118 protein-coding genes and 1 tRNA gene (2 of these 119 running past the window's edge) are annotated in these 109,392 nt (G+C 64.4%); 43 read left to right on the forward strand and 76 right to left on the reverse strand.

The window, feature by feature from the left end; genetic code table 11:
* The 4 genes from ASF77_RS14370 to ASF77_RS14385 all read left to right on the forward strand — a co-directional run.
* Window positions 1-168 carry the final stretch of an ABC transporter ATP-binding protein gene (locus ASF77_RS14370; RefSeq protein ID WP_056340651.1) on the forward strand. The gene continues 672 nt to the left of window position 1, outside the view, so the window shows 168 of its 840 coding nt (coding positions 673-840); its start codon lies off the left edge, out of view; it ends in the stop codon at window positions 166-168.
* 31 nt (window positions 169-199) lie between these two features.
* The gene (locus ASF77_RS14375) at window positions 200-1,453 is read left to right on the forward strand and encodes a phenylacetate--CoA ligase family protein (protein WP_056340653.1); all 1,254 of its coding nucleotides are present in this window, start codon (window positions 200-202) and stop codon (window positions 1,451-1,453) included.
* Window positions 1,440-1,904 carry a PaaI family thioesterase gene (locus ASF77_RS14380; protein ID WP_373961878.1) on the forward strand — a complete coding sequence of 155 codons (465 nt, stop codon included), beginning with the start codon at window positions 1,440-1,442 and terminating at the stop codon, window positions 1,902-1,904. Before ASF77_RS14375 ends, ASF77_RS14380 begins: the two co-directional genes overlap by 14 nt.
* Window positions 1,905-1,979: 75 nt before the next feature.
* Window positions 1,980-2,600, forward strand: a complete 621-nt coding sequence (locus ASF77_RS14385; protein ID WP_056340656.1) for a hypoxanthine-guanine phosphoribosyltransferase — start codon at window positions 1,980-1,982, stop codon at window positions 2,598-2,600.
* A gap of 81 nt (window positions 2,601-2,681) precedes the next feature.
* On the opposite strand, the gene ASF77_RS14390 is transcribed toward ASF77_RS14385, so the two are convergent.
* From ASF77_RS14390 to ASF77_RS14400, 4 genes are all read right to left on the reverse strand, one after another.
* Complete coding sequence (locus ASF77_RS14390; protein ID WP_056340658.1) at window positions 2,682-3,644, reverse strand: nitronate monooxygenase family protein; 963 nt, start codon at window positions 3,642-3,644, stop codon at window positions 2,682-2,684.
* A gap of 87 nt (window positions 3,645-3,731) precedes the next feature.
* Entirely contained in the window at window positions 3,732-4,757 is a 1,026-nt protein-coding gene (locus ASF77_RS14395; RefSeq protein ID WP_056341222.1) for an MBL fold metallo-hydrolase, read from the reverse strand.
* A gap of 43 nt (window positions 4,758-4,800) precedes the next feature.
* On the reverse strand, window positions 4,801-5,007 hold the full coding sequence (locus tag ASF77_RS23705) for a DUF1289 domain-containing protein (protein WP_082493788.1): 207 nt from the start codon (window positions 5,005-5,007) through the stop codon (window positions 4,801-4,803).
* A complete protein-coding gene (locus ASF77_RS14400) occupies window positions 5,004-5,447 on the reverse strand; it encodes a thioesterase family protein (RefSeq protein ID WP_056340661.1) in 444 nt (147 codons plus the stop codon). Before ASF77_RS14400 ends, ASF77_RS23705 begins: the two co-directional genes overlap by 4 nt.
* Window positions 5,448-5,582: 135 nt before the next feature.
* Between ASF77_RS14400 and ASF77_RS14405 the strand changes: the two genes are divergently transcribed.
* Entirely contained in the window at window positions 5,583-6,011 is a 429-nt protein-coding gene (locus ASF77_RS14405; protein WP_200934183.1) for a CopG family transcriptional regulator, read from the forward strand.
* A 25-nt stretch (window positions 6,012-6,036) separates the two neighbouring features.
* Window positions 6,037-7,152 (forward strand): PHB depolymerase family esterase, encoded by a 1,116-nt coding sequence (locus ASF77_RS14410; RefSeq protein ID WP_056341226.1) that lies wholly within the window; start codon window positions 6,037-6,039, stop codon window positions 7,150-7,152.
* A gap of 111 nt (window positions 7,153-7,263) precedes the next feature.
* On the opposite strand, the gene ASF77_RS14415 is transcribed toward ASF77_RS14410, so the two are convergent.
* Complete coding sequence (locus ASF77_RS14415; protein WP_056340664.1) at window positions 7,264-7,464, reverse strand: cysteine-rich CWC family protein; 201 nt, start codon at window positions 7,462-7,464, stop codon at window positions 7,264-7,266.
* A gap of 170 nt (window positions 7,465-7,634) precedes the next feature.
* On the opposite strand from ASF77_RS14415, the gene argB reads away from it, so the two are divergent.
* Together argB and ASF77_RS14425 are read left to right on the forward strand one after the other, a co-directional pair.
* Window positions 7,635-8,564 carry an acetylglutamate kinase gene (gene argB, locus ASF77_RS14420; protein WP_056340667.1) on the forward strand — a complete coding sequence of 310 codons (930 nt, stop codon included), beginning with the start codon at window positions 7,635-7,637 and terminating at the stop codon, window positions 8,562-8,564.
* A 62-nt stretch (window positions 8,565-8,626) separates the two neighbouring features.
* Window positions 8,627-8,701, forward strand: a tRNA-Thr gene (locus ASF77_RS14425).
* 20 nt (window positions 8,702-8,721) lie between these two features.
* Here ASF77_RS14425 and ASF77_RS14430 read toward each other — a convergent pair.
* On the reverse strand, window positions 8,722-9,606 hold the full coding sequence (locus tag ASF77_RS14430; protein WP_082493789.1) for a TraB/GumN family protein: 885 nt from the start codon (window positions 9,604-9,606) through the stop codon (window positions 8,722-8,724).
* A 24-nt stretch (window positions 9,607-9,630) separates the two neighbouring features.
* Between ASF77_RS14430 and ASF77_RS14435 the strand changes: the two genes are divergently transcribed.
* From ASF77_RS14435 to pabB, 3 genes are read left to right on the forward strand one after another with little or no spacing between them, the layout of a single operon-like run.
* Complete coding sequence (locus tag ASF77_RS14435) at window positions 9,631-10,371, forward strand: pyrimidine 5'-nucleotidase (RefSeq protein WP_056341228.1); 741 nt, start codon at window positions 9,631-9,633, stop codon at window positions 10,369-10,371.
* Window positions 10,372-10,389: 18 nt separating this feature from the next.
* The gene (gene slmA / locus ASF77_RS14440; protein WP_056340673.1) at window positions 10,390-10,968 is read left to right on the forward strand and encodes a nucleoid occlusion factor SlmA; all 579 of its coding nucleotides are present in this window, start codon (window positions 10,390-10,392) and stop codon (window positions 10,966-10,968) included.
* 4 nt (window positions 10,969-10,972) lie between these two features.
* Window positions 10,973-12,835: an aminodeoxychorismate synthase component I gene (gene pabB / locus ASF77_RS14445; protein ID WP_056340676.1), complete on the forward strand. Its 1,863-nt coding sequence runs from the start codon at window positions 10,973-10,975 to the stop codon at window positions 12,833-12,835.
* Between the two features lie 6 nt (window positions 12,836-12,841).
* Here pabB and ASF77_RS14450 read toward each other — a convergent pair whose 3' ends face one another.
* Both ASF77_RS14450 and ASF77_RS14455 read right to left on the reverse strand, forming a co-directional pair.
* On the reverse strand, window positions 12,842-13,435 hold the full coding sequence (locus tag ASF77_RS14450) for a glutathione peroxidase (RefSeq protein ID WP_056340678.1): 594 nt from the start codon (window positions 13,433-13,435) through the stop codon (window positions 12,842-12,844).
* Between the two features lie 17 nt (window positions 13,436-13,452).
* Window positions 13,453-13,875, reverse strand: a complete 423-nt coding sequence (locus tag ASF77_RS14455; protein ID WP_056340680.1) for a CoA-binding protein — start codon at window positions 13,873-13,875, stop codon at window positions 13,453-13,455.
* Window positions 13,876-14,015: 140 nt separating this feature from the next.
* Between ASF77_RS14455 and ASF77_RS14460 the strand changes: the two genes are divergently transcribed.
* From ASF77_RS14460 to ASF77_RS14465, 4 genes are all read left to right on the forward strand, one after another.
* Window positions 14,016-14,621 (forward strand): peptidoglycan recognition family protein, encoded by a 606-nt coding sequence (locus ASF77_RS14460; RefSeq protein ID WP_056340683.1) that lies wholly within the window; start codon window positions 14,016-14,018, stop codon window positions 14,619-14,621.
* Window positions 14,622-15,005: 384 nt separating this feature from the next.
* Window positions 15,006-15,161: a hypothetical protein gene (locus ASF77_RS24345; protein WP_156648899.1), complete on the forward strand. Its 156-nt coding sequence runs from the start codon at window positions 15,006-15,008 to the stop codon at window positions 15,159-15,161.
* Window positions 15,162-15,188: 27 nt separating this feature from the next.
* Window positions 15,189-15,335, forward strand: coding sequence for a hypothetical protein (locus tag ASF77_RS24350; RefSeq protein ID WP_156648900.1), 147 nt, complete (start codon window positions 15,189-15,191; stop codon window positions 15,333-15,335).
* Window positions 15,336-15,385: 50 nt separating this feature from the next.
* Window positions 15,386-15,574 (forward strand): hypothetical protein, encoded by a 189-nt coding sequence (locus ASF77_RS14465; RefSeq protein ID WP_056340686.1) that lies wholly within the window; start codon window positions 15,386-15,388, stop codon window positions 15,572-15,574.
* Between the two features lie 108 nt (window positions 15,575-15,682).
* Here ASF77_RS14465 and ASF77_RS14470 read toward each other — a convergent pair whose 3' ends face one another.
* The 14 genes from ASF77_RS14470 to ASF77_RS14535 form a co-directional block, all read right to left on the reverse strand.
* Window positions 15,683-16,105 carry a F0F1 ATP synthase subunit epsilon gene (locus ASF77_RS14470; RefSeq protein WP_056340689.1) on the reverse strand — a complete coding sequence of 141 codons (423 nt, stop codon included), beginning with the start codon at window positions 16,103-16,105 and terminating at the stop codon, window positions 15,683-15,685.
* Between the two features lie 26 nt (window positions 16,106-16,131).
* Window positions 16,132-17,535 carry a F0F1 ATP synthase subunit beta gene (gene atpD / locus ASF77_RS14475; RefSeq protein ID WP_056340692.1) on the reverse strand — a complete coding sequence of 468 codons (1,404 nt, stop codon included), beginning with the start codon at window positions 17,533-17,535 and terminating at the stop codon, window positions 16,132-16,134.
* A 33-nt stretch (window positions 17,536-17,568) separates the two neighbouring features.
* Window positions 17,569-18,444: a F0F1 ATP synthase subunit gamma gene (atpG, locus tag ASF77_RS14480; protein ID WP_056340695.1), complete on the reverse strand. Its 876-nt coding sequence runs from the start codon at window positions 18,442-18,444 to the stop codon at window positions 17,569-17,571.
* Between the two features lie 62 nt (window positions 18,445-18,506).
* Window positions 18,507-20,048 (reverse strand): F0F1 ATP synthase subunit alpha, encoded by a 1,542-nt coding sequence (atpA, locus tag ASF77_RS14485; RefSeq protein ID WP_056340698.1) that lies wholly within the window; start codon window positions 20,046-20,048, stop codon window positions 18,507-18,509.
* Between the two features lie 73 nt (window positions 20,049-20,121).
* Window positions 20,122-20,655: a F0F1 ATP synthase subunit delta gene (locus ASF77_RS14490; protein WP_056340701.1), complete on the reverse strand. Its 534-nt coding sequence runs from the start codon at window positions 20,653-20,655 to the stop codon at window positions 20,122-20,124.
* Between the two features lie 2 nt (window positions 20,656-20,657).
* Window positions 20,658-21,128 carry a F0F1 ATP synthase subunit B gene (locus ASF77_RS14495; protein WP_056340704.1) on the reverse strand — a complete coding sequence of 157 codons (471 nt, stop codon included), beginning with the start codon at window positions 21,126-21,128 and terminating at the stop codon, window positions 20,658-20,660.
* A 73-nt stretch (window positions 21,129-21,201) separates the two neighbouring features.
* Window positions 21,202-21,441 (reverse strand): F0F1 ATP synthase subunit C, encoded by a 240-nt coding sequence (atpE, locus tag ASF77_RS14500; RefSeq protein ID WP_056340707.1) that lies wholly within the window; start codon window positions 21,439-21,441, stop codon window positions 21,202-21,204.
* Between the two features lie 87 nt (window positions 21,442-21,528).
* On the reverse strand, window positions 21,529-22,365 hold the full coding sequence (gene atpB / locus ASF77_RS14505) for a F0F1 ATP synthase subunit A (RefSeq protein ID WP_056340710.1): 837 nt from the start codon (window positions 22,363-22,365) through the stop codon (window positions 21,529-21,531).
* Between the two features lie 2 nt (window positions 22,366-22,367).
* Window positions 22,368-22,706 (reverse strand): ATP synthase subunit I, encoded by a 339-nt coding sequence (locus ASF77_RS14510; protein ID WP_056340713.1) that lies wholly within the window; start codon window positions 22,704-22,706, stop codon window positions 22,368-22,370.
* 633 nt (window positions 22,707-23,339) lie between these two features.
* Window positions 23,340-24,212, reverse strand: coding sequence for a ParB/RepB/Spo0J family partition protein (locus ASF77_RS14515; RefSeq protein WP_056340716.1), 873 nt, complete (start codon window positions 24,210-24,212; stop codon window positions 23,340-23,342).
* Window positions 24,213-24,244: 32 nt separating this feature from the next.
* Complete coding sequence (locus ASF77_RS14520) at window positions 24,245-25,015, reverse strand: ParA family protein (RefSeq protein WP_056340719.1); 771 nt, start codon at window positions 25,013-25,015, stop codon at window positions 24,245-24,247.
* A gap of 98 nt (window positions 25,016-25,113) precedes the next feature.
* Window positions 25,114-25,767, reverse strand: a complete 654-nt coding sequence (gene rsmG, locus ASF77_RS14525; protein WP_056340721.1) for a 16S rRNA (guanine(527)-N(7))-methyltransferase RsmG — start codon at window positions 25,765-25,767, stop codon at window positions 25,114-25,116.
* A complete protein-coding gene (gene mnmG / locus ASF77_RS14530) occupies window positions 25,764-27,704 on the reverse strand; it encodes a tRNA uridine-5-carboxymethylaminomethyl(34) synthesis enzyme MnmG (protein WP_056340724.1) in 1,941 nt (646 codons plus the stop codon). Before mnmG ends, rsmG begins: the two co-directional genes overlap by 4 nt.
* Before the next feature lie 222 nt (window positions 27,705-27,926).
* Complete coding sequence (locus tag ASF77_RS14535; protein ID WP_056340727.1) at window positions 27,927-28,697, reverse strand: TSUP family transporter; 771 nt, start codon at window positions 28,695-28,697, stop codon at window positions 27,927-27,929.
* A gap of 118 nt (window positions 28,698-28,815) precedes the next feature.
* On the opposite strand from ASF77_RS14535, the gene ASF77_RS14540 reads away from it, so the two are divergent.
* Window positions 28,816-29,973 carry an iron-containing alcohol dehydrogenase gene (locus ASF77_RS14540; RefSeq protein WP_056340730.1) on the forward strand — a complete coding sequence of 386 codons (1,158 nt, stop codon included), beginning with the start codon at window positions 28,816-28,818 and terminating at the stop codon, window positions 29,971-29,973.
* On the opposite strand, the gene ASF77_RS14545 is transcribed toward ASF77_RS14540, so the two are convergent.
* From ASF77_RS14545 to ASF77_RS14580, 8 genes are all read right to left on the reverse strand, one after another.
* The gene (locus tag ASF77_RS14545) at window positions 29,974-30,831 is read right to left on the reverse strand and encodes an alpha/beta fold hydrolase (protein ID WP_056340733.1); all 858 of its coding nucleotides are present in this window, start codon (window positions 30,829-30,831) and stop codon (window positions 29,974-29,976) included. It abuts the gene before it with no gap.
* Between the two features lie 10 nt (window positions 30,832-30,841).
* Window positions 30,842-31,864: a branched-chain amino acid ABC transporter permease gene (locus ASF77_RS14550; RefSeq protein ID WP_056340737.1), complete on the reverse strand. Its 1,023-nt coding sequence runs from the start codon at window positions 31,862-31,864 to the stop codon at window positions 30,842-30,844.
* A 3-nt stretch (window positions 31,865-31,867) separates the two neighbouring features.
* Window positions 31,868-32,752: a branched-chain amino acid ABC transporter permease gene (locus ASF77_RS14555; protein ID WP_056340740.1), complete on the reverse strand. Its 885-nt coding sequence runs from the start codon at window positions 32,750-32,752 to the stop codon at window positions 31,868-31,870.
* 188 nt (window positions 32,753-32,940) lie between these two features.
* Window positions 32,941-34,146: an ABC transporter substrate-binding protein gene (locus ASF77_RS14560; RefSeq protein ID WP_056340743.1), complete on the reverse strand. Its 1,206-nt coding sequence runs from the start codon at window positions 34,144-34,146 to the stop codon at window positions 32,941-32,943.
* Between the two features lie 43 nt (window positions 34,147-34,189).
* Window positions 34,190-34,912: an ABC transporter ATP-binding protein gene (locus ASF77_RS14565; protein WP_056340746.1), complete on the reverse strand. Its 723-nt coding sequence runs from the start codon at window positions 34,910-34,912 to the stop codon at window positions 34,190-34,192.
* Window positions 34,909-35,682, reverse strand: coding sequence for an ABC transporter ATP-binding protein (locus ASF77_RS14570; RefSeq protein ID WP_056340748.1), 774 nt, complete (start codon window positions 35,680-35,682; stop codon window positions 34,909-34,911). The genes ASF77_RS14565 and ASF77_RS14570 overlap by 4 nt, the downstream gene beginning before the upstream one ends.
* A 159-nt stretch (window positions 35,683-35,841) precedes the next feature.
* A complete protein-coding gene (locus tag ASF77_RS14575; RefSeq protein ID WP_056340752.1) occupies window positions 35,842-37,461 on the reverse strand; it encodes a GMC family oxidoreductase in 1,620 nt (539 codons plus the stop codon).
* A gap of 14 nt (window positions 37,462-37,475) precedes the next feature.
* Window positions 37,476-38,507 carry a nitronate monooxygenase family protein gene (locus tag ASF77_RS14580; RefSeq protein WP_056340755.1) on the reverse strand — a complete coding sequence of 344 codons (1,032 nt, stop codon included), beginning with the start codon at window positions 38,505-38,507 and terminating at the stop codon, window positions 37,476-37,478.
* A 1,387-nt stretch (window positions 38,508-39,894) separates the two neighbouring features.
* Between ASF77_RS14580 and ASF77_RS14585 the strand changes: the two genes are divergently transcribed.
* The gene (locus ASF77_RS14585; protein WP_056340758.1) at window positions 39,895-40,695 is read left to right on the forward strand and encodes a 5'-methylthioadenosine/adenosylhomocysteine nucleosidase; all 801 of its coding nucleotides are present in this window, start codon (window positions 39,895-39,897) and stop codon (window positions 40,693-40,695) included.
* Here ASF77_RS14585 and ald read toward each other — a convergent pair.
* Together ald and putA are read right to left on the reverse strand one after the other, a co-directional pair.
* Complete coding sequence (gene ald, locus ASF77_RS14590; RefSeq protein ID WP_056340760.1) at window positions 40,665-41,780, reverse strand: alanine dehydrogenase; 1,116 nt, start codon at window positions 41,778-41,780, stop codon at window positions 40,665-40,667. The genes ASF77_RS14585 and ald overlap by 31 nt on opposite strands.
* Window positions 41,781-41,816: 36 nt before the next feature.
* Window positions 41,817-45,464 carry a trifunctional transcriptional regulator/proline dehydrogenase/L-glutamate gamma-semialdehyde dehydrogenase gene (gene putA / locus ASF77_RS14595; protein ID WP_056340763.1) on the reverse strand — a complete coding sequence of 1,216 codons (3,648 nt, stop codon included), beginning with the start codon at window positions 45,462-45,464 and terminating at the stop codon, window positions 41,817-41,819.
* A 207-nt stretch (window positions 45,465-45,671) separates the two neighbouring features.
* Here putA and ASF77_RS14600 point away from each other — a divergent pair, with 207 nt between their 5' ends.
* Entirely contained in the window at window positions 45,672-46,127 is a 456-nt protein-coding gene (locus tag ASF77_RS14600; RefSeq protein WP_056340766.1) for an Lrp/AsnC ligand binding domain-containing protein, read from the forward strand.
* 117 nt (window positions 46,128-46,244) lie between these two features.
* Here ASF77_RS14600 and ASF77_RS14605 read toward each other — a convergent pair whose 3' ends face one another.
* Window positions 46,245-47,201, reverse strand: coding sequence for a LysR family transcriptional regulator (locus ASF77_RS14605; protein WP_056340769.1), 957 nt, complete (start codon window positions 47,199-47,201; stop codon window positions 46,245-46,247).
* 159 nt (window positions 47,202-47,360) lie between these two features.
* Here ASF77_RS14605 and ASF77_RS14610 point away from each other — a divergent pair, with 159 nt between their 5' ends.
* Window positions 47,361-47,558: a hypothetical protein gene (locus ASF77_RS14610; protein WP_056340772.1), complete on the forward strand. Its 198-nt coding sequence runs from the start codon at window positions 47,361-47,363 to the stop codon at window positions 47,556-47,558.
* 73 nt (window positions 47,559-47,631) lie between these two features.
* Here ASF77_RS14610 and ASF77_RS14615 read toward each other — a convergent pair whose 3' ends face one another.
* The 7 genes from ASF77_RS14615 to ASF77_RS14645 all read right to left on the reverse strand — a co-directional run bounded on the left by ASF77_RS14615 (window position 47,632) and on the right by ASF77_RS14645 (window position 53,150).
* Window positions 47,632-48,228 (reverse strand): chalcone isomerase family protein, encoded by a 597-nt coding sequence (locus ASF77_RS14615; protein ID WP_056340775.1) that lies wholly within the window; start codon window positions 48,226-48,228, stop codon window positions 47,632-47,634.
* Window positions 48,229-48,259: 31 nt separating this feature from the next.
* On the reverse strand, window positions 48,260-49,870 hold the full coding sequence (locus tag ASF77_RS25125) for a methyl-accepting chemotaxis protein (RefSeq protein ID WP_056341230.1): 1,611 nt from the start codon (window positions 49,868-49,870) through the stop codon (window positions 48,260-48,262).
* 153 nt (window positions 49,871-50,023) lie between these two features.
* On the reverse strand, window positions 50,024-50,524 hold the full coding sequence (locus ASF77_RS14625; protein WP_162244860.1) for a DUF1003 domain-containing protein: 501 nt from the start codon (window positions 50,522-50,524) through the stop codon (window positions 50,024-50,026).
* 115 nt (window positions 50,525-50,639) lie between these two features.
* Entirely contained in the window at window positions 50,640-50,900 is a 261-nt protein-coding gene (locus ASF77_RS14630) for a YfhL family 4Fe-4S dicluster ferredoxin (protein WP_056340780.1), read from the reverse strand.
* 21 nt (window positions 50,901-50,921) lie between these two features.
* Window positions 50,922-51,419 carry a pantetheine-phosphate adenylyltransferase gene (gene coaD / locus ASF77_RS14635; RefSeq protein ID WP_056340784.1) on the reverse strand — a complete coding sequence of 166 codons (498 nt, stop codon included), beginning with the start codon at window positions 51,417-51,419 and terminating at the stop codon, window positions 50,922-50,924.
* Between the two features lie 156 nt (window positions 51,420-51,575).
* A complete protein-coding gene (rsmD, locus tag ASF77_RS14640; RefSeq protein WP_056340786.1) occupies window positions 51,576-52,211 on the reverse strand; it encodes a 16S rRNA (guanine(966)-N(2))-methyltransferase RsmD in 636 nt (211 codons plus the stop codon).
* A 30-nt stretch (window positions 52,212-52,241) separates the two neighbouring features.
* Window positions 52,242-53,150 (reverse strand): DUF6279 family lipoprotein, encoded by a 909-nt coding sequence (locus ASF77_RS14645; protein WP_056340788.1) that lies wholly within the window; start codon window positions 53,148-53,150, stop codon window positions 52,242-52,244.
* A gap of 27 nt (window positions 53,151-53,177) precedes the next feature.
* Here ASF77_RS14645 and glmU point away from each other — a divergent pair, with 27 nt between their 5' ends.
* A complete protein-coding gene (glmU, locus tag ASF77_RS14650) occupies window positions 53,178-54,554 on the forward strand; it encodes a bifunctional UDP-N-acetylglucosamine diphosphorylase/glucosamine-1-phosphate N-acetyltransferase GlmU (protein ID WP_056340790.1) in 1,377 nt (458 codons plus the stop codon).
* A 125-nt stretch (window positions 54,555-54,679) separates the two neighbouring features.
* On the opposite strand, the gene ASF77_RS14655 is transcribed toward glmU, so the two are convergent.
* Window positions 54,680-55,153, reverse strand: coding sequence for an Lrp/AsnC family transcriptional regulator (locus tag ASF77_RS14655; RefSeq protein ID WP_056340792.1), 474 nt, complete (start codon window positions 55,151-55,153; stop codon window positions 54,680-54,682).
* A gap of 158 nt (window positions 55,154-55,311) precedes the next feature.
* On the opposite strand from ASF77_RS14655, the gene glmS reads away from it, so the two are divergent.
* Window positions 55,312-57,141, forward strand: a complete 1,830-nt coding sequence (gene glmS / locus ASF77_RS14660) for a glutamine--fructose-6-phosphate transaminase (isomerizing) (protein WP_056340794.1) — start codon at window positions 55,312-55,314, stop codon at window positions 57,139-57,141.
* Window positions 57,142-57,214: 73 nt separating this feature from the next.
* Here glmS and ASF77_RS14665 read toward each other — a convergent pair whose 3' ends face one another.
* The 4 genes from ASF77_RS14665 to tssK form a co-directional block, all read right to left on the reverse strand.
* Window positions 57,215-57,646 carry a hypothetical protein gene (locus ASF77_RS14665; RefSeq protein ID WP_056340796.1) on the reverse strand — a complete coding sequence of 144 codons (432 nt, stop codon included), beginning with the start codon at window positions 57,644-57,646 and terminating at the stop codon, window positions 57,215-57,217.
* Between the two features lie 123 nt (window positions 57,647-57,769).
* Window positions 57,770-59,173: a hypothetical protein gene (locus ASF77_RS14670; protein WP_056340798.1), complete on the reverse strand. Its 1,404-nt coding sequence runs from the start codon at window positions 59,171-59,173 to the stop codon at window positions 57,770-57,772.
* 9 nt (window positions 59,174-59,182) lie between these two features.
* Window positions 59,183-59,446 carry a PAAR domain-containing protein gene (locus ASF77_RS14675; RefSeq protein ID WP_056340799.1) on the reverse strand — a complete coding sequence of 88 codons (264 nt, stop codon included), beginning with the start codon at window positions 59,444-59,446 and terminating at the stop codon, window positions 59,183-59,185.
* Between the two features lie 11 nt (window positions 59,447-59,457).
* On the reverse strand, window positions 59,458-60,798 hold the full coding sequence (tssK, locus tag ASF77_RS14680) for a type VI secretion system baseplate subunit TssK (RefSeq protein ID WP_056340800.1): 1,341 nt from the start codon (window positions 60,796-60,798) through the stop codon (window positions 59,458-59,460).
* Window positions 60,799-61,026: 228 nt separating this feature from the next.
* On the opposite strand from tssK, the gene tssE reads away from it, so the two are divergent.
* From tssE to ASF77_RS23710, 5 genes are all read left to right on the forward strand, one after another.
* On the forward strand, window positions 61,027-61,512 hold the full coding sequence (tssE, locus tag ASF77_RS14685; RefSeq protein WP_056340802.1) for a type VI secretion system baseplate subunit TssE: 486 nt from the start codon (window positions 61,027-61,029) through the stop codon (window positions 61,510-61,512).
* Window positions 61,513-61,515: 3 nt separating this feature from the next.
* Window positions 61,516-63,357: a type VI secretion system baseplate subunit TssF gene (gene tssF, locus ASF77_RS14690; RefSeq protein ID WP_056340803.1), complete on the forward strand. Its 1,842-nt coding sequence runs from the start codon at window positions 61,516-61,518 to the stop codon at window positions 63,355-63,357.
* The gene (gene tssG / locus ASF77_RS14695; protein ID WP_056341232.1) at window positions 63,321-64,406 is read left to right on the forward strand and encodes a type VI secretion system baseplate subunit TssG; all 1,086 of its coding nucleotides are present in this window, start codon (window positions 63,321-63,323) and stop codon (window positions 64,404-64,406) included. Before tssF ends, tssG begins: the two co-directional genes overlap by 37 nt.
* Before the next feature lie 242 nt (window positions 64,407-64,648).
* Window positions 64,649-65,032 (forward strand): hypothetical protein, encoded by a 384-nt coding sequence (locus tag ASF77_RS24355; protein ID WP_156648901.1) that lies wholly within the window; start codon window positions 64,649-64,651, stop codon window positions 65,030-65,032.
* Window positions 64,945-65,205: a TonB C-terminal domain-containing protein gene (locus ASF77_RS23710; protein WP_082493792.1), complete on the forward strand. Its 261-nt coding sequence runs from the start codon at window positions 64,945-64,947 to the stop codon at window positions 65,203-65,205. Before ASF77_RS24355 ends, ASF77_RS23710 begins: the two co-directional genes overlap by 88 nt.
* A gap of 7 nt (window positions 65,206-65,212) precedes the next feature.
* Here ASF77_RS23710 and ASF77_RS14705 read toward each other — a convergent pair whose 3' ends face one another.
* The 5 genes from ASF77_RS14705 to ASF77_RS14725 are packed head-to-tail and all read right to left on the reverse strand — an operon-like array spanning window position 65,213 to window position 70,246.
* Window positions 65,213-65,950 carry an SDR family oxidoreductase gene (locus ASF77_RS14705; protein WP_056340805.1) on the reverse strand — a complete coding sequence of 246 codons (738 nt, stop codon included), beginning with the start codon at window positions 65,948-65,950 and terminating at the stop codon, window positions 65,213-65,215.
* 15 nt (window positions 65,951-65,965) lie between these two features.
* Window positions 65,966-66,400, reverse strand: coding sequence for a DoxX family protein (locus ASF77_RS14710; protein WP_056340806.1), 435 nt, complete (start codon window positions 66,398-66,400; stop codon window positions 65,966-65,968).
* 12 nt (window positions 66,401-66,412) lie between these two features.
* Window positions 66,413-68,701, reverse strand: a complete 2,289-nt coding sequence (locus ASF77_RS14715) for a xanthine dehydrogenase family protein molybdopterin-binding subunit (protein WP_056340809.1) — start codon at window positions 68,699-68,701, stop codon at window positions 66,413-66,415.
* Window positions 68,694-69,725, reverse strand: a complete 1,032-nt coding sequence (locus ASF77_RS14720; RefSeq protein WP_056340811.1) for a xanthine dehydrogenase family protein subunit M — start codon at window positions 69,723-69,725, stop codon at window positions 68,694-68,696. The genes ASF77_RS14715 and ASF77_RS14720 overlap by 8 nt, the downstream gene beginning before the upstream one ends.
* Window positions 69,722-70,246 carry a (2Fe-2S)-binding protein gene (locus ASF77_RS14725; protein WP_056340813.1) on the reverse strand — a complete coding sequence of 175 codons (525 nt, stop codon included), beginning with the start codon at window positions 70,244-70,246 and terminating at the stop codon, window positions 69,722-69,724. Before ASF77_RS14725 ends, ASF77_RS14720 begins: the two co-directional genes overlap by 4 nt.
* Window positions 70,247-70,463: 217 nt before the next feature.
* Between ASF77_RS14725 and ASF77_RS14730 the strand changes: the two genes are divergently transcribed.
* Window positions 70,464-71,477 (forward strand): zinc-binding alcohol dehydrogenase family protein, encoded by a 1,014-nt coding sequence (locus ASF77_RS14730; RefSeq protein ID WP_056340815.1) that lies wholly within the window; start codon window positions 70,464-70,466, stop codon window positions 71,475-71,477.
* A 135-nt stretch (window positions 71,478-71,612) separates the two neighbouring features.
* On the opposite strand, the gene ASF77_RS14735 is transcribed toward ASF77_RS14730, so the two are convergent.
* Complete coding sequence (locus ASF77_RS14735) at window positions 71,613-72,266, reverse strand: DUF6624 domain-containing protein (protein WP_156648902.1); 654 nt, start codon at window positions 72,264-72,266, stop codon at window positions 71,613-71,615.
* Window positions 72,267-72,389: 123 nt separating this feature from the next.
* Here ASF77_RS14735 and ASF77_RS14740 point away from each other — a divergent pair, with 123 nt between their 5' ends.
* From ASF77_RS14740 to ASF77_RS14755, 4 genes are all read left to right on the forward strand, one after another.
* Window positions 72,390-72,980: a histidine phosphatase family protein gene (locus ASF77_RS14740; RefSeq protein WP_056340819.1), complete on the forward strand. Its 591-nt coding sequence runs from the start codon at window positions 72,390-72,392 to the stop codon at window positions 72,978-72,980.
* 84 nt (window positions 72,981-73,064) lie between these two features.
* Entirely contained in the window at window positions 73,065-73,415 is a 351-nt protein-coding gene (locus tag ASF77_RS14745) for a DUF6152 family protein (protein WP_056340821.1), read from the forward strand.
* Window positions 73,415-73,903, forward strand: coding sequence for a DUF6644 family protein (locus ASF77_RS14750; protein WP_056340823.1), 489 nt, complete (start codon window positions 73,415-73,417; stop codon window positions 73,901-73,903). Before ASF77_RS14745 ends, ASF77_RS14750 begins: the two co-directional genes overlap by 1 nt.
* Before the next feature lie 68 nt (window positions 73,904-73,971).
* A complete protein-coding gene (locus ASF77_RS14755; protein ID WP_082493793.1) occupies window positions 73,972-74,766 on the forward strand; it encodes a glutaminyl-peptide cyclotransferase in 795 nt (264 codons plus the stop codon).
* A 128-nt stretch (window positions 74,767-74,894) separates the two neighbouring features.
* Here the strand turns inward: ASF77_RS14755 and ASF77_RS14760 are convergent, their stop codons facing one another.
* From ASF77_RS14760 to ASF77_RS14770, 3 genes are all read right to left on the reverse strand, one after another.
* Entirely contained in the window at window positions 74,895-75,914 is a 1,020-nt protein-coding gene (locus tag ASF77_RS14760) for an NAD(P)-dependent alcohol dehydrogenase (protein ID WP_056341236.1), read from the reverse strand.
* A gap of 72 nt (window positions 75,915-75,986) precedes the next feature.
* Window positions 75,987-76,451, reverse strand: coding sequence for a DUF2269 domain-containing protein (locus ASF77_RS14765; protein ID WP_056340825.1), 465 nt, complete (start codon window positions 76,449-76,451; stop codon window positions 75,987-75,989).
* A 7-nt stretch (window positions 76,452-76,458) separates the two neighbouring features.
* The gene (locus tag ASF77_RS14770) at window positions 76,459-77,742 is read right to left on the reverse strand and encodes an SDR family oxidoreductase (protein WP_056340827.1); all 1,284 of its coding nucleotides are present in this window, start codon (window positions 77,740-77,742) and stop codon (window positions 76,459-76,461) included.
* 56 nt (window positions 77,743-77,798) lie between these two features.
* On the opposite strand from ASF77_RS14770, the gene ASF77_RS14775 reads away from it, so the two are divergent.
* On the forward strand, window positions 77,799-78,245 hold the full coding sequence (locus ASF77_RS14775; protein ID WP_229445451.1) for a hypothetical protein: 447 nt from the start codon (window positions 77,799-77,801) through the stop codon (window positions 78,243-78,245).
* Window positions 78,246-78,273: 28 nt separating this feature from the next.
* On the forward strand, window positions 78,274-78,786 hold the full coding sequence (locus ASF77_RS14780) for a hypothetical protein (protein WP_056340832.1): 513 nt from the start codon (window positions 78,274-78,276) through the stop codon (window positions 78,784-78,786).
* Window positions 78,787-78,835: 49 nt separating this feature from the next.
* Here the strand turns inward: ASF77_RS14780 and ASF77_RS14785 are convergent, their stop codons facing one another.
* Both ASF77_RS14785 and ASF77_RS14790 read right to left on the reverse strand, forming a co-directional pair.
* Window positions 78,836-81,325 (reverse strand): TonB-dependent siderophore receptor, encoded by a 2,490-nt coding sequence (locus ASF77_RS14785; RefSeq protein ID WP_056340836.1) that lies wholly within the window; start codon window positions 81,323-81,325, stop codon window positions 78,836-78,838.
* A gap of 160 nt (window positions 81,326-81,485) precedes the next feature.
* Window positions 81,486-82,427 (reverse strand): DUF808 domain-containing protein, encoded by a 942-nt coding sequence (locus ASF77_RS14790; protein WP_056340838.1) that lies wholly within the window; start codon window positions 82,425-82,427, stop codon window positions 81,486-81,488.
* A 202-nt stretch (window positions 82,428-82,629) separates the two neighbouring features.
* Between ASF77_RS14790 and ASF77_RS14795 the strand changes: the two genes are divergently transcribed.
* The 7 genes from ASF77_RS14795 to lipA all read left to right on the forward strand — a co-directional run bounded on the left by ASF77_RS14795 (window position 82,630) and on the right by lipA (window position 88,129).
* A complete protein-coding gene (locus ASF77_RS14795) occupies window positions 82,630-82,860 on the forward strand; it encodes a BrnA antitoxin family protein (RefSeq protein WP_056340841.1) in 231 nt (76 codons plus the stop codon).
* A gap of 124 nt (window positions 82,861-82,984) precedes the next feature.
* Complete coding sequence (locus ASF77_RS14800; protein WP_056340843.1) at window positions 82,985-83,269, forward strand: HU family DNA-binding protein; 285 nt, start codon at window positions 82,985-82,987, stop codon at window positions 83,267-83,269.
* Between the two features lie 103 nt (window positions 83,270-83,372).
* Window positions 83,373-84,011: a LysE family transporter gene (locus tag ASF77_RS14805; RefSeq protein WP_056340845.1), complete on the forward strand. Its 639-nt coding sequence runs from the start codon at window positions 83,373-83,375 to the stop codon at window positions 84,009-84,011.
* 122 nt (window positions 84,012-84,133) lie between these two features.
* Entirely contained in the window at window positions 84,134-86,002 is a 1,869-nt protein-coding gene (locus ASF77_RS14810) for a FecR family protein (protein ID WP_056340847.1), read from the forward strand.
* 52 nt (window positions 86,003-86,054) lie between these two features.
* A complete protein-coding gene (locus ASF77_RS14815; protein WP_267875201.1) occupies window positions 86,055-86,345 on the forward strand; it encodes a DUF493 family protein in 291 nt (96 codons plus the stop codon).
* Between the two features lie 78 nt (window positions 86,346-86,423).
* Complete coding sequence (gene lipB, locus ASF77_RS14820; protein ID WP_056340852.1) at window positions 86,424-87,119, forward strand: lipoyl(octanoyl) transferase LipB; 696 nt, start codon at window positions 86,424-86,426, stop codon at window positions 87,117-87,119.
* A 23-nt stretch (window positions 87,120-87,142) separates the two neighbouring features.
* Window positions 87,143-88,129 (forward strand): lipoyl synthase, encoded by a 987-nt coding sequence (gene lipA, locus ASF77_RS14825; protein WP_056340854.1) that lies wholly within the window; start codon window positions 87,143-87,145, stop codon window positions 88,127-88,129.
* Between the two features lie 66 nt (window positions 88,130-88,195).
* On the opposite strand, the gene ASF77_RS14830 is transcribed toward lipA, so the two are convergent.
* From ASF77_RS14830 to ASF77_RS14905, 16 genes are all read right to left on the reverse strand, one after another.
* On the reverse strand, window positions 88,196-89,542 hold the full coding sequence (locus ASF77_RS14830) for a type II secretion system protein GspD (RefSeq protein ID WP_056340857.1): 1,347 nt from the start codon (window positions 89,540-89,542) through the stop codon (window positions 88,196-88,198).
* The gene (locus ASF77_RS14835; protein WP_056340859.1) at window positions 89,539-89,862 is read right to left on the reverse strand and encodes a hypothetical protein; all 324 of its coding nucleotides are present in this window, start codon (window positions 89,860-89,862) and stop codon (window positions 89,539-89,541) included. Before ASF77_RS14835 ends, ASF77_RS14830 begins: the two co-directional genes overlap by 4 nt.
* Window positions 89,859-90,449, reverse strand: coding sequence for a GspMb/PilO family protein (locus ASF77_RS14840; RefSeq protein ID WP_056340861.1), 591 nt, complete (start codon window positions 90,447-90,449; stop codon window positions 89,859-89,861). Before ASF77_RS14840 ends, ASF77_RS14835 begins: the two co-directional genes overlap by 4 nt.
* The gene (locus tag ASF77_RS14845) at window positions 90,446-91,093 is read right to left on the reverse strand and encodes a PilN domain-containing protein (protein WP_056340864.1); all 648 of its coding nucleotides are present in this window, start codon (window positions 91,091-91,093) and stop codon (window positions 90,446-90,448) included. The genes ASF77_RS14840 and ASF77_RS14845 overlap by 4 nt, the downstream gene beginning before the upstream one ends.
* The gene (pilM, locus tag ASF77_RS14850) at window positions 91,086-92,186 is read right to left on the reverse strand and encodes a pilus assembly protein PilM (RefSeq protein WP_056340865.1); all 1,101 of its coding nucleotides are present in this window, start codon (window positions 92,184-92,186) and stop codon (window positions 91,086-91,088) included. The genes ASF77_RS14845 and pilM overlap by 8 nt, the downstream gene beginning before the upstream one ends.
* Window positions 92,183-93,337, reverse strand: a complete 1,155-nt coding sequence (locus ASF77_RS14855; RefSeq protein WP_056340868.1) for a GGDEF domain-containing protein — start codon at window positions 93,335-93,337, stop codon at window positions 92,183-92,185. Before ASF77_RS14855 ends, pilM begins: the two co-directional genes overlap by 4 nt.
* 14 nt (window positions 93,338-93,351) lie before the next feature.
* Window positions 93,352-94,281: a DNRLRE domain-containing protein gene (locus ASF77_RS24550; protein WP_056340870.1), complete on the reverse strand. Its 930-nt coding sequence runs from the start codon at window positions 94,279-94,281 to the stop codon at window positions 93,352-93,354.
* Window positions 94,278-94,739 (reverse strand): PilW family protein, encoded by a 462-nt coding sequence (locus ASF77_RS24555; RefSeq protein ID WP_056340872.1) that lies wholly within the window; start codon window positions 94,737-94,739, stop codon window positions 94,278-94,280. Before ASF77_RS24555 ends, ASF77_RS24550 begins: the two co-directional genes overlap by 4 nt.
* The gene (locus tag ASF77_RS14870) at window positions 94,736-95,152 is read right to left on the reverse strand and encodes a prepilin-type N-terminal cleavage/methylation domain-containing protein (RefSeq protein WP_056340873.1); all 417 of its coding nucleotides are present in this window, start codon (window positions 95,150-95,152) and stop codon (window positions 94,736-94,738) included. Before ASF77_RS14870 ends, ASF77_RS24555 begins: the two co-directional genes overlap by 4 nt.
* Window positions 95,149-95,724, reverse strand: a complete 576-nt coding sequence (locus tag ASF77_RS14875) for a GspH/FimT family pseudopilin (RefSeq protein ID WP_267875202.1) — start codon at window positions 95,722-95,724, stop codon at window positions 95,149-95,151. Before ASF77_RS14875 ends, ASF77_RS14870 begins: the two co-directional genes overlap by 4 nt.
* A gap of 16 nt (window positions 95,725-95,740) precedes the next feature.
* Entirely contained in the window at window positions 95,741-96,304 is a 564-nt protein-coding gene (locus ASF77_RS24685; protein WP_200934184.1) for a prepilin-type N-terminal cleavage/methylation domain-containing protein, read from the reverse strand.
* 130 nt (window positions 96,305-96,434) lie between these two features.
* Window positions 96,435-97,592 carry a type II secretion system F family protein gene (locus ASF77_RS14885; RefSeq protein WP_056340882.1) on the reverse strand — a complete coding sequence of 386 codons (1,158 nt, stop codon included), beginning with the start codon at window positions 97,590-97,592 and terminating at the stop codon, window positions 96,435-96,437.
* 9 nt (window positions 97,593-97,601) lie between these two features.
* Window positions 97,602-99,626 (reverse strand): ATPase, T2SS/T4P/T4SS family, encoded by a 2,025-nt coding sequence (locus ASF77_RS14890; protein ID WP_229445452.1) that lies wholly within the window; start codon window positions 99,624-99,626, stop codon window positions 97,602-97,604.
* Between the two features lie 12 nt (window positions 99,627-99,638).
* Window positions 99,639-101,165 (reverse strand): HD domain-containing phosphohydrolase, encoded by a 1,527-nt coding sequence (locus ASF77_RS14895; RefSeq protein WP_056340886.1) that lies wholly within the window; start codon window positions 101,163-101,165, stop codon window positions 99,639-99,641.
* On the reverse strand, window positions 101,155-101,556 hold the full coding sequence (locus tag ASF77_RS14900) for a response regulator (RefSeq protein WP_056340887.1): 402 nt from the start codon (window positions 101,554-101,556) through the stop codon (window positions 101,155-101,157). The genes ASF77_RS14895 and ASF77_RS14900 overlap by 11 nt, the downstream gene beginning before the upstream one ends.
* Window positions 101,553-103,397: a PAS domain-containing sensor histidine kinase gene (locus ASF77_RS14905; RefSeq protein WP_056340889.1), complete on the reverse strand. Its 1,845-nt coding sequence runs from the start codon at window positions 103,395-103,397 to the stop codon at window positions 101,553-101,555. The genes ASF77_RS14900 and ASF77_RS14905 overlap by 4 nt, the downstream gene beginning before the upstream one ends.
* Before the next feature lie 251 nt (window positions 103,398-103,648).
* Between ASF77_RS14905 and ASF77_RS14910 the strand changes: the two genes are divergently transcribed.
* From ASF77_RS14910 to udk, 3 genes are all read left to right on the forward strand, one after another.
* Window positions 103,649-105,643, forward strand: a complete 1,995-nt coding sequence (locus ASF77_RS14910) for a helicase-related protein (RefSeq protein ID WP_056340890.1) — start codon at window positions 103,649-103,651, stop codon at window positions 105,641-105,643.
* 152 nt (window positions 105,644-105,795) lie between these two features.
* Window positions 105,796-106,212, forward strand: a complete 417-nt coding sequence (locus tag ASF77_RS14915) for a PaaI family thioesterase (RefSeq protein WP_056340892.1) — start codon at window positions 105,796-105,798, stop codon at window positions 106,210-106,212.
* 88 nt (window positions 106,213-106,300) lie between these two features.
* Window positions 106,301-106,942: a uridine kinase gene (gene udk, locus ASF77_RS14920; protein ID WP_056340895.1), complete on the forward strand. Its 642-nt coding sequence runs from the start codon at window positions 106,301-106,303 to the stop codon at window positions 106,940-106,942.
* A 61-nt stretch (window positions 106,943-107,003) separates the two neighbouring features.
* Here udk and ASF77_RS14925 read toward each other — a convergent pair whose 3' ends face one another.
* The 4 genes from ASF77_RS14925 to ASF77_RS14940 all read right to left on the reverse strand — a co-directional run.
* Window positions 107,004-107,645 (reverse strand): hypothetical protein, encoded by a 642-nt coding sequence (locus ASF77_RS14925; RefSeq protein ID WP_156648904.1) that lies wholly within the window; start codon window positions 107,643-107,645, stop codon window positions 107,004-107,006.
* A 194-nt stretch (window positions 107,646-107,839) separates the two neighbouring features.
* Entirely contained in the window at window positions 107,840-108,358 is a 519-nt protein-coding gene (locus ASF77_RS14930; protein WP_156648905.1) for a peroxiredoxin, read from the reverse strand.
* A gap of 40 nt (window positions 108,359-108,398) precedes the next feature.
* On the reverse strand, window positions 108,399-109,034 hold the full coding sequence (locus tag ASF77_RS14935; RefSeq protein WP_056340899.1) for a BON domain-containing protein: 636 nt from the start codon (window positions 109,032-109,034) through the stop codon (window positions 108,399-108,401).
* Window positions 109,027-109,392, reverse strand: the 3' portion of a protein-coding gene (locus ASF77_RS14940) for a phosphoheptose isomerase (protein WP_056340902.1). It continues 231 nt past the right edge of the window; the window shows 366 of its 597 coding nt (coding positions 232-597); the start codon falls outside the window, past its right edge; its stop codon occupies window positions 109,027-109,029. Before ASF77_RS14940 ends, ASF77_RS14935 begins: the two co-directional genes overlap by 8 nt.

Raw genomic sequence — 109,392 nt, forward strand, 5'->3', positions numbered from 1 at the left:
GACTTCGGCTACATCCTCGAGAACGGCCGCGTGGTGATGGACGGCGCCGCCGCCGACCTGGCCAACAACGAGGACGTCAAGGAGTTTTACCTGGGCGTCTCGGGCGCCGGGCGTAAAAGTTTCAGGGACATGAAGTTTTATCGGCGCCGCAAACGCTGGCTGGCCTAAGCCGAACGCCGTTCACCCAATTGGAGGCAGCATGACGAGCATCACCCTCGATGCGCTGGAAACCCGCGCGCCCGAAGAACGCGAACGCGACCTGCTGGCGCGCCTGCCCGGCCTGGTCGCCCGCGCCCAGCAGGTGCCCGGCTGGGCCAGGATTCTGGACGGAGTCGACCCGCACACCATCACCAGCCGCGCCGCGCTGGCGCAACTGCCGGTGACGCGTAAATCGGATCTAAAAGCGCTGCAGGAAGCGACGCCGCCCTTCGGCGGACTGACCGCGACGCCGACCAGCGAACTGGCGCACGTGTTCATGTCGCCGGGCCCGATCTTCGACCCCGAAGGGAGAAGCGCCGACTGGTGGCGCTTCGCGCGGCCGATGTATGCGGCGGGCGTGCGCCGCGGCGGCCTGCTCCAGAACTGCTTCAGCTATCACTTCACGCCGGCCGCTTTCATGGTCGAAAGCGGCGCCGCCCGCATCGGCTGCGGCGTGATCCCGGCCGGCACCGGGCAGACGGAGATGCAGGTGCAAGCCATGGCCGCGCTCAGGCCGAGCACCTATGTCGGCACGCCCTCGTTTTTACGCATCATCATCGAAAAGGCGCGCGAAATGGGTGCCGACATCGGCAGCGTACAACACGCCCTGGTCGGCGCCGAGGCCCTGCCGGAATCGCTGCGGGGCTGGTTCCGCGACAACGGCGTGCCGCACGTGTTCCAGACCTATGCCTCGGCCGACATCGGCAGCATCGCTTACGAGACGGCGACCGACGGCGTGCTCGATCCGGGCATGGTGCTCGACGAGGAGGTGTTATTGGAAATCGTGCGGCCCGGCAGCGGCGAGCCGGTGGCGCCGGGCGATATTGGCGAAGTGGTGGTCACCCTGTTCAACCGCGACTATCCGCTGATCCGTTTCGCCACCGGGGATCTGTCGGCGCTGCTGCTGGACGCGGCGCCGAACCTGCGCACCAACAGCCGCATCAAGGGCTGGATGGGGCGCGCCGACCAGACCACCAAGGTGCGCGCCATGTTCGTGCATGCCTCGCAGGTGCAGAACATCGTGCGCCGCCATCCGGAAGTGGTCAAAGCGCGACTGGTCGTCTCGGGCCAGATGGCGAACGATGTGATGACCCTGCACTGCGAAGTGGCGGGCACGCCGGATGCGCAGCTGGCCGGCGCGATCGCGGCCTCGATCCGCGATGTCACCAAGCTGCGCGGCGAAGTCGCCTTCGTTGCGCCCGGCACCCTGCCGGACGACGGCAAGTCGATCGAGGATGCGCGTGACTATAGCTGAGGGAGAAGGCGCGAGCACGATCGATGCGCAGGTGGCCGAGCGGGTGCGCGCCAGCTTCGCGCGCCAGAACGCGATGCGCCTGATCCGGGCGCGCCTGGCACTGGTCGCGCACGGCCGCACCGAGATCCACCTGCCGCACTGGGATGGACTGGAACAGCAGCACGGGTTCATCCACGGCGGCGTGGTCGGCATGATTGCCGATTCGGCGGCCGGCTACGCGGCCATGACGGTAGCCGCGCCGGGCGCATCGGTGCTGACCGTCGAATACAAGATGAATTTGCTGGCGCCGGCCGATGGCGAGTATCTGGTGGCGCGCGGCGCCGTCGTGCGGCCGGGACGCACGCTGATCGTCACCCGCGCCGAGGTGTTCGCCATCCGCGACGGCCAGGAAATCCTGTGCGCGCTGATGCAGCAGACCATCATGGCCATGCATGGCAAGGAGGAAAAGTAGCGCCCTGCCAAATGTCCGCCTGTTATTGGGAATATTCGCGATAATTGGAGCACTCACCCTTTACCGTCAATACCCATGCAAGATTTTCATGTTACGCGCGCCCAGGCCCTACTGGAACATGCGCACGAGATCGTTACCCCGGAACAGGTGCAGGCCGCCGTGCGCCATGTGGCGGACGTGCTCAACGAACGCTTCCAGGCCCCCGGCGCCGGCTTCCCGCTGGTACTGGGCGTAATGGGTGGCGCCGTCGTGTTCACGGGCACCCTGCTGCCCCAGCTCGCCTTTCCGCTCGAGTTCGACTACATCCACGTCAGCCGCTATGGCGACGACGACCGCGGTGGACAAGTCGTGTGGAAAGTCATTCCGCGCCAGAACGTGGCCGGACGCACGATCGTCGTGCTGGACGATATCCTCGACGAAGGAGAAACCCTGGCCCATGTGAAGCAACGCCTGCTCGACATGGGCGCGGCCGAGGTCATCATCGCCGTGTTCGCCGACAAGGAGATCGGCCGCGGTAAACCGATCGCGGCCGACATCACCGGCTTGACGCTGCCGAACGCCTTCGTGGTCGGCTTCGGCATGGACGTGTACGGCTATTGGCGCAACCTGCCGGGGCTGTGGTCGATCAATCCCCAGGATCTGACGCCGAACGAACCGGCGCCGGAGTATCCGATTCCGGATGCAAAAGCCTCTTAAATCGTACTAACAAAGGCCTCCGTGTGGAGGCCTTTGGTTTTGCGGAAGTCTTTGAGGCCAATGGCCTCAAAGACCTCAACATTATCGAAGCGCCAGGCGCTGGCGTGCTGCCTCGTACTCCTTCGTCAGCCGCTCGACCATCTCGGCCACGGTCGGCACGTCGTGCATCAGGCCCACGCCCTGGCCGGCGCCCCAGATATCTCGCCAGGCCTTGGCTTTCGAGCTGCCGTCGCCAAAGCTCATCTTGCTCTTGTCCGATTCCGGCAGCGCGTCCGGATCGAGACCGGCATTGACGATCGATTTTTTCAGGTAGTTGCCGTGCACGCCGGTGAACAGATTCGTGTAGACCACGTCGGCCGCACTCGATTCGACGATGGCGTCGCGGTAGTCGTCGCTGACGTTCGACTCCTTCGTTGCCAGCCAGCGCGAGCCGATATACGCAAAATCGGCGCCCATCGCCTGTGCCGCCAGGATGGCGTCGCCGGTGGCGATCGAGCCGGACAGGGCGACTGGGCCATTGAAGAATTTGCGTACCTCGCCCACCAGCGCGAACGGCGACAGCGCACCGGCATGGCCGCCGGCGCCGGCCGCGACCAGGATCAGGCCGTCGACGCCGGCTTCCAGCGCCTTGTGCGCATGGCGGATCGAGACCACGTCGTGCAGCACGATGCCGCCATAGCTGTGCACGGCGTCGAGCATCTCTTTTGGCGGCGCGCGCAAGGACGAGATGATGATCGGCACCTGGTGCTTCACGCAGACCTCGACGTCGTGCTCGAGACGGGCATTCGAGGCGTGCACGATCTGGTTCACGGCGATCGGGCCGACCTTCAAGCCGGGATTGGCGGCCTGGTAATCGGCCAGCTCTTTCTGCAGGTCGGTCAGCCAGGTATCGAGCAGCTCGGCCGGGCGGGCATTCAGGGCCGGGAAGGAACCGACGATCCCCGCCTTGCACTGCGCCGCGACCAGGGCCGGGCCGCTGGCGATGAACATCGGCGAGGCGATGACGGGTAAGGAGAGGTTTTGCAATACGGTGGGCAGCGTCATGGGCAGCTTTCGGCTTGGGGTTATTCGGACTGGCTGTCAGATTATAGGGGCAAAAAAGCACGACCGTGCTAGATCGGCGGCTCTAAATTATGCGTCGACGAGAAATGCGCCGTCGATGCGGGCGGCGCGGGCGCGGATCAGGGAGGCGATGGCCCAGGTGGCGAGCTTGGTGTAGAGGGCGTCGTGCGGCGTGGTATGCGTGCCGGCGTTGGACGCGTGGGCGGGAGGCCCGCCCACCCTACGGGTCGACGCGCCTGCTGTAGGGTGGACGGGTTCCCCGTCCACGCGTTCAACCCGCGCCCCCTCACCCGCAAGCGCGGCGATATCGATCTGCCGCAGCGCACTGTTCACCACCGGAATCGAGGCCAGCAGTCCGGGCACGTCCGCCAGCGCCACGCGCTGGCGCTCGAGCAGCAAGAATTTCACCAGCACCTTGACCGCGTTCTCCGCATTGCGGCTGGGCGCCGCCGATAAATAATCGAGCCGCGAATACGCGCGCTCCAAAGCGCCCGCCACATCCGTGAACATGCGCCCGTGCCCGGGAATGACCAGGCGCGCGTCGAGCGTGGCGATCAGATCGAGCGTGGCACGCGCTTCCTCGAAACCGGACTCGCCGTCGAGCTCCGGAAAAATGACCCCGAAACCGTTTTCCCACAGGGCATCGCCCGCGATCAGGATGCCCTCGCCCGGGCAGAACAGTAATAGGGCGTGCGGATCGTGGCCGGGCGCGGCCAGCACCTGCCAACTCAAGTCGCCTAGTTCCAATGCTTGACCCGGCCTGAGTAGCGCATCGAAGGTAAACCGGGCGCATTGCTGGCCGGTGGCGCGGTAACTCAGCGCGTCCTCGTCCCAGGCCGCGACTTTACCTGCTTCGGCCGCGGGAATCGCCGTGTGGCAGCCGTAGGCCGCCTGCAAGGCCGCATTGCCGCCGCAGTGATCCGAATGCAGGTGGGTGTTCAGCAGGCGCGCCAGCGGGCGCCCGTCCAGGGCGTGGTGCACCAGCGCCAGCGTTTGCGGCGCGTGGGTGACATAGCCGCTGTCGACCAGCGCCGGCGATTCCCCCGTAAACAGCACGTTGTTCGAGGACAGCCAGCCGCGTTCGAACATGCGCATCGTTGCGGGCAAAACGGGCAAGGCCGGCGCGGCGGACGTCATCTCAGCCGAAGTCGAGCTGCGCTTCGCGGCGCCGGATCTCGGCCCAGACGGCGCGTTTGACCTCGTCGCTGGCGCCGCCCCAGGCGACGATCTCGTCGATCGTGCGCAGGCAGCCGCGGCACAGCCCGGTTTTAGCGTCCATCTCGCACAGGCTGATGCAGGGAGACGGCACCGGGGTTTGCAGCTCGGGGGAGGACAGTGCACTCATGCGGCCGCCTCGCCGGCCGCATGCCGTTCCAGTTTATTCGCGACGCGCATATTAAAACGCTGGGGATCGATCACGCAGCGTTCATGCGTGCCCTCGCAGATGCGTTCCTGATCGTCCCAGGCCTGCACTCTGAAACGCACGCGCTGGCCCTCGACGGCGACGACTTCGCCCTCGATGCGCAGGGTCATGCCGGGTGGCGTCGGCGCCAGATGTTGAAAGCTGACCATGGTACCCAGGCTCTGTTCGCGCGGCCAATCAAGGAAGGGCATCATCCCGTGCACGCAGGCGAGCTCCATCATGCCGACCATGTAGCCGGTGGCGAGCACGTCGGGCATGTCCTGGCAGAACGGGGTGTCGTGGTACAGCTGCGGCACGGTCGCGCGCGGCGGCACTGTGTACTGCCATGCGAAGCGCAGGCCGGGTTGTAATTCTGGACTCATGAAGAAAGAGATTACCCGATTCAATCGAATCGCGCTTGACCGCGGAGCTCAGGAGCGTAGACTGACACCCAAATTAAACCATCCAGGTGGATGGTAACGGGATGGTAAAAGAGCATATCAAGGATGGGAGGCAGCATGCGCGGCCAAGTCGTGAACACGAACGAAACGAAACAAAAGCTGGCGGACTCGGAAAAAATCACGATCAACCTGGGCATGATCGACCTCGGCCAGATCGACCTGCTGGTCAGCGAGGGCTTTTATAGCAACCGCACGGATCTGATCCGCACCGCCATCCGCAACCAGTTGAACACGCATGCCGACGTGGTGCGGCAAACCGTCGCCCGCCGCAGCCTGGTGCTCGGCATGCACCACTATTCCCGGGCCGACCTGGAAGCGGCGCAGGCCGCCGGCATCCGCCTGCAGATCCAGGTACTCGGCATGGCCAGCATCGCCAGCGACGTCCCGGTCGAGCTGGCCCTGGCCACCATCGAATCGATTTCGGTTCTCGGCGCGCTGCACGCAAGCAGCGCCGTCAAGGCCGCACTGGCAGAGCGCATGCTGTAAGCGCACACAAGGAAGCCACATGAAACTGAACATGAACAATAAGCTGTTCGCGCAAATGCGCGCCGCCACCCGCAACCTGCTGCACAAGCCGCAGGTCGATACCAGCAAGGTGATCCAGGACGCGCTCAAGAACGCCTCGGCCATGACCCAGGCAGCGCAGGCGCACATGCACGGCCTGTCGCAGGCGAACGGCAAGCAACACTTGCGCACCCCGGCCGACGTGCCCGACATGCTGGCCGAACTGAGCCGCACCTTCGGCCACGGCGGCGCGGCCGCCAACGAGCCGGCGACTTTGCTGCCCGGCACCTTCAGCAGCGCCACATTCACGAACCGCGCCGGCACCCGCAGCTACAAGCTCTATGTGCCGAGCAGCTACACCGGCCAGCCGACGGCCCTCGTCGTCATGCTGCACGGCTGCACCCAGGATCCGGACGACTTCGCCACCGGCACGCAAATGAACGTGCTAGCTGAAGAGACCGGCTGCCTGGTCGTGTATCCGGCGCAATCGCAGCAAGCCAATTCCTCGCGCTGCTGGAACTGGTTCAACGGTGTCGACCAGCAGCGCGGCCAGGGCGAACCCTCGATCATCGCCGGCATCACCCGCGAGGTCATGGGCAAATATGCGATCGACCCGGCGCAAGTGTATGTCGCCGGCCTGTCCGCCGGCGGCGCCATGGCCACCATCATGGGCACGCTCTACCCGGAGCTGTACGCGGCCGTCGGCGTGCACTCCGGCCTGCCCTTCGCCTCGGCCCACGACCTGCCCTCGGCGCTGGCGGCCATGCAGGGCCAGCTCCAGCGCCAGCGCGCCTATGCGGCCCAGCCGGATCGCGCGATTCCGATCATCGTCTTCCATGGCGACCAGGATCATACCGTGCACCCGACCAATGGCGACGAGCTGATGGTGCACGCGCGCGACGCTGCCCACGCCATGGCGGTCGAGCCTGGCCGGGTGCCCGACGGCCACGCCTTTACGCGCACGGTGCACAAGCGCGCCGACGGCAAGGTGCATGGCGAGCACTGGGTCATCCACGGCGCCGGCCACGCCTGGTCGGGCGGCAGCGCGCGCGGCAGCTATACCGACGGCAGGGGCCCGGATGCCAGCCGCGAAATGCTGCGTTTTTTCAGTACCCACCGCTGACATCGTATTTCCGTACCGGCCGCTTCATGCGGCCCGGTGGCGGTGTTCGGTATCAGGCCCTCTTGCAGGGACAAATGATGCGCCTGTACGCCGGGGCGGACACCACGGCGCTCAAGCGTCGGGCGGGAACTTTTCAGGCGTCGCCTCGGCCGTCGCGGCGATGTGCGCACGCAGGCAGGCCGGACACCAGCAGCCGGCCTCCGCGCCTGGCACTGGCACCACCGGCGGCAGGCTGGTGCACCAGCAGGGTTCGGCGCTGCCATCGGCCATGGCGCAGCCGAAAGGGGCGCCGCAGCGTGTACAAAGGCTCATGGCGCAGCCTTGCGACAGAAATTATTCGTCATGTGTAATATCGTTGAAGCATTCATCGGCAGCGATCCTGACCCGGTCACACGATAAAATACAACAATCACGCCATAGAATGCCCACAAGGGCGCCCGTGTTGCCTGTAAAATCTCCGCCACATTTATTTCGGACTCCCCATGAACGCTCAGTTGACCAGCCTGAAGACCGAGGAACAATCGAGTGACCTGACCGCGGTGTCCCCGCAGATCAAGGCACAGATCCTGGCCGAGGCGCTCCCTTATATCCGCAACTTCCATGGCAAGACGATTGTCATCAAGTACGGCGGCAATGCCATGACCGACGAACGCCTGAAGCACGGCTTCGCGCGCGACGTCATTCTGCTGAAACTGGTGGGCATGAACCCGGTGGTGGTGCACGGCGGCGGTCCGCAGATCGACAACGCCCTTAAGAAGATCGGCAAGCAGGGCACCTTCGTGCAGGGCATGCGCATCACCGACGAAGAAACCATGGAAGTGGTCGAGTGGGTGCTGGGCGGCGAAGTGCAGCAGGACATCGTCATGCTGATCAACCACTACGGTGGCCAGGCCGTGGGCCTGACCGGCAAGGACGGCGGCCTGATCCGCGCCCGCAAGATGTCGATGCCCGACCGCGACAAGCCGGGCGAGTTCCTCGACATCGGCTTCGTCGGCGAAATCGAGGCGATCAATCCGGCGGTCGTGAAAGCGCTGCAGGACGACGCCTTCATTCCGATCATTTCGCCGATCGGCTTCGGCCAGGACGGGCAAGCCTACAACATCAATGCCGACGTCGTCGCCGGCAAGATCGCGGAAATCCTGAAAGCCGAAAAGCTGATCATGATGACCAACATCGCGGGCGTGCAAGATAAAGCCGGCAACCTCGTGACCGACCTGTCGGCGCGCGAGATCGACGAGATGTTCGCCGACGGTACGATCTCGGGCGGCATGCTGCCGAAGATCTCGTCGGCGCTGGACGCCGCCAAGTCGGGCGTGAACACCGTGCACATCATCGATGGCCGCATCGAACACTCTTTGTTGCTGGAAGTCTTGACCGAACAGGCGTTTGGCACTATGATCCGGTCGCATTGAAAATTTATGGCAAGGATGACGCGCCATAAATGGCGAGTCATTCTTGCCGCCATACCAGTACCGCCCTTTTAGCTCAGTGGTAGAGCACTCCCTTGGTAAGGGAGAGGCCACGTGTTCAATCCACGTAAAGGGCACCACTCCCCTCCCGTTCGCTCCCTCAGTACAGCCGCTCCACCGTCAAGCCACGCTGGCGCAGCAGTTCCGGCACACCCCGTTTCCCCAGCAAGTGCAATAAGCCGACCGCGGCCACCGCATTGTCTTCGCGCGCCAGCAGGGCTGCGAGCTTGTCGGCCATCGGCCCGTTGCGCTCTTCCAGCACCACCTCGCGCACGAACTTGCCGCTGACCGTGTCGTCGGCCTCGATGCGGCGTGCGATCGCCTCCAGCGCTTGCTGATCCGCGCGCTCGTAGGCCTGGAACAGCTCGCGCATCTCGCGCAGCTGGCGTCCCGAGGCCATGTGCGCCAGCGTTTCCTCGAGCACGGTCCACTGCGTCTCCAGCGGCAGCCGGTTCAGCAGCGCCGCCTGGTAGTGCACCGACTCCAGCTCGGCGATGCGCGCCTTGCCGCGCGCGAGCTGCGCCAGGTGGGCATCCACGCCCAGGGCCGGGTCGTAGCCGAGTTTGGCCACGTCCGCCACCGCCAGCATCGTCGCCAGCATCCAGGGCCGCATCGGCGCGACCGCGGCCGGGTCGATACCCTGGCGCGTGAGCGCTGCTTCCAGGCGCTGACGGCGCGCGGCCGGCAGGCTGCCGTAGCCGGCGCTGCCCGGCGCGAACAGGCCGTGTTCGCGGAAGGCGGCCTGCGCCGCGCCGGGGTCGCGCCCCATGTCCACTTCCAGGGCCAGCGTGGGCGCCTGCGCCACGGCCTTGGCGATGCGCGCTTCGAGCGGATAGTAGCCGGCCTTGCCCGCATGGATGGTGCCGTACAGGTAGAGCGTATGTTTTTCGCCGCTGACCTTGAACAGCGCGCCGCGTTCGGCGGCCAGTGCCTGGCACGCCATCAGAACGAAGCCGAGGAAGGCCACTATAATCGGACGTCGCATCCATTACTCCTGTTGGTTAAAAACGTGCCGAATCATATCCCTGCCGCTCCCGTCTGGCTATTCGATCTGGATAACACCCTGCACGATGCCTCGCATGCGATCTTCCCGGCCATTAGCGCCAACATGAACACGTATATCGCGCGCGTGCTCGACGATGGCATCACGCCCGTCACCCAGGCCCGGGTCGATGCCGCGCGCCTGGGCTACTGGAAAAAATATGGCGCCACCCTCCTCGGCCTGATGCGCCACCATGCCGTGGATGCCGCCGAATTCCTGCGCGAGACCCACGATTTGAAGGATCTGCGCGCGATGATGCGTTCCGAGACGGGACTCGGACGCCTGCTGCAGCGCCTACCGGGGCGCAAGATCCTGCTGACGAATGCGCCGCGCGATTACTCGACCCACGTGATGCGCCACCTGGACTTGGGCCGCCACTTCGCGCACCACATCGCCATCGAGCAGATGCACGTGCACCGCCAGCTGCGCCCCAAGCCTTCGAAGCTGATGCTGGCGCGCCTGCTGCGCAAGCACGGCGTGGTCGCGCGCGACTGCATCCTGGTCGAAGACACCTTGGCCAACCTGAAAAGCGCCAAGCAGCTCGGTATCCGCACGGTGTGGATTACCCAGTATTTGCGCGCCAGCGAACGCAGTACGCTGGGGATGGCGCGGCCGCGGCGCCTGATTCGCCCCGATTATGTCGATGTCAAAGTAAAATCCGTGCGCCAGCTGCCGCAGCGCCTGCAGCGGCTTCGTTCATCCATCTAATCATTCTGTCGGGATCCCATGGCAAGCACCAAGCCAGGCCAGCGTAAACTGCAAATCCTCCAGGCCCTGGCGGCCATGCTCGAGCAGCCCAAGGGCGAGAAAATCACCACCGCCGCGCTGGCAGCGCGCCTGTCGGTGTCGGAAGCGGCCCTGTACCGCCACTTCGCCAGCAAGGCGCAGATGTTCGAGGGCCTGATCGATTTCATCGAGGCCAGCGTGTTCGGCGTCATCAACCAGATCACCGAGAAGGAAGAACGCGGCGTCGACCAGCTGCATGCGATGCTGCAGATGCTGCTGTCCTTTGCCGCGAACAATCCCGGCATGACGCGGGTGCTGATCGGCGACGCCCTGGTTGGCGAGGACGAGCGCCTGCAAACGCGCATGAACGGGTTTTACGACCGCGTCGAACTGGCCTGCAAGGGCGCCCTGCGCCTGGCCGCGAGCCAGGGCCACGGTATCGAGGACGACGTCGCCGCGCGCGCCAGCCTGCTGGTGAGCTATGTCACCGGGCGCTGGCACCGCTACGCGAAAAGCGGTTTCAAGCAGCAGCCGCACGACGGGAGCGGCGTACAGTTGTCGCTCCTGCTGGCGGCCTGAGACCATGCATACCGTCTTTGCACTGCTCGACGATGCGAGCGCGGAAGGTCATGCGCAGGCCCGCTCGCGCCTGTACACGGGCCACGCCGGCACCCTTTTCTGCGTTGATGCCGCCGGCTGGCCCCACCTGCTGGCCGAGCTGCAGGCGGCGCTGGCACGCGGCCTGTACGCCGTTCCCCTGCTGACCTATGAACTGGGCGCGCACCTGCTCGGCATCCCGGCCAAGCCCGTTGCCGGGCCGCTGGCGCAGGTGCTGCTGTTCGAACGCTGCGAGCTGCTGACGGCAGCCGAGGCGCAGGGCTGGATCGCCACGCGTGCTGGTGGTGGCGCCGGAGAAAGCCCGGCCGGCGTCGCCGGCATCAGCGCCAACGTCGACGAAGCGCGCTTCGTCGCGGCCATCAGGCGCATCCGCGACTACATCGCCGCCGGCGACACCTATCAGGTCAACTACACTTATCGTTTGCGCTTCGACGCCTTCGGCTCCATCTACGCACTGTACAGCCGCCTGCGCGCGCGCCAGCCGGTGCCGTATGGCGCCCTGATCGGCCTGCCGGACGGCGGCGCGGTGCTCTCCTTTTCTCCGGAGCTGTTCGTGCGCCACACGGGAGACACGCTGCTGGCACGCCCGATGAAGGGCACGGCGCCGGCGGGCGAGGACGAGGCGATCAACCTGGAGCGCGCCGCGGCGCTGGCGGCCGACCCGAAAAACCGCGCCGAAAACCTCATGATCGTCGACCTGCTGCGCAACGACCTGGGGCGCGTCGCCCAGACCGGCAGCGTGGCGGTACCGAAGCTGTTCGAGGTGACGCGCTTCGGCGCCGTGCTGCAGATGACCTCGACCGTGCAGGCGCGCCTGCGCAGCGACGCCACCCTGGCCGAGGTCTTTATCGCCTTGTACCCCTGCGGCTCGATCACGGGCGCGCCCAAGCGCAGGACGATGGAGATCATCGACGAACTCGAACCGGATGCGCGCGGCCTGTACACGGGCGCGATCGGCTGGTTCGACCCGCCCGGCGCCGGCCGCGCGATCGGCGACTTTTGTTTATCGGTGCCGATCCGTACGCTGGCCCTGGCGCCGGGCGAGGGCCTGCGCCGCGGAGAACTCGGCGTCGGCGCCGGCATCGTGTATGACAGCGACCCGCAGGCCGAATACGCCGAGTGCCAGTTGAAAGCGCGTTTTCTGACCGGGCTGCCGAATGATTTCGCGCTGTTCGAGACCATCAAGGCCTCGTGGCAAGACGGGCCGCGCTACCTGGATCTGCACCTGGCGCGGATAAAGGCGTCGGCCGCGTATTTCGGGCTGCCTTTCGACGAGACGGCCGCGCACACGCAGGTGCTCGATGCCTGCCTCAGCCTGCCGCCGGAAGGCGGGGTATATCGCCTGCGCCTGGCGCTGGCCGCCGACGGCGCACTGACGGTGACGAGCGCGCCGCTGGCGCCCCTGGTCGAACCGGTGCGCGTGATCCTGGCCGACACCCCGACCGACTCGCACGATGTCTTCCTGCGCCATAAAAGTTCGATCCGCGGCCGCTACGATGCCGCCTGGCGCGCGGCCGAGGCGCAGGGCGCCTTCGATGCCCTGTTCTTCAACGAGCGCGACGAGTTGACGGAAGGGGGACGGACGAACGTGTTCGTGCGCCTGGACGGGCGTTGGTACACGCCGCCGCTATCCTGCGGCCTGCTGCCAGGGGTGACGCGCGCCGTGATGCTGGCCGCGCCGGCCTGGAATGCGGCCGAGCGCGTGATCACGCGCGAGATGCTGCAGCGCGCGGAAGGCGTCGTCGTATGCAACGCGCTGCGCGGGCCGCTGCTGGCGCTGCTCGAGCGCCGCCATGCCGACGCGGGGGGCGAGGCACGCAGCGAATAAGCCGGCTCAGGTGCCCAGCGCGGCTTCGACCCGGGCGACCAGCTGCGGATCTTCCGGCGCCACCTTGCTCGGGAAGTGCTCGATCACTTTACCGTCGCGCCCGATCAGGTATTTGGTGAAATTCCATTTCGGTTCCTTGCCGGTCTGCTGCGCCAGCGCCGCGTGCAGCGGATTGGCCTTGTCGCCGCTGACGGCGGTCGGCGCGAACATTGGGAATTTCACGCCGTAGGTGTTGTAGCAAAGGTCGGCGATCTCCTTGGTGCTGGCCGCCTCCTGCTTGAAATCGTTGGACGGGAAGCCGAGGATCACCAGGCCGCGCGCAGCGTATTTGGCGTACAGCTTTTCCAGCCCCTCGTACTGCTTGGTGTAGCCGCAGTAGCTGGCCGTGTTCACCACCAGCAACACCTTGCCGGCGTACTGGCACAGATCCTGGGGCGCTTCGTCTTGCAGGCGCTTGAAACTTTGCTTTAAAAGGGCCGGGCAAGCTGCGGGGGCCGGGCTGGCGGCCACTTGCGGACGGTGCGGCACGACGCCGGTCGGTTGCGCGCTCACCGAGGCGGCGGCTGCGAACAGGGAAAAGCTCAGGACAGTTTTCAGCATGATGGATCCAGTAGTGTTCAGGCCTTGAGCTTGCGGTGCTCGATTTTCAGGCAGTGGTTCATGACGACATCGAGGCCGGCGGCGCGTGCCAGGTCGGCGGCGGCCTGGTTTTCGATCTCGAGCTGCATCCACAGGCAGCCGGCGCGTACGGCGATGGCGTCGCGCGCCAGCGGCGGGATGTCTTCCGACTTGCGGAAGCAGTCGACGATGTCGATGCGCTGGCCGCTGGGAGCGAGCGCGTCGGCCGCTTCCTGCACGCTGGCGTAGACGCGCTCGCCCAGGATCTCGTCGCCGGCATAGGCGGGATTCACGGGCAGGATCCGATAACCCTGCCCTTGCAGGTATTCGGCGACGCCGAAGCTGGCGCGCTCGGGTTTGTTCGACAGGCCGACGATGGCGATGGTCTTGCTGTCCTCGAGGATTTGGGCGATCGTTCTCATGGTTTTTATGGGTGTGTTCCGGTCTTCGCTAGCTTAACAGGTTTGCATCGCGCCGCCTGCACGCGCCTGCGTTCCGGTTCGGTTTGCACGAGGGGGCGGAGCTGTGGAAAGATGGCGGCTTCGACCTTCCGGACTCATCCATGAAAACCCTGCACGCCGCGCGCCTCGTCGTTCCCCTCCTCTTTGCGCTGGCCGCCGCCGGCTGCGCCATACAACCGAACGCTACTGCGCCCACGATCGTCCCCGTCGCCGACTGGGGCGGCACCCCGGCCGACCCGGCGCGGGCGCGGCGCCACACGATTACCCATATCACCCTGCACCACCAGGGCGAACCCTTCAAAGCCGGCACGGATCCGCGCCAGTACCTGCGCAATCTGCAGAACTGGTCGCGCAATACGAAGGGCTGGCTCGACATCCCCTACCACTACATCATCGATCTCGAGGGACGCACCTATGCCGGGCGCGACATCGCCTATGCGGGCGACACGAATACCGAGTACGACCCGCGCGGCCACGCCTTGATCGAGGTGGTAGGCAATTTCGAGGAGGTGGAGCCGAACCAGGCCCAGCTGGATGCCGTGGTCGACGTGATGGCCATGCTGGCGAAGCAACACGGTGTCCCGGTCGAGCGCATCGCCAGCCACCGCGACCATTCGGACAAGACCGTGTGTCCAGGCGCGAATTTATACCGCTTTGTCCAGAGCGGATATTTCAGGGAGCAGGTCGCGGCGCGGCTTGCCCAGTGACATTCGGCTGGCGAAGACTCGGCCGGCTTGACTCATTCTTTAAAGCATTTTCGGTCGCTTAACGATTGCTGAAGAGAAAACATAAAACCGCATAAGCTTGCGGAATGAATCGAAGCCCGCTGTTTCAGATCCTTGCCCGCGCTGCTGTCATAAGTCAGTTGACACTCGCCAAGTTAAATTTTTATTAATCCAATATTCTCGACTTGTAGCCAGACGAGCGTACTTGTCTGGCTACCGCGTAGGCCGCCGCATGTCCGAAAAGGTTTGTTTTAGGAAACGGCAGCGCTGCGTGTGATGTCTGGCCCGCCGCTTTGCATGCGCCGTATCTGTTCATTTCAACACTAAATAAGCGGCGGATATTCAATCTAACGGATCGAAGTCCGCATGAGCACTTTTATTCAGGAAATACATGGTTTAGCGAATTCTATCCCTTCCTATTTCCAAGTTGTCCTCGTCTCGATTGTCTGCCTTTTTACGATGAATCAGGCGCTGGATTTTGGTAAACAGCTGGGCGCGCTCTGTTATCGCATGCTGCACTGATGCTTATTCGACTAAAGGAATTTCAAAATGCAAGAGCTGACTATTTGCGAAATTGATGAGGTCTCTGGTGGTGGCCCGGCAGCAGCGGCCGTCGTGATCGTCGTCGTCGTGCTGATCGCGATCGGCGCAGCGGCGGGTTGGATGGATGAATCGGACAAGAAGAAGCAGAAATAGGCGGGACGCAGCACCATCGATGCTTTGCCCACAAAATAAAAGGAAATCAAATGAATACGATAATGCAGTTACAGCCGGCCGCTACCATGGCCATGGTCGAATTGGACGAACACGAGATCACCCACATTTCAGGCGGTCACCCTGCGGTGATTGCCACCACCGCCGTCATTGCACTGGGAAGCGCGGCGCTCGACATGGGGTATAAACTGGGCGGCATGCTGTACAAGGCGATGCACTAGACCGGCGACTCCCTGCGCCGCGGCGCGCGCCACGGCGATGGAATCCGGACATAAAAAAAGGCAGAGCGTTCGCTCTGCCTTTCTTGTTGCTGCGCCGCGCTCGGTCGATTACCGGCCGCGCGAACGCAGTCTCTGGATCGCTGCCAGCTGGGCAATGGCCGAGGCCAGTTCGGCTTGCGCTTTCGCGTAGTCGATCTGGGCGTCCTGCGATTGCATCAGCTCTTCGGCTAGCTGCTTGGCCGCGGTCGCTTTTGCCTCGTCCAGGTCGCCACCGCGGATTGCGGTGTCGGCCAGTACCGTCACGCCGTTCGGCTGCACTTCAAGGATACCGCCGGCGACGAAGACGAACTCTTCACCACCGTCGGCCTTCTCGATGCGTACCGCACCCGGGCGGATGCGCGTGATCAGCGGGGTGTGCTTCGGGTAGATACCCAGCTCGCCTGCTTCACCCGGCAACGCGACGAATACGGCTTCGCCAGAAAAAATCTGCGCTTCGGCCGAGACCACGTCAACGTGAATTGTGTTTGCCATGTGTGTCCTTCAGTTGAAGAGCCGACTTAGGCAGCCAGTTTCTTGGCTTTTTCGATCGCTTCTTCGATGGTGCCGACCATGTAGAACGCCTGTTCCGGCATGTGGTCCAGTTCGCCCGATGCGATCATCTTGAAGCCCTTGATCGTGTCTTTCAGCGAAACGTACTTGCCTGGCGCGCCGGTGAAGACTTCAGCGACGTGGAATGGCTGCGACAGGAAACGCTGCATCTTACGTGCGCGTGCCACGACCAGCTTGTCTTCCGGTGCCAGTTCGTCCATGCCCAGAATCGCGATGATGTCGCGCAGTTCCTTGTAGCGCTGCAGGGTACCCTGGACGGCGCGCGCCGTCTCGTAGTGTTCCTGGCCGACGACGAGCGGATCGAGCTGGCGCGAGGTCGAGTCGAGCGGGTCGACCGCAGGGTAGATACCCAGCGAGGCGATGTCACGCGACAGAACGACGGTCGAATCCAGGTGGGCGAAGGTGGTCGCTGGCGACGGGTCGGTCAAGTCATCCGCAGGGACGTAGACGGCCTGGATCGAGGTGATCGAGCCGGTCTTGGTCGAGGTGATGCGCTCTTGCAGACGGCCCATCTCTTCGGCCAGGGTTGGCTGGTAGCCCACCGCCGACGGCATACGGCCCAGCAGTGCCGAGACTTCGGTACCGGCCAGGGTGTAGCGGTAGATGTTGTCGACGAAGAACAGAACGTCCTTGCCTTCGTCACGGAAGGCTTCGGCCATCGTCAGGCCGGTCAGCGCGACGCGCAGACGGTTGCCTGGTGGTTCGTTCATCTGACCATAAACCATCGCGACCTTCGAGTTTTCCGGATTTTCCAGGTCGACGACCTTGGCGTCCGCCATCTCGTGGTAGAAGTCGTTGCCTTCGCGGGTACGCTCACCGACGCCGGCGAACACGGACAGACCCGAGTGCGCTTTTGCGATGTTGTTGATCAGTTCCATCATGTTGACGGTCTTGCCGACGCCGGCGCCGCCGAACAGGCCGACTTTACCGCCCTTGGCGAACGGGCACACCAGGTCGATGACCTTGATGCCGGTTTCCAGCAGGTCTTGCGATGGCGACAGTTCGTCGTAGACAGGTGCCGAGCGGTGGATCGACGCCATGCGCTCGTTGCTGACCGGACCGCATTCGTCGATCGGGTTGCCCAGCACGTCCATGATGCGGCCCAGGGTGGCGACGCCAACTGGAACCATGATCGGGTTGCCGGTGTTCTGGATGGTCATGCCGCGACGCAGGCCTTCCGAGCTGCCCAGTGCAATGGTACGGACGATGCCGTCACCCAGCTGCTGCTGCACTTCCAGGGTCAGTGCGGAGCCTTCCATTTTCAGTGCGTCGAAAACTTTCGGCATTGCATTGCGTGGGAATTCCACGTCAACCACCGCGCCGATACACTGAACGATTTTGCCATCAGCCATGTTCGTTCCTTCAGATATAGTTAAATTCGTGTTTTAGACCGCGGCCGCGCCGGCGACGATCTCGGAGAGTTCTTTGGTAATCGCTGCCTGGCGGGTCTTGTTATAGACCAGCTTCAGTTCGCCGATGACGCTACCTGCGTTGTCGCTTGCCGCCTTCATCGCGACCATGCGCGCCGACTGCTCGGACGCCAGGTTTTCCGCGACGGCCTGGTACACCAGGGCCTCGACATAACGCACCAGCAGTTCGTCGATGACGACTTGCGCTTCCGGTTCGTAGATGTAATCCCACGAGATCGAACCCTTGTCCGCTTCCAGGTGCTTCGCCGGCAACGGGAGCAGCTGCTCGACGACCGGTTCCTGCTTCATCGTGTTGATGAACTTGGTGTAGCACAGGTAAACCGCGTCCAGCTGGCCGTCCTGGTATGCGTCGAGCATGACCTTGATCGGGCCGATCAGCTTTTCCAGGTGCGGGGTGTCGCCGATCTGCGTTGCATGCGATACCAGCTTGACGCCGACGCGGTTCAGGAAGCCCAGGCCCTTGTTGCCGATGGCAACCGCCTCGACGCGGTTGCCCGCCGCTTCCAGTTCCTTCGTCTTGAGCGTCACCTGGCGCAGGATGTTGGTGTTCATGCCGCCGCACAGACCTTTATCGGTCGTGACGACGATGAAGCCGACAGCTTTCGCCTGCACGTGCTTGGCTTGCGCCATGAACACGTGGGTGTACTCCGGGTTTGCGCCGGCCAGATTGGCGGTGATGTTCCGAACCTTTTCACTGTAGGGACGGGCGGCGCGCATGCGATCCTGCGCCTTGCGCATTTTCGATGCGGCGACCATTTCCATCGCCTTGGTGATCTTCTTCGTATTCTCTACGCTCTTGATCTTGCCACGAATCTCTTTGCCTACTGCCATGAGTCCTTACTCCTTCCGGTCACCGGCGCCGCGTTCCGCTGCGGCGCCGGATCTTTCATTCATTAAAATGCGCCGGATTTTTTGAAATCAGCAATGGCGGCGGCGAGTGCTGCTTCGCTGTCCTTGTCCAGTTGCTTGGTTTCTTCGATCTTCGACAGGAGCGCAGCCTGCTTGGTCTTCAGGTAGCCGTGCAGGCCATTCTCGAAGGCCAGCACTTGCTTGACTTCGATATCGTCGAAGTAGCCCTTGTTGACGGCGAACAGCGATGCGGCCATCAGCGAGATCGGCAGCGGCGAGTACTGCGGCTGCTTGAGCAGCTCGGTCACGCGCGCGCCACGGTCCAGCTGCTTGCGGGTCGATTCGTCCAGATCCGATGCGAACTGCGCGAACGCAGCCAGTTCACGGTACTGCGCCAGGTCGGTACGGATACCGCCCGACAGGTTTTTGATGACCTTGGTCTGGGCAGCGCCGCCGACGCGCGACACGGAAATACCGGCGTTGATCGCAGGACGGATACCGGCGTTGAACAGCGAGGTCTCCAGGAAGATCTGGCCGTCGGTAATCGAAATCACGTTGGTCGGCACGAAGGCCGAGACGTCGCCCGCTTGGGTTTCGATGATCGGCAGTGCGGTCAGCGAACCGGTCTTACCGGTGACTTCGCCGTTGGTGAAGGCCGACACGTAGTCGGCGTTCACGCGCGCTGCGCGCTCGAGCAGACGGCTGTGCAGGTAGAACACGTCGCCTGGATACGCTTCGCGGCCTGGTGGGCGGCGCAGCAGCAGCGAGATCTGGCGGTAAGCGACAGCCTGCTTCGACAGGTCATCATAGACGATCAGCGCATCTTGACCGCGGTCGCGGAAGTATTCGCCCATCGCGCAGCCCGAATAGGCCGAGATGTACTGCATGGCGGCCGATTCCGACGCCGAAGCGGCGACGACGATCGTGTAGTCCATGGCGCCGTGCTGTTCCAGGGAACGCACGATGTTCTTGATCGTCGATGCCTTCTGGCCGATCGCGACATACACGCAGGTGACGTTCTGGCCACGCTGGTTGATGATCGCGTCGACGGCGACGGCCGACTTGCCGGTCTGGCGGTCGCCAATGATCAGCTCGCGCTGGCCACGGCCGATCGGCACCATCGCGTCAATCGACTTGATGCCGGTCTGCATAGGCTGCGAGACGGATTCACGGGCAATGACGCCTGGCGCGATCTTTTCGATCGGAGCGGTCAGCGTCGTGTTGATCGGGCCCTTGCCGTCGATCGGCTGACCCAGGGCGTTGACCACGCGGCCACGCAGTTCAGGACCGATCGGCACTTCCAGGATGCGGCCGGTCGTCTTGACGGTGTCGCCTTCCGAGATGTGCTCGTACGAACCCAGGATGACCGAACCGACCGAGTCGCGCTCGAGGTTCATCGCCAGGCCGAAGGTATTGCCAGGGAATTCCAGCATCTCGCCCTGCATCACGTCCGACAGACCATGGATGCGGCAGATACCGTCGGCGACGGAGATCACCGTGCCTTGATTGCGAACGTCAGCGGACGCTTCGAGGCCCTGGATCCGGCTCTTGATCAGTTCGCTGATTTCAGATGAATTAAGTTGCATGAGTGCTAACTCCTAATAGTTTCTTGATGCGTAGGGCAAGGACGTGAGATGCCGGCAAGGGTGCGAAGTTCGCTTAAGCGGTCAGCGCAGCGTGCATCTGCTGCAGCTTGGCGCGTACCGAGGTATCGAGCACTTCATCGCCGACCAGCACGCGCACACCACCGATCAGGGACGGATCCACGGTGACCGTTGGGTTGAGCTTGCGGCCAAATTTCTTTTCCAGCACGCCGACCAGTTCTGCCAGCTGGGCATCGCTCAGGGCAAAGGCGCTGGCGATGTCCGCATCGGCGGCGCCGAGCTGGGCATTCTTGAGCGCCTGGAACTGTGCGCCGATTTCCGGCAGCAGGGTGATGCGGCCGTTTTCGGCCAGCATCGTCAGCAGGTTGGTCGCTTCCGGCGTCACTGGTGCTTTCACCAGCGAGGACAGGGTGGCGACCAGCTCGGCGGAGGTCAGTTTCGGGTTGGCGGCAAACGCCTGCACATCAGGGTTGGCGCCGACTTGTGCCAGCTGCGACACCAGTTCGGACCAGGCTGCCATGTCGCCCTGTTGGGCAACACGGAACAGCGCTTCGGCGTAGGGACGGGCGACGGTTGCGAGTTCGGCCATGATTACAGCTCGGTCGACAGTTGCGACAGCAGGGCGGCGTGCGCTTCTGCGTTCACTTCACGCTTGAGGATCTGCTCGGCGCCTTGCACTGCCAGGGCAGCCACTTGTCCACGCAGTTCTTCGCGCACGCGCGTCACTTGCTGCTCGGCGTCGGCCTTGGCATTCGCAACGATACGGGCGGCTTCTTCGGCGGCGGTCTTCTTGGCGTCGTCGATGATCATCTGCGCGCGCTTTTCGGCGTCGGCGATGCGCTTCTGGCCTTCGTCACGGGCGCCGGCCAGTTCGGCCTGCACGCGCTTTTCGGCGGCGGCGAGGTCGGCCTTGCCACGGTCGGCGGCGGCCAGTCCATTGGCGATCTTCTCGGCGCGCTCGTCGAGCGCTTTCATCAGCGGTGGCCACACGAACTTCATCGTGAACATCGCCAGAATGAAGAAGACCACGACCTGGGCAAACAGGGTTGCGTTGAGGTTCACGGTATTTTCCTTCTCACAAAAACGGATGCCGAACCGCGATGGTTCGGCCCTTCAGAACGAAAGTTCGCTTGGATTAGCTGAATGGACGTGCGAAGACGAACAGCATGGCGATACCGACGCCGATCAGGAATGCCGCGTCGATCAGACCGGCCAGCAGGAACATCTTGGTCTGCAGGGTGTTCATCAGTTCTGGCTGACGTGCAGAAGCTTCGAGGTATTTACCGCCCATGATAGCGATACCGATACATGCACCGATAGCGCCCAGACCGATGATCAAACCGCAAGCCAGTGCAACAAAAGAAAGGTCAGTCATGATTACTCCAAAAAGTTAATTTAAAAACTAGATTAAAAACTACTACTTCGTTACTACTACAATTCTGTTCGATGCTTGTGGCGCCGATCAGTGGCCTTCGTGGGCCTGACCGATATACACCAGCGTCAGCATCATGAAGATGAATGCCTGCAGGAACACGATCAGGATGTGGAAGATCGCCCAAATCGAACCTGCAATCACGTGGCCGATAATGCCAAACGCAGTTGCCATGGAGCCGAGCAAAGCAATCAACAGGAACAACAGCTCACCGGCGTACATATTGCCGAACAGTCGCATGCCCAGCGACACGGTTTTTGCTGCGTATTCGATGATGTTCAGGAGCAGGTTGAACGGCGCCATCCAGATGCCGAACGGTGCGGCGAACAATTCGTGGATCCAGCCGCCGATGCCCTTGATTTTCAGGTTGTAGTAAATCATCAGGATGAACACACCGATGGCGATACCCAGGCTGCCGTTCAGGTCAGCGGTCGGCACCACGCGGTGGTACGGGAAGATGTGCTCGACGCCCAGGTAGGCAAAGGCTTGCGAGAACATGTCCACCGGCAGGAAGTCCAGCGAGTTCATCAGGGCGACCCAGACGAACACGGTCAGCGCCAGCGGGGCGATGAAGCTGCGGTCGCCATGGACGATCGACTTCGACTGGTTCTCGACCATCTCGACCAGGATCTCGACGGCGGCCTGGAAACGGCCCGGCACGCCGGAAGTGGCGCGGCGCGCCGCTTTCCACAGCAGCAGGCAGCCGACCACGCCCATCAGCACCGACCAGAAGATGGTGTCGAGGTTGATGACGGAAAAGTCGACGACGAAGCTTTGGTGCTTGTTCGACAGGTGGCCAAGGTGGTGGGTGATGTACTCTGATGCGGTGGGCGCGTGGTGTGCGCCTTCTACGGTTGTCGTCGCCATTTTCAGTGCCTAAATAATAAAATAATGTAACTTTTCAGCGCTACGACGAACCCGGCCATCAAGGCCAGCCAGTTCAGGTCGTGGTACAGCGAGGCGGTCAACCACAACAGGGCCACCGTCAGTGCAATCTTTATAAATTCCCAGATGAAAAACGTTGCAGGGTTCGCCCCACCCGCCTTCTGCGCGCTGGCGAACAGCCGCACCGCCATGATGCCGTTGGGCACGACACAACAGATTCCGCCGAGTACCGCCGAAAACATCGCAGGCCATCCCCCCAACAGTGCGGCGAGGACGCCGACGACTGCCGTCGCGATCAATTGCAGGGAGACCAGGCGCAACATTTTTATTCTCTCGCCTTGGCCGTTGGAACCGAGTTACGGTGTGGTAATTACATGAATCAGCGGGATTATATGTTCGTTCATGCATCTGAGTCAAACGATTCCCGTTGTGCTCGTCCGTTCCACGGAGGGCTGAAATGTCACACAAATATTGCTCGAAACGGGGGTTTTCACGGTAGTTCGCGACAAGAAATACAGATGTGGAAGCAGAAACGGGTGCGCGTCATGGCCGCGTTACCGTAGTTTTGCGGTAGCGCGTGGCGTTGTCATGTGGTAACGGAAAGCGGGCTTGGGCGCCGCCGGCCCCTCTGCCGTTCGGCCCGAAGTGAAGGCACTGGCCTGGTGCGCGTGGGCTTCATGTGAATGCGCCTGCTTGTACACCGGCTCCGCACACGATGTCGACAGACTTGTGTACAGGCTTATCCACAGCCGAGCCAGCGATGATCCCCCCTCCCGTAGGGTGGACACCCGTGTCCGCGGCTGTTCATGTGCGTCACCTGTGACGGCGACACACGATGGCTTGCTTATGCACCGCCTGTCCACCGCCTGTCTACCGGGTGTCCACACCCCTGTACAGGTTTATGCACGCGCTTGTCGACAGGTTTATCCACAAGCGCGTTTTTCAATGTCCGCGGCTCAGGCGCGCAGCCGCGCCAGCACACCCTCAAGAATGTCGAGGTCGGCAAAGTCGATGATCATCTGCCCCCTGCCCTTCGGCCCCATCTTGAACACGACCGGCGTTGCCAGCTTGTCCGACAGCTCTTCCTCTAGGCGGACGATGTCGCCCGACTTTTCCTTCAGACGCGGCTGGGTAGTGGAAGTCGCCTGCTCTTCGAGCGCGCGCGCCACCAGCTTTTCCGTTTCGCGCACCGACAGGCGTTTCGCCACCACGTGACTAGCGAGCGCGATCTGGCTGGCGTTATCCACCGACAGCAGGGCGCGCGCATGCCCCATGTCGATATCACCCGCCATCAGCATGGTCTGCACCGGTTGCGCCAGGTTCACCAAGCGCAGCAGGTTCGATACGGCGCTGCGCGAGCGGCCGACGGCGGTCGCCGCCTGCTCGTGCGTAAAATCGAAATCCGAGATCAGGCGCGCGATGCCCTGCGCTTCTTCCAGCGGATTGAGGTCTTCGCGCTGGATGTTCTCGATCAGGGCCATCGCGGCGGCGGCCTGGTCGTCGACCTCGCGCACCAGCACCGGGATCTCGTCCAGGCCGGCCAGCTGGGCCGCGCGGAAGCGGCGCTCGCCGGCGATGATCTCGTAGCGGCCGCCGTTTTCGCCACCGAGGGGGCGCACCAGCACCGGCTGCATGATGCCCTGGGTTTTGATGGAGGCGGCCAGCTCGTTCAGCGCGCCCTCGTCCATGCGCGTACGCGGCTGGTATTTGCCGGCCTGCAGCTGGGACACGGCCAGCGTCGAGGGCGCCTGCGCCGGCGCCTCGTTCATGTCGCCGCCTAATAAGGCGTCCAGGCCGCGGCCGAGGCCCTTGAGTTTTTTCGTCGCCATTGTGGATAAGTCTCCGGATCTGTTCTCTAGCGTTACATTGTCTTGATGCGTTCGACCATTTCGGCCCCGAAGGCGATATATGCCTGGGCGCCCTTCGAAGACGGATCGAAGGTCACGCCGGGCACGCCATATGACGGCGCTTCCGCCAGACGGACATTCCTCGGGATGATGGTCTTAAAAACCTTGCCGCCGAAATGCTGCTCGAGCTGGGCCGAGACCTGCTGCGACAGGGTCATGCGTGGGTCGAACATCACCCGCAGCAGCCCGATGATTTTCAGATCCGTGTTCAGGTTGGCGTGTACCTTCTTGATGGTGTTGACCAGATCCGACAAACCCTCCAGGGCGTAGTACTCGCACTGCATCGGAATGATCACGCCGTGCGCGGCGCACAGACCGTTCAGAGTCAGCATCGACAGGGCCGGCGGGCAGTCGACCAGAATAAAATCGTAGTCGGCGTCGACCGCGGCCAGCGCGTGCTTCAGGCGCCGCTCGCGCTGGGCGAGGTCGACCATCTCGACTTCGGCGCCGGCCAGCTCGCGGTTGGCGGGCAGCACGTCGAAGCGCCCCGCCTCCGAGCGCTGGCGCGCTTCCTTCACTTCGGCTTCGCCCAGCAGCACGTGGTAGGTGGACGCCTGCAAGGTCGCCTTGTTGATGCCGGCACCCATGGTGGCATTGCCCTGCGGGTCGAGGTCGACCAGCAGCACGCGCTGTTCCAGCTTGGCCAGGCCGGCGGCCAGGTTGACGCTGGTGGTCGTCTTGCCGACGCCGCCCTTTTGGTTTGCAACACAAAATATCTTTGCCATCTATTCTTTCCGGACGCGACAATTCATTCATACCGTTCATATTCAATAAACCGTTACTTCGGTTTATATTATTTAAACGGTATAAACCATTTATATTGTTAGTTTAGTTGCGCTGCTCTTTCGATGAATACCAGGTGCCGCTCCGCTTCCAGTTTCGCCACCTTGATAGGCCGCAATTCCTTCACTTTCCACTCGCTAGGGAGCCTTTCCTGCTCCTCCGGCGGCGCCGTGCCTTTCAAGGCGATGAATTGCCCGCCCTCGGCCAGCAGGTGTCCCGACCAGTTGACGAAATCCGAAAGGTCGGCAAAAGCGCGCGAGGTGATGACGTCGAACGGGCCCGCCTGTAACTCCTGCACCTTCATCGTATAAACGCTGACATTCGCCAGGCCGAGCTCCGCCTTCACTTGGGTAAGGAAAGCGGTTTTCTTGTGCACGGTGTCGATCAGGGAGACTTGCACGTCGGGCCGCGCGATCGCCAGCACGATGCCGGGCAATCCGCCCCCTGCCCCGACGTCCAGCACCTTCTTCGCATCTTTAAAGGCAGGCACTGCCGCCAGCGAATCAAGCAGATGGTGGGTCACCATCTGCAGCGGGTCGCGCAAGGAGGTCAGGTTATAGACGCCGTTCCACTTGACCATCAGCGCCAGGTAATCCATCAGCTGTTCGCGCTGGGCCGCCCACAAGGGCAAATCCATTTCGTCGATGCCGTCGCTGAGGATCGTCTTCAATTTTTCGCGGTCGAATCCCCTCACTGTGCAGCCTCCTCGCTGGTGCTCGGCGTCACCGTAAATCCCTTGGCGCCGCGCTTCTTCAGGTGCACCAGCAGCAGGGAGATCGCCGCCGGCGTCACGCCGGAGATGCGCGACGCCTGGCCCAGGGTTTCCGGACGCTGTTTATCGAGCTTCTGGCGCACTTCGAAGGAAAGCGCGGCGATGTCCAGGTAGTCCAGGTTCTCCGGCAGTTTCAGGTTTTCGTAGTGGTCGTGACGCTCGACTTCGCGTGCCTGGCGGTCGATATAGCCGGCGTATTTCAGCTGGATTTCGACTTGCTCCTTCACCGCCGGATCCTCGACGCCGGGGCCGGCCAACGGCTGGCCTTCGACGCCGGTCATCGTCATCAAGGTCGTGTACTCGACACCCGGGCGGCGCAGCAGATCCGCCAGATTGTATTCGCGTTCCAGCGCCTGGCCGACGACACGCTCCGACTCGCTTGCCGCCAGGATGCGCGGGTTGACCCAGGTCGAGCGCAGGCGCTCCAGTTCGCGCGCCACCGACTCGCGTTTGGTCTCGAACGCCGCCCATTGCGCGTCACCGACGACGCCAAGTTTGCGCCCCATTTCGGTGAGGCGCATGTCCGCATTGTCTTCGCGCAGCGACAGGCGGTATTCAGCGCGGCTGGTGAACATGCGGTAGGGTTCGGCCACGCCCTGGGTCGTGAGGTCGTCGACCAGCACACCCAGATAGGCTTCGGAACGGCCCGGCGTCCAGGCCTCCTCCCCCTTGGTCTGCAGGGCGGCGTTCATGCCGGCGAGCAGGCCTTGTGCCGCCGCTTCCTCGTAACCGGTGGTGCCGTTGATCTGGCCGGCGAAGAACAGGCCGCGAATCGCCTTGGTTTCCAGCGAGGCTTTCAGGCCGCGCGGATCGTAATAATCGTATTCGATGGCGTAGCCAGGACGCAAAATAAACGCGTTTTCCATGCCGACCATCGAGCGCACCAGCGCCAGCTGCACGTCGAAGGGCAGGCTGGTCGAGATCCCGTTCGGATAGATTTCGTGCGTCGTCAAACCCTCCGGCTCGAGGAAGATCTGGTGCGATTCCTTCGAAGCGAAGCGGTGGATCTTGTCCTCGATCGAGGGGCAATAACGCGGGCCGACGCCTTCGATCACGCCGGTGTACATCGGGCTGCGATCGAGACCGTTGCGGATGATGTCGTGGGTCTGGGCATTCGTGTGCGTAACCCAGCACGGCACCTGTCTGGGGTGCATGGCGGCATTACCCATGTACGAGAACACCGGTACCGGATCGAGGTCGCCCGGTTGTTCCGCCAGTTTCGAGTAATCGATGCTGCGGCCGTCGATGCGCGGCGGCGTGCCGGTTTTTAGACGCCCCTGCGGCAGCTTCAGCTCTTTTAAGCGGCTCGACAGCGAGACCGCGGCCGGATCGCCGGCGCGGCCAGCCGTGTAGTTTTGCAGGCCGACGTGGATCTTACCGTCCAGGAAAGTGCCGGCCGTCAGCACCACAGCGCGGGCGCGGAACTGCAGGCCGATCTGGGTGACGGCGCCGACCACGCGGTCGCCTTCGACCATCAGGTCATCGACGGCTTGCTGGAATAGCCACAGGTTCGGCTGGTTTTCCAGGCGCGAACGGATCGCGGCTTTATAGAGGATGCGGTCGGCCTGGGCCCGGGTGGCGCGCACGGCCGGGCCTTTCGACGAGTTCAGGATGCGGAACTGGATGCCGGCTTCGTCGGTGGCGATCGCCATCGCGCCGCCCAGGGCGTCCACTTCTTTCACCAGATGCCCTTTGCCGATGCCGCCAATCGACGGATTGCAGGACATCTGGCCCAGGGTTTCGATGTTATGGGTGAGGAGCAGGGTCTTCTGCCCCATGCGTGCGGACGCGAGCGCGGCTTCGGTACCGGCGTGTCCGCCGCCGACGACGATCACGTCAAATTCAGTTGGAAATAGCATGATGGAGGTGTGAGGCGAGGAGTCTAATGCGCGATTATAGGAGCTTTTGCGTTTCCAAACTCAGCGCCGCTGAAAAACAGAGGGAATTTTGTTTCACGTGGAACACACGGACGCGCGGCATGGGCACTGTTCCACGTGAAACAATCTAACCTAGCTGCCTAAAATATAGGCAACGCAAAGCCTGCAGGTCACCCCGTCCTGCTTCGTTCCACGTGAAACAATTTATTGCGCCAGCCGCACGACCGCATCGAATGCCGTCTTGACGATCAGGGTGGAGACGACGACCAAGAACAGTTTGCGCACGAACGCACTGCCATGCTTGATGGCGAGCCGGGTGCCGAGCAGCGAGCCGCCGATCTGGCATGCCGCCATCAGCATGCCGAGCTGCCACAGCAGGTGGCCGCTGTAGCCGAACCACATCAGCGCCGACAGATTGCAGGCGACGTTGACGATCTTCGCCGCCGCCGAGGCGCTAAGAAAATCGAACCCGAAGAAACGCACGAACAGGAAGATCAAGAAGCTGCCCGTACCCGGCCCAAAGAAGCCGTCATAAAAACCGATCGCTGCACCGATACAAACTGCCCACCAGCGCTCGGCCATGCCAGTGTGCACGGGTGCATGCACGGCGCCGAGGTCTTTCTTGCGGAACGTGTAGATTGCCACCGCCAACAAAATGAAGGGGAGCAGGCTGCGCACGAAATCGCCCGGCACCCGCGTCACCGTCCAGGCGCCGACAAACGAGAGGGCAAAGGCGGCCAGGGCCGCAGGCGCCGCCGCGCTCCAGGCGACGCGCACCCGGCGCGCGTAGTTGACGGCCGCTGCACTGGTGCCGCAAATGCTCGCCAGCTTATTCGTGCCAAGCAGGGTCGCCGGCGCTTCCTTCGGCAGAAAGGAAAAAATGGCCGGCACCTGAATCAGGCCGCCGCCACCGACGACGGCGTCCACCAGCCCGGCAAGAAAGGCTGCGCCGCCCAGCCATACGAAGTCGATCATCCACTGCTTTCGAAGGAATACCAAAAGGCGAAATTGTACGGCAAGGCAGAGGTAAGCCTGCTCGTCCACGGCTGGATTTCTGGTGTAAGCTAGTTCGACCTTTTATCTCGGGATGCCCATGACCGCCTTTGCCTTCAACACCGTTGCCAGCATCGTTTCGGAACCGGGCGCCGCCGCCCGCCTCGGCCCGCTCGTCGCCGAACGTTTCACCAGTGCCCGCAACATACTGATCGTCACCGATGCCGGTTTCCTGCGTACCGGGCTACTCGAGCCGGGCCGCGCCAGCCTGCTCCAGCAGGGTTTCAACGTCGACGTCTTTGCCGACGTCGTCGCCGATCCGCCCGAGTCGGTCGTGCATGCCGCCGTCGACGCGGCGCGCACCATGGGCGCCGATCTGGTCATCGGCTTCGGCGGCGGCAGCTCGATGGATGTGGCGAAACTGGCCGCGGTGCTGGCCGGCGGCGAGCAGCCCCTGAGCGCCATCTACGGCATCGGCAACGTCAAGGGCACACGCCTGCCGCTGCTGCAGATCCCGACCACGGCCGGCACCGGTTCCGAAGTCACCAACATCGCCATCGTCACCACCGGCGAGACCACCAAGATGGGCGTGGTGGCTCCCCAGCTGTATGCGGATCTGGCCCTGCTCGACGCGACCTTGACCCTGGGCCTGCCGCCGCTGGTGACGGCCGCCACCGGCATCGACGCCATGGTGCACGCGATCGAAGCCTATACGAGCAAGCACAAGAAAAATCCGTTGTCGGACAATCTGGCGCGCGAAGCCTTGCGCCTGCTGTCACGGAACATCCTGGTCGCAGTGGAAGACGGTTCGAACCTGGCCGCGCGCCAAGCCATGCTGCTGGGTGCCTGCCTCGCCGGCCAGGCCTTCTCGAACGCGCCGGTGGCAGCGGTGCACGCCCTCGCCTATCCGATCGGCGGCATCTTCCATGTGCCGCACGGGCTGTCGAATTCGCTGGTGCTGCCGCACGTCCTGCGTTTCAATGCCGCACATGCGGCGCCGCTGTATGCGGAACTGGCACAGATCGTGGTGCCGGACGTGAACGGCAGCGCCGAAGCGCGCACTGAAGCCTTGATTGCCGCGATGCAAGGAATTGCGGAGCGCAGCGGCATCGAGACACGCTTGCAGGAGATGGGGATTGCCGAGAGCGACCTCGACCGGCTGGCGGATGACGCGATGCTGCAGACGCGCCTGCTCGGCAACAACCCGCGCGAGCTTACCCGAGCCGATGCACGGGCGATCTACGCAGCGGCGCTGTAATCAAAAGGAAGAAGCGGGTGCCGCCGCTTGCGGCGCCCGTGCGAAAAAGTCGAGCAACAAGGCGTTGACCTGATCCGGCGCCGTCACCTGCAGCCAGTGGTCGGCGCCGTCGACGCGCTCGTAGCGGAAATCGTACGCCACATAGCGCGCGGAATCGCGCATCTGCGTCTCGCCCAGCGCCGGGTCGCGGCTGCTCCAGACTCCCAGCACCGGCACCCGCACCGGTTCCCCCATGCCGCCGAAGACGATCCCGCGCAGCACATTCGCGCGGTAATAATTCAGCGCCGCCGTCAGCCGACCCCCACCGCGGAAGCTGCGCTTCCAGTGGCCGACCTGGGCACGATCCGTCGTAAAACGTTGCATGACATAAAAATCGCCCGCCATCAGCGCGCGCTCCGCCAATCCCGGCACCAGGAACCACATCATGTAGCTCGAGCGCAGGTACTGCATCAGCCCGGCATGGGCGAAGGCGGCCGGGTGGCCGACGGAGAGCGCGACGAACTGTTCGATGCGCTCCGGCGCCTGATCGCATAGCAGCCAGCCGATGACCGCGCCCCAGTCGTGGCCGACGATGCGGGCCCGCGCGATGCCGAGCTGGTCGAGCATGGCGAGCACGTCGGCGCAGAGGTGTTCCAGGCGGTAGGCGTCGACCGCCAGCGGCGCGTCGCTGCCGCCGTAGCCGCGCAGGTCGGGTGCCAGCACGCGGTAGCCGGCCGCTACCAGCGGCGCGATCTGCTTGCGCCAGACGATATGGGTATCGGGAAAGCCGTGCAGCAGCACGACGGCGGGCCCCTGCCCCACACTTTGCACCTGCAGGTGCAGGCCGTTCACGGTGAGGTGCAGGGACTCCTGTTTCATGGCGTTTCCTTTATGCGGTTTCCCGATCAGCCGTCACCGGCACGCGTGCGGCCGGCGCCGCCGGCTTTTTTCCCATACGTTCGAACAGGGCGCCGATTTCTCCGACGATACCACGGCGGAACAGCAGCACGCAGACGATGAAGATCAGGCCGGTCACCATGCCGACCGACTCGCCCAGGGTCGAGAACCATTGGATGCCGGTGCTCTCGGCCAGGAAGTTGCCGACTTCGCCCAGCTTGTTTTCCAGCGCGACGATGATGAAGGCGCCGATGATCGGGCCGGCCATCGTCCCCATGCCGCCCACCAGGGTCATCAGCACCACCAGGCCCGACATCGTCCAGTGGACATCGGTCAGGGTCTCAAAGCCGAGCACCAGGGTTTTGGTGGCCCCTGCCAGGCCCGTCAGGGCCGCGGAGAGCACGAATGCCAGCAGCTTGTACTTGTCGGCGTCGTAGCCCAGAGAGATCGCGCGTGGCTCGTTTTCCTTGATGGCTTTGAGTACCTGGCCGAAGGGCGAGTGCACGGTGCGCACGATCAGGGCGAAACCGGCGACGACGATCGCCAGCACGACGTAGTACAGGGTGAAATCGTTGCCGAGGTCGACGATGCCGAACAGTTTTCCACGTGGAACGCCCTGGAGGCCGTCTTCGCCATGCGTAAATGGGCTGCGCAGGGCGGCGAAGTACACCATCTGCGCCAGCGCCAGCGTGATCATCGAAAAATAGATGCCCTGGCGCCGGATCGCGAGCGAGCCGATCACAAGGCCGAGCACGGCACTGGTGGCGACGCCAGCCAGGATGCCGAATTCGGTCGGCAAACCGACCGTCGTCAGCAGATGGCCGGTGACATAGCCGGCGCTGCCGAAGAAGGCGGCGTGGCCGAAGGAAAGCAGCCCGGTAAAGCCGATCAGCAGATTGAAGGCGCAAGCGAACAGGGCGAAGCACAGCAGCTTCATCAGGAAGACCGGATAGCCAAAGAAGGGGGCGGCCAGGGCGATGGCGAGCGCCAGCGCGTACATGATTTTCTTGTTCATCGCTTATTTCTCCTTACCGAACAGACCGGCCGGGCGCAGCAGCAGCACGATGACCATGACCACGAACACCACCACTTCCGACCCCTCCGGATAGAAAACCCGGGTCAGGCCTTCGATCACCCCCAGCAGCAGGCCGGTGATGATGGAGCCGAGGATCGAACCCATGCCGCCGATCACGACGACGGCGAACACGACGATGATGAGGTTCGAGCCCATCAGCGGGGTGACGTTGATGACCGGTGCGGCCAGCACGCCGGCCAGGCCGGCCAGGGCGACGCCGAAGCCGTAGGTCAGCGTCACCATGCGCGGCACGTTGATGCCGAAGGCTTCGACCAGTTTCGGGTTTTCGGTGCCGGCGCGCAGGTAGGCTCCCAATCGGGTTTTTTCGATCACGAACCAGGTGCCGAGGCAGACGATCAGCGAGGAAGCGACGACCCAGGCGCGGTAGTTCGGCAGGATCATGAAGCCGAGGTTGGTCGCGCCCTGGAGTTGCTCGGGCACGTTCAGGGTCTGGCCGGAGACGCCGAAGAAGGAGCGGAACACGCCCTCCAGCAGCAGTGTGATGCCGAAGGTCAGCAGCAGGCCATATAGATGATCGAGTTTGTACAGCCAGCGCAGCATCGTCTTTTCGACGGCGATGCCGAAGGCGCCCACGACGAGCGGCGCCAGCACCAGCATCATCCAGTAGTTCAGTTCATATTCTGTGACGCCGATGTAGGCAATGAAAGCCCCCATCATGTACAGCGCACCGTGCGAAAAATTGATGACGTTCAGGAGGCCGAAAATGACGGCCAGGCCGAGCGAGAGCATCGCGTAGAAGGAACCATTCACCAAGCCCAGCAGCAGCTGGCTCATCATGGCTTGAAGGGGGACGCCAAAAATTTCCATAGGTACCCAAAGCAAAAAGTCGGATGGCGGTCAGCCGAGGCGGCCAGACCGGCCAAGAGGGTGTAACAGGGCAGACAGTAAAACGGTCGCGCATGGCACGCGACTGTTGAACGCGTGGACGGGAGACCCGTCCACCCTAACGTAGGGTGGAGGGCTGCGCCGTCCACGCGTCGATTACATTACCGACATCACTTCCACGCCGCGCACTTGGTCTCGGCCTTCTTGGTATACGCCTGGTCGCCCGGGATGGTGGCGACCAGCTTGTAGTAATCCCATGGATACTTCGACTCGGCCTTCGACTTCACCTGCATCAGGTACATGTCGTGCACCATGCGGCCGTCTTCGCGGATCACGCCGTTCTTGGTGAACATGTCGTTGATCTTGGTCGCTTTCAGCTTGGCCATGATCTTGGTCGAATCGTCGGTGCCGATCGCCTTGACCGCGTTCAGGTACTGGGTCGTGGCCGAGTAGTCGGCCGCCTGCAGCATCGACGGTTCCTTCTTCATCTTGGCGAAATAACGCTTCGACCAGGCACGGGTGTCGGCGTTCATGTCCCAGTACCAGCCGTCGGTCAGGTACATGCCCTGGGTGGCGTCCAGGCCCAGGGTGTGGACGTCGTTGATGAAGACCAGCAGGCCGGCGACCTTCATGCCCGGGGTGATGCCGAATTCCTTGGCCGCCTTGATCGAGTTGATGGTGTCGCCGCCGGCATTGGCCAGGCCCAGCACCTGCGCCTTGGACGACTGCGCCTGCAGCAGGAAGGACGAGAAGTCCGAGGCCGACAGCGGATGCTTGACGCTGCCCAGCACCTGGCCGCCATTGGCCTTCAGGACGTCGGTGGTGTCCTTTTCCAGCGACTGGCCGAAGGCGTAGTCGGCCGTCAGGAAGTACCAGCTCTTGCCGCCCTGCTTGATCACGGCCGAACCGGTGCCGCGTGCCAGCGCCACGGTGTCGTAGGCGTAGTGGACGGTGTAGGGCGAGCACTGTTCGTTGGTCAGCTGGGCGGTGCCGGCGCCGATCGAAATGAAGACTTTCTTCTTTTCGGCCGCGACCTTGGCCATGGCCAGGTTGGCGCCCGAGTTGGTGCCGCCGATCAGCATGTCGAGACCCTGCTGGTCGAACCATTCGCGCGCCTTGGAGGCGGCGATGTCCGGCTTGTTCTGGTGGTCGGCCACGACGAAGGTGACTTTCTTGCCGTTGACGGCGCCGCCCATGTCGGCGATCGCCATGCGCACGGCTTCGGCGCCACCGTTGCCGTCGATGTCGGAATACACGCCGGACAGGTCGGTCAGCAAGCCGATTTTAATGGTGTCGTCGCTGATCTGGGCATGGACGGGGGCGGTCAAACCAACCAGTGCGGCGCTGGCGGCGAGGGCGAGGGCGGTGCGTTTCATCTTGTCTCCGTTCTTGTGGTTGATGGTGCTGTGCAGGTGCTGTTTATACGCCGAGTAGCTCGGTAAGGACGGGCATGCGCGCTTCGAGGTCGCGCGCGGCGATGGTTTCGACGATCTGCCCGTGTTCGACGACGTGGAAACGGTCGGCCAGGGGCGCGGCGAAGCGGAAGTTCTGCTCGACCATGACGATCGTGTAGCCCTTGGCCTTGAGCATGGTGATCATGCGGGCCAGGCCCTGCACGATGACCGGCGCCAGGCCTTCGGAAATCTCGTCGAGCAGCAGCAGCCGGGCGCCGGTGCGCAGGATGCGCGCCACCGCCAGCATCTGCTGTTCGCCGCCCGACAGGCGCGTGCCCTGGCTGTGGCGGCGCTCCTTCAGATTCGGGAACATCTCGTAGATCTCGTCGATCGACATCGCCGTGCCGCCCGCTTTCAGCGCGGGCGGCAGCAGCAGGTTCTCCTCGGTCGAGAGCGAGGAGAAGATGCCGCGCTCTTCCGGACAATAGCCGACGCCGAGGTGGGCGATGCGGTGGGTCGGCAGGCCGACTGCCTCGACGCCATTGATGCGGATCGAGCCGGTGCGGCGTCCGGTCAGGCCCATGATGGCGCGCAGTGTGGTGGTGCGGCCGGCGCCGTTGCGTCCGAGCAGGGTCACGACTTCGCCCGGCTGCACCGCCAGGCTGATGCCGTGCAGGATGTGCGACTCGCCGTACCAGGCCTGCAGGTCGGTGATTTCGAGGGCGGCCGCATTTCGTTGCCCGCTCATGCGTGCCCCGCTTCGAGTTCGCCGTCGGCGGTGCCCATGTAGGCCTGCATGACTTGCGGGTTTTTCGACACTTCGGCGTAATTGCCTTCAGCCAGCATGGCGCCGCGCTGGAGTACGGAAATGCGGTCGCAAATGCCGGAAACCACGTTCATATTGTGTTCGACCATCAGGATCGTTCGTCCTTGTGACACTTTTTTGATCAGGGCCGTCACCCGGTGCACGTCCTCGTGCCCCATGCCTTGCGTCGGTTCGTCGAGCAGCATCAGTTCCGGCTCCATCGCCAGGGTCGTGGCGATCTCGAGCGCGCGCTTGCGGCCGTAGGGCAGGTCGGCGGTGACGGTGTCGGCGAAGCTGCCCAGGTCGACTTCGTCGAGCAGCGCCATGGCGCGCGCGTCCAGCGCCGACAGGGAATGTTCGCTGCGCCAGAAATGAAAACTGGTGCCGAGCTCGCGCTGCAAACCGATGCGCACGTTCTGCAGCACGGTCAGATGCGGGAACACGGCGGAAATCTGGAAGGAGCGGATGATGCCCTGGCGCGCAATCTGCGCCGGCTTGTCGCGGGTGATGTCGCGCCCGTTGAACAGGATCTGGCCCGAAGTCGGCACCAGGAATTTGGTGAGCAAATTAAAGCAGGTGGTCTTGCCGGCGCCGTTCGGGCCAATCAAAGCGTGGATGTGACCGCGCTGGACGCGCAGATTGACCTCATTTACTGCGGTAAAACCCTTGAACTCTTTGGTCAAGTTCTTTGTTTCAAGAATGACGTCGGTCATCGTGTCTCCAGTGCGTGAATACATACTGCCGCGGGACTACTTGGCAAATATTACACAGATTGGTTCTTTACACAATACAACGTCGCTCTGTGCAGCCGTGCACAATGAGCCTGCGGACGCAGACTGATTGTGCAGCGTTGCACAGGGTTGCAATTACACCTAGACGGCGGCGATCAGGGCTGCCGCCTTCTCGGCGATCATCAGGGTCGGCGAATTCGTATTGCCGGAGGTAATAAACGGCATGATCGAGGCATCGACCACGCGCAGCCGCCCTACCCCGCGCACGCGCAGCTCGCTGTCGACGACGGCGAGCGGATCGTCGGGTTTCCCCATCTTGCAGGTGCCGACCGGGTGGAAGATCGTAGTACCGATCAGGCCGGCGGCCTGGGCCAGTTCTTCCTCGGTGTTGTACAGCGGCCCCGGCTTGAATTCCTGCGGCTGGTAGCGCGCCAGCGCCGGCGCGGCGACGATGCGGCGCGTCAGCGCCAGCGCGGCCGCCGCGGTCTGGCGATCCTCCGCCGTGCTCAGGTAATTCGGCGTGATCTTCGGAGGGGCATAACTGTCGTGGGTGGACAGGCGCACATGGCCGCGCGCCGTCGGGCGCAGGTTGCAGACGCTGGCGGTAAAGGCCGGGAAGCCGTGCAGCGGGTCGCCGAATTTTTCCAGGGACAGCGGTTGCACGTGGTATTGCAGGTTCGGCGTCGCCTCGCCTGGATGCGACCGGGCAAAGGCGCCCAGTTGCGAGGGCGCCATCGACATCGGCCCGCTGCGCAAGAAAGCGTATTCAAGGCCGATCTTCATCTTGCCGAACCAGCTGGCGGCGCTGGTATTCAAGGTTTTGACGCCCTGCACCTTATACACCATGCGCAGTTGCAAGTGATCCTGCAGGTTCTCGCCCACGCCCGGCAATTCCACAATCGGCGTCACCCCATGGCGCTGCAGGTGACCGGCCTCGCCAATGCCGGACAACTGCAATATATGCGGCGAGCCGATGGCGCCGGCGGCGAGTAAGGTTTCGCGGCGGGCCGTGGCGGTGTAGGCATGGCCGCCGCCGGTGAACTGGACGCCGCGGCAGACGGCGCCATTGTCTCCCGTCTCGATCAGCAGGCGCTCGACGTGGCAGCCGGTCATGATGGTCAGATTCGGCCGCCGCGCCGCCGGTTTCAAAAATGCTTTCGCGGTATTCAAACGGATGCCGCGGCGCTGGTTGACTTCGAAGTACGAGGAGCCGGCGTTATCTCCGGTATTGAAATCGTCGACCTTCGCGATGCCGACTTCGGCGGCGGCATCGCGGAAGGCGTCCAGGATTTTCCAGGACAAGCGCTGCTTTTCGACGCGCCATTCGCCACCGGCGCCGTGGACGTCGCTGGCGCCGCGGTAATGGTCTTCGCTTTTTTTGAACAGCGGCAGCACCTGATTCCAGCGCCAGCTGTCGTCGCCGCAGCTATCCGCCCAGCGCTCGTAATCCTGGCGCTGGCCGCGCATATAAATCATGCCATTGATCGAGGAACTGCCACCCAGCACTTTGCCGCGCGGGTAGATCAGGGCACGGCCGCCCAGGCCCGGATCGGGTTCGGTATTGAACAGCCAGTCGGTGCGCGGATTGCCGATGCAATGCAGGTAGCCGACGGGGATGTGAATCCACAGATAGTCGTCGCGCGCGCCCGCTTCGATCAGCAGCACCTCGACGTTCTTATTCTGGGTCAGCCGGTTGGCCAGCACGCAGCCCGCGGTACCGGCCCCAACGATGATGTAGTCGTATTCTCCAGCCGATTCCACGTGTCTCGCGCTCCTCAGGACTGCAATTCGGTTGCCAACAGCTTGACCAGTTGCGCCGCCGGCATCGGCCGCGCGCGGGCGAATTCGGCGCCGGCCCACATCGACATCAATTCGGTATCGCCCTGCTGGTTCGCCGCGGCGCGGATGCCGCCGGTCAGGGCGTTCTGGATCGGATAGGGCGGCACTTGCGGCTCGACCTTCTCCATCAGGCGCATAAAACGGTTTTCGATACCGCGCGCATAGCGTCCGGAAAAACTGCGGGTCAGGCGCGTGCGCCCTTCCCCGCTGACCAGGCGCGCCCGGTAGGCAGGGTGAATCGCCGCTTCGTCGGTGACGAGAAAGGCGGTGCCCATCTGCACGGCGCGCGCGCCCAGCGCCAGCGCCCGTTTGATATCCGCCCCGGTCGTGATGCCGCCGGCGGCGATCACAGGAATCTTGACCGCCGCCGCCACCGCCGGCCAGAGTTCCTGGCTGGACAAGCTCGCATATTCCTGGCGGCCGATGAAGGTGCCGCGGTGGCCGCCCGCCTCGACGCCGGAGGCGATCACGGCGTCGGCCCCGATCGCCTGCCAGGCCAGCGCTTCCGCCACCGTGGTGACGGTGCCGGCCACCAGGATGCCGGCCCGGTGCAGGCGCTCGACCTGCACCGCCTCCAGGATGCCGAAGGTGAAACTGACGGCCGGCGGACGTAGCTGCAATAAAGTCTCGAACTGCGCCTCGAAATCCTCGCACCATTGCTTCGGCAACGGCAGCTCGTTCCAGCCCAGGCTTTCCCAGACCGGACGCAGCAGTTCGACGGCGTGCGCCACCTCGTCCTCGCTCGGGGCCGGTTTACCCTGGACGAAAAAATTCAGCATGAAAGGGCGATCGGTCAGGCTGCGGATGCGCGCCACCTGGGCCTCGATCGTTTGCGGATTCAGGAGCGAACACGGCAACGAACCGAGCGCGCCGGCATTCGACACGGCCGCGACCAGTTCTGGCGTGCAGGAGCCGCCGGCCATCGGGCCCTGGATGACTGGTACCTGGTACAACGCCTCGATCCCCATGTCCGCCTCCCTCGATCAGTTCATGTTAGTTCAGCAATTCGATTCACCGAAGGGAGCTTACCAGATCGTAGACTTCGCGCCAGTGGGGTGGTGACAGCTCAACTGTGGATAAGCTTCTTGATATCCACAGGAACGGATTGTGCAAAAACGCGGCTTTCATGCACCCCGAAAATCTTGTCCAGATTTGCCAGCGCGGCGATACAGAGGCCATCACAGCTTTATACCGCGTGTAAATCCATGATTTCTCATCCGTTAACCGGCTTATCCACAGAAAATGCCAGTTGTTAACACTACTACTATCCTTGTATACCTATTTTGGTTGTAAACCTGAGAAGCGAACGCCGCGGGTGCGCAAAAAAATTTTTTTCGTCGACGACGCCACTGTTGGCTGCCTGCGTCAGATCGCGGCCTTGCATGTTTGCTGCAAGCGCATTTGCATCCAGCACGGCCGTCCTGCCTGCACCTACCCGGCACTCGGCACGATCAACGTCCTGGCCGCGACAGCGGGTGTGGACAAACCCATGCATATCCACAGGAGCGAATGTGCAGAAGCGGGCAAAGCCGACACTGCCCGAAATTTGTACACCTTCGGTGCAAGCCGGATACAAGGCTTGTCCAGCACATCGACAAGGCGCTAAACCCTTGAGCCTGTTGAAAAAATCCGGCTTATCCACAGTAAACGGCCGCGTTAACTACTACTACCAGTTTTGTATACAACTCTTTTAAGTAAACAGGTAAAAGAAGCGGCGCGTGAAAAACCGGGGCATGCGATGCGTGCTGGCCAAAAAAAAGCCGTGTCATGGCAAGGTCAAAAAGCGTCTGCAGGAAAGTGGAAGGTGAACAGCGCTGGTGAACGCGAGCGCTGGTGGCCAGGCCGGCAAAAAAAAACGGGAGGCGTGTGTTGATGGCCAGAATTGCGTTACCGGCAGTTCGGGTGGAAGGGTTTGGCAGATAGGAAGAGGGGGAACATGCGTGGCGGAGTTGAATTCGCCGTATAGCGACCGGTAACCTCCGTGGGCATGCCCACCCTACGGTCAACGTGGTTCGCGCTCCCCGGCTGTGGACAAGCGCTTGCATATCCACAGGAGCCAATGTGCAAAACGGCGTTTACTGAAGGCAAGCCGTTTTTTCTCCAACATCGGTGCAAGGCCGATACAATCCTTGTCCAGCGCGTTTACAAGGACGTAAACTGCTGATCTTGTGGAGTAAACCGCTCTTATCCACAGCAACATGGCCGTTTACTATCACTACCAATTTGTATACATACCTTTATTACTGTAAACAGAGAACAGCGGGAATACCGTGCACAACCCTGTTTGGCAAAGTAAAAACCAGGGTCTACCAGCGTCTTTCTCGTCTATTCACGCTCATATCGGTTAACTGAACAATGCGTCTCGGGATCATCAGCGCGCTGGCGGAAGAACAGCAGGGACTCGTGGACGCCATGGAGAGCCCCTACAAGCTCATCCATGGTCAACGCGAGTACTGGGTCGGACAACTGTGGGAAATCGACGCTGTGTGCGTCCTGTCGCGTATAGGCAAGGTCGCCGCTGCGGTGACGACCACCACGCTTGTGGAGAAGTTCGGAGTTACCCACATCCTGTTTACGGGTGTCGCAGGCAGCGGCGATAAAACCATCGCCGTCGGCGACATCGTGGTGGCTGAATCGCTGGTGCAGCACGACATGGATGCCAGTCCCCTGTTCCCGCGCTTCGAGGTGCCCTTGACCGGGATGTCGCATTTCGCCGCCGACCATGGACTGGCCATGCGCCTGGTCGATGCCGCCTACGCTTTCCTGGGCAGCGATTTTATGGACGCCATCGATGCCGACGAAAAAGCGGTGTTCAAGCTGACCCGGCCGCGCATCCACCGCGGCCTGATTGCCAGCGGCGACCAGTTCGTGAACGACGGCGCCCACATCCATGCCCTGAATGCGGCCCTACCCGGCTTGGTGGCGGTGGAAATGGAAGGGGCGGCGGTGGCGCAGGTGTGTTACGAACTCGGCGTTCCCTGCGCGGTGATCCGCACGATTTCGGACAACGCCAATGAAAACGCGGCCATCGACTTCATGCGTTTCGTGAAGTCGGTCGCCGCGCGTTACGCTTATTACATCGTGCGGCGTTTTTGCCTGCAGGACGGGGGCGGGGTAGACAAGGATCAGGCCAGCAGCGAGTCCGCCGGCACGTAGTCGTAGCCCAGGGTCTGGGCGACGGCCTCATACGTCACCTGCCCCAGGCAGACATTCAAGCCCTGGCGCAGGTGAACGTCGTCCAGCAGCGCCCGGCGCCAGCCTTTATTCGCCAGGGCCAGCGCATGGCCGATGGTGGCATTGTTCAGGGCGAAGGTCGAGGTACGGGCGACGGCGCCCGGCATATTGGCCACGCAATAGTGCACCACGCCATCGACGACATAGGTCGGGTCGGCATGGGTGGTCGCATGCGAGGTCTCGAAGCAGCCGCCCTGGTCGATCGCAACGTCGACCACCACCGCTCCCTTCTTCATCTGCGCGATCATCGCGCGCGTGACCAGCTTCGGCGCCGCCGCACCCGGCACCAGCACGCCGCCGATCACGAGATCGGCCGCCAGCACCGCTTCCCCGATCGCGTGGCCGGTGGAATATACGGTGGCGATGCGGTTGCCGTAGACCAGATCGAGCTGGCGCAGGCGTTCGATGTTTTTATCCAGCACGGTGACGCGGGCGCCGGTGCCGACCGCCATCTGCAGCGCATTGGTGCCGACCACGCCGGCGCCGATGATGACGATCTGGCCCGGTGCCACGCCCGGCACGCCGCCCAGCAGCAGGCCCATGCCGCCCTTTGATTTTTCCAGGTGCGCGGCACCGGCCTGGATCGCCATGCGGCCGGCCACTTCGCTCATCGGCGCCAGCAGCGGCAGGCCGCCGCCGGCGCCGGTGATCGTTTCGTAGGCAATGCAGACCGCCTTCGATTTGACCAGCGCCGCCGTCTGCTCCGGATCCGGCGCCAGGTGCAGATAGGTGTACAGGATCTGCCCTTCGCGCAGCATCGCGCATTCGCCCGGCTGCGGTTCTTTCACTTTCACGATCATCTCGGCACGCGCGAAAATCTCTGCGGCGCTGTCGACGATCGTGGCGCCGGCCGCCACATATTGTTCGTCGAGGAGGCCGATCTCGCCGCCGGCGTTCTTCTGGACAATCACTTGATGCCCCCGTGCGACCAGCTCGTGCACGGAAGGCGGGGTCAGGCCGACCCGGTACTCATGGTTTTTGATCTCTTTTGGAACGCCAATTAGCATGTCTTCCTCCGGTTGATTGAAACAGCTACAGCATAGTTACAGTCCCAGCGTCATGAGGCTTGCGTTGCCGCCAGCCGCGGTCGTGTTGACGCAGACGGCGCGTTCCGCCACCAGGCGCCACAAGGCGACCGGCGTCGCCGCATCGGTATCGACGATGCCGACGATCGCGCCATTCCGCGCCGCCAGCTGGGTACGCAGCGTGCCCTGCAGACCGGTCTCCAGCAGCGCAATCCCGAATTCGCAATTGCCGACTTCCGCCTGGCCAATGAAACGGATGCGATCCTTGACTTCCGGCGGCAAGTCTTCCGGCACCGCCGCCTGCGACCCAGCCAGCACGAAGGCGCGATTCCCCGTTGCCATGGCCGCCGCCAGCTGGTTCAGCATGCCCTTCATGGACGCGGCCGCGCACAACACGACGCCGCGCGGGCAGAAGGACAAACGGTTCTTCTCGCCGGTCGGGCCCGGCAACTCGATGGTGGTGCCGTTCAGCTGGGTGCGGGCATAGGTCTCGCCCAGGCTGACGATGTCCTGGTGGCCATTGTTGCGTGCCCAGACCAGCAGCCCGGACAGCGCCGCATACGGTTGATTTGCATGGGTCAGCAGGGGCGCAGCCTGGCGCTGCAGGCGCTTGATGTAGAGCGGGCCGCCCGCCTTGGGGCCGGTGCCGGATTTACCCTCGCCACCGAAGGGCTGCACGCCGACGACGGCGCCGACGATATTCCGGTTCACATAGATATTCCCGACGTGGGCGCGGGTGGTGATGAAATCGATGGTCTCGTCGATGCGCGAATGCACGCCCAGCGTCAGTCCGTAACCGGTGGCATTGATCGACTCGATCACCTTGGGCAGGTCGGCGCGGCGGTAACGCACGATGTGCAGCACCGGCCCGAACACTTCCTGCTTGAGTTCCGCCAGCGAGGCGATCTCGAGCACGGTGGGCGGCACAAAGGTGCCCTGCGAGGTGACGGACTCCGGCAGCGCGAGCGCGAAATGCTGCTTGGCGGTGGCCTTCATGCGCGCGATGTGATCGAGCAGGTTGCGCTGGGCTTCCCCGTCAATCACCGGGCCGATGTCGGTTGCCAGGCGATCCGGGCTGCCGACGCGCAATTCACCGAGCGCGCCTTTCAACATGCGGATGGTTTTATCCGCAATATCTTCCTGCAGGAACAGCACGCGCAGCGCCGAGCAGCGCTGGCCGGCACTATCGAAGGCTGAGCTGAGCACGTCCTGCACCACCTGCTCCGGCAGCGCCGACGAATCGACGATCAGGGCGTTCTGGCCGCCGGTTTCCGCCACCAGCGGGATGTCGATGCCCTCGGCTTCGCCGCGTTGCGCCAGGGTGCGGTTGATCAGCTGGGCTACTTCGGTCGAACCCGTGAAAATCACGCCCTTTACACGCGCATCGGCAGTCAAGGCGGCGCCGACCACTTCGCCGCGGCCCGGCAGCAGTTGCAGCGCGGCGCGCGGGATGCCCGCTTCATAAAACAGTTCGACGGCGCGGTGCGCGATCAGCGGGGTCTGCTCGGCCGGTTTGGCGAGTACCACGTTGCCGGCAGCCAGGGCCGCGGCGACCTGGCCCGTAAAAATGGCGAGCGGGAAGTTCCAGGGGCTGATGCACGTGACCGCGCCCAGCGCCTGCGCTGCCGGCGCATCTTTTACCTGGGCGCCGTAGTAGCGCAGGAAGTCGACGGCTTCGCGGATTTCGGCGATGGCGTTCGGCAGCGATTTGCCCGCTTCGCGCACGGCCAGGGCCATCAGCTCGGCGCAATGGGCTTCGAACAGGTCGGCCACGCGGTCGAGGATGGCGGCGCGTTCGCGGTTGGCGCTGGCATTCCATTCGGCGGCGAAGGCGCTGGCGGCGGACAACGCCGTCTCGACATCGGCTTTGGACGCTTCCTGCACCTGGCCGACGACGTCGGCACGCTGGGCCGGGTTTTGGATGGCCAGCACATCGGCCCCTGCCACGGCGCCGGCGACCAGCGGCGCGGCCTCATACGTGCGCTGGCGCGCCAGTTCGCTGCCCAGCGTGCGCAGCGCGTCTTCATTCGTCAAATCGATGCCGCTCGAATTCTTGCGCTCGGTGCCGAACAGCGCACGCGGCAGGGCGATGCCCGTGTGCGGCGCACCGCCGCTGGCGCGCGCGATCTCGAACGGATCGTTGAGCAGGGTCTCGATATTCACCTTTTCGTCGACGATCTGGTTCACGAAGGACGAGTTCGCGCCGTTTTCCAGCAGGCGGCGCACCAGGTAGGCCAGCAGGGTTTCGTGGGAGCCGACCGGCGCATAAATGCGGCAGGTTTTGTTCAGATTCTCTTTACCGACGACCTGGTCGTACAAGGTCTCGCCCATGCCGTGCAGGCACTGGAACTCGTAGTTCTCGATGCCGCGTTCCTGGGCCCAGGTGTAGATCACCGATAAGGTATGGGCGTTGTGGGTGGCGAACTGGGCATAAATAACATCGGTCGCGCCCAGCAGTTTCTCGGCGCAAGTCAGATACGACACGTCGGTGTAGACCTTGCGCGTGTAGACCGGATAGCCGGGCATGCCGTCCACCTGCGCGCGTTTGATCTCGGCATCCCAGTACGCGCCTTTGACCAGGCGCACCATGAACTTGCGGCCGCTGCGCTTGGCCAGGTCGATCACGTAGTCGATCACGAAGGGGCAGCGTTTCTGGTAGCCCTGCACCACCAGGCCGATGCCGTCGAACCCGGCCAGCTCCGCGTCGAAGGCCAGCGCTTCCAGCATGTCGAGCGAGATTTCCAGGCGGTCGGCTTCTTCCGCATCGATGTTGATGCCGATGTTGTACTGCTTGGCCAGCAAGACCAGGCTGCGCACGCGCGGCAGCAGTTCGTTCATCACGCGCTGCGCTTGCGCGCGGCTATAGCGCGGGTGCAGGGCCGACAGCTTGATGGAGATGCCCGGGCCGGCCTTGATGCCGCGCCCATTCGAGGCCTTGCCGATCGCGTGGATCGCCTTTTCGTAGGACGCGTAATAGCTTTGCGCATCGCTTTCCGTCAGCGCCGCCTCGCCCAGCATGTCGTAGGAATATTGATAGCCGCGCGCTTCGTTCGGCTGGCTGTTTTTCAGGGCTTCGTCGATGGTCTGGCCGGTGACGAACTGGTTGCCCAGCATGCGCATGGCGAGGTCGACACCCTTGCGGATCAGCGGCTCGCCGCCCTTGGCGATCAGGCGCGTCATGGCCGAGCCAAGGCCGCGTTCGCTGTTGCTCGACACCAGTTTGCCGGTAATCAGCAGGCCCCAGGTCGCGGCGTTCACGAACAGCGAGGGCGATTCGCCCAGGTGGCTCTTCCAGTCGCCGCGGCTGATCTTGTCGGCGATCAGGCGGTCGGCGGTGGCGCTGTCGGGAATGCGCAGCAGCGCTTCGGCCAGGCACATCAGGGCCACGCCCTCTTCCGACGACAGCGAGAATTCATGCATCAGGGCGTCGACGCCAGAGGCACGCGTGCGCTTCGTGCGCACGTTCGAGACCAGGCGGTGCGCCAGCGGTTTCGCTTCCGCGCTCGGGCGCGCGCCTTGCGCCAGCAGCCATTGCACGGCTTCGACCTCGTCGCGGCGGTAGGCGGCCGTAATGGCGGCGCGCAGTGGGGTCTGATCCGGTTTGATTTCGGCTTGGAATGCGTCGAAAGGAACGAAGGTGGAGGCGGCAGTAGCGGCGATCTGCATGGTGGGTCTTTATAAGATGATAAGAGGTGCGCACAGCAAAACGCGCCGGTCTGTAGCCACAGCCGGCGCGCTTTTGACGGGCGCTTCAATCGTTTGATTGTAGAAGGAATTCTTCTGGATTAATTCTGTTTTTAATGGGCACTAGCAATAGATAGTTTTTGGTGCGAGAATTCGACCAAATAATATTTACGTGGGGAGACGGACGGCATGCTGGACAAGATTTCGAAGAAAATTCTCGCCGAGTTACAGAACGACGGCCGCATCAGCAACGTCGAGCTGGCGACCCGCGTGAACCTGTCGCCGGCCGCCTGCCTCGAGCGCGTGCGCAAACTCCACGAGTCCGGCTACATCATGGGCTACACGGCCCAACTCAACCCGCAATTGCTCGACGTCTCGCTGTTGGTGTTCATCGAGGTCGTGCTCGACCGCACCACGCCGGAAGTGTTCGATGCCTTCAAGCAGAGCGTGCAGCTGATTCCCGAAGTGCTCGAATGCCACATGGTGGCGGGCGGCTTCGATTACCTGGTCAAAGCGCGAGTGAAAGACATGGCGGCTTACCGCGAGTTCCTCGGTAAGACGCTGCTGCAGAAGGGCGTGCGCGAGACGCATACCTATGCGGTGATGGAAGAGGTCAAGAATACGACCAAGTTGCCGATCCGATAATTCGCATTTGTAGGGTGGACGGCTGCGCCGTCCACGCGGTGATCCGTAAAACCTCCGATTTCGTGCTCGATGCTTCTGCCGTCGCGTATCACCGCGTGGGCGGGAGACCCGCCCACCCTACGCCGCCTGGCGCTCGCCCTTGGGGGCGGTGGCCACCGCCGCCGTATTCTCCAGGTTATTCCTCAGCCAGCGGTGCGCCGGGCTGCGGCCGTCGCGTTCGTGCCAGAGCATGTCGAGGTGCACGGCTGGCAGGGCAAACGGCAGTTCACGCCAGATCAGGGATTCGGTCATGCCGGTGGAGACCATCAGATGCTTCGGCAGCACCGTGATCAGATCCGAATTCGCCACCACCCGCCCCGCCGTGAAGAACTGGTTCACGGTCAACAAAATGCGCCGCTCGCGGCCGATCTGGGCCAGCGCCTCGTCGACTAGCCCATGGGCGCGGCCGGAAAAACTCACGAGCAGGTGATTCGCCTTGCAGTAAGCATCAAGGTCGAGCTTGCTGGCCGCGAGCGGGTGGTTCTTACGCATCACGCACACATACTGGCCCGAATACAGGCGCTCGTGGCGGATCGGCGAGCCAGTTTCATAGGACAATTGCGCCGCCACGCCGGGGAAGAAGCCGACGGCGAGGTCGATGTCGCCGCGCAGCAGCATCGGGCGCGGTTCGCGCGTGGTCAGCGGCACCATGCGGATGTTGACGCCCGGCGCTTCGCTCTCGATCGAGCGCATCAAGGAAGGCAGCCAGTAGGCGGCGGTGGCGTCGGCCATTGCCATGCGGAAGGTCGCTTGCGCCTTCGAGACATCGAAGGTTTCCGGCATCACGGCCGCTTCCAGCGACTGCAGCGCGGCGCGCACCGCCGGCCATAGCGCTTCCGCGCGCGGCGTCGGTTTCACGCCATATGCGGTGCGGATCAGTAGTTCGTCGCCCAGGCTTTCGCGCAGGCGTTTGATGGCGTTCGAGACGGCCGGCTGGGTCATCGCCAGATGGCCGGCGGCGCGCGTCAGATTTTGTTCGGTCATCACTGCGTCGAATACGCGCAGCAAATTCAAGTCCAGTGTCAGGAAGCTCATGGCAGTGTCTCGGTGGCGGGTAAGCGCAGCTATTGGTCTGCATCAAAGTGTACCCCATTTCATTCACCATCCATATAAGCCTCATCAATAAACGAAATTAGATTTATATGTTGCAATGCACTATAGTTTTTAAAAACAACATCCCATAGTAAAAAAATCATGTCCTTCGCTGCCACCGTCACCCAGTTCTCGTTCCCGCTGCTGGCGCTGGCCGACCTGCTGCGCGGTGCGTTGGTGCTGGCGCTGCTGGGCTGTGTGTTGATGTTTTTCCGGCCCCTGCTCTCCGGCCTACTGCGCGCTTTCGTCCTGACCCTGCGTCCGCGCCCCGCCCGTCCGGCCCGCAACGCCCGCGCATAAAACCCCAGCCATAAAAAAAACGCGGCCACCGGTCACCCGGCGCCGCGTTTTTTCTTTTCATTAGCGACTTCGTTTAACGCGCGTCACCCAGCAGCGCCGGTTTCAGCGAGCGGTCGACCGGCTTATCTCCCAGCCAGATGCGCAGCACGGCATTATAAAAAGTCAGATCCGAGACGGGCTCGCCGATGCGCTTGCCGTTGAGTTCGCAGACGGTGCCGGTGCCCGGGATCCAGTCCATGTGCAGCACGTCGCCCTTCTTGATGGCGTCGACATTTGCGAACATCTCGCCGAACTTGCCGATCTGGCCGACGATCTTCGATTTCTCCGTCTTGTCCAGGTTTTCGTTGATGCCATCCATGAAGGCTTTACCGAGGTCTTCGGCGGCGATATCGCGCGCCATCACCAGGGTCACACGGCGCGGCCCCTCGACTTTCAAAATGTCGGCCACGCTGGTCTTCTTTTCGGTGAGATACAGGCCGGCGGCATACACTTTGATGACGAGCTTGGTGCGCATGCCGGCGCCGTTCAGTTTCAGATCCTTACCGCCGACTTTATTGGTGTCCTCGAACTTGATGCCGCTGACGTCGATGGCGGCATGAGCGCTGCCGAGGAAGGCGACGGCCAGCGCGGCGCCGCTCAGGATGGTTTTGGTGTGTTTGATGATGGTCATGCTGTCTCCGTAGTGAGTGCGTTTTATTCGATTATTCGATGGCCGCTGGCGGGGCCGGCAGGCGTGGCAGCGTGTCCGCCGCCAGCGTTGCCGCCGGCGTGGCCAATTTAAAAATGCTCACGGCGCGCGCCAGTTGCGTGGCCTGCTCCTGCATCGACGCCGCGGCAGCGGCCGCTTCCTCGACCAGGGCGGCGTTTTCTTGCGTGCTGTTGTCCATGTCCGCGACGTTGCGGCTGACCTGGGCGATGCCGGCGCTTTGTTCGGCGCTGGCGGCCGTGATCTCGGCCATGATGTCGGTCACGCGGCGCACGCTGTCGACGACGTCGCGCATGGTGGCGCCGGCCTGCTCGACAAGGTGGCTGCCTTCGCGCACCTTGTCGGCCGAGTCGCCGATCAGCACCTTGATTTCTTTTGCCGCCGCCGCCGAGCGCTGAGCCAGGCTGCGCACCTCGCTGGCGACGACGGCGAAACCGCGTCCCTGTTCGCCGGCGCGGGCCGCCTCAACGGCCGCGTTCAGGGCCAGGATATTCGTCTGGAAGGCGATCGAATCGATGACGCCGATGATGTCGACGATGCGCTTCGAGGAGGCCGTAATCGAACCCATGGTGTCGACCACTTGCGCCACCACGGCGCCGCCGCGCGCGGCCACGCTCGAGGCTTGTGCGGCGAGGGCGTTCGCCTGGCGCGCGTTGTCGGCGTTTTGCTGGACGGTGCCGGTGAGCGTGCGCATCGAATCGGCCGTGTCGCCCAGGGACGCCGCCTGCTGCTCGGTGCGGGTGGAGAGGTCGATGTTGCCGCTGGCAATTTCGGTGGAGGCGCTGGCCATCGCTTCGGTGCTGACGCGCACGTCGGCGACGATGCGCTGCAGGCTGTCGTTCATGTGGCGCAGCGCGTGCATCATCTGCCCGGTTTCGTCGCGCGTATCGGCGCGGATCTCGCTGGTCAGATCGCCATCGGCCACACGGCGCGCAATCGTCACCACATGGCGCAGCGGACGCACGATGCTGCGGGTGGCAAGCCAGGCCACGCCCAGGGAAATCAGGGCGGCGACCCCGGCCAGGATCAACACGAACAGCTGGGTGCGGCGCGTTACGGTGGACGCCGCTTCACCGGCGGCCGTCATGGCGGCGTTCTGGTAAGCGATGAAGCGGTCGAGCTGCTCGAAATATTTCGTTTGCTGGGGGCGCAGCGAGAACATGAATTTGACCATGGCCTCGTCCTTGCGCTCTTCCAGCACGAGTTTGCCGAAGGCGTCCTGGGCCGGCAGGAATTTCGCCTGGATCGTACCGATATTTGCCAGGATCTTGGCTGCCTCGGCATCGTCCAGGCTGCGCCCCAGGTGGGCGACGGCGGCGCTGGCGTTCGCGCTTTTTTGACGTGCGTTCTCGAGTTCCTTGCGCACCTGGTCGGGATCGCTCATCACCAGCACACTGAGCATGCCGCGCGTGGCTTCGTTGACGTCGGTCTTGATCGCATTCGCGCTGACGGTATTCGCGTAGCGCAAGTGGATCAATGCATCCATTTCCGCGTTCAGGCTGGCCAGGCGCGTATAAGAAAGGCCGGCCAACAAGACCAGCAAGGAAATCACGATCCCGAAGCCGATCGCCAGGCGCTGGCCGATGCGCAAGTTATTGATGTTCACCACACTCCCCGTTTCATCGAAAAAAGTATGCTCGTGCTAAAACAGCAATAGCAATATAGCACCGAAATCTTGTCGAAAATCAAGACCGACAGACTATTTCAATGCTGCAAGAGCACAATACGTAGGGAAACTAAGCGGGATGACAGTGGGGAACTAACGGGTCTTGCGGTCGATCGCTTCCAGCACGCTGGTCGTGTCTGCCGGCTTGGCCAGCTCTTCGGCTTTATCGTCCGGCTTGTCGGCCAGATTTGGCGAGTCGCGCCGGATCTCTTCCAGCATGGCGATGATCTTGCTGGTCTTTTCGTCGGCCAGCAGGCTGATCTGCAGGTCGAGATGGGCATTCCGGTCGGCCAGTTTCGACATCCGGTTCTGGCGGATCAGCACGGTGGTGGAGATAATGAAAGCGTTGAGGGAGACAAAACCCTGCAGCCAAAAAAACGGCGGCTCGTCCGGCTGGGGCAGGTCGATGAAGGAAGCGGCGCTGTTCCAAACCAGCCAGCACAGGACGAAAGCCATGTTGGTGGCGAAATAGCCGGGACTGCCGAGAAACAGGCTGATCTTTTCGACGACTTTCTGGGCCGGCGTGGCGCGCTGCTCGTGGCGTTTGCAATACTCGGCGATGGTGCCGATGTTTTCGTCCACCGTGGACGGCAAGGCATCACCTGTGAACGCGGATTCGGATTCGGGAGTCGATGCGGACGAAGGAGCGGAAGTGGCCATGGCCGAGCATAGCATTGCCACCGGCAAGGTGGCGCACCGCCGCGATGGCTCAGGCGGTGTTCTTATTGGCCGTCAGGCGTTCGTACTTGATCAATAATTCCTCGCGCGTTTCGCGCCAGGCGGGATTGAACGGAATGCAGGCGACCGGGCACAGGGCCTGGCACTGCGGTTCGTCGAAGTGGCCGACGCATTCCGTGCATTTATGGGGGTCGATCTCGTAGATCTCTGCGCCCATCGAAATCGCGTCGTTCGGGCACTCAGGCTCGCACACGTCGCAATTAATGCAGTCGTCGGTAATCAATAAGGCCATGGTGCTGCTCGATTTAAAAACTCAGGCTTTCGGCGCGCTCATGGATGCAATTTTCTTTTGCAGCCAGCGATCGACCGAAGGGAACACGAATTTGGACACGTCGCCGCCGAGCATCGCGATTTCGCGCACGATGGTGCCCGAAATGAACTGGTACTGGTCGGACGGGGTCAGGAACAGGGTTTCGACATCGGGCAGCAGATAGCGGTTCATGCCGGCCATCTGGAACTCGTACTCGAAGTCGGACACGGCGCGCAGGCCGCGCACGATGACGCGCGCATCGTGCTGGCGTACGAAGTCTTTCAGCAAGCCGGAGAAACTCTGGACTTTGACGTTCGGGTAATGGCCCAGCACCTCGTTGGCAATCTCCAGGCGCTCCTCGAGCGAGAAGAATGGCTTCTTGTTCTTGCTGTCGGCGACACCGACGACGAGCGTGTCGAAGAGACCCGATGCACGGCGAACCAGATCCTCATGGCCGCGGGTGAGCGGATCGAAGGTACCTGGATAAACGGCTACTACCATTGCTGCTCCCTGGAAGAAACACCTGAGTTAGAGCGCAAACGCCCCTGGAACGCGCATTATGCCTGAAAATCTGGCAATTGCCCCAGCATGGGGGCGGTTTTGCCCGCGAATTGGGCAAACATGGCGTGTTTAAGCCTTGTTTTCGTGCAAGTTATCTTACATGGGGTTCAGCTTCAGCAAGTGATAGTAGACCATGCCCGCCTTGTCGGCGCGGATCTGTATCCACGGTGCCAGCCAGTCGGGCATGCCTTCTCCGGTGGGCAGCGCATATTCCGCTTCCACATAGACCAGGCCGTCCTCTTTTAATAAATCGACGCAGAGCGGCAGCGCTTTGGCGATCAGATCCTGTTGATACGGCGGATCGAGGAAGATGACATCGTAGCGCTGGCCACGCTGCGCCAGGTCGCGCGCGAGGACAAAGGCGTCGCCGCGCAGGATGGAGACATTCTGCGCCTTCAGCATCTGCCCGTTGTCCTGCAGCTGGCGCGCCGCGGGTGCATGCAGTTCCAGCATCGTCACCATGCGCGCGCCGCGGCTGGCCGCTTCGAAGCCGAGGGCGCCGCTGCCGGCGAACAGATCGAGGCAATCGACGCCCTCCCAGTCGCCGCCGACCTGGTGGTGAATCCAGTTGAACACGGTTTCGCGCACGCGGTCGGGCGTCGGGCGCAGGCCGAGCGCGTCGAGCACCGGCAATAAACGGCGTTTCCACTCGCCGCCAATGATGCGAACCTGCTGCGGCGCCAGGCGCGGACGGCCGTGCTGGCCCTGGGATTTGCTCGAACTTTTTTGCATGGCGCGCACTATAACAGATGGCCGATGCCCTTATTTCGCCTCTTTCGCGAGCACATTAAAATCGTTGATCCACCCCTGCATGCGTTGCTGCGCATGGGCTTTCTGGGCCGGCGTGGCGATGCGGATTGCGCTCAGGATGTAATTGCTGGTCGCATTGATATACGCGTCATAAAACCCCTTGCGTTCCGGCGCATCCATGCGCGTAAAGAATTCGCGTAGCAGCGCAGTGATCATGGTGGCGGTTTGTTCCTTGCTCGGCTTTTCCTGCTGAATCTTGCGCGCCAGGGCCAGGATTTTCCGTTGGCGCAGCATGCGTTCTTCCAGCCAGACGTTGTTGTCGAGCGGACGGGCGTCGGAGGCGCGGCGCAGGGCTTTTTCCTGCTCGTTGCTAAAGCCGCCGAACCACAATTTGAATTGTTCCATCGATTTATCGAAGCGCGCCTCATTGCGTTTCTCGACGCTGCCGCTGACGAATTTGCGGCGGTATTCGTCGTTTTTCTTTTTAAACCGTCCTTCCATCTGTTCGATCTGCTCGGGCGTCAGCGAACGGGCCAGGTCGACCATGTCCGGCACGGCCTTCATGGCCAGGGTTTCGGTGTGCTTGCGGATCTCGCGGTAACCGTTCAATAAATCGGCCTGGGTCGGATTGCCGGCCAGCTGCTGCTGGAAGGTGCCGAGCAGGGCGGCGTAATCGTCGAGCTGGGTTTTGCGGTGCCATTGAAACAGTTCGCGGATATCGCGTTTGACCCAATCGGACTGTTCTCCCTCGAAGTCGACATAGGCGTCGAGCCACCAGTACAGTAGGGTGTCGCCATGGTTGTAGCTGAAGCGGATGGTGCTGCAAGCGCCGACCAGGGCCAGCAGGGCAATCAGGAACAGGGCACGCGTGCGCTGCAGCAGTGAGTGGTGTGAAGAGGCATGCGTGATAAACTTTTTCATCTTATTAACTCTTATTGAATACGGCTTATGAACGTTGTCATCCTTGCCGCCGGCATGGGAAAGCGCATGCAGTCCGCGCTGCCTAAAGTGTTGCATCCGCTGGCGGGAAAGCCGCTGTTGCAGCATGTGATCGATACCGCGCGCCTGCTGCGGCCGAGTAAATTATGCGTGATTTACGGACACGGGGGCGCAGCGGTGCCGGAGATGGTGGCAGGCCTGGCGCAGGATGGCGCGGCGCCGATCGACACCGCCTTGCAGCAGCCGCAGCTGGGCACCGGCCACGCCGTGATGCAGGCCGTGCCCCAGCTCGATGAAAACGTGCCGACCCTGGTGCTCTACGGCGACGTGCCGCTGACGACTGCCGATTCGCTGCGCCGCCTGGTCGATGCCGCCGGCAGCGACAAGCTGGGTATTCTCACCGTCGAGCAGGCCAATCCCTTCGGGCTGGGCCGCATCGTGCGCGAGAACGGCCGCATCGTGCGCATCGTCGAAGAAAAGGATGCGAGCGACACCGAGCGCGCCATCCGCGAAATCAACAGCGGCATCATGACGGTGCCGACCCAGCACCTGAAACGCTGGCTGGCGGCGCTGTCGAACAACAATGCACAGGGCGAGTATTACCTGACCGACATCGTGGCCCAGGCCGTCGCCGATGGCGTCGAAGTGGTTTCCGCTTCGCCGAGCGGCGAATGGGAAGTGGCCGGTGTCAACAGCAAGGTGCAACTGGCCGAACTCGAGCGCCGCCATCAACTGAACATCGCCAACGCCCTGCTGGAAAAGGGAATCACGCTGATGGATCCGGCGCGTTTAGATGTGCGCGGCGAACTGATTTGCGGACGCGATGTCGTGATCGACGTCGGCTGCGTGTTCGAGGGCCGGGTCGAACTGGCCGACGGCGTGAAGGTCGGCCCGCACTGCGTGCTGGTCAATGCCCGGGTCGGCGCCGGCGCCCAGATCAAACCGTTCTGCCATATCGAGGATGCCGTGGTCGGCGCCGCCTCCCAGATCGGCCCCTATGCGCGCCTGCGCCCGGGCACGCAACTCGGGGAAGATGTCCACATCGGTAATTTCGTGGAAGTCAAAAACAGCCAGGTCGCGGCGCACAGCAAGGCGAATCACCTGGCCTATGTCGGCGACGCCACGGTCGGCTCGCGCGTGAACATCGGCGCCGGCACCATCACGTGTAACTACGATGGCGCCAATAAATTCCGCACGGTGATCGAGGACGACGCCTTCATCGGCAGCGACAGCCAGCTGGTCGCGCCGGTCACGGTCGGCAGGGGCGCCACGCTCGGCGCCGGCACCACGCTGACGAAAGACGCGCCGGCCGGCAAGCTGACCATCTCGCGCCCCAAGCAGATAACGGTCGAAGGCTGGAGCCGTCCCGTCAAAAAGCCGAAGTAATCCACCGTTTTTACACGGCTTATCGACGTGAAATTCACAGGGGTATCCACCGGCTTATGCACGGGATACCCCTGCTGTTTTCACCCTGTTCTACACAGAATTATCCACAGGCTAACACTGCCGCTTCAGACGGCGATGCGGGTGTCGAATTTACTTCTAAACGTCGAAAAATAGGCTTTGACGTTGCGCACGTTGGCGTGGGTGGCGAACAGGCGGTGTGCCAGCGCGTGGTAGGCCGGCATGTCGGCCACCTGCACGATCAACACGAAATCCGGGCCCGGCGCCACGCGGTAGCACTGCATCACGGCATCCTCGCACGCCGCCAGCTTCTCGAAATCGGCCATGCGCTCGGCCGCCTGCACATCGAGGGTGATCTCGACGATGGCGGTCAGGCGTGCGCCGACCTTGTCGGGGTCGACAAGCGCTACTTGCCGTGAGATAACACCATTCTCCGTCAGCTGCTTGACCCGGCGCAGACAAGTTGGCGGCGACACGTGAACCTGTCCCGCCAGCTCCGCATTCGTCTGCGATGCATCAGTCTGCAGGGCATTCAGGATGCGACGATCGAGTTCGTCCAGGGTAGTCGGATCAATTGTCATGAAATTTTCATCAAGTATTCAGCGATAGATGAAAGAATATTTCATCTTTCATGGGGCGTGAAATTTTATAACAAAAAAGCCTGCGCTCTGAAAGCATATTTCATGCGCATTGCCGTACGATATCCTTCATTGCTAATTTTTTATAACGAGGTCAGTTCATGTGCGGTATTGTCGGCGCAGTTGCTCAACGTAACATCACCCCTATCCTGATCGAGGGTCTGAAACGCCTCGAATACCGCGGCTACGATTCCTGCGGCGTCGCCCTGCACGTCGAAGGCCGTCTGGCCCGTTCGCGCAGCACCTCGCGCGTAGCCGACCTCGAAACGCAAATCGCCGGCACCGGCCTGCAAGGGTTCACCGGCATCGCCCACACCCGCTGGGCCACCCACGGCGCGCCGGCTTCGCACAATGCCCACCCGCACTTCTCGCCGAACGAAGAAACGGCCCGCATCGCGCTGGTGCACAACGGCATCATCGAAAACCACGACGAATTGCGTAGCGAACTCAAGGGACTCGGCTACGAATTCACGAGCCAGACCGACACCGAAGTGATCGCCCACCTGGTCGACCACATGTACAACGGCGACCTGTTCGACACCGTCCAGCAAGCCGTCAAGCGTCTGCACGGCGCCTATGCGATCGCTGTGTTCTCGCGCGAAGAACCGCACCGCGTCGTCGCCGCGCGCCAGGGCTCGCCGTTGATCCTGGGCGTGGGCGAAGGCGAGAATTTCGTCGCTTCCGACGCCATGGCGCTGGCCGGCACCACGAACCAGATCATTTATCTGGAAGAAGGCGACGTCGTCGACCTGCAGCTGTCGCGCTACTGGATCGTCGACGTCGACGGCAAGCCGGTCGAGCGCGAGGTCAAAACCGTGCACGCCCATACCGGCGCGGCCGAACTCGGCCCTTATCGCCACTACATGCAGAAGGAAATTTTCGAGCAGCCGCGCGTGATCGGCGACACCCTCGAGGGCGTCACCGGCATCATGCCGGAACTGTTCGGCGACAACGCTTATAAAGTGTTCAAGGACATCGACCGCGTGCTGATCCTGGCCTGCGGCACCAGCTACTATGCCGGCCTCACTGCCAAATACTGGATCGAGTGCATCGCCAAGCTGCCTGTGAACGTCGAAATCGCCAGCGAATACCGCTATCGCGACAGCGTGCCGCACCCGAAAACCCTGGTCGTCACCATCTCCCAATCGGGCGAGACCGCCGACACCCTGGCCGCTTTAAAGCATGCGCGCAGCCTGGGCATGCCACACACGCTGACCATCTGCAACGTCTCGACCAGCGCCATGGTGCGCGAATGCGAGCTGGCCTACATCACCCGCGCCGGCGTCGAAGTCGGGGTCGCCTCGACCAAGGCGTTCACCACGCAGCTGGCCGCCCTCTTCCTGCTCACCCTCACCCTGGCGCAAGTCAACGGCCGCCTGACGGACGCGGAAGAAGCCGAGCACCTGAAGCAGATGCGCCACCTGCCGGTTGCCCTGTCGTCGGTGCTGGCGCTGGAGCCGCAGATCATCGCCTGGGCCGAGGAATTCGCCCGTAAGGAAAACGCCCTGTTCCTGGGCCGCGGCATGCACTACCCGATTGCCCTGGAAGGCGCCCTGAAACTCAAGGAAATCTCGTACATCCACGCCGAAGCCTATCCGGCGGGCGAGCTGAAGCACGGCCCGCTGGCGCTGGTGACGGAAGAGATGCCGGTCGTGACCATCGCCCCGAACGATGCGCTGCTGGAAAAGCTGAAATCGAACATGCAGGAGGTGCGCGCCCGTGGCGGCCAGCTGTACGTGTTCGCCGACGTCGACTCGCGCATCACCTCGGGTGAAGGCCTGCACGTGATCCGCCTGCCGGAACACTACGGCGAACTGTCGCCGATCCTGCACGTGGCGGCGCTGCAATTGCTGGCGTATCACACGGCGCTGGCACGCGGTACCGACGTCGATAAGCCACGCAATCTGGCGAAGTCGGTGACGGTGGAGTAATCCCGACAGAGGTTCGTCAAAATGAAGCCCGGACAATGTCCGGGCTTATTTTTTTGGCGCAGCTGATTGGGCTTCAGCGCGAATCGGTCGTGCCCGGCTTGTCCGGTGTCTGCTTGGCCAGCTCATCCACACTGGTTCCCGTCACGCCGGCATCGGCCGATTGCCCCTGCGCCGCCTCAGCGCCTGCGGCCGAGGTACCGGGTCTGCCGCCGCCGGCTGCCGCGCTCATCTCCTTTGCGGATTGCGCTCCCGCGGCGCCACGGTCGCTTTGCGCAGCGCCGGCCGGGCCGACATTGCTTTCCGGCGGGGCGCTGACGATGCCGCCGGGGCGATCGCTGTTGTCCGCGCCGGCCGCGCCAGTGTAGTGCCCGGCGTCCTGCGGGTGCTGGCCGCTGTCCGGATCGGCCGGGTCGGAACGGCCCGACAATGAATCGGGCCCGCGCGTGCCCGGGCTATGGGTGCCGTTGTTGTTGGCACCGATATCGTATTGCTTGTTTCCAGCCATGATCGACTCCCTGGTGTCATTCATCCATGGGGTCGATCTTAGCCAGTTTACGAAGCACACCAATAGGAGTGCGGGCTGACTGTGTGTAGGCGGCTTCGCACGGCGTGCGGATGAGTGCAGCGTTCAGGCAGACTGCGCCGGCGGCGGGCCGATCAGGGCCATGCTGTACATAAACGGATCGTCATTGCTGAGGAACAGGGTTGGCGCAGCGTTGGTGAAAACCGCATGGCGTGCCAGCGCCAGCGCGCCGATGAAGGGAACGGCGCCGCAGCTGCCGGTCGTGGTGCCGGTGCGCAGGACATCGGTGCTGGCGTCGAGCTCGGGGAAACTTGCCGACGCCAGTCCCATCACCTCCTGGGCGCGGCTGGCGCGGTGATCGCTGTCGGCCGCGATCAGGGCCACGCTGGCCAGCGCCAGGCCGGCGCCTTGCGCGCAGCGTTCGGCCAGATCGCTCAGACGTTTGGTGTCGGGGCGCTTGGCGCTGTCGCTGGAGACCTCGCGCCGTCCTTCCTGCAGCGGATACAGGCAAGCGAACAAGGCGTCGGGATGCTGGCGCGCGCTCTCCACGCTGCTCAGCAGCAAACCGGCCGCGCCTTCTCCGGGAATGCGGCCCCCAGCGCGCGTTGCCGTGCACAGCGAACCATTCGCGGCCCAGGTGTCAACCGTATCCTGGTCGATTTGCGAATCGCAGGCGAGGAGCAAGGTCGCGGCCTTGTTCGGCGCCTGGCAATCCGCCGCGCACTGCCCGAGAATGGCTGCCGGGGTCGCGTCGAACGCCACCTCCATCCTCGTTAAACTGTCCATCGGCCAGCCGCGCTGCGCGATCACGTGCTTGAACCAGAGACCCGCCGCATGGCGCTGTTCGACCGTCCATCCGGTCGGCAAGATCGGCAGCAGGCGCAGCGGCGGCGGTGTTCCCTGCTCGGGCATCAATTGCAGCATGGCTTCTTGCGCCAGATCGCGCACGACGGCGCTGCCGAGGGTCAGCGCGCGCCACCCGGCCTCGCCCAGGCGCAGCTCGGCCATGCCATTCAGCATCAGCCACTCCTGGACTTCTTCCTGCAGCGCTTCATCGACGGCCTCCTCGCTGCGCGCGCTCATGACGGGAAAGCCGTCGTCGTCGACCAGTTCCGGATCGAGATCCGGACGGGCGCCGTTGGCGGCCATGGCGGCGGCCAGGTCTTCGGGAGAAGCGCCGTGCGGAACGCGCAGGGCCGCGGCCAGGATCGCCAGCGGCGCAACCGGGGGCGCGGCCGCCGCCGTTTGGGCAACGCTGGCGCTGCCGGTCGCCGCCGGCGCCACGGCACGCGCCGTCACGATTTTCTTACCCAGCCACAGCAGCGACAGCAAGCCGAGCGGCGCGACCAGCAGCGCCAGCAGCAGTTCGGCGCCGGCCGGCGCGTTCTCGGCGCCGCGCCAGTAGGTAATTGCGACGGCCCAGCACAGCGCGAAGATCAGGACGGTAACAGCGGCTTTCTTGAGCCAGCCCGGCAGCGGGCTTGGTGGCGCGGCGGTGGTGGAGGTCATGAATAATCATCACAGGTTGTCGACCGTCGCCTGCTGGCTGGCGATCAGGGTGGCGCCGCAGGCGGTCTTGTCGCCGTGACGGGCGGCGGCTTTGCCGTCGATGATCAGGGTGGCGTCGCCGCTGACGATCGGGTTCGGCCCATGTTTCGGGCAGACGGTTTTATCGCCCATGCGCGCGATCGGGACGCCGCCGCTGTCGCTGTGGTTCGAGGCTTCGATGACGGAGCCGCCGTGCGAGGTTTTGTCACCGAGCAGGATCAAGGGGCCGGACATGGTGCCTTTCCTCAGGCCGCAACGGCCAGCAGTTCGAGTTTGAGTTCCTTCATCCCGGCCGGCACATAGATCGAGATCGATTGCGCCTTGAGCATGCGCTCGTACATTTGCCCTTTCGATTCGAGCATGAAATAGCAGGTGTCGGGACGCACGGCCAGGGCGGCCGGCGGCTGCGGCGTGTATTGGAGGCGCACGCCGGGCAGCGCGGACAGGACGAATTTCTCGACATCGTCCGGCGCGCCGACTTTAAAGCGCAGCGGCACCACGTCGACCAGCTGCACCGCCGGCACATCGGCAGAGACGGCGATATAAAACGTCGTCTTGTCGTCGATCTTGCCGGAGTCGAGGGCGCCGATGTAGTACGAGGGGCGCACTTCGCTCAGCGCGATCGCGAAATATTTCGAGGAGATCACGGTGTCGAGCAGTTCGCGGATGATCGTGTGCAGCTTGCTGAAACTCGGGCCCGGATCGGCGTGTTGATACGGCGGCAGGTCGGCCAGCGTCCAGCTCTTGGAAAACGTCATCAGGCCGCCGGCCACGTCCAGCAGTTGCTCGTAGAGCCGCTCCGGATGCAGGCTCGGGTGGTGGTAGTGGTGGCTCAGGGTGGCGTAGGCGGAACTGGCCGTGTGCAGCAGCCAGAACGAGGACATATCGCCCGAGCGGAATTCGATCACGTTGCGGCTCGGCTCGCGGTGGTGGCCGTAGAGGGCGCCGACCTTGGCCTGCAGCGCGTCGAGCAGGCGCCGCAATTGCTGGAACAAGGGCGCCGCCGCGCCGATCGACAGGCTGGGCGGGACAAAAGTCGGGTCGAGCTCGAAGCCGCCGGTGGCCGCGCGGCGCAGGCGCAGCAAGGGAAAATGGATGTAGGCGTCGCGCGGTTCGGATTCGGGCACCAGGCGCACCGATTTTTTCAGGTAGGCCAGCTGCACCGGCGCGGCTTGCGTGTACAGATCCGCCGTTTCCTGATTCGCCTGGACGAAGCGCGCCGTGTTCGCTGCCTGGCCCTGGGTGGCGAAATTGCCGCTAAACGGTTTGAGGCCGGGCAGCGCCGCGTAATAGGTCATGCTTTGCTGGGATTGCTGCAGCAGGCTCAGGTCGACGGTATCGGGCAGGGCGTCATGGTTCGGCGCGTCGACCAGTTCGCCGTCCTGGAAGCGCAGCGCCAGGTCGAGGATGCGCAGGACATTGTTCGCCAGCGCCTCGCGGTCGACCTGCAAGCGTTCCACGCCCCAGGCATACGGGTGCACGGCCTTGATGCCTTTTTGCAGGCAATGCTCGTGGTATTGATCCTGGCGCTGGAAATGCTGGGGGCGCAGCAATAAACCCTCGCCCCAGAGTACTTTGCTGGTCATCTCGCTGTCATCCCTATGTGATTTTTATCGAGCGCAAATTTGCCAACGGAAACAGTAGCACCCGCCCTCCCGGTATCGGCTTGCGCTTGCGCAAACGTCGGGTTTCAACAACGCGGCCGTGGGCGATGGCATTTCCTTATCTTTTTTCAACGTTCAGTCAGGCCTGCCCAGTAACACTACGAAGCTTGTCCGCCGTGTCTGCACTGCCATTACCTACAGGAGAAACCGATGCATCCATTCACGCCCGGCCTGTTCGACCGTCTGCTCGGCGTGCCCCTGCGCGGCGGATCCGGCAAGCCGGGACGCATGGCGCTGGAAGATGTAAAAGACGCCGTCGCGCGCGACCTGGAAGCCTTGCTCAATACCCGCGCCGTGCTGCCCGAGGATTTACTGAAAGACTGGCCCGAGTGCAGCCGTTCGATCGTCAGCTACGGCATGCAGGATTTCGCCGAACTGTCGCTGTCGAGTCCCTCGGATCGGGCCTATATCTGCATGTGCATCGAAAAAACCATCGCCACCCACGAGCCGCGCCTGCGCAATGTGAAAGCCCAGCTGGAGATGCGCGCCGGCGCCGTCAACCGGATCGACTTTTCGATCACCGGCGTGCTGGTCGCTAGCGCGTCCCAGGAAGCCGTGAATTTCGACGCGGTGCTGCAGCCTTCGACCCTGAGTTACAGCATCAGCAAGGCCGGCCGCGCCGCGCCAGGAGCATAACAAGTGGAACAATTACTGCCCTACTACGAGAGCGAGCTCGGCTACCTGCGCCGCAATCTGCGCGAGTTCGCCGAGCGCTACCCGAAGATCGCCGGCCGCCTGTTGATCAGCGGCGAAGTCTGCGAAGACCCGCATACCGAGCGCATGATCGAGTCCTTCGCCCTGCTCAATGCGCGCATCGCCAAGCGCCTCGACGACGACTATCCGGAATTCACGGAGGCGCTGTTCGACGTCCTCTACCCGCACTACCTGCGCCCCTTTCCCTCGTGTTCGATCGCTAGATTGGATTTCACGAGCGCCGCCAGACAACAGACCACGGCCGCGATGGTTCCACGTGGAACGCAACTCACGACGCGACCGGTGCGCGGTGCCGTCTGTACTTTTCGCACCGTCTACCCGGTGGCGATCGCTCCGCTGAGCTTGTCTCAGGCGCGCTTTTCCGACATCCTGCGCGCCCCGGATGCTGTCCGGCCGCCTGCGCAGGCCACATCCAGCATCAGCCTGACGATTGCCACCAGCGTCGAGCAGGTTGCCATTGGCGCGCTGAATTTGCCGCGCTTGCGCGTGTTCATCGATGGCGAACCCTCGTTCTGCGCCGCCCTGCGCGACGCCTTGTTCATGCGCACCGTCGCCGCCTATGCCGAAGCGGATCACAATGGACGCTGGGTAGCGCTGCCGGCCATCCCCGTGCTGGCGGCCGGCTTCGAGGACGACGAAGCCCTGATCGATTTCCCGGCCCGCTCGCATGGCGCCTACCGCCTGCTGACCGAATATTTTTGCTTCCCCGAGAAATTCAATTTTTTCGATATCGATTTAACAAGTTTGGGTGCCGCCGCGCCGGGGGCTAAAACGGTGACCCTGCATTTGGCGCTGTCGGGGATCCGCAGCGACTCGAACACGGCACGCATGCTCGGCACCCTCTCGACCAACAACGTCCTGCTCGGCTGCACGCCCGTCATCAACCTGTTCCGCCAGCGCGGCGAGCCGATCCGCCTGACCCACGCGACTGCCAGCTATCCGGTGCTGGCCGATGCGCGCCGCGCCTATGCCTTCGAGGTGCAGTCGGTCGATTCGGTGAACCTGGTGCGCCAGACCCCGCAAGGCGAAACCGTGGTGCAGTTCCGCCCTTTTTACTCCTTGCAGCACGCGCAGACCGCCGAGCAGAACGGCCATTACTGGGCCCTGCGGCGCGACGAGACCCTGGCCGAGCGCAGCCCCGGGTTCGAGACGCAGATTGCGATCGTCGACATTGATTTCGATCCGGCCGCGGTCGAAACCGACACCTTGAATCTGGAACTGACCTGCTCGAACCGCGACCTGCCCGCGCTATTGCCTGTCGGCCAGGCCGGCGGCGACCTGTTCTTGGAAAGCGGCTCATCGGTGCGCACGATCAGTTTCCTGCGCAAACCGACGACGTCCTGGCGCTTTCCCAGCGGCCGCAGTGCGCACTGGCGCCTGATCTCGCACCTGTCCCTGAACCACCTGTCGCTCGGCGCCGGCGGCGTCGAGGCTTTCCGCGAAATGCTGGCGCTGTACGACCTGCCGCGTTCGCCCTCCTCGCAGCGCCAGATCGGCGGCATCGTCGCCATCGAACAGCAGGCCAGCAGCGCCTGGCTGGCCGGTAACCCCTTCAATTGCCTGGTGCGTGGGGTGCAGGTGCGCTTGTCGATCGACGAAGAAGCGTTCATCGGCAGCGGCCTGAATGCGTTCGCCCACATCGTCGAACGTTTTCTCGCTTTGTACGTGCACGCCAACAGTTTTACCCAGCTGGTGCTGGTCTCGGCCAAGACCGGAGAAGAGGTGTTTGTATGCCCACCCAAAAGCGGCGATTTGAGCCTGCTGTAATCGAGCGCCTGTTTCGGGAACCGTACCGCTTCGAGTATTTCCAGGCGGTGCGCATGCTGGAACTCTGGCTGCGCAAGCACGGCGCGCCCGGAGGAGGCTTGGTCGCCAATTTCCTGCGCTTCCAGAACTCGACCTTGCTGCGCTTCCCGGCCAGTCAATTAGAGGCAATCGGGGTCGAGCCGCGCACCATCGAACCCAGCGCCACCTCCCTCGGCGCGGCGCTGCAAGCGTCCACTTTGCAATGGATCCGGATTACGCCGACCTTCATGGGCCTCCTGGGCGGGCATGGCGTGCTACCGCCGCATTACACCGAACGCGTGGCCGAGCAGCAATCGCTAGATAAGGACGAAGGCGCGCGCGCCTTTCTCGACACCTTTTCGAACCGCTCGCTGGCGCTGTTCTATGAAGCCTGGCGCAAGTACCGGCTGCATCTGAAATACGAAAGCACGGGGCGGGATGGATTCCTGCCGCTGCTGCTGGGCCTGGCCGGACTCGGCAATCCGGCGCTGCGGCGGCGCCTGGGACAGCCGGAACAGGGCGCCGTGCTCGATGAGTCGCTCGGCTATTTTGCGGCGGCACTGCGCCAGCGGCCGGTCTCGGCGGTGCAGATGGGGCGCGTGCTGTCCGAGTATTTCAGCCAGCCGATCCGGGTCGATCAATTCATGGGCGCCTGGTACGCGGTGCCGCCGGCCCAGCAAAGCACCCTCGGCTGCGACAGCGCCACCCTCGGCACCCGCGCGATCGCCGGCGAGCGGGTCTGGCAGCGCGACTTGCGCCTGCGCCTGGTGATCGGCCCCCTCGACCGTGCCGGTTTTGATGCCTTTCTGCCCGGCGGCCTGGCGGCACGCGCCCTGAACAGCCTGGCCATGCTGTTCACGGGGCTGGCGCTCGAATACGAAGTGGAGCTCGTCCTGCGCGCGGCCGACGTCTGCTGTGCCACCCTGTCCGGGGATCGCCATGCCGGCCGCCTGGGTTGGGGCACCTATCTCGTGGCCGGGCCCCAGCGCGAGGATCGGCGCGACGTGCATTACGACTTACGGATGGAATAGCCAGCGAGACGTCTTCCGCCTGCCGGTCGCGTGCCGGCTTTTTTTCGTCCGCCACGTGTCACGCCAGCGAGCTGGTATATGATGCCATTTTGCAATTTTCTAATGCAGCGCATGGCTGACGACGGCACGATGCACCTGACCCCCTGACAGCGCGGGAACCAGCAGCGCAGGAGCCGGCGTAGGCCACTGCACCTGATGACGGCGAGCCGGCGCCAGGTACGCAAGCGCCACTGGCCGCTGCCATGTGGGAGCGTTTTGACGAAGGCAGGCCCACGTTGGCGCGCACGCAGCGCCTCGGCGATCCGGACGCCTGGCACGAAGCCCTGTTTCCGGCCGCGGTGGCGGCCTTCGATTGGGCGCAGGATCGGCGCCACCTGGCGCAATTCGGTTATTTCGGCCACCTGCTCGATAGCGCGATCGACGAGCGCGCCCTGTTCGACAGCGAGGCGGCCGCCGTGCGCTCGGTGCAGAACCGGATCGCCATGCTGCTGCGCCGTGACAAGCAGGCCGACCGGCGCAACTGGCCGAGCACGAGCCCATGCCGCAATACGATTCTCCGCCCGATACGAGGCCGGGCGACTACACGGTCGCCTTCGAGGTCTTCCTCGACGCCGACGGCAAGGTGATCGGCATGAACACGCTCGATAATGCGCTGCTGCCAGGCTACAAGGACGCCGTCGCCGCAGCACTGCGCCGCGCGCGGCCTTTTCCGCCGGAGACGGCGCGCATCTTCGAATTCCGCCTCACCCTGCGCATCCAAACGCAGCGGCAGCAGCAGCGGCAGACGACGCAGGTCTAGCCGCCAGTTACACGATGCCGCCGTTCACGCGCAGCGTCTGGCCATTCACCCATTCTCCTTCCGGCCCCACCAGGAAGGCGACGGTATTGGCGATGTCCTGCGGGGTGCCGAGCCGCTCCAGCGGCGCCGCCTGCGCCAGACGTTCCACCAGTTCCGCTGGTTTGCCGTCGAGGAAAAGCTCGGTCGCGGTCGGGCCCGGCGCCAGCGCCGTCACCGAGATCCCCTTGCCGCGCATTTCCTTGGCAAAGATATTCGTCATGGTCTCGATCGCCGCTTTCGCGCCCGCGTACACGGCGTAACCCGGCAGGGCCAGGCCGATGGCGCTGGTCGAAAAGTTGACGATGCGTCCGCCCTGACGCAGGCGCGTCGCGGCCAGGCGCAGCATATTGAAGGTGCCGCGCGTGTTGATGGCGAAGATGCGCTCGTAGAGCTCGTCGCTGGTATCGGCCAGCAGCGTCGTGCCGGGCTGGATCACGCCGGCATTATTGACGAGGACGTCGACGCCGCCAAAGGCGTTTTCCGTGGCCTCGAACAGGCGCGCGCAGTCGGCCGCGCTGGCGACGTCGCCCTGTACGGCGAGCGCGCGTCCGCCAGCTGCTGCGATCTGGTCGACGACCTCCTGCGCATCCCCGGCGCGGCTGGCGTAATTGACCGTCACCGCGAACCCGTCCTGCGCCAGGCGCAAGGCGATCGCCCTGCCGATGCCGCGCGAGGCGCCGGTGACGATGGCCACCTTATCGTTCATCTCCTTCTCCTGTGTTCAATTCCATTTGCCGGTGCGCCCGCCGACGCTGTAGCGCCCCGCCCCGAGCAGGGCCAGCGCAATGGCCGCGAACAGGTACATGCCCTGCAATTCGAGCGCCCAGCCGCCCGTCTGGCTCATCGTGAAAAATTCCTTCGTATGCACCAGCAGGATGGCGACTACCATGTTGCCGGCCACGATCAGGGCTGCCAGCCGCGTCCAGACCCCGACCAGGAGCAGCAGCGGCGCGATCACCTCGCCCACATACACCAGGTAGCCGATCGCACCGGGCAGTCCCATTTTCTCGAGCATGCCGGTGATGAAGCCGACGCCGCCGATCAGCTTGGAAACGCCGTGGAACAGCAGCAGCAGGGCCAGCGTGACGCGCAGGATCAGGCGGCCGAGATCCTCGCGCCCGCTATCGGTGTCTGACGGGGACAGATCGGTTCTCATGGAAAGGCTCCTTTATGGGCCGCCGGCCAGCACCTTGTCCGGCGTGATCGGCGTACTGCGGATGCGTTTGCCGGTCGCGTGGTAGATCGCATTGCTGACCGCCGCCGCCACGCTCACCAGGCCGATTTCTCCGACGCCCTTGGCGCCCAGGCGGCTGACGATGCGGTCGTCCTCCTCGACGAAGATGACGTCGATGTCGTGGATGTCGGCATTCACCGCCACGTGGTACTCGGACAGGTTGTGGTTCATGAAGCGCCCGAAGCGGTGGTCGATATGGCTTTCCTCGTGCAGCGCCTGGCTGATGCCCCAGACCACGCCGCCGACGATCTGGCTGCCGGCCGTCTTCGTGTTCATGATGCGTCCGGCGGCGACGGCACTGACCACGCGCGTCACGCGCACGATGCCAAGCTCCTCGTCGACCCGCACCTCGACGAACACGGCCGAATGCACCATCCTCCGGAACTTGCGCTGCTTGAGCATATTCGGCAGCATCAGGTATTTTTCCTCGAGCCGCTCGCGCCCCGTGCGGCGCACGATGGCGCCGAGCGAAATGAAGGTGTGCGGATCCTTCTTCAGGCGCATCACGCCCCCGGCGAATTCGACCTCCTTCAAACGCTTGTCACGGAACGGCGAATCGGGGTCGGATTGGGCATGGCGCAGCAGCGTGAGCTGCAGCTTCTCGCAGACGCCGGCCACGGCCGAACCGACGGTGGCCACGTGCGAGGAGCCGCCCTCGACCGGCGCCACCGGCAAGGTGGAGTCGCCCAGCTGGAAACTGACGCGTTCCAGCGGCAGGCCCATGGTTTCGGCCGCGATCATCGCCATCACGGTATAGGTGCCGGTGCCAATGTCGGTGGCTGCGCTCGACACTACCAGGCGGCCGTCCGCGTGCATCACGGCGCTGGCGCGGGCGAACATCTGCAGCGCATCCCAGGCGCCAGTCGCCATGCCCCAGCCAACCCATTCGGCGCCTTCCTTGCGCGAACGCGGCGCCAGCGGCCGCTGCGACCAGCCGAAGCGTTCGGCACCCTGCTCGTAGCAGGCGCGCAGTTCCTTGCTCGAATACGGCTTGTCGTCGATTGGGCAACGCTCCGCGTAATTCTTCAGGCGCAGCGCCAGCGGATCCATCTTGAGGGCATACGACAGTTCGTCCATCGCCACTTCCAGCGCATGCATGCCGTGCGCGGCGCCGGGGGCGCGCATGTCCATCGGCGTGCTCAGGTCGAGCTTGACCAGTTGATAGCCAAGCTTGATGTTGTCGCAGGCGTATAGCAGGCCGGACCAGTTGACGACGTTTTCGACGTAGTCCTCCATCTGGGAGGTCTCGGCGACTGCGTCGTGGCGGATGGCGCGCAGCGTGCCGTCGCGCTCGGCCGCCAGCTTGACCCACTGGACGGTTTCCGGGCGGTGCCCGAAGCTGAACATCTGCTGGCGCGTGAGGGTGACGCGCACCGAGCGCTTCAAGCGGAGCGACGCCATCACGGCCAGGGCCAGCTGGTATTGCGGGCGCAGGCCGGAGCCGAAGGCGCCGCCCACATAGGGATTGCGCACGGTGACCTTGTTCTTCGACAGGCCGAACACATGCGAGACGTACCAGCGGCTGTTCTGCGAACTTTGGGTCTTGTCGTAGATCGTCAGGTGGCCGTCGGCGCCGTGAATGACGGTCGAGGCGAACAGCTCCAGTGGATTATGGTGTTCGATGCCGTGATAGAACTCGGCTTCGATTTTCACGGGGGCGGCTTGATACGCCTTGTCGGCATCGCCCTTGTCCGGCGGCGGCGGCTCGACCCCGGCGCGCAGCGGCAGCGGCTTGTAGGCGCGCGCCAGATTGGCTGTCAGGCGCGTGTCGTATTCTTCTTCGTCGTAGCGCACGCGCACCAGGGCGGCGGCACGGCGCGCCGCCTCGAAGCTCTCGGCCAGCACCAGCGCCACCGGCTGGCCGCTGTAGAACACTTCCTCGTCATACAAGGGACGGAAGGGCGAGCCGGGCGGCGCCGTCATGTCCTTGTAGGCGAGATCGACCGAACGCATCTTCGGGCGGTTCAGGTGGCTCATCACCTCGACCACGCCTTCGATCTGCATGGCGTCAAACGCGTCGATGTCGAGGATGCGGCCCCGGGCGACCGTGCTGCTCACGACCACGCCGTATAGCAGGTTCTCGGCCGGGTGTTCCGCCGCGTAGCGCGCCGCGCCAGTGACCTTGGCGCGGCCGTCGATGCGCTTGACATCGGTGCCGGTGGCGACCTGGCCAGTGCCCGGTTCGGCGACGGGAGGATTCAGGCCCTGGATCAGGTCAGTCATTCGGCTCTCCGGTATTGGTGACGGTGCCCTGCACCGCGGTCTGCAGCGCACGCACGATGGCCTTGCGCGCCAGTCCGATCTTGAAATCATTGTGGCCCTGGCCAAGCGCGCCCTCCAGCAGCAGGTCGGCCACGCGCCCGAACAGGGCCGGGTCTTCCTTCTGCCCCTCAAGCAGGGCTTCCGCCTCGGGTTTGCGCCAGGGTTTATGGGCCACCGAGCCGAGCGCGATGCGCGCGCTGCGGATCACGCCGTCGGCGCCGATGTCGAGCGCCGCCGCCACCGAGACCAGGGCGAAGGCATACGAGAGGCGCTCGCGCACCTTGATGTAGGCCGAGTGGGCGGCGTAACGGCGCGCGTCGGGCAGCGTGATGTGGGTGATCAGTTCATCCGCTTCGAGTACCGTGTCGTACTGCGGCGCGTCGTCGGGCAGGCGGTGAAACTCGTTAAATGGGATGGCCCGCTTGCCGCGCGCCGATTCGACGTGCACGGTCGCTTCCAGCGCCGCCAGGGCCACGCACATGTCGGACTGGTGGGTCGCGATGCAGTGCTCGCTGGCGCCGAGGATGGCGTGCTGGCGCGTGATGCCGCCGATCGCCGAACAGCCGCTGCCCGGTTCGCGCTTGTTGCAGGGCGTGCCGACGTCGTAAAAATAATAGCAGCGCGTGCGTTGCAGCAGGTTGCCGGCATTGCTGGCCATGTTGCGCAGCTGGGGAGAGGCGCCGGCCAGGATCGCGGCGGTGAGCAGCGGATAGCGCTCGCGCACCAGCGGGTGATAAGCAGTGTCGGCATTGCGCGCGGTCGCGCCCAGGCGCAGGCCCTCGCCCTCTTCCTCGATCGCGTCCAGCGGCAGGCGGTTGATGTCGACCAGGCGGCTCGACACCATCACGCCTTCCTTCATCAGGTCGATCAGGTTGGTGCCGCCGGCGATGAAGCGCACGGCTTCGCCGGCGAAGCTGGCATTACCCGCGACTTGCGCCAGCGCGGCTTCGCGCGTCTCGGCCTGGGAAAAAGTAAATGGGTTCATGCCGGCACCGTCCCGGGAACGATGGGGCGTTCGGCGTTGTCGCCGCCCGCGATCCCGGCCACCGCGCAGACCGCCTTGCGGATGCCTGGATAGGCGCCGCAGCGGCACACGTTCCCGCTCATCAGTTCGCGCACCTCCGCCACGGTCTTCGCTTGCCCTTCGTTGATCAGGCCGATCGCGGAACAGATCTGGCCGGGGGTGCAATAGCCGCACTGGAAGGCATCGTTGTCGATAAAGGCTTGCTGCATCGGGTGCAGCTGCTCGCCCTTGGCAAGACCTTCGACCGTGGTGATCTCGCGCCCGTTCTGCATCACGGCCAGGGTCATGCAGGAATTGATGCGTTTGCCGTCGACCAGCACGGTGCAGGCGCCGCACTGTCCATGGTCGCAGCCCTTTTTCGAGCCGGTCAGATCGAGGCGCTCGCGCAGCAGATCCAGCAGGGTCACCCAGGCTTCGAGTTCCATGTCGTGTTGCTGGCCGTTGATGCGCAGGGTGAGCGGGTAACGCTCGGGAGCGGTCATGGTGAATCCTTTCTGGAGGTGGCGGGCGTGGCTGGACGAGCGGGTGCAGCGGCAGTGCCGCGTTGTCATTCCGTTACTTCATCTTAGTGGCAAGCGCCGGGTAACCGGCGCACAATTAGCAGCGAGAACACGGCGGCAAGCGGGGAATGGAGGGCGCGCCAGCACGGGTTTGCGCTGCGCATTACACTGAGCCGATTCATTCCAACACGAGGTCATCATGAAAGCCATTGCCGCATTCGCATCCCTGCCCGCCACCCACGACCAGTCGCTGCAAGACATCGAACTGCCCGATCCGGTTGCCAGCGGCCACGACCTGCTGGTCGAAGTGCACGCCGTGTCGGTCAACCCGGTCGACACCAAGGTACGGCGCGGCCTGCCCGCAGCGGGACAGGCCGAACCGAAAGTGCTGGGCTGGGATGCGAGCGGCGTGGTGCGCGCGGTCGGCCCGGCGGTGACGCTGTTCCGCCCCGGCGACCGGGTCTGGTATGCCGGCGCCATCGACCGTCCCGGCAGCAACAGCGCACTGCACCTGGTCGACGAACGCATTGTCGGGCGCATGCCGCAATCGCTCGGCTTCGCCGAGGCGGCGGCGCTGCCGCTGACGGCGATCACCGCCTGGGAACTGCTGTTCGACCGCCTCGGTCTGGAATTCGGCGGCCATGCGGGGGAAAAATTACTGGTGGTGGGCGCCGCCGGCGGCGTCGGCTCGATCCTGGTGCAGCTGGCGCGCCAGCTGACCGGCATTACCGTGATCGGCACCGCTTCGCGTCCTGAAACGCGCGAATGGGCGCGCATCTTCGGCGCCCAGCACGTGATCGACCACAGTACGCCGCTGGACACGGCGCTGACGGCGGCTGGCCTGGGCGAGGTCGACTATGCGATCAGCCTGACCCACACCGACAAGCATTTCGCGGCGCTGGTGAATGCCATCAAACCGCAAGGGAAACTGGCGCTGATCGACGATCCGGAGCCGATCGACGTGCGCCTGCTGAAGCGTAAAAGCATCTCGCTGCACTGGGAACTGATGTTTACGCGTTCCCTGTTCCAGACCCCGGACATGCTGGCCCAGCACCGGCTGCTGAACGAGGTGGCGCAGCTGGTCGAGGATGGCCGCATCCGCACGACGCTGGCCCAGAACATGGGCCCGATCAACGCCGCCAACCTGCGCCGGGCGCACGCCTTTATCGAGAGCGGCGCAGCCAGCGGTAAAGTCGTACTCGAAGGGTTTTGAGGAGGCCGATTTTCGAGACCTTTAATTGTTTCTCGGCACTTTTTTGACCAACAAAGAGCTGCCTATAAATGAGTCAGACAACGCGATATATCGTTTATATGATTTATCTAAAATAAACGATATATACCGTATGTTTCAGCGTTTGATGTTGGGGTTACTGAAATCCGGCGGAGGGCAGTTTTCCGTGATGATCATGGCGTTGATGCTGCGTTTGTGATCGGCCAGCGAAGGCAGGCCCAGGCGCCTGCGGCGCGCTTCGACACGGGCCGTGTCTTCCAGCGGATAGTAGTCCCAGACGCAGGAGTCGACCTGGCGCAGCTGGGTGCCGTAGCGCTGGGGCCGGCCCTCCTTGACCGCCAGCCGGTCCGAGGCCGTGGCCAGGTGGATCACCGAGGCTTCGCCGTCCAGGGCCGCCAGTTCCAGCTGGCGCACGACCTGGCGCTGGAAGGGCAGATCCTCGCTCCGCTGCTGGGCGATCAGCCAGGCGCGGCGCGCGGCCTCAAGTCCCTCGACGCTGCTGCGCGGCCAGCCGCAGGCCGCCATCAGGGCGCCCAGGCGTGACGCGTTGTCGCGTTCCACCAGTTCCAGCTGCGCCCGATGCCGCGCCGCCACCGGATCGTCCGGCGGCGCCAGGTAATCGACCCGGCTGCGCACGGCTTCCAGCGCTTCCACCATCACCCCCAGTTCGCTCGCGTAAGAGGCGCATCCCGGCGCCGCCTGCGCCTGCGCCGCCAGCGCCAGCGTGGCAAGCAATCCCCCCAGAACCTGCATGCGTCGACGTGCCATCATCTCGTTCTCAAAAAAACAATGAACAAAGCGTAACATAAGCGCGGAGGGCCGCCGACCGTGCGCCGGGCCCTTCCGGCCGACCCCATAATGCCCCGGCCCCCCCCTACTTCACCGGGAGACCCCATGAACGCGCGTTGGTTCCTATCCTTGCTGGTGCTCGCAGCCGTACGCGCGCATGCGGCCGAGCCGGGCGAAGCCGCGCTGTGGGACGCCTTGCGCGGCGGCGGCGTGACCGTCCTGATGCGCCATGCGGCGACCAATCCCGGCATCGGCGACCCGCCCGGTTTCAAACTCGACCAGTGCGCGACCCAGCGCAACCTGTCGCCGGCCGGCCAGCAGGACGCGCGCCGCATCGGCGCCGCCTTTCGCCGCCACGGCGTCAATCCCGGCGCCGTCTGGTCGAGCCGCTGGTGCCGCTGCCTCGACACCGCGCGCCTGGCGTTCGCGCAGGCCACGCCCGAGCCGAGCCTGGATTCGATGTTCAACGACGAGGCAGATCAGTCGGCCGCCAAACTGCGCACCCTGCGCGCGCGCCTGGCCGCGCACCGCGATACGGCGCCGCTGGTGCTGGTCACCCACGACATCAACATCCGCGCCCTCACGGGACAGTCGCTGGCGCAGGGAGAACTGGTGTTGTTAACACAGCGCGCCGGCAAGCTGGAGGTAGTGGGGCGCCTGCCGGTGCCGCGCGAGGAAAAAACGGCAACACGATAGGCGCGCGTTGCCGGTTCGCGCGTAAAATCGGCAAGCCCGCCTGCTGGGCGGCACTCATCGTCGAACCATTCCAGGAGACACGTCATGAAACGCCTGATCCTGCTTGCCGCCGGACTATTGATCAGCACCGGCACCGCCCTCGCCCACCATGGCTGGAGCGAATACCAGTCCGACAAGCCGCTCGACCTGTCCGGCACCATCGAACAGGCCGGCTACGAACAGCCGCACGGCTTCGTGCGCCTGAAAACGGCGGACAACAAAACCTGGCTAGTGGTGCTGGCGCCGCCCTCGCGCATGGAAAGCCGCGGCCTGGCGCGCGAAAAACTGGTGCCGGGCCAGCGCGCTAGCGTGCACGGCTATCCGCACCGCAGCAAGGGCGACGAACTGCGCGCCGAAAACATCACGATCGAGGGAAATAAAACGGAGCTGCGCTGATGGCGGCTGCGGCCGGCGTCCTGCAGGCGCTGGCGGCGACGCCCCTGTCCAGTGCGATGCGCGAGGGCGCCTGGCTGTATCCGATCGTCGAGATCGTCCACATCGCCGGTTTTGCCGTGCTGGTCGGCAGCGTGGTGCTGTTCGACCTGCGCGTGCTCGGCTTCGCGCGCAATCTGCCGGTAGTCGCCCTCGGCAACCACTTATTGCGCTGGGCCCTGGCCAGCCTGCTGCTGGTGGTGCCGGCCGGGCTGCTGCTGTTCAGCGCGCATTCGGTCGAGCTGGCGAACAATCCGGCATTCATATTGAAACTCGTCCTGATCGTAATTGCCGGGCTGAACGCCCTCGCCTTTCACTTGCTGCCGTATCGGAGCGTGGCGAGCTGGGATCGCGACAGGCCGGCGCCGCCGCTGGCGCGCGCCGGCGCCGGCCTGTCGATCCTGCTGTGGCTGGGCGTGATCTCGTGTGGGCGCATGCTGGCCTACCTGTAGGGCGCTTCCCTGCGCTCGTGTTCGCCGCATGCTACAGTCAGCGTTCGATTAATTGCGCCCGTTCCAGCATGCTCAAACTTGCTACGACAGTCACCGCCACCGCCCTTTCTGCCCTCGTCCTGGCCGGCGCCTGTGGCGCCGCCAACGCCGCCATTCCCGTCTACGGCTTCGTCGTCAAAAACACTTATCCGCACGACACGGGCGCTTTCACCCAGGGGCTGTTCTTCCGCGACGGCCAGCTGTACGAAACGACCGGCCTGACCGGGCGCTCGACCCTGCGCCGCCTGGATCTGAAAACCGGCAAGGTGCTGCAAAAGGCGGATTTGCCGCCGAACGTCTTCGGCGAGGGTTCTACGGCGGTGGGCAACAACATCCTCGGCCTGACCTGGCAATCGAAGACCGGCTATGTCTTCGATGCGAAAACCTTCGCCATGAAAGGCAGTTTTCCGTATGAGGGCGAAGGCTGGGGCCTGGCCAGCGACGCGAAATACGTCTACATGAGCGACGGCAGCGCCAGCATCCGCGTGCTCGATCCGGCCAGCCTGAAAGAGCTCAAGCGGATCCAGGTGACGGCCGACGGCAAGCCGATCGATTCGCTGAACGAACTGGAAATCGTCGACGGCGAACTGTATGCGAATGTCTGGGGCACGGACGTGATCGCCCGGATCGACCCGGGTAGCGGCAAGGTGACGGGCTGGATCGACCTGAGCAACCTGCTGCCGCGCGATAAACGCGGCACCAGCTCGGCCGACGCCGTCTTGAACGGCATCGCCTGGGATGGCAAGCGTAAAAAACTGTATGTGACCGGCAAATTCTGGCCGAAGCTCTTCGAAATCGAACTGGTACGTTTCGAGGGACGTTGATGCGATCGATGACGTGCGCGGTAGGGCGCACGGATTCCCCGTCCACGCGGCATTGGTATGCAGCGCGATTATCCGCCACGTAAGCGGCATATCGACCCGTCAGCGCGTGGACGGCACAGCCGTCCACCCTACCCGGTCACCTTGATGACCACCTTGCCGAAGTGCGAGCCCGATTCCATGTAGCGGTAGGCTTGCTGGGCCTCGTTGAAGCCGAACACGCGGTCGACCACCGGCTTGATCTCGTTGAGCGCGGCGAAACGCATCACCTGTTCCAGCATCAGGCGGCTGCCGACAAAAATGCCGACCATGCGCTTGGCACTGGCTAATAGGGTCGCCGGATTGACTTCGCCGCCGAAACCACTGACGCCGCCGATGATGGCGACGCTGCCGCCCATCGCGCACGAGGCCACCGAGCGGTTGACGGTGCCCTGCCCGCCCACTTCCAGCACCACGTCGGCGCCGATGCCATGGGTAGCCCGCAATACTTCTTCCTGCCATTCAGGCGTGGTGCGGTAATTGATGGTGTGGTGGGCGCCCAGTGCGCGTGCCCGCTGCAGTTTTTCGTCCGAGGACGAAGTGATGATCGTGCGCAGCCCGGCCGCGCGCGCCAGCTGCAGGCCCAGCACCGAGACGCCGCCGGTACCCAGCAGCAGCACAGTGTCGCCCGGCTTGATGCCGTTGCTCGATTCGAAGATCGCGTTCCAGGCGGTGACGCCGGCGCAAGGCATGGTGGACGCCTCGACATAGCTCAGCTGCGGCGGGATTTTCACCAGCGCTTCCTCGTGCAGCACGACTTCCTCGGCCAGCATGCCGTCGATATCGCCGCCCAGCGCGTGCCGGATTTTACTGGGCGAGGTGCGCCCGTCCTGCCAGTGCGGGAAAAAGGAGCCGGCCACGCGGTCGCCCACCTGCAGCCGGGTCACGCCATGGCCGACGGCCAGCACCTCACCCGCGCCGTCCGAGCAGGGAATGATGGGGTCGTCCACGTTCACCAGATAATTGCCGCTGGCAACCATCAGGTCGCGGTAGTTCAGCGAAACCGCGTGCACGCGCACCCGCACTTCGCCCAGCGCCAGCTCGCGTTGGGGGAAATCCACGCAGCGTAAGCCGTCGATGTTGTCGCCCGGCAGAATCTGGTAAGCCCGCATCGTGTTCTCCATGGTTGGTGTAGAGCGGGCCATTCTACTGCGCCCGCGGCAGCGGCTTGTTCCGCTTGCGCCCTACATCGGCTTGGCCACCATCAGCCAGAAGATGACGACGAAGGCGATGAAGGCCGGCACCCCGAGCGCGACCCAGGTTTTGAAGAGGCGCCAGTATTGCGGCGGCAGCTCCGTATTGTTGCGTACGGCTTCGGCGGCCAGGTCGCGCAGGCGTATTTGAATCCAGACCACGGGCAGCCAGCAGGCGCCGGCCAGCACGTACAGGGCGATCGACCACATGATCCACTTGCTGTGCCAGGGATAGCCGGCCAGGTGGATCATGTAGAAGCCGGTTGCGGGCTGGATGATGGCGGTCGTGGCCGTGAATACCCAGTCCGCGATCACGACGTTGCGGCTGACGACGGCGATGGCGCGCACGTCGCGGCTGATGTTAGCGAACAGCATGTACCAGGCCGAGCCGATGCCGGTGCCGAACAGAAAGGTCGACGACAGGATGTGCAGCCATTTCACCACGACATATTCCATAGAAGTGCTACTCCTCCAGTTCGTACAGCAGCCAGATCGCCGCCAGCATCGGCAGGTTTTTTGTCAGCGGCCCGTACGGGTGCAATAAAAATTCAGGCAGCTTGAACGCTATCACGACCGTATAAAAGCCGATCAGGGCCAACTGTGCGCGCCACAGCGGGCGCCGCCGCGGCAGGAAGGCGATGCCGAGGCCGAGCAGCAGGTCGAAGCTGGCGGCGCCATACAGCATCAGCGGCTGCAGCGAGGGCGGGATACCGGTGCGTGCCAGTAAGTCGTAGCTCTGCTCGACCGGATACAGGCCGAAGGAGACAATCGCCGTGGCGATCCAGACCGCGACGATGCTCCAGCGCAGGGTCGGCAGCAGCCAGCCGAGTTTCGCCAGCGTGCGCTCCGCGCGCGGGTCGGTGATGAAGGCGGCAATCGGCGTCGGCGCCCGGCCCAATAAATGGGTGATGACGGCGGCGTCGCCCGTGTTGCCGCGGTCGAGCATGCGCAGCGCCTCGGGGTCGAGCAGGGCGCCGGGCAGCCAGCGTCCGGCTTGCGCCAGCAGCCGCGCCAGCCCGTCCGGCAGCGCCAGCAGCGGCTGGCGCGCCAGCCCCATGGCGGCGCGCAGGCGGCCGAGATAGGCGGTAAACGGCAGCGCTTCCGGGCCGACCAGGGGAACGCGCAGCGAGGTGGTGCCGGGCGGGAACGGCAGGCGCTGGCGCAGCAGGGCGAGGATGGCGGCCGTCACGTCGTCGATGTGCACCGGCTGCACCAGCTGCGGCGCCGTGCCGAAGCGTACCGAGAGCGGCATGCTGGCCAGGGTTTTAAAGATACGGGCGCTGGCGCCGTCGCTGCCGTACACCAGCGAGGGCTGGATGATGTAGGAGCGCAGCGGCAGCGCGGCCAGGTAATCATCCGCCGCCTTTTTCGACAAGTGATACGCACTGTCCGCTTCCGCATCCGCCCCCAGGGCCGAGAGCTGGATCACGGTGTGCACGTGCTCGGAGGCGGCGCAGGCGGCGAACAGCGCACGCGGGGCCAGCGTGTGCAGGCGCGCGAAGCTCTGGCGGCCGGATTCGCGGAAGATGCCGACCGTGTTGACGACGGCATCGACACCATTAAGGCGCGCCAGCCAAACGGATTGTTCGGTATCGTTGGCGAAGTCAGCATGCACGTGGCTCAGGCGCGGGTGGCTGCCGGCCGGCGGCCTGCGCCCGGCGCAGACGACGTGGTGGCCTTCGGCCAGCAGCGCCTGCAGGACATGCTGTCCGATGAAGCCGCTGGCGCCAGTGAGCAAGATTCGCATGCACTTCCTTTCACCGATTCGATGAGGGTAATCATATGTCAGATTGGACAACTTCCATGCAACGCGGCCTGGTCGGCGGCGCCGCGTCGAGCATCGTCTCCACCGCCGCCCTGGCCATGCTCGGTCGTACCGAAGCCGGCAGCGCCTATGCGCCGACGAACGCCGTCAGCCACTGGATCTGGGGCGACGAGGCGGCCGAGCACGACGGTTTCTCGCTGAAATACACGATCACCGGCTACGCCATCCACCACATCAGCGCCACCTTCTGGTCGGTGCTGTTCGAAAAGCTGGTCGGCGAAAAGCTCGACCGCAAGGATCTGCGCGTGACGCTGGCGGCGTCCGCCGCGACCTCGGCGATCGCCTGCTTCGCCGACTACAAACTGACCCCTGAACGCCTGAAGCCCGGCTACGAAAAACGCCTGTCGAAGAAGTCGCTGGCCGGCGTGTACGCCGCCTTCGCCGTCGGCCTGGCGCTGGGTGCGATCGTCTTGCGCCGCGACTAGTCCGCAATTCATCGCACGCGAGGAAGACATGCCGCCCTATGTCTATGTGCTCCTGCTGCATGGCGTGCTGGGCTTTCTCGACATCATCGTCAACCACGAGCTGCTGGCCAAGCTGCCGAAACGGAGCGACGCCGCGGGCGAGGAAGCCCTGCACGCGGCGCGCGAGACCATCTTCGCCTGCCTGTTCGCCTGCCTGGCCTGGTACGAGTGGCATGGGGCCTGGGCTTGGTGGATCGGTGCGCTGCTGCTGGCCGAGGTGATCGTCTCGACGCGCGACGTCATCCTCGAGGGAGACACGCGCATCCTGCCGGTGTCCGAGCGGGTGCTGCACCTGCTGCTGTTCATCAGCCTGGGCGTCTTGATCACCCTGGTCGGCCATGCCCTGCTCTGGTGGCATGGCGCGCCGACGGCGGCCGTGCGCGTCGATTACGGCTGGGCCAGCTGGGTGCTGACGGCGATGTCGGTGCTGTCGTTCATCTGGGCCATGCGCGACGGCGTGGCGGCCGGGCGGCGCCAGAAGATCACCGCGCCATCCAAATAAAAAAACGCGCCCGACATCGGGCGCGTCCTGTTTTTACCGCCGCTTCGACTTAAAACGCGTAGTTGGCGCGGGCGTAGACGAAGCGGCCGGAACGGCCGAACGGCGAATAGTTCGAGAACGGCGTGTTGCCGGTCGTGTTCAGCGCCGGCGGCAGGGTTTCCGGGTACTGGTCGAAGACGTTGTCGGCGCCGAGCGCCAGCGTCATCTTCGGGGTCAGCGCATAGCGCGCCTCGAGGTCGACGACGGTTTTCGCGCCCAGCGGGAAGTCCAGGGCCGCGCTCGTGCCCGGCGTCATCGTCTTGCCGTAGCGGGTGGCGCGCGCGGTGGCGCCCCACTGGCCCAGTTTCCAGTTCAGGTTGGCGCTGAACTTGTTCTTCGGCTGGCCCTCTTCGATGGCGATGATGTTGACCCGGTCGAACAGCACCGGCGCCGGGAACAGCGCCGCCAGTTGCGCCGTGGCCGGCGTCCTGGTGACTTCCGTGCTGTTGAAATTGGCCGCCAGCGTGGCGTCGAAGCGCCCTGCCGCGCCGGCATTGAGCGGCCAGTTCATGACGATGTCGACCCCGTCGGTGGTGGTGTCGACGCCGTTGATGAAGAAGCGTCCGCCGCCGACGCCGGTGAAACCCTGCGCGACGATGTAGTCGCGCACGTTTGTCTGCAGCAGGTTTTCCGACAGGATGATGCGGTCGCGGATCTTGATCCGGTAGGCGTCCACGGTCAGGCTGACGCGGTCGAAACGCAGCACCGCGCCGAGCGAGAGATTGACGGATTTCTCGGCGTCGAGCGGCTGTGCGCCGAGTGCCACGGCGACCGGGTCGGTAGGCCGGAAGGTCGTGATCTCGTAGGGGATGCCGTCGACGAAATTGGTCGAGGTGGAGGTGAAATACTGCTGCTGCGGCGAGGGCGCACGGAAGCCGTTCTGCACCGAGCCGCGCAGCGCGAAGCTTTTGGTGAAATCGTAGCGGCCGGCCAGCTTGCCGGCCAGGCTGTTGCCGTAGTCCGAGTAATGTTCGGCGCGCACGGCAACCGAGGCCAGCAGCTGCGGCGTGATGTTGGCCTCGACGTCGACAAAGGCGCCGGCCGCGGTGCGGTGGGTGTCGATTTCGTTGGCCGGGCGGAAGCCGGGGAACACCTGCGAACCCGCCGCCGACGGCAGGCCGTTGGGCAGCGTGACGCCGCCGTAGCGGTAGGAATCCGGTTCGCCCGCGAACAATTCATAGCCTTCGCGCCGCACTTCGGTGCCGACGGCGATATTCAGCGGCGAGGACAGGCCCGCCATGTCGACCTTGCGTACGCCCGTCAGGTTCAGTACCAGCTGGTCGTAGGCGAAGCCGCCGGCGTCGAAATCGGTCTTGCTGGCCGCGCCGAGCGAGCGGTTCAAGGTGTTCTCGATCTGGAACTGCATCTTGTTCCTGCCGTAGCCGAGCGAGCCGTCCAGATCCCAGTCGCCCAGCGTCCAGGTGAGGCCGCCGGTCAGGCTGAGATCCTGCACCTTCGGCGAGATCAGCGGCAGGAAGCCGTCCGGGTAGATCGCCGGCACGTTGCGCGCATCCTGGGGCGTGCGGAAATAGCCGCCCGAGCGGGCGTCGCGTTCCTGGACGCTGGCCCAGCCGTACACCTTGATCCCGTTGCCAAGGTCGTTGCCTGCATTGGCGAACACGGTCGTCTGCTGCATTTCCGGATCGCCGTACCAGGCATTGAAGCGGTTGATCGTGTTTTCGCGCGGATCGAAGGCGCCGTTCGTCAGGCGCGGGTATTGCGAACGCATGTCGTAGCCGGCGCGCTCGGTGCGCGACTGATCCTTGTACTCGGCAGCAATGGTCAAATGACCGGTCTCGCCCAGCGGCAAACCCTTCCAGACGCTGAGGGTGGCGCTCTGGCCGTCAGCACGCTCGCGCGAGGCGGGGCCCGACCAGGTACCGCCGGCGGGCACCGTCTCGTTGAACAGGTCGTATTCGGTAAAGCGCGCGCCATAGGTGACGCTCGCTTCACCGCCGTCGCGGTCGGTGCGCAGGCGCAGGTTGATGACGCCGGAAATCGCATCCGACCCGTACTGGGCGGCGGCGCCGTCGCGCAGCACCTCGATGTTTTTGACGATCGCGGTGGGGATCGTGTTCATGTCGACCGCCGCCGAGCCGCGCCCGACCGAGCCGTTCAGGTTGACGAGCGAAGAAGCGTGGCGGCGCTTGGAATTGACCAGCACCAGGGTCTGGTCGGGCGCCATGCCGCGCAGGGTGGCGGGGCGGATGGTGTCGGTGCCGTCGGTCAGGGAAGGCCGCGGGAAGTTCAGGGAAGGCAAGGCCACCGACAGCGCCTGGTTCATTTCGGTGGTGCCGGTATTTTTGAGGGTGTCGGCCGAAATGATGTCGACCGCGGCGGCGGTGTCGAGCGCGCTGCGGTTGGCCACGCGGGTACCGGTGACCACCACGGTGGCCGCCGTGCCTTCGGTAGCGGTGTCCTGGGTCTGGGCCTGGGCCGTGCCCGCGAACATGGCGGCGATCGAGAGCGCCAGCACCGTTTTCTTCGTCGTTCTTTGCATTGATCTTCCCTCTTTAGATTGGTCTGAACGGCTACTGCTCAGACCAGTCTGGAGGGCACACCCGAGCATGTCAATTTGCAAAGGGTGCGGATGTGCAAATGCAACAGTGTCAGTACGTCAGGATGCCGTAAGGTAAATCGGCATACGGCCGGGCTGCTGTTTAGTGGGCGGGAACCGCCTTTTTGCCGCGCAGCTTGTTGACCAGGGTGACCACCAGCAGCACGAGGATGCCGACCGCGATCCCGACCAGGGCGTCGAACAGCACCGGGCCGATGGCGTGCAGCAGGCCGCCGATGGCGGGGACGTCGCCCAGGGCGGTGGCCATGCCTTCGGAATAGTGGTGCAGCAATTCCCAGTTGTGGCTGATGATGCCGCCGCCGACCATGAACATGGCGGCGGTGCCGACGATCGACAGGAATTTCATCAGGCGCGGCGCCAGCGCCAGCAGCATGCGGCCCAGACCGCGCGCGAAGCCGCTCGTCTTCTGGCTCAGGTAGAGGCCGGCGTCGTCCATCTTGACGATGCCGGCCACCAGGCCGTAGACGCCGACCGTCATGATCAGGGCGATCAGCACCAGCACCGCCACCTGCTGCATGAAGGGCATCTGCGAGACCGTGCCCAGAGAGATGACGATGATTTCGGCCGAGAGAATGAAGTCGGTGCGGATCGCACCCTTGATCTTCTCTTTCTCGAGCGCGACCATGTCTTCCCTGGAGGCCACGGCCGCCGCCAGGCGCTCTTTATGGGCCGCGTCTTCCTCGGGGCTGTGCAGGAATTTATGGGCCAGCTTCTCGGCCCCTTCGAAGCAGAGGAAGGCGCCACCGATCATGAGCAGAGGAATGATCAGCCAGGGAGCGAAGGCAGAGATCAGCAGTGCCGCCGGCACCAGGATCGCCTTGTTCCATAGCGACCCCTTGGCGACCGCCCACACCACCGGCAGCTCGCGGGTGGAATCGACGCCCGTCACCTGCTGGGCATTGAGCGCTAGATCGTCGCCGAGCACGCCGGCGGTCTTCTTGGCCGCCACCTTGGTCATCACGGTGACGTCGTCGAGGACGGTGGCGATATCGTCGAGTAAAGCGAGCAAACTGCCTGCAGCCATGAAGTACTCCTGAGAATTAGCAATGTGGCAGCATCTTAACCGAGCGCAGGGGCCGCAGGCACACGGTTCAGCGCGATAAATTGCGTTTCAGGGCCAAAAATCTGCAGCTCGTCGCTTTCGCCGTGTGCCAGCCGCTGCGCATACGTATAGTCAGTATCGAAGGCTGCGGTACGCCAGCCTCGCCCCGCCGAAGGAGACCATGATGATGACCACGACCACGACCACGAACCACACCGCCACCCAGACCGCCGCGCCGCTGCGCCGTACCCGCCCGCCGAAACGCAAGACGCGCATCACGATCTACCTCGACGACGAGGTCTTGAACGAATTCCGCGACCTGTCCGAGCGTTGCGGCACCGGCTACCAGACCCTGATCAATGCCGCCCTGCGCACCCGCCTGACGGCGGCCGGCGCCGAACCGAGCCTGCTCTGACAGGCACGCTTCAAAACGCCCAGGAAGCGCCCCGTGGTCGTGCCGCTCTGTTGAAGGGCGCGAGAAAGTTACAAGTGGCAAACATTTGTGCTACTCTTTCCGCTCTTTCAACCCCGGAGGCACCATGAAAAAAGGCGAACTGATCGCGGAATTTGCCAAGCGTACCGAGATGTCGGGTACCGCGGCCAACAGCGCGGTCAACACGATCATCGAGATCATCACCGAGCGTCTGAAAAAAGGCGACACGGTCGGCATCACCGGCTTCGGCACGTTCTCGGTGACCAAGCGCGCGGCGCGCAAGGGCCGCAACCCGGCAACGGGCGAGGTCATCAAGATCGGCGCATCGAAGACCCCGCGTTTCTCGGCCGGCGCCACCCTGAAGGCCGCCGTCAACCCGCGCAAGAAGTAATCCGCCTGTCTGGCTCGGCAATGGCGCAGTGGCATGAAGCCGCGCGCCATCCGCCTCCTCCCGTCGTACCGCCTCCCCGTTTTTCCTCTTCCCGAGTTTCCCCATGTCTTTCGCTACCTGGATCGCCTTCGTCATTGCCGGCACCGTGATCGCCATTTCTCCCGGCTCCGGCGCGGTACTGTCGATGTCGCACGGCCTGGCCTATGGCGTCAAAAAGGCCAGCGCCACCGTGCTCGGCCTGCAGTTCGGCCTGATCCTGGTGCTCGCCATTGCCGGCGCCGGCGTCGGCTCCTTGCTGCTGGCCTCGCCCACCGCCTTCCTGGTCGTGAAAATCGTCGGCGCCCTGTACCTGATCTATCTCGGCATCTCGCAATGGCGCTCGAAGGAGCAGGCCGGCCCGACGGCCAGCAGCGCCGGCTTGGCTGCGCATCCGTCTTTCCGTAAGCGCGTGCTGACCGGCTTTCTGACGAATGCGACCAATCCGAAGGGCATCATTTTCATGGTCGCGGTGCTGCCCCAGTTCATTTCGAAAGACGCTTCCCTGCTGCCGCAGCTGCTGATCCTGGGTGTGACGATGGTCACCATCGACAGCATCGTGATGCATGGCTATGCGACGCTGGCCGCCTCGATGCAGAGATTGTTTCGCGATCCGCGCGCGATGCGCATCCAGAACCGTTTCTTTGGCGCCGTATTGGTCGTGGTTGGCTCCATGCTCTTTTTCGTCAAACGCAGCGGCGCTTGAGCGCCCTGTTCATGTGTCGGTTGTGCACGATGTGCAACCGTCTGTAACCCCGGTTGTCGCGGCCTGCGCGGGTGCGGTGTAATCAGGTCGACGCATTCCGTCCCCACCGCCAGGAGCCCTTGATGACCCTCCGCATTCTGAAAACCGCAACGCTGCTGGCGCTCGCGGTCTGTTCCACCCTGGCGCTGGCGGACGATCCGCCAGGCCGGGTCGGCCGCGTCGCCCTGACCCAAGGCCAAGTCAGCATCAGCAGCCCCGGCGAGACGGCGAATGCGGCACTGGTGAACTGGCCGGTCACCTCCAACCAGACGATTTCGACGGCGCCGGGCGCACGCACCGAGCTGCGCATCGGCTCGACCGCCATCCGCCTCGACGGCGATTCGGCGCTCGAAGTCGTCCAGCTCGACGATGAGCAGCTGCGCCTGCGCCTGCACTACGGCAGCGCCAGCATCCGCGTCGCCAGTGCCGAGGTGGCGGGCAGCTTCGAACTCACCACGCCGCAGGCGCGCGTGCTGCTGCAGCAGCCGGGACGCGTGCGCGTGGACGCCGAACGCCTGCGCGACACCAGCAGCATCCGCGTGTTCGAAGGCGTGGCCACCGTCGAAGGCGGCGGCGAGCGCCTGACGGTACGGGGCGGGCGCAGCGCCGAGATGCAGGGCAGCAATTTACGGATGACGCAAGCCGTGAACGATGCCTTCGACGACTGGGCGGCGCAGCGCGACCGCGAAAGCGCGGCGGTGCACGCCACCCGCTACGTGCCGGCCGAGATGACCGGCTACGAGGAACTCGACCGCTACGGCAGCTGGCGCGACGACAGCGAATTCGGCGCCCTGTGGACGCCCTCGGTAGCATCGACCTGGGTGCCCTACCGTGACGGCCGCTGGACCTGGGTCGCGCCCTGGGGTTGGACCTGGGTCGACAATGCGCCCTGGGGCTATGCGCCCTTTCACTACGGACGCTGGGTGCATGTCAACAACCGCTGGGCCTGGGCGCCGGGGCGCCTGGAGAGCCGTCCGGTGTGGGCGCCGGCCCTGGTGGGCTGGGTCGGCGGCGCCGGCTGGAGCATCCATGCCGATACCCGTCCTTCGCTGGCCCAGGGCTGGTATCCGCTGTCGCCCTACGACCGCTATGTGCCGGGCTACCGGCTCTCCGATCAACACCTGCGCCGGCTGAATCCGCGCGACGGGCGCCATGACGGCAAGCGCGACGGCCGCCACGATTATCGCCAGCGCGGTTTGACCGTGGTGCCGCAGGAGCGCTTCGGCGGGCGCGGCGAAGTCGTCGTCAACCACGATGCACGCGCCACCCCGCCACGCAACTGGCAGGCGACGCCGGGTGCGCAGCCGCCGGTGCCGCGCAGCTGGCGCGAGCGCAATGGCGACGACACGCGCCGGGCGGATAGTCGCGACGGCCGCTGGGAAGGACGCGACCGCGACGGCGATGGCCGGCGCGACGGCCGCGAAGGCTGGCGCCGTCCGGACGCCCAGCCGGGCCCCATCACCACGACGCCGCCGGCCGTGCCGGCGCCGTCTTCGGGCGTCGTCCAGCAGCCGGGCGTGATCACGACCGCGCCGCAGCCGACCCCGCAGCGCGACTGGCGCAACCGGGACGGACGCGATGGCCGCGATCCGCTCGAGGATGGCCCGCGCCAGCGCCGCTTCGGCCAGCGCGACGAGGCGGCGCCGCAGCCCTTTACCCCGCGCGGCGGCACCGGCGGCATGATGGAAGCGGCCGCGGCGCGGGCGCAAGCCCAGGCGCAGGCGCAGGCGCAAGCCCAGATGCAGATGCAGGCGCAACGGCAAGCCGCCGCCGCGGTGGCGCCGCCGCCGCGCGCAATGCCGAGCCCGCCGCCGCAGGCCGCGCCGCGCCAGGAAGCGCCAGCGCGCCAGGAAGCGCGGCAGGAAGCACCAGCGCGTCAGGAAGTACGCCAGGAAGCCCCGCGCCGCGCCGAACCGCGGCCGCGCGACAACATCCGCCAGATGGAGCGTTGACGCCCTCTCCTGCCGACCGGCAATTGCACGCGCCGGTCGCGCATTGGCTACAATGGCGTTTTGCACAGGAGCCATCATGGACCCGAAAGACTCTCTCATCGAATACCCGAGCGACTTCCCGATCAAGGTGATGGGCCCGACGCACGACGCTTTTGCCACCACGATCGTCGAAGTGGTCTGCGGCTACGACCCGACCTTCCACGACGGCCGCATGGAAGTGCGTCCTTCCGGCAAGGGCAATTACACGGGCCTGACCTGCACCGTGCGCGCCACCAGCCGCGCCCAGCTCGATGATTTATATCGCGCCCTGTCGGCGCATCCGATGGTCAAGATCGTCATGTAAGACCGGGGGCCGCTGCAGGCAAGGCGGCGGGCACTGGCATATAATGTCTGGGCTGTCCACCTTCCCCGACCGGATCCCATGCATGTACCCCGCCCCGCCGGCCCGCTGATTCGCGCGCTGGGCCGCGCCGACTACGAACCCGTGTTTGCCGCGATGCGCGCGTTCACCGATGCGCGCACGCCCGAGACGCCCGATGAACTCTGGATCGTCGAGCATCCGCCGGTGTTCACGCTGGGACTCGGCGCCGACCGCGGCCACCTGCTGGCCGGGCCCGGCGTGCCGGCGCACGACATTCCCGTGGTGCAGACCGACCGCGGCGGCGAAGTGACCTATCACGGGCCCGGCCAGGCCGTGGTCTACCTGCTGATGGATCTGCGCCGCAACAAGCCGGGCGGCAAGTTGTACGCCCGGCAATTTGTGGAAAAAATCGAACAGGCGGTCATCGACGTGCTGGCGGCGTATAATCTCGGCGGTGAACGCGTTGCCGGTGCGCCCGGCATTTATATTGCCGCCGGCCCGCGCCGCGGCGCCAAGATCGCCGCGCTGGGTCTCAAAGTGCGCGGCAACGGCTGCACTTACCACGGGGTCTCGCTGAACGTGGCGATGGATCTGGCCCCGTTCACATGGATTAACCCCTGCGGCTATTCCGGCCTCTCCACCGTCGACATGCGCACCATGGGCATCGAGGTGCCGCTGGCGGACGTGCAGAACGCATTGGCGCACGCCCTCGTGACCCAGCTGGCGCCGGGCGCCGAACCGAACAACTCCAACTGACAGCCCGCCTGGGCTCGAGCGATATGACTACCGACACCGATACCGGTCTGACTCCCGCCTACAACGCCCTCGAGAAACAGAAGGGTGCAAACAAAACCTCGCGCATCCCGATCAAGATCGTGCCGATCGCCGATGCCGAGCGCCTGAAAAAGCCGGACTGGATCCGGGTGAAGGCGGCGACCGCCTCCTCGCGCTTCTACGAGATCAAGGACATCCTGCGCGCCAACAACCTGGTCACCGTCTGCGAAGAAGCGAGCTGCCCGAACATCGGCGAATGCTTCGGCAAGGGCACCGCGACCTTCATGATCATGGGCGACAAGTGCACCCGCCGCTGCCCGTTCTGCGACGTCGGCCACGGCCGTCCGGATCCGCTCGACGTCAACGAGCCGGGCAACCTGGCGAAAACCATCGCCGACCTGCGCCTGTCGTATGTCGTGATCACCTCGGTCGACCGCGACGATTTACGGGACGGCGGCGCCGGCCATTTCGTCGAGTGCATCACCAAGACCCGCGCCCTGTCGCCTAACACCAAGATCGAAGTGCTGGTGCCCGACTTCCGCGGCCGCCTCGAAAAGGCGCTGAACATCTTCGCCGACGGCCTGCCCGACGTCATGAACCACAACCTGGAAACGGTGCCGCGCCTGTACAAGGAAGCCCGTCCGGGCGCCGACTACACGCACTCGCTGGTGCTGCTGCGCGACTTTAAAAAGATGTACCCGAACGCGGTGACCAAGTCGGGCATCATGGTCGGCCTCGGCGAAACCGACGAGGAAATCCTGCAGGTGATGCGCGACATGCGCGCACACGACATCGACATGCTGACCATCGGCCAGTACCTGGCGCCGTCGAACTCGCACCTGCCGGTGCGCCGCTACGTGCACCCGGATCAATTCAAAAAATTCGAGGAAGCCGCCTACGAGATGGGTTTTGTCCATGCCGCCGTCGGCGCCATGGTGCGCTCCTCGTACCACGCGGATCAGCAGGCGCACAACGCCGGCGTGGCCGCCTGAGCGCTTCGCTCGCCCAATGAAAACGGCCTCCGCGGAGGCCGTTTTTTCTATTGGCGCGCGATGCGCTTACTGCAGCGTCGCCGGCACCGCGAACTTGTTTTGCAATTCCCCTTCGACGCCTTCGACGCGCTCGATCACCTGCGCATCGGCGCCCGTCGTGCGGGTCGGGACGATGCGCGGCGTGATCAGGACGATCGTCTCGGTCGAGCTGCCGGTGGCCTCGTCGTTGGAAAACAGCTTGCCGATGCCCGGCACGTCGCCCAGCAGCGGCACGCCGCTGCGGCGCAGGCCGGAGCTGGCCTTGATCAGGCCGCCGATCAGGATCGCCTGCCCGTTCTCCGCCACCAGCTGGGTGTTCACTTCGGTCGTCTTCTTCGACGGGATCCCGCCCAGGAAGGAACCCGAGCTGATTTCCGGACGCACGCGCAGCGCGATGCGGCCATCAGTATCAACCGAGGGCGTCACGCGCAGGATCACGCCGGTCTCGAGGAACTGGATGGTTTCGGTGGTGACGTTGTTGATCGTCGTCGTCACCCGGTAGCCCAGCTTGTCGCCGATGTTGGTCGTCGCTTCCTGGTTCTCCAGCGTCAGCAGCTTCGGCGTGGCCAGCGTGCGCACCCGGCCCTTGTTGCTCAGGGCGTTCAGGTAGAGGTCGACGTTGTTGTTCACAAAATTGAAGACCAGGCCCGGCGTGGTGCGCGTGACCAGGCCGGTGGTGCCGATGCGGCTGATGTTGTCGCCGCTGCCGCTGAAGATCTTGTTCCACTCGATGCCGAAGTTCTGGTTGTCGTCGAGTGTGATCTCGAGGATCTTCGCTTCGATCATGATCTGCTGCGGCTGGGTGTCGATCTCGCGCAGCAGGGCGGCGATGCGCTTGATGCCGTCCGGCGTGTCCTCGACCACCACCATGCGCCGCGTCGGCAGCACGGTGACCTTGCCACCGCGGCCGACGTGTTTACCGAGGATGTCGGCTACCAGCTGCGGCTCCGAATACAGCACTTTTAAGGCCTTCACTTCCAATTGGCCCGAGGCCACCGGCGCCGGGGCGGCGCTGTCGGCGGGATTGACGATCATGTAGCCGTTGTCGCGGGGGACGACCTGGTAGCCGCCGGCTTCGGCGATTGCGTAGATCGCCTGGCGCGGCGTCATGTCGTACAGGCTGACGGCCACGTTGCCGGTCACGCCCTTGCCGAGCATGATGTTGACCCGCTCGTGGCGCGAGATCATCTCGAACAGCTCGGCGATCGGGGTGTCGCGAAACACGAAGGAGGTCGGCGCGCCGGCAGTCGGCGCGGTCGTCGACGAGACCGCGGTGGCCGGCTGCGCGGGCGCCGCCTGCGGCTTCGCGGCCGCATTCAGAGTGGCGGCCAGCAGCGCCGCCGTGACTGTCACATGGATGAGATTGTGCTTCATTTGCGGCTTGCCTCGTTCAGTACCAGGACGCTTTTCACACCACGCTTGTCGAGCGTGACGCCGCGTTCGTCCACCTTGATCAGTTGATAGTCGCCGAACCACTCGCCGACGGCGAGGATCTGGCCATTGATGTTCGCCAGCGCGCGTCCCGGCGCCACCATCACGGCGCGCAGCTGCGGCGCCGGCGGCGGCGCTTCGGCTTCGGCCTCAACGGCGCGTACTTGCGGGGCGGGACGCGCGAACGGGTCGCGCAGCGGCTGCGCCGTGGCCAACAGCGGCACGAGTGCCAGTGCCAGTGCGGCGGCCAGGATTTGCTTCATGGCTTGCTTTCCTGCGGCCGGAAGGCCGCGATACGAATCTTCATGCTCACCTGTCCGGGCGTGGCGGCCGGGTGCATCTCGAAGCTGGCGATCGACAGGTTCGGCTGCGCGCGCTCGATCGCGCCCATCCAGGCCAGCAGGGAGGCATACGGGCCGCTGACCTCGGCGTCGACGCCGCCCTGGGTAAAGGCGAGCAGGGCTTCCTCGGGCGCCGGGGTGACGCCGTCCAGGGTGACACCCTGCGCCTGCGCCAACGCGCCCAGTTCGGCCACCAGGCCGACCAGTGCTTGGGTTGATCCTTGCGCCGATCCCTGCGCCGGTGCTTGCGCGGGGGCGGCGCCGAGGCGTTTGGCCAGGGTCTCGGTTTCGGTTTCGAGCGCCGCCAGTTGCGTGGCCAGGGCGCGCGGGTCGGTGCCGGCCAGCGCCAGCTGCGCCGCTTCCGCGCGCACGGCGCGCAGCGAGGCCAGCGGCGCGCGCACGCCGTAAAACCAGAGCGCGGCGGCCAGGATCAGGAGCAGCCCCGCGCCCATCAGGTGCAGCTGGCGCGCCGGCAGCGCGGCCGCCTTGCGGATCAGGGTCGGGTTCATCGTGCGTCCTCGCGTTTGACCAGGGTGGCGCTGGCGTTGAAGCCGACGGTGCTGCCGTCCTCTTGCGCCGCCGTGCTGCTGTTCAGGAAGCGCACGTTGGCCAGATTCGGATCGGCGGCCAGCGCCCCGAGGAAGGCTGTCATCGCGCTGTTGTCCTGGGCTTGCGCGCCGATCTCGATTTGCGTGCCCAGGCGCCAGGCCTGCAGCGCGCCGTTCGGGGTCGGGGCCTGCACAGTGCCGGGCGGGAGTGGGGCGGGCGGCGCCGCCTGCAGCAATTCCTGGGTACGCGCAAAGCGCAGCCGCTCGAACCAGACCTTGTCGTTGAGCGCGCCCTGCAGGCTGGCGCCCAGCGCCGCGACTTCGCCCGTGCCGCGCAGGGCGGAGAGGGCGGCGACGTTGCCCGACAGGCCGTCCTTGCGTGCCTGCGCGGCAATCAGCCGGGTGCGCATCGTGTCGGCCTGGCCCGAGCTTGCGCGCTGCTGTTCCAGCAGCGGCGTTTCCACCGCCAGGCGCCAGCGCAGCAGCGCACTGGCGCCGCCGCCGACGAGCAGCAGCAGCGCCAGCACGCCGCCGTAGACGCTCAAGGTGCGCCGTACGCGCAGCCCCTCGCGGTAGCTGCGCGGGATCATGTCGATGTCAGCCATGGGCGCCTCCGCGCAATGCCAGGCCGGCTGCCAGGGCGATGCCGTGGGTGTCGCTGCCGACCGGCGCCGACAGCGGCGCGCCGCCGAAGGCTTTATAAGGATCCAGCAGCTCGACCGGCAGGCGCACCAGTTCCTCGACCCGTTCCTGGATATGGCGGTAGCGCGCCACGCTGCCGTTCAGGTAGACGCGGCTGATCGCACTGCCGCGCGTGCGCGAGGCAACATACACCTGCGTGCGCACCAGCTCCTCGGCCAGCGCCGCGAATTCCTGGTACAGGATCTCGCGCACGGTGCGGCCGATGTCGGGCGCGGCGCCGCCGCCATGCGGCGCGCCGGCCGGGGTGCCGATGCCGTGTTCGCGCAGCAGCGCCAGCGCCACCTCGCTGGAGAGCCCGAGCGCGCGCGACAGGCGGTCGACCAGCTGCATCTCGCCGAAATCGATCTCGCGGTCGAGCATCAGGCGCCGGCCCCAGATCACGGTCAGATAGCTTTTGCTGGCACCGAAATTGATCAGCAAGACCGACTGCTCGAAGTCTTCCTGCATCGCCGCCAGCAGGCGTGCGATCGCGGCCGGGCCGATGTCGAGCGCGACCGGCTCCAGCCCGGCGCTGCGCAGGGTTTCCAGGTAGGCCAGCACGCTGGCCGAGGCGGCCACCGCCGCCAGCACCTGTTTTTCGGGACCGGCCGCGTCGACACTGCGCACCTGGTAGTAGTCGACCACCGATTCGGTGGCCGCGCCGCCCAGCTGCTCGCGCACCGCCTTGGCCACGGCTTGCGGTTCGCTCTGGCCGCCCGGCACGTGCACCGTCAGCGGCAGGATGCGCACTTCGCTCGGCGCCAGCACCGACACCACGCGCCGCCCGGCGAAGGGGGCGGATGACAAGGCCTCGCGCACGAAGGTTTTTAAACGGCGCGGGTCGGCCAGCAACTGGGCGCGCTCGAGCGGATACGGCAGCGACAAGGCCGCGCGCACGACCGGGCCGGACGGCGAGGGCGCCGTTTGCAGCATATTTAGACGCTGGGCGGCGAAATCGAGGCCGATCGGCGCCGGCGCGGCGCCCTTGTTGACCAGTGCGGAGAGCCAGCTCTTCATGCCGCCGCCTGTGCCGGCGCGCCGGTGCGGATCGCATTCCCGCCCGCGTGCTTGGCCTCGTACAGCAGTTCGTCGGCCAGTTTATAGGCGCCGTCGAAGTGCAAGCCGCCCCCAAGCGGCAGCCGCACCAGACCCAGGCTGACCGTCGGCGTCACGCCGCAGGGCAGGGGAGACGCCATGTTCTGCGCGATCGATGCCAGCGCCGCTTCCACCCGCGCCGGCACGTCGGCACCGCACATCAGCAGCGCGAACTCGTCGCCGCCCAGGCGCGCCAGGTATTCGACGTCGCCCGCCAGGCCGCCGAACGCCGCCTGCACCGCGCGCAGCACGTCGTCGCCGCAGCCGTGGCCGAAGGTGTCGTTGATCGACTTAAAACGGTCGATGTCGAACAGGCCGAACCAGCAGGCGCGGCCTTGGTCATGGTGGTGCGCCACCACGCGGTCGAAGTCGCGCTCGATATGGCGCCGGTTCCAGCAGCCGGTCAGGTGGTCGCGGTTGACCAGTTCGGTCAGTTCGCGCTGCGCCTGTTCCAGGTGAAAGCGCATGGTCAGATCGTGCTTGCGCAGGCCGAGCGCGCGCGCGACCAGCGCCAGCGAAATCACGGCCGCCACCAGCATCAGGCATTGCAGCACCCACAGGTCGAGCGCGGCGAAGCGGAAGCGGCTCAGGTAAGTAGAGGCGGTGAACATCAGGTAGATGGCGCCGGTGGTCAGCGCCGCTTCACGCAGGCCCCAGGGCACGACCGGCACCAGCATGATCAACACGGCCACGGAGAGCAGCAGCATCGCGTGCAGGTGGCCCGAGCGCTGCGCCAGCAGCACCAGGGAGGAGCCGCACACCACCAGCAGCAACATCGCCAGCAGGTAGAGGGCGCGCAGTTGTTCCACTTTTGCGCTCGACAGGTAGATGTGCAGCGCCAGCAGGCACAACACGCCATACGTGTAGGTGTAAGAGGTGCCGAGGTCGAACACGGCCGACATGACGGCGGCCAGCGCCAGGAACAGCAGGGCGACCAGGCTCAATAGGGCGACGCCGCGCCGGGTTTCGCGCGTGATCACGGGGGCGGCGTAGTCGCGCAGCTCCGCTGCGCCGAAGTCGAGGCAGCACCAGACGCCGGACAGCGCGTTGAAAGGGGAGGCAGTGGTTTTCATGGCCTGTGATGTTGTTAAGTACAGCGCTTGAAGTAACGCACGATCAGTTCGGGCTTGTTGGCGCCGTTAAAACTGGTGAACAGCGCATTCACCAGCCGGGTGGGTTTGAGCAGCATGCCGTGGTTCGGAAAGGACGCGTCGGCCCAGCCCTGCACCAGCGGATCGACGCGCACGAAATACGCGCCGTTGTCGGCGCCCCTGCCGGGATCGATGGTCACGCTCGCCACCGCCGGCTCGGCGTAGTCGCCGCCGGGCGTCGTCCACGCTCCTTTCCCCGTGTTCGTCCAGGTCGCTTCCCTGCCTTCCCAGGCAGTGGTGACGCGGTGCACGCTGAGGGCCCGGCCCGGCTGGGTCGAATTGCCGGACTGCTTGGTGACCTTCAGGTCGGCCTGGACGATCAGCGACCTGTTCACATCGGGCGGGAGCCTGAAGGCAAGCAGCGGATGCGCGGCGCCGTCGGTCGCCTCCATGTAGGTGGCATCGACCATCCTGGTGCTGCCGATGCGTACGAGGGTGGTGTCGTCGTCGCCGGCGCCGATGATGGTCGCGTTCCTGGTGCTGAAGTCGTACAGCTGCATGCGGCGATCCTTCACCGTATGCTGCGTTCCGCCCTGGCGCCCATCCTCTGCCTTCAGGCTGACGCTGAGGACGCCGCCCGACAGGCTGGCATTGGTGACGGTGACGCTGCCGCCGGGCACCGCGAGCGTGCCGAACTTCGCTGCGTTGACATTGCAGGCGCCCATGGCCGCGCGCCACTTGGCGACCTGCACACCGCTGGCCGCGGCATAGCGCGCCACCTCGATCCGGTACTGGGTGTCGACGGCCGCGGCATTCATGGCGCCGTCGCGGGTCATGGCAAAGGCGAGGGTGCCGACCAGGGCCAGCGTCAGCGCCACCGGCACCAGCAGCATGCCGCGTTGATCGTGTCCATGGAAGCCTGTCATTGCTCGGTTCCCATGCGCACGGTGGTGACGGCCGTGGTGCTGGCATCGTCCTGCGCCAGGCTCAGGCTGACCGTGATCAGCGGCTGCTCGGCGTCGACGTTCGACGCGCGCATCTCGAAGGCGCTGACCGATTCGGCCAGCACGTGGCTGTCCTTGCCTTCGCGCTCGAACAGGGTGCCGTTGCTGGCGTTGTAGACGACGGGCTTGAGCCACTCGTCGCTGGGCCTGTCCTTGATGGCGGCCGTCGGCTTGGTGGCGCGGATGCGCGCCGCGATCCGCTCCAATGCGAAATCGGCCTCCCGTTCGAGTGCGTTGCGGCCACCGGCGACACGCGCGCTGGCGGCGGCCGTTTGCAGCATCGGCACCAGCGGCGCCATGACGAGCGCGGTGATGGCCAGGCCCAGCATCAGCTCGACCAGGCTGATGCCCGCTTCCCGCAGCGCTGTGCGGATCTTCATCGCGCCACCATCGTGGTGAAGATGTAGCCCTGGCTGGAGGTCGCCGTGATGTGCAGCAGGGCCGATTCGCGCTTGTCGCTGGCTGGCGCCTTGGGCTGCGATCCGCTGAATTCCTGCAGCGTGATGGACAAGCTGCGCCCGATACCGGCGCAGGATGCGTCGTCGAGCAGCGCGTAGCTGGCGCCGTTGTCCTTGACGGCCGCATCCCACAAGGTCTGGTAGGGGGCCGCCAGCACGGTTTCCATCGTACTTTTCATGCAGCGCAATTCGCGCGCCTTGTCCGCCCCGACCGTCGACGCCATCAAGCCGTTGCGGATGGCCTCGGCCATCGGCAGGGCGCAGACGGCCAGCACGACGACGGCGACCATGACTTCCATCAGCGAGAAGCCATGCTGGCGGGCGGCAGCCTTCAAAACGTCACCCGGCCGGTAACGGGCGCCACGCGCACCACGCGTTCCACATTCCCGTAGCGGATCGTGATCTTGCCGTCTTCCTTCAGCGGATCGGTGTCCACCGTGTTCACCAACCAGCTCCAGAACTGGCTGATCTTGCTCGAGTCGATATACGAGGGCAGGCCGTCCGGATCGAAGGACGCATAGTTGGTGGTGGGGCCGCCGTCGTACTTGAAGACGGCGCTGACGATCGTTGCGCGCGGCATGGCGTTTCCGGCAAAGCTGATTTCGTAAGGGCGTTTGTCGACCGGATGCGTGGCGGTGGTGCCGTTCGACGCATTCGGCTGGTAGACCCGCAGCACCTGGGTGGCGGGATCCACGCTGACCTGCTGGTAGGTGCCGGTGCGCACCGCTTCGCGCTGGGCGAAGCGCAGGGCGCGCGCGACTTCCGCCGCCGCGGCCTCGGCGGCAACGGACGGCAGGGGGGAAGCAGGGGGGATGGCGATGGCCGCCGCGATGCCGACGACGGCAATGACGACCAGCATTTCCGCCAACGTGACACCCGCATGCCGAACGGCAGGACGACGCAGCACGATGGCGAATACCGCTTTATTTGGTCGACATGGCGGTCACGCCGTCACGCGCCAGGCGGGTGGTATTGATCTGCAGCGCGCCGGTCGTGTTCAGGAAACGCCAGCCGGTCGTCGCCGCGCCTGGTGCGTTGTCGCCGGTGGCGGTGACGACGGTGACGGTGGCCACGTTGGTGATCGGTTCCACCGGAATCGCGCGCAGGTAGGGGCCGTAGATATAGCCAGTCGCGTTCACACTGCAGGTGCGGCCTGCTGCATCCGAGAACATGGTCAGCTGCTCGGTGAAGGCGGCGGCGGTATTGACCGCACCGGTGCCGGCGGTGCCGCCGGTGCAAGCCGGTGCGGCAGGGGCGCCGGCGACGAAGGTCGACGGGTAGGTATTGTTGTGCTGCACGCGGTACAGTTCGATGGCCGAACGCATGGTCGCCAGGTTGGCGATAGACGCCGATTCCTGGGCGTCGCCCGAGGAGTTCGAGAACTGTGGAATCGCGATCGCGGCCAGGATCGCGATGATGATCACGACGATCAGCAGTTCGATCAGCGTGAAGCCTTTGGCGGCGGTGCGGCGGAGAGTAGAGGTCATCATCATTTTGTGAGGTTGGCTAAGGAAAATTTGCCGATCGGCAAATTCTTAACAGGTAGCAACGAAGAGTAACATGAACAACCGCCCTATTTGTTGCCGAGGCGCATTAACTTTTGGCGATTGTGGTTTTTTAATGCACAGCTCGTGACATTTTGAAAATAGGCAGAATGATCGAGGTGACGATCGTCCCGACCAGGATGCCCATCACCAGCAACATCACCGGTTCGGCCATCTTCGCCAGGCTGTTCAACTGGCGCGTCAGGTCGCGCTCGTAAAAATCGGCGACGCGGCCCATGACGCGGCCCAGGGTGCCGGTCTGTTCGCCGGTGTCGATCATCTGCTTGACGCTGACCGGGATCAGGTCGCTGTCTCTAAAGCCGGCGGCGATCCCGCGCCCTTCCGTCACCTGCGCTTCCAGTTCGCCGATAAAGCGCTGGAACTCGGCGTTCGGAATCACGTTGCGGCAGGCGCCGAGCGTGGCCAGGATGGTCACGCCGCGCTCGAGCGAGATGCCCATCACCCGCATCAGGCGCACCAGATAGATCTTGATGAAGATGTCCTTCACCAGCGGCAGGCGCAGCTTCATGCGGTCGACCCGGGCGCGCACGTCGGGGCGGCGCGCGCCCAGCAAGACGCCCGCCGCCAGTGCCAGCGTGCCGACGCCGAAGAGCATGCCGTTCTTGGTCAGTACCTCGCTGGCGAAGATGAACACCTTGGTCGTGACCGGCAGCTCGTCGTAGATCGACATGAACATGGTCGAGAATTTCGGGAACACGGCCACCAGGATGAACACCACCACCAGGATCGAGAACACGATCAGGAAGCCGGGATAGGACAACGAGGAGACGATCGTGCTGCGCAGCCGCTCCTGTTTTTCGTCCATCTCGACCAGCTGTTCCAGCACCTCGGGCAGGAAGCCGCCTTCCTCGCTGGCGCCGATCAGGTTGATGTAGGTCGGCGGGAACAGCTCCGGGTGCTTGTGCAGCGCTTCGGAAAAACGCTGGCCGCCGACGATGGCGTCCGCGACCTCGCCGACGATGGCTTTCAGGCGCGGCTTGCCGGCCTGCTCGTGCAGGGCGCGCAGGGCGTCGTGCAAGGGCACACCCGTTTCCAGCAGCAGGGTCAGGCGTTCGGTGAAGAGCATGCGGTCGGCCGGGCCGATGCCCGCGTCGCGCGTCAGGCGCCATACCGGCTTGCGCGCGGCCGCGGCGTTCGCTGCCGGCGCGGCTGCTGCAGCCGCTGCGCTGGCCTTGGCCGTTTCCGGCAGGTCGTCCCATTCGAGTGCCATCTTCGATCCTTACAGCGAATGCACGACGCGCGCGATTTCCTCGGGCGTGGTGTCGCCGCCGAAAGCGCGCTCCATGCCGTCGGCGTACAGGTCGCGGTGGCCGCTGGCGGCGACGTGCTGGGCCATCGCATCCTTGCTGGCGTTGGCGACGATCATGCGCTGCAGCTCCGGGCCCACTTCCAGCAGCTCGTAGATGCCGAGCCGGCCCTTGTAGCCGGAGTCGTAGCAGGACGGGCAGCCGCGCCCTTTCAGGAGTTTCAAATTGCCGTCGCCCTTGTAGCCATACGCGCTGGCCGCGCTTGGCGGCACCAGGTAGCTGGTCTTGCAGCCGGGGCAGATGCGGCGCACCAGGCGCTGCGCCATCACGCCGATCAGGGCCGAGGACAGCAAATACGGCTCGACCCCCATCTCGACCAGGCGCGCGACCGCGCCCAGGGTGTCGTTGGTGTGCAGGGTCGTCAACACCAGGTGCCCGGTCAGCGCCGCCTGCACCGCGATTTCCGCCGTCTGGCGGTCGCGCACCTCGCCGACCATGATGATGTCCGGATCCTGGCGCAGCACGTGTTTCAGGATCTTCGGGAAGGTCAGCCCGATCGCATCGTTTACCTGGTTCTGGTTGATGATGTCGAGCTGGTATTCGACCGGATCCTCGATCGTGACGATGTTCTTCTCGATGCTTTTGAGGTAGTTGATCGCCGCGTACAGGCTGGTGGTCTTGCCGCTCCCGGTGGGGCCGGTCACCAGGATCAGCCCATGGCTGCGCCCGAGCAGCCGTTTGAACGTGTCGACCGCGCCGCCGTTCATGCCGAGTTTATCGACGTCGAGGATCGACTGGTTTTTGTCGAGCACGCGCAGCACGACCTTTTCGCCGTAGATGCCGGGCAGCGAAGAAAAACGCAGGTCGACCGTGCGGCCCTGGGTCATCACCTGGATGCGGCCGTCCTGCGGCAGTCTCCGTTCGGCGATGTCCAGGTGCGCCATCACCTTCAGACGCGAGACGATCGCCGGATGCAGTTCCACGCGCGGCGACATCACCTCGTACAGGATGCCGTCGATGCGCAGGCGAATGCGCGATTTATTGCGCGAGATTTCGATGTGGATGTCGCTGGCGTTGTCGTGGATCGCGCGCTGGATCACGGCATTGACCATGTTGATCACCGGGCTGGCGCCGGCCATCTGGTCGATCTGCGTGTAGTCGTCGGGGATCTGGTTCTCCACCAGCTCCAGGTCGTCGGTCTCGCTGTGGATAAAATCCGGCATCGTGCCGCCGTAGGCGTCGTCGCGCACGCGGTTGATATCAAGCGGCGGCGCCATCGTCACGCGGATGCGGCAGCCGGTGCGGGCGCGGATCTCGTCGATGCTGTGCACGGCCTGCGGTTCACCGGTGGCGATCGTCAGCGTGTTCTCGACCACGAACAGCGGGATCACGTTCAGGCGTTTCGCCACATCGCGTTCCAGCAGCGACACCGCCACCGGATCGTACAGTCCGGCGCGCAGGCTGACGAACGGCAGGTCGAGCTGCTCGGCCAGCGCCTGGAACAGGGCCGCCTCCGAAAGCCACTTCTTCTCGACCATGATGAAACCCATGCGCTTGCCGGTCTGCTCCTGCAGGCGCGCCGCTTCCGCCACCTGGGCTGCGGTGACGATGCCGCGTTCGACCAGGATGTCGCCCAGTTTCAGCTGGCCGCCGGCGCGTGCCGGCTTGGCTTGCGCGGCCGGTGCGTCGTACAGCGCCACCTGGTCGGCCACGCCCGTCACGCGCAGGATGTCGAGCAGCAGCGGACTCGGATAGGCCAGCTTCAGCCAGCCGCCCAGCGCCCCCAGGCGGCTGGCGGCGCGCGTCATCAGTTCCAGCGCGCGCCCGGACAGCAGCGGCACCTTGCCCAGGTCGAGCACGATGCTGACCTGGTGCTGGGTGATGCATTCGGCGATCGCGTTTTCCACCGCATCGATGGCGTCGCTCGCCACCAGCGCCATCGACGGCGCCAGATAGGTCATCGAGCCGATGCGGCTGCGGGTGACTGCGTCGCTCACGGTATTGCTCATTTAGGCTGCGGCTTTGACGCTGGCTTCCACGTCGCGCGCGATATTGAAACGGGCGATCCATTCCGGCTCCGCGGCGCAGACTTCTTCGAAGACCCGGATGATGGCCGGGTCGAGCTGGCTGCCGGCCACGCGGCGGATCTCGGCCATCGCCACTTCGTGGCTGCGTCCGGCGCGGTAGGCGCGCGAGCTGGTGATGGAATCGTAGGTGTCGGCCACCGCGATGATGCGCGCGTGCAGCGGGATGTCGTTGCCCTTCAGGCCATGCGGGTAGCCGGTGCCGTCGTATTTTTCCTGGTGGTGGCGCGCGCCCGGCACCGCACCCTTCAAACGGTCGATGTGGCGCAGGATCTCGTAGCTGCGCTCCGGGTGCACTTTGATGAACGTGAACTCGTCGGCGGTGAGGCGGCCTGGTTTACACAGCACCGCGTCGGGAATGCCGATCTTGCCCACGTCGTGCAGGAGCGAACCCCAGTACAGATCCTCGGTGTCGCGCGTACCCAGGTGCATGGCGGCGCCGATCTGCATCGTGATGTAGTGCACGCGTTCGGAGTGGCCGCGCGTGTACGGGTCTTTCGCCTCGACCGCTTCGATCAGGGCGTTCGCCATCTGGTCGTTGAACTTCTGGGTTTCGGCCAGCATGCCGTACATCTTCGACAAGCCGGAGAGCTGGTTCGCCAGCAGTTCGCCGAGCTTGCGGTCGCTGTTCGAGAAATCGGGTTTCTCCAGGTGATTCGCCAGCACCAGGATCGCCACCACGCTGCGGTCGTGGATCACCGGGCAGCACAGCAGTTTGAAAGGCAGGTCGGTGAAGATATAAGCGCGGCGCGGATCATCGACATCGTTGATGACGATCGGCGCGCGCGCCGAGTGCGTAAAGCGGTACAGATCGCCGCGCATCTCGACCAGCACCAGATCCAGGTTGTGGATCGGCGCCGACAGGTTCGTGGCGTGCACGCACAGGCCCTCGCCCGGTTTCACGAAGGCGGCGACGTCGGCATCCATGTGCTCGGCCCAGCTTTGCAGCAGCTTCTGGAACAGGTCGGCGCCGGGTTCGAGCTGCTGCACCTGCTTGTCGATGGCGTACACCAGGTGCAGTTCCTCGTAGCGCTCGGACAGTTCCAGCGCCATGTTGTCGAGTTCGCGCTTGGCGGCGACCTCGTCGGCAATGCCGGCGCCGATGTCCTCGAGAGTCTCGGCCAGCACGTCCCAGGCGACCGGGGCTTCGGCCAGGTTCGCCACCCGCACCGCCAGGTAGCCGAGCAGGCCGCTCTTGGCGTGGATCGCCATGTAGAGCATCGTGACGCCGTCGGCGTCGTGGCGCTGCATGCCGTCGCCGATCGCCGGCCAGGCGAAGCCGCCCGCGCACTGGGCGCCGATCCAGGCGCCGATGTCGCTTGCCGGCAGCGCCGCCCAGGCGGGCGCGCCGTCGGCGTGGCAGACCGCGAAGTCGTGCTCGACGCCGGTGATGCGGCGCAGCCAGCGCGCGTAGCGGGTGTAATCGAGGTCGTTGAGGAGCTCAAGCTGCATGGTGGTTCTCCTGCGCGGCGGCGCTTGCAAAGTGTTGGGCCAGGCGCGCGACCAGTTGGCGCGGGCTGAGCGGCTTTTCGAGGAAGTCGACATTGGCCAGTGCGCGCACCCATTCGCGCTCGCCCGAAGCCGTCATCGAGGTCATCACGAAGATCGGAAAGGTTTCGTCCGGATAGCGTGCGCGCGCGGTGCGGCACAACTCGCGGCCGTCCATGCCGGCCATCTGGATGTCGCTGACCATCACGTCGGGCCGGCGCGCGTCCATCTTGGCAAGCGCCTCGGCACCGTCGTTGGCGCTGGCGACCTCGTAGCCTTCGCGTTCGAGCATCAGGCGCAGCACGCGGATCACGTGCGGCTCGTCGTCGACGAGCAGGATGGTGCGTTTGTTCATAGGACTTGGCCTCCTTCGACCAGGGCCGGCATCTTTTTCAGGTGGATCGAGAACACGCTGCCGTGTCCGAGCTCGCTGTCGATCGTCAGGCGGCCGTGGTGCAGCTCGACGATCTGGTTGGTCAGGTACAGCCCGAGGCCATGGCCGCCGCGTTGTTCGGCGCCGCTTTCGCGCACGCGGAAGAATTTCTCGGTCACGCGCTCGCGGTCTTCCGGCGTCATGCCGATGCCGCTGTCGCGCACGGCGATGACGACGTCGGCATCGCCTTCCTCGGCCGCCAGCACGACGCTGCCGCCGGACTGGTTGTACTTGATGGCGTTGTTGAGCAGGTTGTTCAGGGCGATGCGGAACAGATCCTTGTCGACCGAGACCGCGGCCAGGTCGCGCGCCACCTGCAGCTCGAGGCGGATGCCCTTGTTCTCGGCGCGCGAACGGGCCTGCTGGAAGGCGTCGCGCAACAGATCGTCGAGTTTGACACGATGACGCTCGGGACGCATGCTGCCCATTTCCAGCTTGCTGACGTTGAGCAGGTTGTTGACGAGCGAATTCATGCGCTCGACCTCGTCCTGGATCACGTTGATCGCTTCCACGCGCACGGCCGGATCGTCGATGCCGGCGTCGGCCAGCATCTCGCCATACATGCCGATCACGTTCAGCGGCGATTTCAGCTCGTGCGCCACGTGGGCGACGAAATCGTTGCCGGCCTGGCGCGCCAGGTGCTCTCGGGTGGCGTCGCGCAGCACGACCAGGGTGCCGTAGCCCATCGAGTGGCCGAGCAGGGCCTGGGCCGTGGCCCATAATCGCTTGTCGGGCACGCCGGCCGGATTGAATTCGATCGTCATCTGGCTGCGCGTGTCCAAGCCGGCGCTGCGGAATCGTGCCAGCATCGCGCGCAATTCCGGGTCGCGGCACCAGGCCTCGACCGGCTGCGACAGCACCTCGGCGACCGGCACGCCCAGCAGCGGCTCGATCTTGCCGGTGGCGAAAGTCACTTCGCCGGCCGGATCCAGCACCAATAGCCCGTCGGGCAGGCATTGCAGCACGGCCTGCATCTTGTTGCTGCCGTATTCGAGCAGGCGCCCGCTGGCCATGCTCGCCACGCTTTCCTGTTCCAGTTCGCGGATGCGCGCGCTGGCCTGGTCGAGGTAGCGGTTCAGTTTATGGGCCAGGCCGCGCACGTCGGCATCGCTGTCGGCGTTGGCAGGGTCGGCGCTTGCCGCTGCCAGTGCCGGGCTGGCGCCGCTCTGGGCGGCCACGGTGCGCAGCTGCTCACCGAGGGCGGCCAGCGGCGCCATCTCGCGCTTGATCACCAGGTAGATCAGCGGCACCAGCAGGAACATGGCCAGCGCGATCAGCGCGTAGAAGGGCAGATCCTTCATATTGAAAGGGGAACGTGGCTCGAAATAGCCGATGCGTACCTGTAGTTTCTCGTCGGCGCTGGCCAACGGCCCATAGAATTCGCGGATCGCGCGCCGGTTCTGGTCGGCGGCAACCTGGCGTTCGGCGAAGCCGGTCAATGCCAGCACAGCCGGCGGCGGCACCAGGGCGCCGGCGCTGGCCACTTCGGCCAGGTTGCGGCCATTGTCCTGACTGACTGCGGCGTAGGCGAAATCGGGATTGTCGCGGTAGGCCAGGATCGAATCGAGCACCCCCGGCTGGCCCTTGCCCGGCACCAGCACGGCCACCGGCAGCGCGGCCAGCGAGCGCACCATGCCCAGGCCTTGCACGCGTACCTGTTCGGCGTGTTCGGTCTGCTGGCGCTGGAGCAGCAGCGTCACGACCACTGCGATCACCGCCAGCATGGAGCCGACGAGAATCAGTCCGATCCTGTTATTTTTCATATGGGCGGTACTTCCGGGTGGCGGGACGCGGGTAAAAGTAAGTGATGGGGAGCGTCAGACTATAGTTGAAAATTTCTTTCAGGAAAATAACATTCTGCTTTCGCAGCCCCTCCGGTCAAAGTTTTGTCGATAGCGGGACACACTTCCGGACGAATCGCCAACTTTCCGACGGCAGCGTCTCCGTGTTCTGGAACCGGGGCTTCGGGCCAAGCGCGCTATAGTGATAACAACCAGACATCATCTCCCCCAACATGAGCCATCCACGCAACGACGCTTCCGATAACAACAACGACACGGGCGGCGACGACGCCTTCCTCGAGCGCGAACTCGACCTGGCCGCGCGCGGCATCGAACTGGTCAAAATGGAAGGGCGGGTGTTCCTGCGCTTTTCCGGCGAAGTGCGCTACGAGGGCTTGCGCGTGCCCTACGCCCTGGTGCCCGCGCGCGGCGTGCTGGCCAAACCGAGTAAATGGCGCAAGATGGACTTGATCGCGCGGCGCGCGCTGATCGAGGAGCGCACCGGAGATAAAGCCCTGGCCGAACTGCAGCTCGACGCCGAGGAGTTCGTGCGCGACATCGCCGAGCAGGCCGACGATGCCGGCTTCGACCCGCGCGTTTTCCTCGGCGTGCTGGACGAACTGGAAACCTCGGAGCCGGCCGAGTATGTGTTCGAGCGCATCCGCCAGCGCGTCGAGCATGCGATCGAGCGCGAGCAGGAAGAGCGCCACGCCGCCCGCACCAAGGAAAGCATCAACCTGGCCGAGTACCCGGAATCGTTCGAGGTGGCCAGCCGCATGCAGAGAAAATTCATCGCGCTGCTGGGGCCGACGAATTCCGGTAAGACCCACCGCGCGATGGAAGCGCTGGCGAAGGCGAAGAGCGGCGCCTACCTGGCTCCGCTGCGCCTGCTGGCGCTGGAAAACTACGAGCGCCTGCAGGCGGCGCGTCCGCACGGCGAGCCGATCAAGGTAAGTTTAATTACGGGCGAGGAGCGGCGCGTGGTGGAGGGCAGTACCCACGTCGCCAGCACGGTCGAAATGCTCGACAGTAAAACGCCGATCGAAGTCGCCGTGATCGACGAAATCCAGATGCTGGCCGACCGCGACCGCGGCGCCGCCTGGACCGCCGCCGTCTGCGGCGCGCCGGCATCGACGGTGTACCTGGTCGGCGCCCCGGAAGCGCGGCGCGCCATCGAGGCCCTGGCCGAACGGCTGGAAGTGCCGCTGGAAGTCCACGTATTAAAACGCATGGCGCCGCTGGCGATGGAGCCGGGGCCGGTGCGCAAACTGTCGAACCTGCGCCGCGGCGACGCCGTCATCGCCTTTTCCCGACGCGACGTGCTGATGTGGCGCGACATGATCACCGAGAAGGGCCTATCGGTCGCCACCGTCTACGGCAACCTTTCGCCCGAGGTGCGCCGCGCCCAGGCCGAGCGTTTCAGAGAGGGACAGGCCGACATCGTGGTCGGCACCGACGCCCTCGCCATGGGCCTGAATATGCCGATCGCGCGCATCGTGATGACGACGGCGGTGAAATACAACGGTGTCGAGGAAGAAGAGATTTCGGCGGCACTGGCGAAACAGATCGCCGGACGCGCCGGGCGCTACGGCGTGCACGAAGAAGGGTTTGTCGCCGGCTACGACGACGACACCCACGAAGTCATGCGCGCCCTGATGAAGGAAAAGATTCCGCCGGTGCCGGCCACCGGCTTCGCCGTCGCCCCCTCACTGGAACAGCTGCACCGGATTTCCTCGGTGACCGGCGAGACCTCTTTAGTCAAACTGCTGCGCCGCTTCGTGCACAACATCGACGTGCCGGACGGCTTCTTCTATCCGCGCATCACCGAAGACCAGAACGAGCGCGCCGAATGGCTCGACACCCTGGATCTGACGGTGGCCGAGAAATTCATGCTCTCCCTGGTGCCGATCTCGAGCCGGGTGCCGATGCTGCAAAGCGCCTGGGAACACTGGGCCCTGGCGCTGGCCAAGAAAAAGGTGTCCAAATTGACACCGCATCCGGAAGGCCTGTTCTGGAAAAACCTGCAGGAAGTCGAAGACACCTGCCGCATGTATTCGGCCTATGCCTGGCTCGGCTATCGCGCACCGGAATATTTCCCGAGTATCGAGGAAGCCCAGCAATTGGCGCGCGAAGCCTCGGAGCGGGTCGATTCGTTGCTGCAGCAGCAGAATGCCGCCACGCGCAAGCGGCAGGGGGGACATGCCAGTAAGCCCAAGCGCCGCGCCTGACCGGGAGGCGCCGTAGGGGTGGGCGAGGCCGATGGCCTCGCCCACGGTTTCACCGGGCATGCCCACGCGGACATACGCGCCGTGTTGGCACCCCCGGCAAGCCGCAGCCACCCGGTGTACGATATGAAGTCCACCACTCGTCACTCATCGACATGACCGCACCTACCCTAGAAGCCTTCAATCAACGCGGCGTCGGCACGCTGCCCGGCTACCTCGGCATCGAGATCCTGGAAGTCGGGCACCAGACCCTGACCGCGCAATTGCCGATCAAGCCGCACCACCTGGCGCCGAACGGCTACCTGCACGCCGGCAGCGTAGTGACGCTGGCCGATACGGCCGCCGGCTACGCCTGCATCGCCAGCCTGCCCGAAGGCGCCCAGAGTTTCACGACGATCGAACTGAAATCGAACCATTTCAGCACCGCACGCGAAGGCACAATCATGGCCGTGGCCAGCCTGGTGCATGGCGGACGCACGACCCAGGTCTGGGATGTGAAGGTGACGGACAAGTCCAACGGCAAGACCATCGCCCTGTTCCGTTGCACCCAGATGATCCTGTACCCGAAATAAGCCGCAGTAGCCGGGAAAACCCGGTCTCGGCGCCGGAGCGCGGCGTAGCGCACTGTCGGTTCGCGCGCCGCTCCGGTATCATGCGGGGATGAATGCGATTTCCTATCAGCCGTTCGTCATTGGTGTTGCCGGCGGCAGCGGCAGCGGCAAGTCGACGGTGACCCAGCAAGTACTGGCCTCGTTCGGCGCCGAGATGGTGTCGGTGGTGATGCAGGACGATTACTACCGCGACCAGTCCGACCTCACCCCCGAAGTGCGCCGCAAGCAGAACTACGACCATCCGCAAGCCTTCGACTGGCCATTGCTGGTCGAGCACGTGCGCGCGCTGCGCAATGGCGAAGCGATCGAGATGCCGGAGTACGATTTCACGATCGACAACCGCTCGAACAAAACCATCCCTGTAAAACCGGCGCCGGTCATCGTGATCGAGGGTTTATTTGCCCTGTACGACGCGGATCTGCGCAAGATGATGTCGCTGAAGATTTTCGTCGACACCGCCGCCGACGTGCGTTTTATTCGCCGCATGCAGCGCGACATCGCCGAGCGCGGCCGCTCGATGGAAAGCATCGTCGCCCAGTACCTGGAAACGGTGCGCCCGATGCACAAGCAATTCATCGAGCCGACCAAACGCCACGCCGACGTCATCTTGCCGCACGGCGCGAACAATCCGGCAATCGATGTGATTACCACCAAGGTAGCGAGTGTGATCGGCCAGCTTAGGCAGCCGTAATCTGCAGTCCTGGGCGCCAGCGTTAAAAGAATTAACGCATCCTAGTAAACGTTAAGAAAAATTAAGGCAGAGGCGGCACGCACGCGGCTGCGACGCCGCCCGCGCTGCCGCCGACGGCCGGCAAGTCCGAGGGCGGCTTGCCATTGCCCACCAGGATCGCCGGCTGGCCCTTGTAGCTCAGCTTCAATTCCTCTCCGGCGTAGTTGACGAGCGCCTTCGGCACGAAGATGGCGAAGCGGTAGTTCAGGTCGGGATAAAAGCCGGTATGAAAAATCTGCTCGTGCGGCCCTTCCTGGATTTCGGCGGCGATGGCGTCGAGGATCGGCAGGGTGTCGCCCGCGTTGTTCAGGTCGACCTGCCCCTGGTAGCGCAGCGAGTAGGGCGGCAGGCCGCCGAACTCGCGGCCCTCGTGGCTGACCCGGAACTGGTTCACATTGTAATGAAAACCGCGGCGCGCCCCTTCGGTGACGTCGACATTGCACAGCACGAACACAGCCCAGAACCCTTCCGAATCGACCGGCGACAGATGGCCGACGCGGTACAGCGCCGCCGACAGCGCGATCGGATTGGTGAAACGGATTTCGTGGGCGTTGGCCACGTGCTGGTAATGCAGCACGGCCAGCGCCTTGGGCCGCGGCCCGGCGCACGCCGCCAGCGCGAGCAGCGCGGCGAGCATGGCTATCCTGCGGATGAAGTGACGCATTGCATCTCCTTTGCGCGCATGGCCGCGACAGCGTGCCTGCGAATGCATCAAGCTTGGCCGGTTCCGGCGTCGCGGGCTTGAGCTAAGTCAGGCGTGCTGTAGCATTCGCGCCGCCCGGTGCGCCCTGCCATGCATACGGGCCAGTGTAATGACAGATCGTCATCACGGCAAGGCGAGCACGGCCGACGTGGGCTTCAACCGGCGGCCAGCGCCTTTTGCAGCAGGGCGTGTACCTGCGTGAAATCCGGTTCGCCGACGTAGCGCTTGAGGATGGTGCCGTCCTTACCGATGACGAAGGTGGTCGGCGTCAGGGTGACGTCGCCGAAGGATTTGGCGATGTCGCCGCCGGCATCGAGGGCGACGATGAAGGGCAGCTTGCGCGTTTCGGTAAAGTTCAGCACGTAGTTCGGCGGGTCGTACTGCATGGCCACCGCAACGAATTCCAGGCCTTGATCCTTGAACTTGTTGTAGGTGTCGACCATGGCCGGCATTTCCTTCACGCAGGTCGTGCACGAAGTCGCCCAGAAATTCACCATGACCACTTTACCGCGCAGTTTGGCGGTATCGATCTTGTCGCCGGCGATGCTGATGAAGGTGACTTGCGGCGCCTGTTCGCCGCGCGCAAACAGGGTGTAGCCGCCGCCCGCCAGCGCCAGCACGAGCGCGCCGATGGCGGCAGGCTTGATCCAGGAAGATGTTTTACTAGCAGTCATGGCACGGATAAAAAAAGCGGAGCCCATGGCTCCGCCTGGATTACAGGGCGACCGACGAACTCTTCGGATACTGGGTGCGCAGTTCTTCTTCAGTGATGTACTCGAAAATCTTCACGACACGCTGCACGCCGGCGACGCTCTTCGCGATGTTCGCGCCCAGGTCGCCTTCGCGCTGGGTCACGCGGCCCATCAGGTAGACGGTGCCGCGTTCGGTGACCACTTTGAACGAGGTCGCCGAGATCGTCTTCATTTCGACCAGGCTGCCCTTGACGTTGGCGGTGATGAGCGCGTCCGACGAGCGCGAGGTATAGCTCGACGGGCCGGCGACGACCAGTTCGTTGATCACGGTGACGACGTTCTCGATGCCGCGCACTTCGCGTTCGACGGCGGCCTTCATCGCCTCGTCGCGCACTTCGCCGGTCAGCAGCACCTTGCGATTAAAACTGGCGATGTTGACGTGGCCGGCGCTGCCGACGATCTTCGGCACCTGCACCTCGGCCTTGACCGTGATCGACTTGTCCTCGGTCTGCGCGCCCAGCGTGCGCCGGTCCATGGTGGCGGCCGCACCCATGGCGGCGCCGCCCACGACCAGCGGCACGCAGCCCTGCAGCGCGCCGAGCAGAGACACGCACAGGACGGCTTTCGCCAGGGAGCCCTTCAGGCCGGGTTTATTCATTCTCGTCTCCTCCGAATAGCGCGACGTCGATGCCGTCGCAAATAGCGTGAATCGCGACCAGGTGGACTTCCTGGATACGCGCGGTGCGGCTGTGGGCCACGTTGATGTGGACGTCGGCGTCGGTCAGCAATTTCGCCAGCGCGCCGCCATCCTTGCCGGTGAAGGCGACGATGCGCATTTCGCGCTCGAGCGCCGCTTCAACGGCGGCCAGCACGTTGCCCGAATTGCCCGAGGTCGAGATCGCCAGCAGGATGTCGCCGGCCTGGCCGAAGGCCTGCACCTGCTTCGAGAAGATCTCGCGGTAGCTGTAATCGTTGGCGACGGCCGTCAGGATCGAGGTGTCGGTGGTCAGGGCGAT

Source organism: Massilia sp. Leaf139 (genome assembly GCF_001424165.1).
Taxonomy (GTDB): domain Bacteria; phylum Pseudomonadota; class Gammaproteobacteria; order Burkholderiales; family Burkholderiaceae_D; genus Telluria.

What these genes read in the sequence shown, in the direction of transcription:
- ASF77_RS14715 (WP_056340809.1), bottom strand. Translation starts at nt 68,701, where the DNA reads ATGACTGACCTGATCCAGGGCCTGAATCCTCCCGTCGCCGAACCGGGC.
- glmS (WP_056340794.1), top strand. Translation starts at nt 55,312, where the DNA reads ATGTGCGGTATTGTCGGCGCAGTTGCTCAACGTAACATCACCCCTATC.
- pilM (WP_056340865.1), bottom strand. Translation starts at nt 92,186, where the DNA reads ATGAAGAGCTGGCTCTCCGCACTGGTCAACAAGGGCGCCGCGCCGGCG.
- ASF77_RS14770 (WP_056340827.1), bottom strand. Translation starts at nt 77,742, where the DNA reads ATGCGAATCTTGCTCACTGGCGCCAGCGGCTTCATCGGACAGCATGTC.
- lipA (WP_056340854.1), top strand. Translation starts at nt 87,143, where the DNA reads ATGACTACCGACACCGATACCGGTCTGACTCCCGCCTACAACGCCCTC.
- ASF77_RS14415 (WP_056340664.1), bottom strand. Translation starts at nt 7,464, where the DNA reads ATGAGCCTTTGTACACGCTGCGGCGCCCCTTTCGGCTGCGCCATGGCC.
- ASF77_RS14795 (WP_056340841.1), top strand. Translation starts at nt 82,630, where the DNA reads ATGATGACCACGACCACGACCACGAACCACACCGCCACCCAGACCGCC.
- ASF77_RS14845 (WP_056340864.1), bottom strand. Translation starts at nt 91,093, where the DNA reads ATGGCTGACATCGACATGATCCCGCGCAGCTACCGCGAGGGGCTGCGC.
- ASF77_RS14430 (WP_082493789.1), bottom strand. Translation starts at nt 9,606, where the DNA reads ATGCGACGTCCGATTATAGTGGCCTTCCTCGGCTTCGTTCTGATGGCG.
- ASF77_RS14510 (WP_056340713.1), bottom strand. Translation starts at nt 22,706, where the DNA reads ATGTTGCGCCTGGTCTCCCTGCAATTGATCGCGACGGCAGTCGTCGGC.
- ASF77_RS14540 (WP_056340730.1), top strand. Translation starts at nt 28,816, where the DNA reads ATGACCGCCTTTGCCTTCAACACCGTTGCCAGCATCGTTTCGGAACCG.
- atpE (WP_056340707.1), bottom strand. Translation starts at nt 21,441, where the DNA reads ATGACTGACCTTTCTTTTGTTGCACTGGCTTGCGGTTTGATCATCGGT.
- ASF77_RS14490 (WP_056340701.1), bottom strand. Translation starts at nt 20,655, where the DNA reads ATGGCCGAACTCGCAACCGTCGCCCGTCCCTACGCCGAAGCGCTGTTC.
- ASF77_RS14655 (WP_056340792.1), bottom strand. Translation starts at nt 55,153, where the DNA reads ATGACAATTGATCCGACTACCCTGGACGAACTCGATCGTCGCATCCTG.
- slmA (WP_056340673.1), top strand. Translation starts at nt 10,390, where the DNA reads ATGGCAAGCACCAAGCCAGGCCAGCGTAAACTGCAAATCCTCCAGGCC.
- ASF77_RS14405 (WP_200934183.1), top strand. Translation starts at nt 5,583, where the DNA reads ATGCGCGGCCAAGTCGTGAACACGAACGAAACGAAACAAAAGCTGGCG.
- atpA (WP_056340698.1), bottom strand. Translation starts at nt 20,048, where the DNA reads ATGCAACTTAATTCATCTGAAATCAGCGAACTGATCAAGAGCCGGATC.
- glmU (WP_056340790.1), top strand. Translation starts at nt 53,178, where the DNA reads ATGAACGTTGTCATCCTTGCCGCCGGCATGGGAAAGCGCATGCAGTCC.
- tssE (WP_056340802.1), top strand. Translation starts at nt 61,027, where the DNA reads ATGCATCCATTCACGCCCGGCCTGTTCGACCGTCTGCTCGGCGTGCCC.
- udk (WP_056340895.1), top strand. Translation starts at nt 106,301, where the DNA reads ATGAATGCGATTTCCTATCAGCCGTTCGTCATTGGTGTTGCCGGCGGC.
- ASF77_RS14385 (WP_056340656.1), top strand. Translation starts at nt 1,980, where the DNA reads ATGCAAGATTTTCATGTTACGCGCGCCCAGGCCCTACTGGAACATGCG.
- ASF77_RS14900 (WP_056340887.1), bottom strand. Translation starts at nt 101,556, where the DNA reads ATGAACAAACGCACCATCCTGCTCGTCGACGACGAGCCGCACGTGATC.
- ASF77_RS14710 (WP_056340806.1), bottom strand. Translation starts at nt 66,400, where the DNA reads ATGAGAACCGATCTGTCCCCGTCAGACACCGATAGCGGGCGCGAGGAT.
- ASF77_RS24685 (WP_200934184.1), bottom strand. Translation starts at nt 96,304, where the DNA reads ATGACCTCTACTCTCCGCCGCACCGCCGCCAAAGGCTTCACGCTGATC.
- ASF77_RS14790 (WP_056340838.1), bottom strand. Translation starts at nt 82,427, where the DNA reads ATGGCTGCAGGCAGTTTGCTCGCTTTACTCGACGATATCGCCACCGTC.
- ASF77_RS14720 (WP_056340811.1), bottom strand. Translation starts at nt 69,725, where the DNA reads ATGAACCCATTTACTTTTTCCCAGGCCGAGACGCGCGAAGCCGCGCTG.
- ASF77_RS14665 (WP_056340796.1), bottom strand. Translation starts at nt 57,646, where the DNA reads ATGGCTGGAAACAAGCAATACGATATCGGTGCCAACAACAACGGCACC.
- ASF77_RS14560 (WP_056340743.1), bottom strand. Translation starts at nt 34,146, where the DNA reads ATGAAACGCACCGCCCTCGCCCTCGCCGCCAGCGCCGCACTGGTTGGT.
- ASF77_RS14515 (WP_056340716.1), bottom strand. Translation starts at nt 24,212, where the DNA reads ATGGCGACGAAAAAACTCAAGGGCCTCGGCCGCGGCCTGGACGCCTTA.
- ASF77_RS24355 (WP_156648901.1), top strand. Translation starts at nt 64,649, where the DNA reads ATGTGGGAGCGTTTTGACGAAGGCAGGCCCACGTTGGCGCGCACGCAG.
- ald (WP_056340760.1), bottom strand. Translation starts at nt 41,780, where the DNA reads ATGCTAATTGGCGTTCCAAAAGAGATCAAAAACCATGAGTACCGGGTC.
- ASF77_RS23705 (WP_082493788.1), bottom strand. Translation starts at nt 5,007, where the DNA reads ATGAGTGCACTGTCCTCCCCCGAGCTGCAAACCCCGGTGCCGTCTCCC.
- ASF77_RS14735 (WP_156648902.1), bottom strand. Translation starts at nt 72,266, where the DNA reads ATGATGGCACGTCGACGCATGCAGGTTCTGGGGGGATTGCTTGCCACG.
- ASF77_RS24345 (WP_156648899.1), top strand. Translation starts at nt 15,006, where the DNA reads ATGAGCACTTTTATTCAGGAAATACATGGTTTAGCGAATTCTATCCCT.
- ASF77_RS14895 (WP_056340886.1), bottom strand. Translation starts at nt 101,165, where the DNA reads ATGCAGCTTGAGCTCCTCAACGACCTCGATTACACCCGCTACGCGCGC.
- ASF77_RS14675 (WP_056340799.1), bottom strand. Translation starts at nt 59,446, where the DNA reads ATGTCCGGCCCCTTGATCCTGCTCGGTGACAAAACCTCGCACGGCGGC.
- ASF77_RS14395 (WP_056341222.1), bottom strand. Translation starts at nt 4,757, where the DNA reads ATGCGCATGTTCGAACGCGGCTGGCTGTCCTCGAACAACGTGCTGTTT.
- tssK (WP_056340800.1), bottom strand. Translation starts at nt 60,798, where the DNA reads ATGACCAGCAAAGTACTCTGGGGCGAGGGTTTATTGCTGCGCCCCCAG.
- ASF77_RS14885 (WP_056340882.1), bottom strand. Translation starts at nt 97,592, where the DNA reads ATGGCACTCGAATGGGACGACCTGCCGGAAACGGCCAAGGCCAGCGCA.
- ASF77_RS14455 (WP_056340680.1), bottom strand. Translation starts at nt 13,875, where the DNA reads ATGAGAACGATCGCCCAAATCCTCGAGGACAGCAAGACCATCGCCATC.
- ASF77_RS24555 (WP_056340872.1), bottom strand. Translation starts at nt 94,739, where the DNA reads ATGAAGATCCGCACAGCGCTGCGGGAAGCGGGCATCAGCCTGGTCGAG.
- ASF77_RS24550 (WP_056340870.1), bottom strand. Translation starts at nt 94,281, where the DNA reads ATGACAGGCTTCCATGGACACGATCAACGCGGCATGCTGCTGGTGCCG.
- ASF77_RS14605 (WP_056340769.1), bottom strand. Translation starts at nt 47,201, where the DNA reads ATGAGCTTCCTGACACTGGACTTGAATTTGCTGCGCGTATTCGACGCA.
- ASF77_RS14725 (WP_056340813.1), bottom strand. Translation starts at nt 70,246, where the DNA reads ATGACCGCTCCCGAGCGTTACCCGCTCACCCTGCGCATCAACGGCCAG.
- ASF77_RS14390 (WP_056340658.1), bottom strand. Translation starts at nt 3,644, where the DNA reads ATGACGCTGCCCACCGTATTGCAAAACCTCTCCTTACCCGTCATCGCC.
- ASF77_RS14615 (WP_056340775.1), bottom strand. Translation starts at nt 48,228, where the DNA reads ATGACCATCATCAAACACACCAAAACCATCCTGAGCGGCGCCGCGCTG.
- ASF77_RS14730 (WP_056340815.1), top strand. Translation starts at nt 70,464, where the DNA reads ATGAAAGCCATTGCCGCATTCGCATCCCTGCCCGCCACCCACGACCAG.
- ASF77_RS14400 (WP_056340661.1), bottom strand. Translation starts at nt 5,447, where the DNA reads ATGAGTCCAGAATTACAACCCGGCCTGCGCTTCGCATGGCAGTACACA.
- ASF77_RS14585 (WP_056340758.1), top strand. Translation starts at nt 39,895, where the DNA reads ATGCGTCTCGGGATCATCAGCGCGCTGGCGGAAGAACAGCAGGGACTC.
- ASF77_RS14755 (WP_082493793.1), top strand. Translation starts at nt 73,972, where the DNA reads ATGCTCAAACTTGCTACGACAGTCACCGCCACCGCCCTTTCTGCCCTC.
- rsmD (WP_056340786.1), bottom strand. Translation starts at nt 52,211, where the DNA reads ATGCAAAAAAGTTCGAGCAAATCCCAGGGCCAGCACGGCCGTCCGCGC.
- ASF77_RS14645 (WP_056340788.1), bottom strand. Translation starts at nt 53,150, where the DNA reads ATGAAAAAGTTTATCACGCATGCCTCTTCACACCACTCACTGCTGCAG.
- ASF77_RS24350 (WP_156648900.1), top strand. Translation starts at nt 15,189, where the DNA reads ATGCAAGAGCTGACTATTTGCGAAATTGATGAGGTCTCTGGTGGTGGC.
- ASF77_RS14780 (WP_056340832.1), top strand. Translation starts at nt 78,274, where the DNA reads ATGCCGCCCTATGTCTATGTGCTCCTGCTGCATGGCGTGCTGGGCTTT.
- ASF77_RS14760 (WP_056341236.1), bottom strand. Translation starts at nt 75,914, where the DNA reads ATGCGGGCTTACCAGATTCTGCCGGGCGACAACATCGACGGCTTACGC.
- ASF77_RS14520 (WP_056340719.1), bottom strand. Translation starts at nt 25,015, where the DNA reads ATGGCAAAGATATTTTGTGTTGCAAACCAAAAGGGCGGCGTCGGCAAG.
- ASF77_RS14815 (WP_267875201.1), top strand. Translation starts at nt 86,055, where the DNA reads ATGGCGTTTTGCACAGGAGCCATCATGGACCCGAAAGACTCTCTCATC.
- ASF77_RS14460 (WP_056340683.1), top strand. Translation starts at nt 14,016, where the DNA reads ATGAAAACCCTGCACGCCGCGCGCCTCGTCGTTCCCCTCCTCTTTGCG.
- pabB (WP_056340676.1), top strand. Translation starts at nt 10,973, where the DNA reads ATGCATACCGTCTTTGCACTGCTCGACGATGCGAGCGCGGAAGGTCAT.
- ASF77_RS14630 (WP_056340780.1), bottom strand. Translation starts at nt 50,900, where the DNA reads ATGGCCTTATTGATTACCGACGACTGCATTAATTGCGACGTGTGCGAG.
- putA (WP_056340763.1), bottom strand. Translation starts at nt 45,464, where the DNA reads ATGCAGATCGCCGCTACTGCCGCCTCCACCTTCGTTCCTTTCGACGCA.
- ASF77_RS14840 (WP_056340861.1), bottom strand. Translation starts at nt 90,449, where the DNA reads ATGAACCCGACCCTGATCCGCAAGGCGGCCGCGCTGCCGGCGCGCCAG.
- ASF77_RS14835 (WP_056340859.1), bottom strand. Translation starts at nt 89,862, where the DNA reads ATGAAGCAAATCCTGGCCGCCGCACTGGCACTGGCACTCGTGCCGCTG.
- atpD (WP_056340692.1), bottom strand. Translation starts at nt 17,535, where the DNA reads ATGGCTGATGGCAAAATCGTTCAGTGTATCGGCGCGGTGGTTGACGTG.
- ASF77_RS14670 (WP_056340798.1), bottom strand. Translation starts at nt 59,173, where the DNA reads ATGACCTCCACCACCGCCGCGCCACCAAGCCCGCTGCCGGGCTGGCTC.
- ASF77_RS14550 (WP_056340737.1), bottom strand. Translation starts at nt 31,864, where the DNA reads ATGAACAAGAAAATCATGTACGCGCTGGCGCTCGCCATCGCCCTGGCC.
- ASF77_RS14785 (WP_056340836.1), bottom strand. Translation starts at nt 81,325, where the DNA reads ATGCAAAGAACGACGAAGAAAACGGTGCTGGCGCTCTCGATCGCCGCC.
- ASF77_RS14570 (WP_056340748.1), bottom strand. Translation starts at nt 35,682, where the DNA reads ATGACCGACGTCATTCTTGAAACAAAGAACTTGACCAAAGAGTTCAAG.
- ASF77_RS14705 (WP_056340805.1), bottom strand. Translation starts at nt 65,950, where the DNA reads ATGAACGATAAGGTGGCCATCGTCACCGGCGCCTCGCGCGGCATCGGC.
- ASF77_RS14810 (WP_056340847.1), top strand. Translation starts at nt 84,134, where the DNA reads ATGACCCTCCGCATTCTGAAAACCGCAACGCTGCTGGCGCTCGCGGTC.
- ASF77_RS14535 (WP_056340727.1), bottom strand. Translation starts at nt 28,697, where the DNA reads ATGATCGACTTCGTATGGCTGGGCGGCGCAGCCTTTCTTGCCGGGCTG.
- ASF77_RS14925 (WP_156648904.1), bottom strand. Translation starts at nt 107,645, where the DNA reads ATGCGTCACTTCATCCGCAGGATAGCCATGCTCGCCGCGCTGCTCGCG.
- ASF77_RS14800 (WP_056340843.1), top strand. Translation starts at nt 82,985, where the DNA reads ATGAAAAAAGGCGAACTGATCGCGGAATTTGCCAAGCGTACCGAGATG.
- ASF77_RS14580 (WP_056340755.1), bottom strand. Translation starts at nt 38,507, where the DNA reads ATGGGGATCGAGGCGTTGTACCAGGTACCAGTCATCCAGGGCCCGATG.
- ASF77_RS14805 (WP_056340845.1), top strand. Translation starts at nt 83,373, where the DNA reads ATGTCTTTCGCTACCTGGATCGCCTTCGTCATTGCCGGCACCGTGATC.
- mnmG (WP_056340724.1), bottom strand. Translation starts at nt 27,704, where the DNA reads ATGCTATTTCCAACTGAATTTGACGTGATCGTCGTCGGCGGCGGACAC.
- ASF77_RS14610 (WP_056340772.1), top strand. Translation starts at nt 47,361, where the DNA reads ATGTCCTTCGCTGCCACCGTCACCCAGTTCTCGTTCCCGCTGCTGGCG.
- ASF77_RS14905 (WP_056340889.1), bottom strand. Translation starts at nt 103,397, where the DNA reads ATGAAAAATAACAGGATCGGACTGATTCTCGTCGGCTCCATGCTGGCG.
- ASF77_RS14465 (WP_056340686.1), top strand. Translation starts at nt 15,386, where the DNA reads ATGAATACGATAATGCAGTTACAGCCGGCCGCTACCATGGCCATGGTC.
- ASF77_RS14565 (WP_056340746.1), bottom strand. Translation starts at nt 34,912, where the DNA reads ATGAGCGGGCAACGAAATGCGGCCGCCCTCGAAATCACCGACCTGCAG.
- ASF77_RS23710 (WP_082493792.1), top strand. Translation starts at nt 64,945, where the DNA reads ATGCCGCAATACGATTCTCCGCCCGATACGAGGCCGGGCGACTACACG.
- ASF77_RS14375 (WP_056340653.1), top strand. Translation starts at nt 200, where the DNA reads ATGACGAGCATCACCCTCGATGCGCTGGAAACCCGCGCGCCCGAAGAA.
- argB (WP_056340667.1), top strand. Translation starts at nt 7,635, where the DNA reads ATGAACGCTCAGTTGACCAGCCTGAAGACCGAGGAACAATCGAGTGAC.
- ASF77_RS14935 (WP_056340899.1), bottom strand. Translation starts at nt 109,034, where the DNA reads ATGAATAAACCCGGCCTGAAGGGCTCCCTGGCGAAAGCCGTCCTGTGC.
- ASF77_RS14750 (WP_056340823.1), top strand. Translation starts at nt 73,415, where the DNA reads ATGGCGGCTGCGGCCGGCGTCCTGCAGGCGCTGGCGGCGACGCCCCTG.
- tssG (WP_056341232.1), top strand. Translation starts at nt 63,321, where the DNA reads ATGCCCACCCAAAAGCGGCGATTTGAGCCTGCTGTAATCGAGCGCCTG.
- ASF77_RS14915 (WP_056340892.1), top strand. Translation starts at nt 105,796, where the DNA reads ATGACCGCACCTACCCTAGAAGCCTTCAATCAACGCGGCGTCGGCACG.
- atpB (WP_056340710.1), bottom strand. Translation starts at nt 22,365, where the DNA reads ATGGCGACGACAACCGTAGAAGGCGCACACCACGCGCCCACCGCATCA.
- ASF77_RS14930 (WP_156648905.1), bottom strand. Translation starts at nt 108,358, where the DNA reads ATGACTGCTAGTAAAACATCTTCCTGGATCAAGCCTGCCGCCATCGGC.
- ASF77_RS14910 (WP_056340890.1), top strand. Translation starts at nt 103,649, where the DNA reads ATGAGCCATCCACGCAACGACGCTTCCGATAACAACAACGACACGGGC.
- ASF77_RS14450 (WP_056340678.1), bottom strand. Translation starts at nt 13,435, where the DNA reads ATGCTGAAAACTGTCCTGAGCTTTTCCCTGTTCGCAGCCGCCGCCTCG.
- ASF77_RS14740 (WP_056340819.1), top strand. Translation starts at nt 72,390, where the DNA reads ATGAACGCGCGTTGGTTCCTATCCTTGCTGGTGCTCGCAGCCGTACGC.
- ASF77_RS14555 (WP_056340740.1), bottom strand. Translation starts at nt 32,752, where the DNA reads ATGGAAATTTTTGGCGTCCCCCTTCAAGCCATGATGAGCCAGCTGCTG.
- lipB (WP_056340852.1), top strand. Translation starts at nt 86,424, where the DNA reads ATGCATGTACCCCGCCCCGCCGGCCCGCTGATTCGCGCGCTGGGCCGC.
- coaD (WP_056340784.1), bottom strand. Translation starts at nt 51,419, where the DNA reads ATGGTAGTAGCCGTTTATCCAGGTACCTTCGATCCGCTCACCCGCGGC.
- ASF77_RS14855 (WP_056340868.1), bottom strand. Translation starts at nt 93,337, where the DNA reads ATGAAAACCACTGCCTCCCCTTTCAACGCGCTGTCCGGCGTCTGGTGC.
- ASF77_RS14745 (WP_056340821.1), top strand. Translation starts at nt 73,065, where the DNA reads ATGAAACGCCTGATCCTGCTTGCCGCCGGACTATTGATCAGCACCGGC.
- ASF77_RS14545 (WP_056340733.1), bottom strand. Translation starts at nt 30,831, where the DNA reads ATGAAACAGGAGTCCCTGCACCTCACCGTGAACGGCCTGCACCTGCAG.
- ASF77_RS14775 (WP_229445451.1), top strand. Translation starts at nt 77,799, where the DNA reads ATGCAACGCGGCCTGGTCGGCGGCGCCGCGTCGAGCATCGTCTCCACC.
- ASF77_RS14600 (WP_056340766.1), top strand. Translation starts at nt 45,672, where the DNA reads ATGCTGGACAAGATTTCGAAGAAAATTCTCGCCGAGTTACAGAACGAC.
- ASF77_RS14765 (WP_056340825.1), bottom strand. Translation starts at nt 76,451, where the DNA reads ATGGAATATGTCGTGGTGAAATGGCTGCACATCCTGTCGTCGACCTTT.
- atpG (WP_056340695.1), bottom strand. Translation starts at nt 18,444, where the DNA reads ATGGCAGTAGGCAAAGAGATTCGTGGCAAGATCAAGAGCGTAGAGAAT.
- ASF77_RS14830 (WP_056340857.1), bottom strand. Translation starts at nt 89,542, where the DNA reads ATGAAGCACAATCTCATCCATGTGACAGTCACGGCGGCGCTGCTGGCC.
- ASF77_RS14470 (WP_056340689.1), bottom strand. Translation starts at nt 16,105, where the DNA reads ATGGCAAACACAATTCACGTTGACGTGGTCTCGGCCGAAGCGCAGATT.